This is a genomic window from Paenibacillus sp. MDV22-iso6 (assembly GCF_058408365.1).
Window position 1 is genome coordinate 1 of the sequence record NZ_JBZVDZ010000003.1, and the last position, 115,343, is coordinate 115,343.

Consider the following 115,343-nt stretch of genomic DNA (forward strand, 5'->3'; position numbering starts at 1 on the left):
TTCATGCCATACAGGTTGCATAAAAATATTTGTCTAACTTTAAGGGGTCACTTCAGAGAGGCCTGGCTCTTCTTTTGGTACACCTTATACATCGGGTGGAGATGTTTATACTACGATTAATTCCCTTGTACCTGATAGCGGATCGAAATAATCTGCCCCAGCGTCTGTGTATGAATCATTTTGAAATGGGTTGGTACCGTCCCTGTTGGAAATAGGGGGATTCCTTGGCCAAGGATTTTTGGAATAATGGCAATCTCAACCTCATCGAGCAGTTGTTGTTCCAGAACGGATTGCACCAGCTGGCCTCCGCCAACAATCCAAATGTCACCGCTGGAGTCTTGCTTCAATCGGGGAATCAGGTTCTCCACAGCCTCGTCCGTAAATTGTACATGTGGTGCAGGGGCTTGTTTGGAACGGGAAAGTACATACGTCGGGCGATCCGCATAGGGGAAATCCTCTGACAGCTTGAGCACCTCTTCATACGTAAGACGTCCCATAACCACCGATCCAATCGTTGAATAGAACTCGCCATACCCGTTATCGGCGCCATCGCCTTCCACATCGAACAGCCAATCCACCGAACCATCCGGTCTTGCAATGTATCCATCCAGACTCATCGCAATATATAACACAACTTTATTGTTAGACATATCAATCGCTCCCTTCTGAAATGTATGATACACTCCATCTATGACAAATGTTGACGTAGTTAGGTGGGGTGAACATGAATAATCGAAAACTCGCATTGATGCGACTCATGGATTCGAGAAAGAAATTTACGGCTCGTGAATTGGCGGAGCGTTTTCAGGTGTCGATTCGTACGATCCAGCGAGATCTGAATGATCTGCAGGAGTTGGGCTTTCCTTTGTATACGGAGGTCGGAGTGAACGGGGGTTACCGAGTGCTTCCTAATCGGATTTTGCCACCTCTTCAACTTACACAGCATGAGGCTTTGGGGTTGTTTATGATGATTGAATATTTGGAGAACGTCCCGGATTTTCCGTATGGATCGATTCGTGAGCATCTGGCCGAGGAATATTATTCAACTTTGCCTCAGGATGTACAGGATCTGATTACACGGATGAGGCAGCACATTACGTTCCTTCAACATCATGCTGTACAGGTCGAGGCAGTAACAACAGAGATATTAGGCGCGGCAGTAGATCAAAGAGAGATTGAATTTATATATCATTCCCGGCAGGGACATAAAAAAGTACAGGTCTTCCCCATCGGCATCTATTACGATCACTGGTATTGGTATATGCCAGCCCGGAGGAAGGATCGGGTGCTGTTGTATCGGGTGGATCGCATGCAGGAGTTGGTTATGCTGGATTCCATCGACGAGTCGGTTCCTACTTTGCAAGAGTGGATAAATTATAAGGAAAACAGAGAAAGCGTAGAAGTCGTGCTGCAATTCACGGAGTTTGGGGCGAGACTGGCAGGATCAGATGTACTGTTCAAGTCGGTTGAAGGTAATGAATGGCGTGGGCTTGTTCCGCCTGAGGAGTTTCCTTTTACAGCGCGGAAGCTGCTCTCCTATGGGCCTGAAGTGAAGGTAATTGAGCCTCTGGAGCTGCAACAACAAGTGAGAGAGATGCTGGAACGGAGTTTGAATCAGTATTGAATGTTGTAAAAGGATATGGTGTTCTCATATGGAACATATAAGAGTACCATGAAAGTAACTTAGAATGGGGGGCTACCATGATTCAATTCATAAGAAGTTTCACGATCCGCTCTATGCAGAGTCCATGCGATGAACAACGGCGGTTGTTTGTATAGAGCTTGAAATCTATTTCCGCCACACCACTATAATGCGTATAACAAGTGTTCATCGGTTGACTCTGCTGCCTTAAAGATCTTAACTTTTAAGGAGCGGAGCAAATATGAAATATATTAACGCAGACACGATCTTTCCGGAATCATTGCTAAAGGAGATCCAGCGTCATATCCCTGGTGGAATGGTGTACATCCCCAAACCCAAGGAAACCCATCAAAAGTGGGGCGAGAATTCGGGCAGCCGGATGATTTTGAAGCAAAGGAACGATGAGATCCGCCAGCTCTTTGCTGCGGGCATGTCCATCGACCAACTCACAGAACAATTTTGTTTGTCCATCGATAGTATCAAGAAAATTGTATATTCCAAAAAGTGATTAAAGGATTAGAGCTGCACTCGAGAAATCGAATGTGGCTTTTTGTGCAGGGATTAGTTTAAATGGTTTGCTGCCTATATTGTGCGAAAGAAGACCCATACAATGAGAATATAGAACGGTTACTAACAAAACATTACGTCAGCTGTGGGGGGGAGCCAAAATGAAAATTGACTTACAGTTAGCGCATAACAATGAGGCATATATCATCAAAAACATGTATCCTCTCTACCTTCATGATTTATCCGGACATTATGGGCTGAAAGCAGAACACACTCCGAATCAACATGGGATATTTGAAATGGGTGATGATTACAAAACGTTGCAAGATCAATATGATGTCCAGAACATATGGTGGGAAAAACCGAACGTCCTCTATGCATTTTTGATTAGAGTAGATGGTGTACCAGCAGGTTTTGTATTTGTGGCTACTGCGCCTCATTGTTCAGCAGACACGGATTTCTTTGTACATGAATTCTTTCTAATGCAGCCATTCAGAGGTGTGGGGATCGCAGAGCACGCTGCAAAAGAGGTATTCCAGAGATATCGGGGCCGATGGGAGTTGTTCACGAATCCTTCGGAGAAAAATAAAGTAGGTCAACACTTTTGGCGAAAGACTGTATCGAACTATACCCAGGGCAATTATAAGGAGCTTCAGGACCAAACGCATGATGGAGAAAAGTTGATATTCAGATTTTCAAACCGTTAATCGTTATTTTAGATATTTTATTTTGATTATATTTAAGGGCCTAAGGAGTAATCCGGTAGGCTCTTTTTTTGTTTGTGGATATTTCTACGCATTTAACCGGCAGCATTCGCAAGGTTTGTCCTTCCGGAATATGATATAGCATGCCAAGGTCGCAAATCTTCATTATTCTTCTTAGTTTCATCGACTGCTTCTTCAGATATGAATTCTATACGGATCTCAGAAATCAACTTAGGGGGTCGGACAGCATGGAATGGTTATCCTTTTTGAAGCAATACATCCAGGGTCCCCGATGGATTGGAGCAATTGCCCCCAGCTCAAAATATCTAGGAGCAAAAATGGTGAAAGACATCGCATTTGACCGTGCATCATGCATTGTGGAGTATGGGCCAGGCACGGGGGTATTTACGGAAATGCTGCTTGCGAACATGCAGCCAGGGACGGTTCTGATCCTGATTGAAAACAATGCCCGCTTCTGCCAGTTACTTCGCAAAAAGTACGGTCATCTTCCAAATGTACACATCATTCACGATTCTGCCGTGCATGTCGATCAGCACATACGACAATATGGACTGGATAAGGTTGATTACATTGTATCCGGACTGCCTTTTGCGAGTCTGCCTGCGGAGATATCACTGGACATTTTAGCTAAATCAAGGCAATATTTGAAACAAGATGGCAAGTTCATTACTTTTCAGTACACGTTACTTAAACGGGGATTACTCAAGCAATTTTTCGAAAACGTAAGCATGACAAGGGTGTACCGTAACCTGCCGCCTGCTTATGTATTCAGCTGTAGTCAATAACAAGAATGCACAGGATGGAGGATGATTTTGCGTAAATTAAATTATATCATCGGAACAGTTACTCTGATGTCTGTCGTAATGATGGGGTGTAACGAGTCCCCAAAACCCGAAAGTATTCAAGAGCCAGCTCCATCTTCAACGAGTCAGTTGAGTATATTGACGAACCAAAAGGCATCGGCCCAGGAAGAACAGCAGGCTCTTGAAATGACCTTGGATTATAAAAAGGCGGAGTTTGCAGTCGATAACACGAAGGGTGAAGAATTATTAACCGTAGAAAAGGTGCTAGCCAAAAAAGAGATTTTGAAGCCCTTCCTGACTGAACGGAATCTTGAAAGAAACAGTATGGGTTTGCCTTTTCAGGTGGCAGACAAAGAAGATGCGTCACTGCATGCTGAAGATATAAAGGCAAAGATGAAAGAAAGTAAAAATGATTGGATGCTCGTGGAGTACACGCTAAATTTGGTATTCACGAATTATGATGGAGTAGAAACGAAGACCATTCCGTTAGAAGGGGAGATTACCTTTTTACAAGAACAAGGAGAATGGCGTATTCAGGACGACACATACAATATGAAAGAAATCTTGGATATCGTCAATAAGCTATAATAATTCATTTAGAGTCTGTGAGTCCTGTGCGTTGAGTACTCCCCATTGCATATTTCCTCGAGAATCGGCATCAGGCTCTGCCCCCTGAGTGTTAAGGAATACTTTACCTAGATACGCCCCTTCAATTAGGTACACACCAATCATAAATTTTATAAAGCAAAAGAGGCCACGTCTTCAGTATGAGTTCTGAAGAAGCGGCCTTTTTTCGAGATGTGGATGCTCATTCTCATCTCCGATCGCTAAACTAAAAATCGGTTCGCCCAAACGTGGCGTCACCCTTCACCGTTGTGCTGCTGGAAGCATTGATGGCATCCAGCTGCAATACGTAGTCGTAATGTCGGATGTAATATCCGGGCTGGCTATACGACTGGAGGGATACTTTGGAGCTGTCAGCCCAGCCGGGGCTGCTCAGGAATGTGGCATCTCCTTTATAGGTGGCGGTATCCGTGTATGCCTCAAGTACGATTTTGTTGCTGGCGTTGCGCTTCAGGAAGTAGCCAGGAAAGTTGATAGACTCAAGTGAGATGCCTGTAGAGCTGGCCAAGCCGGGTACGACGCGGAACTGGGAATCCAGTACAGGTGAGACGTTGGTGTCGATCCGTGCAGTTAAGTTGGAATGACGGATGTACCGATCCGGATAATTGAAGGAGCTGAAACGGCTGTAATTCGTCGCATCAGGTGTTGCTGGGCCTAACATTTTGACCTCATGCAGGGTTGGGGTGTACCAGTTACCCGGATTGTTCCATAGGACAGCGTTGACCATATTGATACGTACATACCGGGCGGTAAAATGAACAGCGTCGGTCGTAAACCCATAGGTGGTATTGCTGGTTCGATCCAGCGTGGAGTAGTTGACGCCATCGTTGCTGATCTCAATTTTGTATTTATAATAACCTTCCGATCCTTTATACATAAACCAGGAGATATCGATCTCTGTGATGGTCTTCGGTGCACCGAAATCGACCTGCCACCAAGCTGGCCAAGTACTGGACGATGCTGCCCAAGAAGTCTGATAGTTGCCGTCATTAACATTGGATGCAGTTGAGCCAGAGGCTGTGGAGATGGCGGTAGCTGTTTTGCCTTGGGCGTGATTAACAAGAGAAGGTGGCGTTACCGTGCCTGTTACAGCATCGATATTCCACTCTTTGTACCATTCCAGTGAGGCGGTTCCATTTGAATCGTTCAAGGTTAAAGGAAGCCAGATATGTTTATGTTCACCAAGATTGAGTGGATTCCAGCGGTCGCCCATATAAATATAAGATGTGGTGTTGCTGCCTGTAATGGTGGCAATATCATGGATCTGGGAGCCGAAGGCCGATGGATTGCCATAAGGTGTAAGAGCGGACCACGTGCCTGTCATGGACGATGCGGTTGCATACGCGCCCTGGTTTGGATACCAGCCAGCAGCCTGGGAGGTGAAGAGGTAGTATCGATTGCCCTTTTTCACAACGGCAGGAGCTTCACGGTAGGCATTATCGAATTGCCAACCCACAAAGGATTCCACACCGGTATAGCTGGCGTTCATTTTGAAAATAGCCATGGTATCATTGGCCCCGCCATTCTTGCGGGAAGCTGTGATCAGATAGCCTGTACCGTCTGTATCTACGAAAACAGTCATGTCGCGTGACTCGTAATCCAAAGGCCGAAAACTTCCCTCATACGTGAATTTACCGTTTGGTGTGCTGCTGGTTGCTACCGCGACCCGCCCCAAATTGTAGTCCGTGCCGTTCTCATAATGCGCCCATAGCACATACTGTTTCGTGGAGGCATTGTAGATGACTTTGGGACGTTCAATTTTGCTGGAGGCTAGCTCGGTGGCCGAATCCTTGGTCAGTATGGCATTGCTGAACGTCCAGTTCTTCAGATCGGTTGAAGTATAGACATTAACGCTGTCAAACTTACCGCTGACCGCATGCTCTCCGTACCAATAATACGTGCTGCCGACTTTCAGAATGTTTCCGCTATTGGCCTGAATGGGGTTGCCTGCGGTATCCAGCCAATCGGAACCGTTGGTGATGGTCACGCTTGCCGCGCTGGTCCGTTCTGGAAGAACACCAAACATGGTTAGCGTGAGCGCGAAGACCAGAAACCAGACTGCTTTCCTGTTGCCCATTACGTACACCTCCTAATATCGGTCCTTTGTGAAGCGTTTACATATTTAGTGTAATAAAAATGGAATCTTGTACAAGTGAACAATGTGTACCCTGATGAACAAATGGAACTTTATCCTGAATATAGCGGCGATAGCGAGTCATTTACCTCATTCAATATATAAAAAAGGGATCGTAGACTTATAAAATAAGCTACGATCCCTTTTGGAATAACACTCTATTTAAACGGGTTCAAAATCTATTTATGACCTTTGCGAACCTTGAGCTGCATCTTCTTAATCGTTGTATTCTGCATGAGCTCCAGTACGAGTGGGCCTTTGCCGTTCAGGATCTCTACATCCGTCACATTATCCAGAATCGTAATGATCCCGATGTCGTCTGCAGTGACGCCTTCAAGCTTGGCGATGGTGCCTACAAAGTCTACCGCACGGAGTTTCTTTTTCTTACCTCCGTTGAAGTTCAACTTCATGATCTGTTGGTTCAACTGTTCACGCTTGTCCTTTTTGCGTTCAGGCACGATCTTCAAACGCTTCTCGAACTCTTCCCGACGACGGTCAACAGCTTCCTCGGAAGGAGCTTTCACGACAGGAATGGCAAATCCGATATACGATTCGATCTCTGCCAGACGTCTGCCATCCTTCGGGGTAACCAAGGTAAAGGCTTTACCTGTTTTACCAGCGCGACCCGTACGACCTGTACGGTGCACATAGCCTTCTTTTTCCAAAGGAATATCGTAGTTGATGACATGGGTAATATTCGTGATATCAATCCCGCGTGCGGCAACATCCGTTGCAATCAGATAACGGAATTGTCCTCTTCTGAATGCATTCATTACTTCGATGCGCTCATCTTGTTCCATGCCTCCGTGGATACGATCGGCTGGATAATCGAGGTCAGCCATGACACGGAACAGTTTATCCACGTTCTCCTGCGTACGACAGAACACGATACAGCTATCTGGATTTTCAACAATAAACAGGTCCTGAAGCAGCGCCGTTTTGTTCACCTCTGGCACGTGAATGACTGCATGTTCAATCGTGGCTGTGGTAAGACCACTTGCCTTGATCTCAATCTCGACCGGATTGTTCATGTATTTGCGCGACAGCTTGGCTACATCTTCAGGGAACGTCGCAGAAAATAACATCGTCACTCGCTCACTAGGCAGTGCTTGAATAATGGATTGTACCGTCTCGATGAAGCCCATATTCAGCATCTCATCGGCTTCGTCAATGACAAGGTATGAGATCCGATCCAGTGGCAGGGTGCCACGTTCGATATGGTCCAATACCCGTCCAGGTGTACCTACAGCGACATGTGTTCTTTGTTTTAACTCGGCTTTCTGAACATGAAAAGGGGACTGACCGTATAATGCGGCTGCTTTAATACGCTTAAAGCGTCCGATATTGGTAATGTCTTCGTTCACTTGCAAAGCCAGCTCGCGGGTTGGCGTGAGAATCAAAGCCTGCGGTTTATTTTCGTTCCAATCTACCAGCTCACAGACTGGAATGCCGTAGGCGGCTGTTTTCCCGCTGCCTGTTTGGGATTTGACCACAAGATCTTTATTTTCAAGGGCTACTGGAATAACTTTGGTTTGAACCTCCGTTGGGGTTTCATAACCCAGGCTATCCAGCGCTTTTACGATTTCTTCGCCAAGTCCATAATCTTTAAATTGTTGCTTACTCATCGTTAACCTCTTTTACGTTAGTTTTGAATACAAGAGCATATTGCATAATTCCTTAAAGCGACTTGTACACGGGAGCGTTTGGAATCGAATTATGCAATATGCTTATATACAAGCATTGCACCGTACATTTATCGTATACCTCTTCATTATACTCTATATGCAGGTGGGTTAACGGAGTAATTCACAATGATGTTTAAATCGTATGATGCAAACCAACTCTTTCTGAACTCCAGTCCCATAATTCTACGGCACGTTCGGGGCTGTAGGATTCCTCGGAAGAAGGCTCCATCCAAAGGGACAGTTACGGTTTCTGAGTCAACAAAGTTCCTACACATCGCTGAAAAAATAACAAAAAACCACCATTTAAGCTGGAATCAAAAAATGGAATATGTTAACATATGGGTAACTTACGGAACGGAGGGATACGTGTGGCAAATTTTATCCGATGGAGATAGTATGGCGAAACGTTTGTTTGCGCTTGCTGTGTTTCTGCCTGTGTGCAGCTCATCGGGATCGGTTTGCCTATTTACACGTATGCCGCTAGTCATTAAAGAAACACTCGTTTAGAGTGGTTCTTTAGTGTACTACTATTTTTCTGCGAGCATTCAGGTACACCCAATATCCGAAATGAACTGCACAGGCATGGATGTCTGTGTTTTTTTATTTTATTGAGGTAAAGGGGAAATCCTGAAATGACAAAATCGAACGTGAATGAGCAGTTTGAATTTCAAAAGGAACTAAAATCTTTAGCTGCACAGAACGGGCTTCATATTGCTGAGGAATCCATGAAAATTAACGAGTCAGGTATGGACTTTCGGGTAGCGTTTGCCACCGATGGACAGGGACAACAGTGGATACTGCGCCAGCCACGGCGTGAGGATGTATGGGAGCGGGCTGAAAATGAGCGCAAGGTGCTGGAGGTTGTAAAAAGCCATCTTCCGGTAGAGGTACCGGAGTGGCGGATTTGTACGCCGGAACTGATCGCTTATCCTTTACTTGATGGAGAACCGATTGCGGTCGTCGATCCGGCAGGGGGAGGGTACGCATGGCGATTTCCACAGGAAAGCTTATCCGATGATTTCTTCGATTCGCTCGCTGCTACCCTTGCCGCATTGCACAACATTGATCCTGATGAGGCGGTAAAGGGCGGAGTGCGCAGCAAGACGCCTACAGAAGCTCGTAAAGCTTTTGCAGCCAATATTGAGGGGATTAAACAAAGCTTTGAGGTGCCAGATCAACTGGCCAAGCGTTGGGAAGCTTGGCTGACAACGGACAGCTATTGGCCTGAGCACTCCACGTTCAACCACGGTGATCTGCATCCGCCGCACATTATCGTCGACGATGCCCAGCGTGTTACTGGACTTATTGATTGGACTGAGGCGGAGATTGCCGATCCCGGCAAGGATTTTGTTATCTATTATGCACTCTTCGAAGAGGAAGGCTTGCGGGATTTGCTCAATCGCTATGAGAAGGCAGGGGGAAGGGTGTGGCCTCGGATGTTGGAGCATATTCGAGAACAGTGGGCGGCATACCCGGCAATTGTGGCACAGTTTGCGTTAATCACTGGGGAAGAATCCAATATGGAAATGGCGAGAGGCATGCTTGCAAGCTGGGATGTCAAGAGGGATTAATATAAGGTGAGAAAACGCTAGGGAGGAGAAGGATGCGTGACACAACTTCGTGTAATGTGTTGGTTGTTTGCAATCACGTTAACAGTCGGTCTATTGGGTTGCTCGGCCCCTTTTTCTAACTCGGATGATATTGAATTAGATGTTCTCTCCCAAGAACGGTTACAGGAACTAAGGGAGGACTACCCATTATCGCCACAGTCTCTCGTGACTCCATGGATGAAAAAAGTGACCTTTAGAGAGATCACGGACTTCTCAGATGCAGTTGTTGTGGCAGAGGTTGTGAGCGTTCTGCCGAATCTCAGTATGGTGTTGACCACTGAATCAGATACACCTGAACGCAAAATGGCAGAAAAGCAGGAGAATACGGGAATGACTCCCTACGAAGCTGAGTTCGTCTCTTACAAAGTAAAGGTGCACGAAGTGATTGTAGGAGGAGATGTAGCCAAGGAGACATTTCTGTTCTATAACGCAGCGTTTGCGGCGCTCGAGCCTAAACTTATGCCTGGTCAGAGAATAGTTACAGCGATCAATAAGGGAGTAGGGTCCGAGCAACATGGAGGTTATTTCTTCTCTCGTTATGGTATGTACTATATCGTCAATGGGGATTATGTCCTTTCTGCCTATGAGGGGTTCTCCAACGAGGCGCTTGAATTCACCAAACAAACGAATGGAATCAGGCTGGAGCAGTTTGTGAAAAGGGTGCGAAGCTTAGCGCTGGAGTAAGTGAACACGTAACATACGGCTCTAAAATCTAAAAAAAGTAAAAGACCTCTTCCACATGCATTGTGGAGGAGGTCTTTCTTATGAATAGATTAATTACCTAAAGTCGTCAATTGGAAGTCTATTTCAGCATAGTTACGTATTTTCCGTAGACATAAGCTACGCGTCCATCCAGTTTCACTTTGACCCAGCCATACTTATCTGTACTGATTACTTCAAGGACGGTGCCTTTCGGTACGGCAGTAACTACTTTGGCTTTGGATGAAGCGCTGGAGCGCATGTTCAGGTAGGCCGCAGTAACCTTGGCTTGTTTACCTTTAACGACTGTACCTGGTTTACTTGTACCTGGTGATGTCGATGGTTTTCCAGGTTTCGATGTGTCTGGTTTCGGTACTGTTGGTGTCGTCGGCTTCTCAGGTGTAGTAGTCTCTTCCTCACCACTGCCAGTGGACGCCTTACGAGCTTTATTCAGCTCTTGATAGAACTCACCTTTGGTTTTCACGCCAGAGAATTTCGCGATACTTACGTTCGCTTTGGAGGCAAGTGTGGTCATTTCTTCTTGAGTCACCGTATCCAAAATGTTAATGGACGCAATATTGGTATACTTGCCATCTTCTGTTGTAGGAACAGACATGATGCCAGCATTAATCAGTTCTACGATATCTGCACGTGCAGGTGCTGTCAGGTCCGCACCAGTGATTTTCCAGTTGTGCTGGATTTTCGGTTCGTAAACGCCCTTCATCACGTCTTTGAGATAAGCAATGGACAGATTACGGATCGTACCTTGAATCTCGCCAAATGCTGAAGCATCCTTGGAGGACCATAATTGCTTGAACTTACGTCCTTCCAGTGCCCCACCTTTGGCAATCAGGGCTTCCATCCGGTAGGCATTCATGCCGAGCTTGAGCGTACCGTCTTCTTTAACCACTTTGCCATTACTGTATTTTAGGTTCGTAATCCGACTGCCGTAAGGCTTGGTCAGGTCAATCTCATACGTCACTCCGCCGAAGAAATCGTCGGTGCTGTATTTGGAAGCACGTCGTTTCGGATCAAAACTGATCGTCACATCACCAGGACGTGTGGAGTTAAAATAACCCGCAGACCATTCCATGTAATCCTTCAGATCACGTCCGGTCACTTCATATACCGTTACTTCACCAAAGGTATATTGGTAGTTGAACGCGATATCCTTTTTCTTGATCGGTCCGACATCCAACTTGGCCTTATCGTTATCGATCTGATGTGCAACAACATCGGCATCGCTGTAATGCATCATGACTTCAGTGAAGAAGTCTGAGAGTGGTGTCTCCTGAATCTGCACAGCAGGAATACCTTTGATTTCATCTGCTGGCACCAGGTTGGTTCCTTTTAGTTCAGCTACTTCAATGTTGGCATCGGCACGAGCGAACTCATGGAACGGATGCAGTGTATCTTCCAGTCCGGGATCGGACACTTCATAAGAGCCATCAGCTGCTTTTACAGCGAGTGCTTGTGCTTCCTTGCTTTTCAGTACAACCTTGTCGCCTTCTTTGGCAAACGTGAGGTCAATCCGTGAAATATGTGAACCATATTTGTTCGGCTCGGAGATCAATACGCCGTTAACCGTTTGGGATTCAATCAGGGTATGCATGTGTCCGGCAAAAATGGCAGCCAGCTCCGGGTTGGCATTGGCGATATCCGTGACCCCGGTGCCCGGGTTCCCGTTCTCGTTATCCAGTCCCATATGCATGAGTCCAACCATGACATCCACTTTGCCTTTTAGCTCAGCGATGGCCTTCTTGGTCTCTTCTACAGGATCTTTGACAATGATGCCATTCAGGTGATCCGTACCTTTCTCGAACTCCGTAATCATAGGTGTGTTCATTCCGATGACACCAACCTTGATACCATCTTTCTCAATAATCGTATAAGCAGGCATGTAGCGGTCGCCGTTTTCTTTGAAAATGTTACCTACCAAGGGTTGTCCCTTGAACTGTGAGGAAATCTTCTCTAATACGTCCAATCCAAAGTTAAATTCATGATTTCCCATAACCCATGCGTCATATTTCATTTCGTTCATTGCGACCATCATGGGAGATTGAGGTTGATCGTTGAACAGTTCAGCAGAATTGTCCTGAATCATATCGCCTGCGTCCAACAGAATCGTATTCGGATTCTCAGCACGTACTTTTTTTACAATTGTGTACAACTGCGTCATGCTGCCTGTTGGATTTGGACCGTCCAGGGCATAGTCCCACGGCATAAATCGGCCATGAATATCCGATGTTCCCAGCAACGTAATCTTGGTTTCCTTGTCTGCTTCAGCAGCCTGAGCCGGAGTGGAGGCAAAAGGTGCGAAGAGGATGGAGGCACATAAGAGGAATGATAAGGGCCATCCGGCGTAACGTTTTGGCGAAAATTTGCGCATGTTGTAATCTCCCTTGTTATCTAGTGTTATGTAAAGATATCTGTAATTGGATTTAATACTAGATTAACAAATGGTGAATGTAAACCACAAAATGACAAATAAAAGAGACTACTCCGATCATTCCATGGAAACACCACAAGGAATGATCGGAGCAGTCACTACACGTTTCTTTTATATGTTTAAACTTCTTCCTCAACCATACCCAAAGCCCGGTTTTTCTCTTTGAACAGCTCATTGTGTGAAGATACATAGGCCATTAGTGAAGCATCTGGTTGTATATATCGCTTGGCACTGTTTAGTGCGAGAATACCGCTGGTAAAAGTGCCTGCCAGCAATTCAACTTTGCTATCATAGGCTACAAAATCGCCTGCAGCGAATACACCGGGAACGTTGGTCGTCATCTCGGCTCCCACCTCCAGGTTCCACTCACCGAGATCCAGACCCCAATCGCGAATGGAACCATAGTTGCACTTCATGCCGTGATTAACGATGACCGCATCAACCTCCAACTGCTCTCGCTCTGACGTCTCAGTATGGAGGAGGGATACACGATCAATTTGTGTCCCGTCGCTGCTGTGGAGCGCTTCAATGGTATAGGGTGTCCGAACCTGGACGGAGGAGTTCTTCATCATCGTAACACTTCGCTCCAGACCGCCAAAATGATCCCGGCGATGAACGATCGTTACGCTGCTGGCAATGGACTGCAACTCATTGGCCCAGTCCACAGCGGAATCTCCTCCGCCCGAAATTAGTACCCGCTGATCCCGGAATCGTTCTAACTCCTGAACCGTGTAGTGCAGGTTGGTCACCTCGAAGCGATCTGCTCCTTCAATCTCAAGCTTGACGTTCTGGCGCTCGCCATAGCCAATGGCCAGAATAACGGTCCTGGTCAGATGTTGCTGACCGTGATCAGCGGTGAGCAGGATGGTTCCATCTTCCTGACGCTCCATGCCGACAATCCGCTGGCCGAGCACAATCGTCGGATCAAATGTGTGGGCTTGTCCAATCAACTGGGCAATGAGTTGTTCCCCACGAATTGGGGGCATGGCCCCAACATCCCATATCATTTTCTCAGGATAGGTCAGGACTCTTCCGCCCAATTCATCCTGTGCTTCTATGACCTTGGTCTTCAGTTCTCTCATTCCGCTATAAAAAGCCGTGTATAACCCGGCGGGTCCTCCGCCGATGATGGTCACATCATATCGTTCAAGTGAATCTTTCATCGCTAACCTCCATGATTCGTTGGGCAGAAACCCTTTATTTTTTGAGCATCACAGGGAGCTGTTTGATCAGTTCTTCCCTCGCCAGCGGATCTGTTGATATACCTAGCCCACCATTCACGAAATATACTTTACCGGCTTTGATAGCGGGTAGTTGGCTCCATACGGGACCCTTGGTCATGTTCTCAACTTCCTTCAATTCTTCGTCACTGTAATACACAATGAAAATTCGGTCTCCGGCAATTTCGGGCAGCTGTTCGCTGGAAATATCGGCATAGCCATAGTCATCCGGGTTATCAATCATTTTCTGAATCGCTGTGGTTGGCTTGAATCCATCCTTGTTATAGACAAAACCGGTCAGGTAACTGGTCGTGTACACACTCAATCTTTTCTGGCCAATCATGTATTGAAATACGGATGCCGTCTCGTCCTTCTGAATGGTGCCATCCTGCTGCAGTGCGGTCCACATCTTCACAATCTCAGCTTCATGACGTGCGAGAAATTCTTCAGGTAGTTGCTTGTTGCCGAGCCACTCGCCCAGTCGCTTGATCCGATCAGGCATAGGGTCCCATTCATTGGTCAGGATAACCGGAGCGATCTTGGAGAGCGTCTCATTCTGCTTTTGGTCGGGAGTTGATGTAATAATCAGATCGGGCTGAAGTTCCACAATCTTCTCCGGACTTGGCGGCCAGCCGATATCTGCAACATCTTTCAGTTCGTCTTTATACGTCGCGTATTGCAGACCTTGCTGTACCACACCTACAGGCTTGATACCAAAAATTAATAGATCCCCAACGGTGTTGTCTGTGTATACGATACGTTTGGGCGCTATGGGAATCTCCACCTGGTTACCATAGGCATCGGTCGCCATTTGGGTTCCTTTTTCCTCAGTTTGGCTGGTGGTCTGTGCTGTATTACTTGTTGTATCGGCTGTTTTACCGCAAGCTGTTGCAACCAATACAATCAAACATAAGGTGAGCAACGTGGTGAATCTCGACATTTTGTGTATCATGAATATCCCCCTGTATGGTTAAACATTTACTGATAATCATTATCAATAAACCAAGTGTAATGCGGTTCAAGGGTGCATTCAATGGAATAATAGGACGTTTTTTTTGCATTAATAGGCTGGTTGTGGGCAAGTTTCGGTCATTGATAACCAAGGAAGAGTTGGGTTATGATGACTCTAATTGATAATGGTTATCAGAAAAAAGGAGAGCTAGCTGTGGATCTGACTCATCTCAAAACCCGGTACGTTGTTCCCGACATTTATTACGAACTTCACGGGTTGGCTCTACAACATCTATCGCATAAAGATGGCATTCCACGACAAACGCTAACCACCGACCTCATGATTGTGGTCGAGGAGGGGGAAGGTCTGCTCATTTGCGATGGTAAGATAAATGAACTGCAATATGGGGTGCCCCTGGTCATCAATGCGGGACACACTGTAGAGATTCGGATGAATGAAGAGGCGTTGTTATCCGTGTGGTTAATCGCATTTACATTGCATGATCCTGAGCGCCAAATGTCCCCTTCCCTTATAGAGACCCGCGAAACGGATACGGCCGGATTTCGATCCATAGTGCAGCGAATCCGGGCCATTGAAAACCGCCGTATGGCGCAGGATCGCAAACAACGAGTCGGCATTCACACCCAGTTTCAGAGATTGATGAGCATGGTACTGAAAGATACCCCTGAGCACGAAGGAGAAGTCTCCAGTGAGCATACAAGAGCGAACATATCCGAGATCATTACGCAGCTAAAAGGCCGCTACAACGAGGAAATTACCGTGGATGAGTTGGCAGATCAGGCCAGGATTAGCAAGCGGAGGTTTACCCATTGGTTCAGGCAGCTGACAGGAACGAATCTGTCGGATTATATGACAACTCTGCGGATGGAACATGCCAAACAACTGCTATTACGCGGGGAGCGTATGAAGGAGGTGGCCGCTATGGTGGGATATCGGGATGAATACTATTTCAATCGTCGATTTAAACAGATGGAAGGAATCTCACCGGGCCAGTTCATTCTTAACCATCGAAAAAGTTCATCTAACATCTGTGTGATGAGTTGCCTCGGTCATCTGCTTGCCCTTGGGATCCGCCCAGCAGCGGTTGCCAAAAATCTAGCCAATGAGCATTACCTAAGCAAGTTGAGTACGAGTTTCCATAAGGTCAACAGCGTACCGCTGGACCCGCAGGAAATTTCCTATTTGCAGCCAGAGATGATTCTGGTTGGAAATCAGGAGGAGTACGATACGTTGTCGCCAATAGCGCCGACATATATTTTTTCACAGAACGACGACAAGCCATTCGTATTGTTACAGAAACTTGGTGAGGTCTTTGGTAAGGGGTTTGAAGCGGAGAAGGTAATGAAGCAATATGAGCGCAAGGCACAGCGCCTGAGATCGCGGTTGAAAGGTATGATTCAGAGTACGGATACGTTCTCTGTGATGGAAATACGCGATGACTCAATCTATGTGTTCGGGAATTACTGGTGCAGAGGAGCCTACAATCTGTATGATGGCCTTGGACTCCAGGCACCTGAACGTATACAGAAGGAATTAATTGACCGTCAGGCTTATCTCATGATCTCAGAGGAGCAAGTTGCATCCTATGTAGGAGACCACTTGTTCCTGACGGTACTGGATTCGGAGCGGTATCAACATATGTCGAGCAGCATCTGGTGGCAGGAAATGCCTGCAGTGAGGCAAAACCAGGTGTATATGACGGAGTATACGGAATTCGCAGTTACCGATCCCATATCTATGCCTTACCAACTGGATGCCCAGATGAAGTTAATACTTGAACGTAAAATGCTCCATTCCTGATCGGATCACTTAACTCTTATACCGTCTCAATTGAATTACCGCTACGAGAGGTGAAAAATTTTATTTTGACAACGATGGATACCAAAGCAAGCAAACCAAAGATGATTCCGCTCCAGATGACCTGATGGATGCCGAGTTGGGCAATGAACCAGCCGCCAATGGAGGTACCGAGAGTAATCCCCAGATTAGAGAAAGAGACAAAGAGGCTGTTTCCGAATTCCGGCGCTTCCTGAGATTCCGTCGTAAGCCAAGTTTGGCTGACAATCAGACCGCCAGAGTGAATCGCACCCCAGACGAACACCATGATAATCATCGGAATGAAGTAGGTACCTGCATAGAAAACGAGTAAATAAGCCGCCATGTATAGCACCGGGAAGAGGAGAACGGTCCTCGGAATATTCCGATGCAGAAGCTGTCCAAATACCAAATTTCCGGCGATCATAATAACACCAAAGGCCAAGAGCATCACACTAATCCATGAACCGCCCATACGGGTGATTTGCCCAAGGTATTCGGCGAAATAACTGTATACGGAGAACATCGCTGCAAAAATAAAAATGACAGTAGCAATATTTAGCCACAGCGCAGGTTTCCGCAAAATGCCGATCTGTTTGCCATAAGACATCTTCTCTTGCACAGGCATCGAGGGCAACCATATCCATATACCGATGAAAGCAATGATACTGACAACCGCTCCGAACCAAAACGCAGCCTCCAACGAGAATCGTTCCGCAAGATAGGAAGTTAGGGGCACGCCAAATGCAAAGCCGGCAGTGATTCCGGTAAAGACTTTGGCAACGGCCTGACTGCTTTTTTCCGGTGGGACCAGCTTGGCACCCGTGACGAGAGCAACGGAGAAGAAGACTGGATGGAAAATGGCCGGGATAATCCGAAAGATTAGCATCATGTCGAATCGGGTTGTGTAGGCATATACTACGTTGGAAATGGCGAACAATAGCACGGCAGTTAACAAAATGGTTTTACGATTGATACCAGATACGAGCAAAGTCAGGAAAGGGCCAGACACAGCAACGACGAGAGCGAAAATACTTACCAGCCATCCGGCCTGTGCAGCGGTGATGTTGAATTTCTGCGTGATCAGGGGCAGTACTCCGATAATGCCGACTTCTGTAGTAATGATGGCGAATACACCGAGCGCCAGAATGAGGATGAGTAACGGATTAACCTGTTGTGATTTCGATTTCATGTTAAAGTCTAGACCTCCAAATATATTTATATATATAGAAAAATAGATATATTAAACTAAAAAAATGCCTCCTCACCTATATAAAAATATATGGCCGATATAATAAGTTCTCAGAATTACATTATATCTATATTTATAGATTTGTAAATATAATAAAGTGTAAGTCATTTAGTTAAGTCATCATGTTAGTGCCCAACATCTATACTTTTTGAGGGACAAGCTATACTTTCTACATGGATAATTACAAATATATCCAGTAAAATGAAATTTGTAAGCGCTTACCAATGAGTCGAATACTAAAATTCAAAGGAGGAAGATCATGTTCAAGTCCAAATGGTTTAAGACTGTAGGTTCACTGGCATTGGTTGGTGTGCTCGCTACCTCAGTCGCGGTTGGCAGTGTGAGTGCAGGTTTGGCCAAAGGTAGCAAGTTTTTGGGCAATATCATTGCAAGCAGTGTTCCCTCCAATTTCAGTCCCTATTGGAATCAGGTAACGCCGGAGAATTCAACAAAATGGGGAGCAGTCGAAGCCACGCGTAATAATATGAACTGGTCTCAGGCAGATATTGCCTACAATTATGCCAACAACAATGGATTTCCGTTCAAGTTTCACACGCTTGTCTGGGGAAGTCAGGAGCCAGGTTGGATTAGTGGACTTTCCGCTGCAGATCAGAAAGCTGAAGTAATCCAGTGGATCAAGGCAGCAGGTCAGAGATATTCCAAATCCGCGTTTGTCGATGTAGTTAACGAACCATTACATGCCAAACCTTCCTATCGTAACGCCATAGGCGGGGATGGAGCGACAGGGTGGGACTGGGTTATTTGGTCTTTTGAGCAAGCAAGACAAGCTTTCCCGAACGCCAAACTCCTGCTGAACGAATATGGGATTATTGGCGATCCGAATGCAGCTGATCAATACGTTCAGATCATCAACATCTTGAAGAGCAGAGGCCTGATTGATGGCATCGGCATCCAGTGCCATTACTTTAATATGGATAACGTTTCTGTCAGCACAATGAATACCGTATTGAACAAACTGGCCGCAACCGGATTGCCGATCTATGTATCCGAACTGGATATAACCGGCGATGATAACACACAGCTGCAGCGCTACCAGCAGAAATTCCCTGTCCTCTGGCAGCATTCGGCCGTTAGAGGTGTGACGTTGTGGGGCTTTAATCAAGGTCAGACTTGGGTGAGCGGTTCCCATTTGGTGAATACCAATGGTACAGAGCGTCCAGCACTGCAATGGCTGAGAAATTATCTTGCGAACAATCCTTAAACGAGGTAGGCAAAATCATTTACAGAGTCATTCCTTTCCATAACTTTGCACAAGAATATAGCGTCATATCCCCCACATCAAGTAGGGGGACATGACGCTATTTCGTGGTTTGAATGGGTATTAGGATTGGGAAATAATAATACTGTTGAAGGAATCAGCCTCCAGCTCGAACCAGAGTGTCTGCCCTTCATATGCCAGATGCAGGTCACGGCTGTCCTTGAACGGATTGTTGATGACAATGACGAGACTATTGTCAGGGTTGCGGAAGGCCACGGCTTTGCCACTCCAGGCTCCAGACAGTCCTACTCTTCGTGCACCAGGCACGACATCATGAGCAAAATGCTTCATCACATAATACTCGGGATTCCGAATGATTCCTTTGGCATCCGGGTCTACCGTAATCATGGAGTTTTGCTCCCACCCCCATGTGCTGCGGCCTTTCGGCTCCAGAACCATGTTCCAATAAATATACGCATTCACTCCATTGCTGAAATAGTGCTGGTACAGATTAAATACATACTTGGCGTAGTTCCAAGAGTTGTTGCCATCACCGCACTCATTTTCGGTCTGCATGTAACGAAGCTCCGGGTAGCTCGCGGCTGTACGTTGGATGGCATTTTTGCCTGCCCACTGATAACCAACTCCCTTGATATAGGCGTACGCTTTGGGATCACTAAGTACCAGTCCGGCATATTCATCAAAATCATTGGTTTTCTTCTTGATCAATTCTTCCCACGGATCAGGTGCGTTGATCGTTCCCAGCCAGATTTCCGTGTCCAGACCATGCTGTTCAAAAGCAGGGCCCAGGTAATCGGCGATAAACTCACGTAGCTGCTCACCTGTCCACATGCAGGAAGGGAATTTCTGATCCGCGATGACTTCGTTTTGTACATGGACCTGATGGATGGTAATGCCAGCGTCCTTGTACGCCTGTACGAATTTGACGAAATACAGCGCATAAGCTTCCAGGATATCCTTCTCCCAGCGCAGCGTTCCATAGTTATAGGCTTTCGGTGATTTCATCCAGGTGGGCGGGCTCCACGGCGAGGCGAAGAATTGCAGATTCGGATTATAGCTCAGGGCCTCTTTGATGTATGGAATCAGATATTTGAAATCACGTTCGATCGAAAAATGTTCCATGGTCACATCGCCGTCCACCTCATTGTGACTGTACCATTGCTCTGCATAATCACTCGCGCCAATGGGCAGGCGACAGATGTTGAATTTATGTTCACCTTCCGGGTGGAAGAGGGAATGAAATACGTCATGACGCTGCTCCTCATTCAAGTGGGACAGGGCAATATAACCAAGCTCATTAAAACAACCGCCAAATCCTTCTACAAGCTGATGCTGTTCACCTGTGAGCTTTAAGTTAGCGTTTTCATTTGTAGATGTATAAGAGATCTCTTTCCATGCATGATCTGGTGTAGTGGAATAACCATGTAATGTCAGGGACATTGGAATTTCCTCCTCGCATGAATCTTAGGTATGATGTACAGTCAGTATATCAAGTCCCATTGCAAAAGAAGATACGCTGAACCGCGTAAAATTTGCCCTAATCCAAGGTGGTGAAATGCATGATCATTCCTGAACCATACCGTTCTTATCTATCTCCGGAGAGCCGATGGCTGCCTGCGACGGACTGGAACGTCAAGCTGTTTGGTGCTCACATGCAGAAGGTAAAGCGAGGCTGGCAAGTGCCGCTGGAATCGCATTTGGCCTTTGAATTGATACTGATTCTGGAAGGATCGCAGACGACGATACTGGAGAACATCCGTTATGATCTCCTAGCAGGAGATATATTGCTTATCCCGCCTGGATGTAAACATACCAATGAATGTAATCAGGAGCAGGGGCTGACCTACTTTATTGCCCATTTCAATGTAGATGAGGTTCTGTTTCGCCAGGAGATGAGTAGACATGTGCAGATGTTGTTCCCATGTGGCGGCGAGGATAATCAGCGATTAACGGAAGTCATGATGAAATGGGTGGATCTGCTTCAGCACAAAGAAGAATATACAACATCAGATCTGTTCCGTATGCAGGCTGGTTTGCTGGAGATTTTGGCGATATTGGCAGAGCAAAGCTCCTCCCGTTCCCAAGAAGCCGTATCGCCTACTGTGGCGCACTATGCAACACTGATTGCCGAGGCAATCAAAAGCCGCTTCAATACCGGGAATATCCAGCGGGAAGGGCTGGGAGATAAGGAGATTCGGATTGAAGAGATTGCGGCCTCGCTTCAAATCAGCCCTGGATATGCACTGGAGACGTTTCAGAAAGTATACGGCATCTCTCCGCGCAGATATTTGTCCGAACTGAAGCTTCACGAGGCTAAGCAGCTAATACACCAGCCTGATCTTAACCTCACTCGCGTTGCCACCATGCTCGGATATTCCAGTCTTGCGCACTTCAGTCGGCAGTTCAGGCGATGGACTGGTATGAGTCCCAGTGAATACAGGCAGACCATGGGCAGCATCCGTTTTTTCGATTAAATAATCGCTTTCCGCGTGATCGTATCTAGTTTAATGCTCATCAAAAATCCCCACTGATGTTCAGACGGGGACTTCGCTGTGCATGTAACAATCTACATGGAGGGCATATGAATTGAATTGTGCATTAAGATAAGTTGAGATAAGTGCGCGGTGCTTGATCATGCTTTGCTTAATTAAGGTTGTACATTTTCGTCCTGCGCTTTGTTTTCGAAGATCAGAATCGTTTTGCTGCTTCCGATATACGCAATCGTCGTATTGAATTGCTCCGAAATAAAACGTACCGGGACAAACGCCTTTCCATCCTTCATCAGCAGGGGTGCATCATTTATAGCAAGCGTATCGTCCACAACCACCTGTTTGTTGCCCACCGTCCAATGAATCGTTGTATCATTCTGCGCAATCTGAACCTCCTGTGTATCCGGATTCCAGTTCACGCTGGCATTCAACTGCTCGGAGACAAAACGGAGCGGTACATAGGTCCGTCCCTCATCGATAAAAGGTGCAGCCTCCAGTGCGTAAGCACGATCCCCGACATAGGCTGTGGTAGAGCCTTCAATAAGCCGCTGAAAATTACCCTGTGGAGTACGTTTCTGCTCCCGCACATTCATTTGGTTTAGAAGCCGCATCGTGTCACTGCCGTTCGCAACATCCAGATAATTATTTTGCACCGTAAGTCCGGCAGGTTCCGGTTCAGAGACTGAGGTCTGCGTACCGGAGGATAAGGAAGTGGAAGCCGAGATATCCGTTATCGTATTAGTATTTGCAGAGCTGTTTCTTGTAAAAGTAAAACCGGCAATCGGTGACAGATTCCACACCCGGTTATTGGACAGTTTCAGTACTTCTAGCTTGGACAGCTGGCGTAATGGCTCCAGATCATAGATCTGATTGGACTCCGCATTCAGTTCTTTCAACCCTACCAGGTCTTCCAAGGGTGCCAGATGCTGAACCTGATTCCCGGAGAAGTCTAGCGCCTGCAGGCGTGTCATATGCTTCAAGGGCATCAGATCGGAGATCTCGTTGCCTGCCACATTCAGCTTCTGAAGTGTATTCGGCAGATCAGCTAGTACATCCAGTGTATGAATGTGGTTGTTGGCCACATTGAGCTGTTTCAGTTTTCTTTTATCCGCCAGTGGTGTCAGGTACGTTATCGCATTATTCGAGATTTCAAGCCATTGAAGATCATCTGCATCCGCCAGTGCGGAGAGACTAGTAATCTGGTTACCGCTGGCGTGAAACGTATGTAATCGGGTGAATCCACGTACAACTTCTATGGAAGAAATGGAATTGTTGCTGATATACAGCCGTCCCAGGTCTTTCAAATCAGCCAGTGCATCAATCGATGTAATGTAATTATTGCGGACGTCAACCTCGCGAAGCCGAGTCAGATGCGCAAGCGGTGTTAGGTCTTCAATCTCATTTCCATATAACCGGAGGTGAGTCAGATTCGTGGCGTATTCCAGACCGGACAGGCTTTGAATGCCTGCATTGCTTAGATCCACCACGTGCAACTGCTCCAGATCGGAGGAAGTTAGAGGGGAATCTACCGGTATGTTCAGGATCAGCTTCAGTCCGTTCTCCAGTGCAGGATCTTTGATGATTCCTTCGCCCAAGTCTGCCGTAGTATAGGCCATCGCTTGCCCAGCCGCCCCAAGACTCAGGATGAAGATTAGAAATAGTAGAGTCATTCTTCTCATTGCATGAATTCCCTCCGATTCCGATTTTAAAATACTCCGAACAGATTGATTTTTTTTGATGATATATAAGGTAAGTACAATATTTACACGATAACGGAGAGGGCAGAAAAAACCTGAAGAAGCGAAGCGGTCACCTTTATCACGGGATTTCTCCCTTTAGAAAAAGGGAATCAAAGAAATCCGGGGATAACAGTGATCGGAAGGTTGTTCTGCCATCGGAGTGGTAAGTGTAAATAGATCAGTTTAACTTATGCAGGCACGAATAAAAACACATCTATAGTTATTAACCCATCATAGGGCAAAAGGAACAAGAAATTCATGACAGGTAGAACATCTACTTCTATTCTATATGATACAAACCCCATACTGCACTCTTCCAGCCATCTTTTTCAAAAAAAATTGTACAACTCCCCCAGATGCTATTCAACTCCATAACAGAAAGGGTATAGATGAAGTAAGAAAGCCATTTGGAGGAGAAGATGCAGGTATGCGCCAAGCCATGATCATTAGTAATCCATCGTCGGGTAAAGAAGAGGCTCAGCAATATGTGTCCCAGGTACAAGAAATTCTTGAATCACAGCAGTATGAAGTGGTAGTCAATGAGACGGCTGGTGAGGGAGATGCGACCAACTACTGTCTGAGTGCCTGCAAAGATGGCTGTGATCTCGTCATTTCCATCGGAGGAGATGGGACGCTGCATGAGACGATTAACGGCATGATGGATCAGGAGCATCGTCCCAGACTGGGTGTGGTGCCGCTGGGTACGGTGAATGATTTTGCGCGTGCGCTGAATATCTCGCTTGATCCGGAGGAAGCCATTCGGCAGTTACGTTCGGAGCAGATCCATAGGGTGGATCTTGGTAAAATCAATGATCGTCTGTTTGCCAACGTGGTGGCAGCTGGTTCATTGGCAGAGGCGTTGTTCTCTGTATCTTCGGAAGAGAAGTCGAAGCTGGGTTCATTCGCTTATTTGAAAGAAGGATTGAAAGATCTGATGAATACACCGGCCAAGCCACTAACTATTGAGTATGACGGGCAGTTTTGGGAAGGGGAGTCTCCACTTTTTCTCGCGGCACTGACCAATTCGGTTGGAGGTTTTGAGAAATTGTCCCCGGAAGCAGCGGTGGATGATGGGTTAATTCATTGTTTTGTGATCCGTAGCATGAATGTCTTTAATACGGTAACACTCGGAACGTCCCTGTTGTTTGGCAATCTGAAGAACCATAAGGATGTTGATTATTTTACAGCAAAAGAAGTTCACGTCCGTTCTATAGAAGCCATTCGCACAAATGTGGATGGGGAGGAAGGGCCTTCTTTGCCCATTCAAATCAGTGTATTGCCTCAGCATATTGAAGTGATAGTTCCGGAAGAAGTGTAGATGGAGGAACGATGCAGAAAAAAACCTCCATTATTCCATATAAGAAATCTAAAATTCCATTGAAACCGATTGCAGTTCTGTGTCACAATCATAGACGGAAGACAAGTATATACTAGTTGGCAAAGATCATGAGAATGAATGTACGATACTATTCGAATATGGAGGGAAATCATCTTGAGAACAATTAAACTTGGCAGCAGCGCACTCGAAATACCGGTTGTAGCCGTTGGCTGCATGAGGATTAATTCATTAAGCAGCAAAGAAGCTGAACATTTTGTTCATTCCGCCATGGAAGCAGGCGCGAACTTCTTCGATCATGCTGATATTTATGGAAACGGGGCTTGTGAGGAGATCTTTGCAGAGGCTGTGCAGATGAATCCCCAGGTTCGTGAAAATATGATTCTTCAATCCAAATGCGGTATCCGCAAAGGCATGTTTGATTTCTCCAAAGAGCACATCTTGAATTCGGTGGATGGCATTCTGCAACGCTTGAAAACCGATTACCTGGACGTTTTGTTGCTGCATCGTCCGGACACCTTGGTTGAACCGGAAGAAGTGGCTGAAGCCTTTGACCAGCTGGAACGCGAAGGCAAAGTGCGTCACTTCGGGGTATCCAACCAGAATCCGAACCAGATCGAACTGTTGAAAAAATACGTTAAACAGCCACTGGTAGCCAACCAGCTGCAGTTGAGTATTACCAATACCACGATGATTGACAGTGGAATCAACGTAAATATGGAGAACGATGCCGCGGTTAACCGTGATGGCAGTATTCTTGATTATTGCCGCCTGCATGATATCACGATTCAACCATGGTCCCCGTTCCAATACGGATTCTTCGAAGGCGTATTCCTGGGCAGCGATAAGTTCCCGGAACTGAATGCGAAGATCGATGAGATTGCTGCAAAATATGAAGTGAGCAACACGACCATCGCAATTGCCTGGTTGCTGCGTCACCCGGCACAAATGCAGCCCGTGACAGGTACAATGAACATCCAGCGTTTGCAGGATTGCATCAAAGCTGGCGATGTTCACCTTACACGCCAAGAGTGGTACGAAATCTATCGTGCAGCTGGCAACGTGCTGCCTTAAACCCAAATCAATACATAGCAGAATGATCTGCTGTATTGCATGTAAAACACGAGCGTATATAGCGCTCGTGTTTTTATTTTATCCTTTATTTGATGCTTATTCGTTCCCGGTATAAAATAAGGGTAGGGCCTCTATTTTAACAAAAGGATTATTTTGTAATTAATACAAATTAGTTGAATTTATCTTATTGACCCTTGCTTAATTATTACATATAATTACTTTTGCATACCGTTAATCCTGTTTATGGTTTTTTATTTTGGAGGGTGGTGTTAGTTTGGAGCCGACAACCACGATACGCGATCATTTAGAGAGTTATCTGAAGCGTGAGCAGATGTCCATTAGTCTTTTTTCGGAAACGTCAGGAATTAACTCGGGTACGCTGAGCAACATTTTGAATAAGAATCGTCCGATTGCGATGCAGCAGCTGGATCGAATCACTTCAGCTATGAGACTTGAAGAAGGTTACTTCTATGAATTGTATATAGATGAGTGTTTTGTCCATGCTGCCCCTGACTGGCGAAGACTGGGACCATTCCTTCATCGATGTGCAGAATTGGATAAATTGAATTGTATTGAAGATGTTATCCGGTTGATGATGGATAATCTATCTTATATCCCTTTGTTATTTGATCTGGCTGAAGAATTCTACCATGCTGGTAAATTCAAACCGGCCGTTCTACTATATGAAACGATAGCCGAGAGTGAGAAAATGCAACACTCCGAACGGCTTGCACTATGTCAGTATCGACTATTCAGATTGGGGCTGAGCAATGATCAGCAACGAAATCTAATCATTGCGGCCCAATTTGAATACTATGTGGATCGACTGGATGAACGCTATCAGCTGGATGCGCTCAACGAACTGATTAATGCCTTTGGTGCTTTGCACAGATGGAATAAAGTTCAGGAGCTGTCCGAGAAGCTTAGGGTGAAAGCAACCATCCATTATGAGCTTAATGGGAGAAGGAAACAGGAAGAAACCAAAAGACCGATTGTATTTTACATTCTGTATTCTTATTTGGCTTCAGGTAGTGCGTGCTATCAACTTAAAGACTATCAAGGCGCGCTTAAATATGTTTCTTTATACACGGATAACAGTTGGGTGAAGAACCCTAATCAAGACGAGATGGTAGTTATGAATCAGTTTCAGGAATGGGCTGAGGGAAACCGTTATATATATCAATTAATGAGCGGACAGTTTGATGTATTGCCTGAATATTTGAATTACATCTCAACAAAAGAAAATGAAATTTTCCCGGCGCTTTGTGATATTGTGACTGCTGCCAATCGCTATGATAAAAATATTGATGATGTGCTCGAACAGTATGAATCATACTTTACGTACCAGGAACAGAGCAACCGAATTGGAAAGGTTACAGATGATCGATATCTACGTCTTTTAGCAGATCTCGCTGCGTATTATTTAAAGAAAGACGAGTATTTCACAGGAATACAATTTGTTCTGGATAGTTTGCGATTCTCTATTGAAATTAGCAGTGGACGAGGTATGCTTAGAGGTGTCGGACTGTTTGAGCAATATAGGGAGTTTGCAACTGAGACGGCGAAACAGCAATACAAATTGATCATTAGTGAGGTGCAGAAACTCAATGAAGAGAAAGTTGGCTTTGCTGATAGCTACATGTAGTATTATTATTTACATTGTAGCTCCTGCTACGGAACCTGTCTCAGTCAAGGAAGTTCCAGACCCCGGCATTATGAGAACTGCTGACCACGGATTCGGAACTTAAAAAATTGGTAAGGGACGCTTCTGAATATTCATTCAGAGGCGTCTTTTTTTGCGTCTGGTGGAAGAATAAGTATGTCGTACCCCTTGCGGCCTATCGATTGGCATAATAAACTAAAATATGACAAAAAGGAGGGGTACTATGGATTGCTTGGAGTTAATGTCACAGATCGAAGAAGCCAGACAACAGCTTCACCGCTTACAGTCGGAATACGGTAGTCTGCTTCATCCTGAAGTCATCCAGCAATCTGTAGTTCTGGACGGTCTTATTAATCAATACAATCGAGCCAAAATGAAAAATTTGATTAATTAGTGGTTCGCCTATTTACATATTGGTTTCCGTATACTATAGTTAGTCACATGAGTAACTAACTGACTAACTAATTAACGATGAATGAAAGTTGGAATCGCATGAAATCGAATTTGGATGAATCTCAGCCCATTTTTCATCAGATATCCATGATGATTATGGATGACATTGTAGACGGCAGATTGAAGGTAGAGGAACAGGTTCCGTCTACCAATGAGCTCTCTCGCTTTTACAATATTAATCCAGCCACGGCACGCAAAGGGCTTCAAACGCTCGTGGACAAAGGTATCATTTACAAACAGCGGGGTGTTGGAATGTTTGTTGCGAAGGGAGCCAGGGAAGCGTTGCTTGTTGAGCGAAAACAGCATTTCTACGAGGAATATATTAAACCTTTACTTGAAGAGGCCAGACGGATTCACATGAATGAGGATATGATTATTGATTTGATTCGCGGCAAGAAGGATAAGGAGAGTGAGTTATGATTCATATCGAGCAGATGAACTACAGCTATCAGAAAACAAAAACGCCGGTTCTGAACAACGTTAATTTGCATGAAAATGAGCCGATCATCAGTGCAATGTGGGGAAGAAACGGTGCCGGCAAAACAACCCTGATGAGTCTACTCGCAGGCCATAACCGACCTGATGCTGGAACCATTCAAGTGATGGGCCAGGATCCATACAATAACTTGGCTGCGCAGGAGAACCTGTGTTATATCCAGGAGAACCATCCCCTGGGTAGAAATTGGACGATCAAGGACATGGTTCGATTCGGTCAATACTTCCATCCTCAGTGGAATCAGGCTCTTGCCGAGCAACTAATCGACATCTTCGAGTTACCAGAGAAGAAGAAGATCGTGAAATTCTCAAAAGGCATGAAGACCGCCGCTCAGATGATATTGGGTCTTGCCAGTAACGCAAGGGTAACGATTCTTGATGAGCCCACCAATGGACTTGATGCTGAGAAACGTAAATATTTCTACAATGCTTTACTGGAGACTTATGAAGATAACCCGCGTCTAATTCTAATATCAAGCCATCATATTGAGGAAATTCAGCCTTTATGTGAGTCCCTTATCGTTCTGCAAGCAGGGGAAGTGTTGTTTAATCAGTCGATGGAAGAGATGCGCGAAAAAGGAGTTCTTCTAACAGGGAGAATAGAAGATATCAATCGAGTCACCGCAGACGTGAAGGTCATAGAATCTTCCCAGATGGGATCGACCTTGAAAGTGATGATTGATGAGCCATACTCGAAAACGTGGAAAGACATCGCTCATACGCAGGGGCTTTCCATTGAGAAGGCGACATTACAGGATTATTTGGTTAACAGGACGCGTAATCAGGAGGGGATTAAGCGATGAACTCGGTGAAAGGTACGAATCGGCTGATTCTGGATGATATGCGCTGGTATTTGATGATCTTCTCCTTCATCACCCTTATGCTTACTGTAGTCTATCTGGCCATTGGATTCATCTTCGATATTGCTTATACTACACAACTTTGTGGTCCAATGTATGGAGGGATCTGTGCTTTTGCGATTGCGGGAATCGTTACCTTGTTTCCGGTTGCGATAGGTATAGGGAGTACACGCATTCAGTTCATGAAATCCTTCTATATCATTTCGGTTTGGATGGTCATAGGCACAATTACCATCCTGAATATAATCTATTTTATTACGCATCTTCTCCTTGAATATGGAACACTTCGCGTAACCTTTTATCAACCAGGCATGCTGTACTCAAGCGAATATCATTTTTTCTCCTATTTGTGGATCGATCTGATGATTGGTTTTCTCGTGCTGGGACTGTCCATCTTTTCAACCGTCTGTTGGATCAGATTGGGGATGCGCAATTTTTTCAGTCTGTTCTTTGGATTTAGCTTAATCGTCACGCTGGTATTTACTTTGAGCGATCTTAGTGAGTTTATGTTGTGGATTGCGGGAGTCAATCGCATGACATTGTTCACCGCTCTGGGGGTCATTGGAGGTGCTTTGCTTCTGAGCACGTACCCCATGATGAAGAATGCACCGCTTACAATGAAAGGCAGAAAAGATTGATAAGATCAGAAAAACACGAGTGCGTACATACACGCCTCGTGTTTTTTTGTATGAGTTAAGCTTGAGCTTGTGGTTTGAATCCTTCTTCTTTGAGATACTCGCCTGCTTCGCTACGCGTTTCGAAAGCCATATCCAGATTAACACCGGAATACACATACCACATGTCATCTTCATATTTTAAAGTAAGTGTATGTCCATCTTCATCGACCCATGTTCCGCCACCGGTAGAGGTTGTAGCCAATGTAGGAGCAGCTTTGGCTTGTTCTGGCTCTTCTGATTCTACTGCGTTGGGATTGGTTGACATTGCTTTAATCGTTTCATCTAACAATGTGCGTAGATCTGCTTCGGAGTAATCACGAATATTGACGAATCCTTTATTATCTGTCTCATAGTTGGGCAGTAGCCCTGCATAGATATAACCGTTACCGTTAGGATGAATATGGAGAGCAACAATCTTTTTCTCGTACGCACTTTCTTCGTAGTGGAAATTAACACGGCCGAGAGAAACATCTTTGCGTTGCAGTTGGGGATACGATTGTAGCACTTCAAGCTTTTGTTCAACGTTAAGCATATTTTCCTCCTGTTAGTGTTGGGTAGTGGTGATTATAACATACATAGGTGAAAAGATAAGCATCAAAAAACAGGCGCAGTATAGCACCTGTTTGAGGATTCACATCATAGATGATCGCTTATAATAGTAGCATTAAATGAATATCGTGAAAAAGTGCGCTTCCCTCTGGTGGAAAATGAGAAGCGCGCCTTTGTGTTAGTTTCCAGATAGAATACTTTGCCCCAGTTCTTTCAGGTATTCCATCGCTTGCAGATAAGGATAAGGACCATAACTTACGCGTGCCACACCCAGCCCGGCAAGTTGTTTCGGTGAGGGTTCAGGAGATGTAACCATCACGTTGACCGGAAGCGACGAACGTTCACACAATTCCTGAATCAGTTGTTGATTCTGTAAGCCCGGAACGAACAGACCACTGGCGCCTGCTTCTGCATATGCCTTGGAGCGAATAAGTGCTTCTTCCAGGAGAGCGTGATTGTGTCGTTCAGGTGCATTTTGCAAAAAGATATCTGTGCGGGCGTTAATGAACAGCGGAATGCCTGCCTGCTCCGCAGCTTCCTGGGCAGCCGACAGTCTCAGACATTGCTCCTCCACAGCGTACAGTCCCGCGCCAGAGGGGAGCTGATCCTCAATATTAATTCCTACCGCACCGTGATGGATCACTTGGCTCACATTTCCCTTCACTTCTGACGCCAACCTGCCATACCCTCCCTCAATATCGATCGTAACAGGCAAATCCACGCTCGCTGTAATCCGGGCCAGATTGTCCAGTACCAGCTGGAATGGCATCGCTTCTCCATCTTGTTCACCGTGGGCAGCAGCTACAGACCAGCTTCCAGTAGCGATTGCTGCTGCTCCAGCAGATTGGATGGCGAGTGCACTCCCGGCATCCCAGACATTGACCAGAACCAATGGATTGCCTTTGGTATGGGATTGGTGGAACATCAACGCTTTTTTTTGTAGGGTACTCATAAGACTTATCTCCTCCGTTACATAGCTGTATCCTTCATATCACTTGCCGTTCTTTTCTTATCTATTGAGTACTCAGCTACCCTGCTTCTCGTGAGTTAAAAGCCAGTTTTTGCGAGTCAGGCCTCCTCCGTATCCACCCAGTTCACCACTAGCATTGATCACACGGTGACAAGGAATAACAATGGCCAGTTGATTGGCTCCGTTGGCCTGTGCTACCGCTCGACATGCTGTGGGTTTACCCAGTGCATTCGCGATATCTTGATATGATCTCGTCTCCCCCGGCGGGATCGCAATCAATTGCTTCCATACACTCTTCTGGAATGGTGTTCCTAACCAGAACAACGGGGTATGGAATACAGCTAGCGTGCCTTCAAAATACTGTGCAAGTTCCCGTTCAATGGAACGAATCGGATCTGTTACTCCAGGTACAATGGCTGACTTCGTTCGTTTGCGCAATCGTTCCACCTCGCGCTCCAGACCTCTTCGATCCACGAATTCGAGCAGATATAATGCTTTCTCATCGGCTACAGCCATCATGGGTCCAAGACGTGTGTCGATCCAGGACGCCTTCAATACATGTTCTTCATCTACTTGTGTAGGCGCTGCGCCCATGATTCGCGAGAAGGCATCCCGGAACCCGCTGCCAGACTCGTAGCCGGTGGACAGCTGGGCATCAATGACCGTGCGACCGGAGCGAATATTTTTCAGAGCCAGTCCCATGCGACGGGCACGGGCATACTCCACAAAGGTCATGCCAAATCGCTTCTTGAACTGACGTCTGGCGGTGGATTCGTCGATGGATAATGCCTTGAAATCCTGGCCTTTCCAGCGTTTCTCCGGATGGTTCTCCACGGCTTCCACCAATACGCGTACCACATCAGATACCTGATTGGGATGAGACAACGGGCGGCAGCGCTGGCAAGGACGATACGAAGCAAGCAATGCCTGCTGCGCCGTCTCATAGAATTCACAGTTTTCGAATTTTGGTTTTCGCGCGGGGCATGTAGGCCGGCAGAATACACCCGTCGTCTTGACGCCTACATAGAATAAACCTTCGTATTCCGAATCCTTGGCAACCAGAGCCTGATAGTATTGTTCTTTCAGTTCAGCAGAAATCATTGGGCGCACGTCCTTATATCAGTAGAGTTTATCCTTATTGATATTATAAAAAAACGATGCGCAGGGCATCGCCGAAAATCAGGCACGAATATTTTATTTATCAATACGTCCTTATTATTTGCTCGTCCAGTCCAGTTTACCAGAAAGATCCCCAGGAATATGCATAGCCCGCCCATATAGACGTAATTCCGAATGACTTCGCCCAGAAGCAGCCAGCCGGATAAGACCCCGAAAAATGGAGCAAGAAACAGAAACGCACTTGTCTGGCCCGGATCGCCCTTGCTTAACAGGTAATACCACGTAGCGAACTGCACAATGGAACCGAGGATCGCCAGATATAGAATCACCCCTATGGACGTGGTGTTCAGGATGAGTTTTGTTGATTCCATGGTAAAACTGAGCAATAACAGCGTTAGTCCGCCGAATAACATCTGATATGCCGTTAGCACCCATGTGCTGAAGTGTGAGCCCCATTGTTTGACCAAGAGGGTAGCGATCGCCCAGGACAAGGCAGACCCCATACCCAGTAACGTTCCTCCGGAGAATTGAAGATGGAAACCAAGCGTGATGAAAACTCCTGTTATACCGATGAGCACCCCAAACCACTGGTATACCTTATATCTCAGACCAAGAAATACACTCCCGAGAAGAACTACCAATAGCGGATTTGTAAATGTGAGAATGGATGTCTGCCCGGAAGGAATAGTGCGCATGCTCAGGAAAATGCAGGCCATCACACCCGTCGTCTGGAACAGACCGATGACGAATAACCGGAGCCAGTCAGGCGCGGTCACGGGAAGATTTTTATTTCGCACCCAGAGCGCCATTAGTCCTCCAGCGAGCGTAAATCGAATGCCGACCAGCAGAATGGGTGAGACATAAGTCAATCCGATTTTACCCACAGCAAAGGATGAACCCATAAGCGAAGTGGCGAGTATAACGAGCATCATAAAAGCAAAGCGATTCAACCTTTTACCCCCTCAAATAGCATGTTTTTTTGACCCTTTCAGGGTAACACGCCAACATTTCAGGGTTCATCGAAGTGTATTAACGAATTGAATTTAGTACTCATTTACATAATATGGAGCTTAATGTGAGACGATATGGTGTAGTAATTACTATAGAAGGTGCTGTTTGGGAAGTTCTCTTTGGATGAATGCATAAGGTTTGTTACTTTAGATAAATGGAGGGAGTTCCAATGATGAAAAATAATAAAAATAAATCTATACTCTGGGTGTCTGCTCTATGTATTCTGCTGTTGACCAGCGCATGTGGGGCAAAAAACAACAACGAATCCGTACAGGAACACGCCTACCCACAATCAAAGCAGCCCATAGAGGAAGCGGGAAATAGTTCCGTTCCCAATATGGAGGCGAAGAATAACAATAATCAGGCGAACGAAAGTGGGAATGAAGGCAAGCCTACGGCCCAATCGGAATCCTCCGCTGATACGGCAGGACAGGTCATGATCGTCATTGACCAGACGGATAAGCCGTCCGAGGGCAATAGCTTTGATTTTGCGATAAAACAAATTCCTGAGGGCTATGCTTTATCCGAGATGCGCTGGACGTCCAACACGGTAACGATTGTGAATTCCTACAAGGAAGCGATCGAGCATGGCGCGAATGGAAAAGAAGGGTTTTATATCAGTGGTGACGGGCAATTCTCCGGATTTATTTATTCGGATGAGATGAAGGGTGAACGCGGCAAAGCGACTTTTGTATTTACCAATGAAGAGGGGAAAGAAGTGACCTCGGAGAAGGAAATTAAATTAAAATAATCAGGCAGATCATAACCGTGTGCAGTGCTTTCTGTTAATTCAAAAATGGAAAATGAAACAGACACATTATACGTGCGCCTTCATTTCTCCCATAAATGAGTAAAAGCAGCCGTCAAGGCTGCTTTTTATTGATCTGCAAGCTTACACTTTGTTCTATCGACTGAGTGTTTCGGCATCTCGTATCTGTAACGGATACTCCGTCTACATGAAGTCGAAGAAATAACGCACCACGTGGAACATGACCGGAGAGGTGTACGTCAGGCTGTCGACCCGGCTCAGGTAGCTTTTTTTCAGCGCATCGAACTTATTGTCATCCCCAATTAACAAATCCCGCTTCAGAACAGAAACCGTCAGACTTCCGAAGAACCCTGCCAGAGCGATCAACACACCGATGAAAAGTGCGAAACGTGCATCAAACGGAGTCAGGTAAGGATGAATGAAATAAGAGGCAGCGGTGGTTACAACGAATGCACAGGCGAACCCTTCCCATGTCAAAAAAGGATTGGCCGTGGGCACCACTTTGCGTTTGCCCAGATAGAGCGAGGCCAGATAATGCACCACATCATTCAGCTGGGTTAATACGACCAGGAACAAGACCAACTTTGAGCCATATTCCGGTGTTGCGAACGGGAAGTAGGCCAGATGACTAAGTCCAAATACCATCAGCATCAATCCCCATTGCGTCGAGCTGACACTGCGCAGGAAACCAACCGTGCCCTTATTAATTAGACGTGGCAGAGGTAACACCAGGAAGACATATAGCGGAATAAACACGATAAACATCCCATACCATCCAATATAGATCCAGTAGAACTGTACCGGAATCGCCAGATACGCCCATAGAAACAGCCTACGATCAGCTTTGCGGGTGCTGCGGATCATGGAGAAGTACTCTTTCAGCGCGAAAAAGGTGAGTACCATAAGGGAGATCAGGGAGACAATCGGATTGAAGAGGGTGGCGAGACAGAAGATGACAAACATGCCCCACCAGGTTTTGATTTTGTTGCCAATGCCCGAATAATCCTTATCCGGCTGAAGCTTCGTAATGATTTTGTACACGATATGTATGACCAATAAAGCAATAAAAATCAGTGTTAAGGTAAAGAGTGAACTGCTCAAGTACAATCACCTGCTTATCCAGAAGTAAGATTCCAATATAGGGTACCTATGTTATTATGAAGGAATAGTGCCAACTTGATAAGGGGAAATTTCGTTATGACAGAACCACGCTCCATCTATATCCTGCTTACGAATACGGGAACGTTGTTTACCAAAGTCATTCAAAGTTACACCAGAGCGCCATACAATCATGCCTCCATCTCATTTGACCGGGAATTATCCGAGCTGTACAGCTTTGGTCGCAAGCATCCGAGCAATCCGCTGAATGGCGGGTTTGTGAAGGAAGATATTCAGACAGGTACATACAGTAAATATCCAAATACCACATGTGTCATTTATGAGCTTCAGGTGACGGAGCGTGAAGTGGAAAAAATGAAACGGGTGCTGCACATCTTCATTCGCAGCCGCCAGAAATATATGTACAATCTGCTTGGTGTGATTGGCATTACGCTGAAGGAGCCAGTAGAGTTCAGCAACTCCTACTTTTGCTCGCAATTTGTTGCCGAGATACTGCAGCGTTCAGGCATCAAGCTGTGGAACAAGCTGCCTGCGCTGGTGACCCCGGATGATTTTCGCCAAAGTGAACAACTGCAGCTGGTGTATGAAGGGAAGTTAAAGGAGTATAAGCCGAGCATTGAAGAGCGGGATTGAGGGCAAGGAGGGCAAGGAGGGCAAGGAGGGCAAGGAGTATGTCTTATGCTCATATGCTCGCTTTCTTATCACTCAAAAAACATAATATAAAACAGCCTGCCGCCACGGATTTCCGCGCAACAGGCTGTTCGGTTTGTGTAACGCTAGATAGATGATGTAGAGGAACGGTCAAAATCAACCTCTTCGAGGAATTCGATCACTTCACCATTTGGACTATGCACAACCGCATTTCGAACTTGAAGCGGGGGTTCACCAAGTGAGATCCAAGCGGGTTGAATATAAGGCTTGGCACCATGAGCAAGCGCTCGCTCGTAGATCTCTTCCACATGGTCTACGTAAAAGGCGAAATGCAGTAATGCCCCATGTTTTACTGCTTCGGGAGACTCTGCTGGTTCACCTTCGGCCGCGATTACGGCTCCGGGGTCAAACAGTTCAATGCAGGTCCGTTGATCCGGTGAGATCAGCATGCACGCCTCAGTAATTTGAAAGGCGGGCAGACTCCAGGAGTGACCAACTTTAAATCCTAATACATTCGTATAGAATGAGAGGGTATCCTCATAATTACGTGCTTGAATGGCTACGTGAGCAAGTCCGTTTACACTCATGCTCATCACTCCTTCTTCAGATTGTTTTCTAAAGTATAAAGGGAACGCTGCATTGGAACCATGCGATATCAAAGGATATAATGGAGTGAGAGTTGCGATATATAAGCTCTTTTATCCCAAAAAACTTATTAAATTAGCCTGATTCTCGGGAGGGTCTACAAATGGGTTATGTTATAGATGAGATCGACCAGCAGATTATGCGTTTGCTGCAGCACCATGCTCGCATGCCAATTGTACAGATTAGCAAAGAGGTAAACATGTCCCAGCCTTCAGTCAAGGAGAGAATTCTCAAACTGGAGGAAAACGGAGTCATATCGGGATATTCAACCATCTATGATTTGTCCAAACTAAATCGTGGGACAACGACGTTTATTTTACTCAAAACAGAGCATTGTGAGGAATTCGTTCACTTCTGTGAACAGGCTGTTGAGGTTACGGATTTATATCGGATTAGCGGTGAGTACAACTATCTGATCAAGGTACAGACGGCAACCATTGAAGAGCTTGCAGAGTTCCAAGACTCGCTTGTGAAGCTTGGTCCATCCAAATCCCATATTAGTATGAAAAATATAATGGAACACCGTGTGCTGCTCTAGGAAGCAGCGAAGCACGTTAGTGTATGGGTGGCAGGATATTCGGTCCTGCCATTATTCATTGTGCACGTGCACAATGAATTTCGTCTGTTCATCAATATTTATTTGGCTTACCAGTAACTATAATGAAAGCGCGCTCAAAAAAGGTTTATCCTTTAATAACACGGATGGGGTGGGAGAAGATGAGAGAGACGACATTTGTACTGGCACCGGATTCATTTAAAGAGAGCATGACAGCGAAAGAAGTATGTGTGGCCATGGAGAAAGGATTGCGTAAAATCTACCCAACCGCCAACTATATTCATGTACCGATGGCTGACGGAGGCGAAGGAACAGTGCAGTCGCTGGTGGATGCTTCTGGCGGCGTAATTCACCAGAGAGAGGTGAGCGGGCCACTGGGACAGCCTGTACTAGCGCAGTATGGTATTCTGGGCGATGGGTTAACGGCGGCGATTGAGATGGCATCGGCGAGCGGCATTCATCTGGTGACCAAGGCAACCCGGAACCCGCTTCACACGTCAACCTATGGCACGGGAGAGCTGATTCGGGCGTGTCTGGATCAGGGTATTCGCAAAATCATTATCGGAATTGGTGGAAGTGCGACCAACGATGGGGGTACAGGCATGGCCGAGGCGCTTGGCGTAACTTTTCTGGATGCACACGGGCATCCACTTGCACGTGGAGGTGGGGCACTTGATCAGTTGGCACATATCGATGTGTCCGGCCTGGATGAACGATTGCAGGATGTGGAGTTCATTGTCGCCTGCGACGTAACGAATCCGTTATGTGGAGAGCATGGCGCTTCACGGGTGTTTGGACCGCAGAAGGGAGCTACACCGGAGATGGTACAGGTGCTGGATGCGAATCTTTCCCATTATGCAGATGTGGTGAAGCAGCAGCTGCACAAGGATATACTTGATGTGCCGGGTGCTGGTGCGGCAGGTGGTTTGGGCGCAGGGCTTTTGATTTTTACACAGTCTGTGTTGCGCAAAGGTATTGAAATCATCATTGAATACACTGGATTGCGTGACAAGCTGCTACATGCGGATGTGGTGTTTACGGGCGAAGGCGGCATTGATTTTCAAACGAAATTTGGCAAGACGCCTTACGGTGTAGCGCGTGCTGCCAAGGAAGCAGGCAAGCCGGTTATCGCCATTGCAGGTTACGTTGGTGAAGGGATAGATACGTTGTACACTGAAGGTATTGACGCGGTGTTCGGTATTGTGCCGGGGGCGGCTGATCTGGAACAACTTCTGCGCGAAGGCCCGGAGAATGTGGAGCGTACAACCGAGAATATTGCGAGAGTGCTAAAATTGGGTCTGATTTCTTAACATTCTGTGGTTCGGTTATGAGGCGTAGCCTGTTCATAACAGATGGCAATACTGGCGTCTCGTCTGCTAACAGAGATGAAGGCATGAGTTTTTATTCAGATTTCGCTTCGTTATGGGATTCCTCGACTAATTTCTCCGCAGTAATCATATGTTTGGTTCCGTTCAAATACTCCAGATGAGCCTTGCCCCAGCCGCACATGCCATCCAACAGCGTACCAATCGTCTGCCCGTGTTTGGACAGACTGTACTCGACCTTCGGTGGAACATCGCCATAGAGAGTGCGCACAATAATCTGATCCTGTTCCAGCTCCCGCAGCTGTTTCGTTAACGTGCCCTGTGCTACATCGGGAATCATGCGTCTTAGTTCACCAAATCGCTTCGTGCCTTCCTTCAATAAAATAAACAGGATGAGCGGTTTCCATTTTCCATTAATGGCTTCCAACGTAACGAGTACACCTTGTAAGCGTGGCTCTTGTAAATCCATAGTATTCACCTCAATTTAAACAACTATATGTAACTTCATCATACCTGATTTTTTCGCGTTCTGCTTGTTTTGTCTATGTGAATTGGGCAGGAATAACTGTGTCATCTGGTTCCAATAGTACGAATTTTCGTACCTGGTACGATTCAATTGCGTACTGTTCAGGGCTAATCTTTTCGATAATAATGAACAAATGCTAGAAAAACGAAAAATCCGGCTATACGAGAGGAAGATGCAGAATGAGTCCATTTACATTGGAGAATAAACGTGTCGTGATTATAGGAGGAAGCTCTGGAATTGGACTTGCAACGGCAATCCAGGCTGCTGAGGCTGGTGCACATGTAGTTATCGCGGGACGATCGGAGACCAGACTCGAGGAAGCAAGGGAGCAGATTGCTCGTGTCGCAGGCAAAGGCAAGACTGGCACGGTGTCCATCGAAGTGTACGTATTGGACAATCAGGATGAAAAGCAAATCGAACAATTTTTCAATCAGGTTGGTGCATTCGATCACCTGTTCACCCCTGGAGCTGCATACACCCGTGGTCCGTTAACTTCAGATCGAGAGACGGCCGAAAGCTGTTTCAAGGGCAAGTTCTGGCCTCAATATTTTGCTGCCAAATACGCAGCTTCGTATCTATCGGCTTCGGGTTCGATCACGTTAATGTCGGGCGGCTTCAGCCAACGCCCACTGGAGGGCGGGGCCTCTTACGCTGCGTGTAACGGAGCGATTGAAAGTCTGGGCAAAGCACTTGCAGTGGAGATCGCGCCTGTTCGCGTGAATGTCGTGTCCCCCGGAACCATCTGGCGAGAGGGGCAGGAGGGTACACCTCGCGGTGAACATTTTAAAGACTATGAGAGGCTGTCTGTGCTCAAGCGTGTGGGCTACAATGGGGAGATTGCACATACGGTTACTTACCTTATGACGAATACATTTACGACAGGAAGCACATTGTTTGTGGATGGCGGATATACAATGATTTGATGCGTCTACCTGTTTGTTATACAGGGAGCAGTGGAGGAGTATAGGACGACGTGACAAGAATCTTAATTTTTATAGAATATAGGACTCTATAATTAAATGAAGAAGTAAACATGATGAATAATGACGAAAAATATTTGAAATCCGGACTGTTTTTCACCTACAGGCCGGATTTTTTTCCGTTTATTGGAGTGAATGTTCAGAATCCGTTCAGAGTTGCGTACTACACTAGACCTATATTTCGACAAGCGAGATTAGGGAGGAAAGCGTATATGCAATACAGAAAAATATTTAGCACGCTGCTCATTTTGGTGTTGGTAGCTCCTTGGTTAGCAGTACCGGCAGGAAAGGTACATGCAGGGGCATCGTATCCGGTACCCGGAAATAACGGTCTATTAACGATAAAGTATGTGGACGAGAAATCAATAGAACTACAGTGGGAGTATGCACAATCCTCATCTTCTACACCACCTGATGTAAATTACCAGGTTTACATATCTAATGCTCCTGATCTTGCAGACATGCAACAAATCAGTGGAGCATCAGGCCAGGCTTATGGTGATTTGATTAATGGTTCAGCTTCTACTACAAATGGTACATTTTCGAAAATAATTACAGATCTAATAGAAGGCGATACGTACTATTTCAATGTAGTAGTTAAAGACCGATATTTGGAAGCTACGTATCAAATGCAATCTATTGAATTTACTGTGCAGCTGAGTGAGCTGGATCAGTACAACGAACTCAAAAAGAAAGCAGACCGGGGTAACAGCAATGACTTTATCCAAGAAGCTATCTTGCTGCTTAGTAATAAGCAATTCATTGGCACGCCTGATTTTGAATCTTTGCCTGTAGAAGATCAGGAGGCTATTGCAAAATACTTATTAGATATCGAAGCGCCAACAAGCTATGGATATGAGAAAAAGGGGCAAGTTGAGTTCTTGGTGCAATTAGCTCTGAAAGCTCTTGAAGTGACTCGCCAAATCGATGGACCGAATGCATTAGTTGCACTTAATAACCTGTATAGTAAGCAAGCAGAAAGAATAAATCATTTTGATTATCCGAGTGCTGAAGATAATTTCTATCCACTCATTGCTGCATATAGCACTGCCTCCGAGGTAGATAAACGCACAACTGCTTATGTATATGAATTGAGACTGAAAAGAAAATCATCCATTTCACGTGTTTTGAAATATATAGACACAGCTGTGGAAAAAACACCTTTCATTAACCGTGCAAACACGACTGAGCAAATGTTAACGTCATTGGATAAATTCCATAACATTTATGAGGATACGAAGGCTTACAACAGCGAGTATATCGAAAGTCCGATAACGAGCTTCGCTTTGGACACAGGCAAGATGGATAACCTGACGCCAGAACAGAAGGAGCAGTTGGCTGATCATATGCTTACTGAAAGACCGATTGGTGGATATGCAAGTTTTGAAGCCATTCAGACTGCATTTGATCAATTTTTCCCTGGTAATGAAACTGATGCCTTGGCTGCCGTAAATGCTGCAAAGAGCAACAGCGATAATATTAATGATATGATTTTGGCCATGGAAAATCCTGATCTGAAAATTAATTTTCCGAATGGATACTATGAATCTTTGCAAGTTAAGAAATTCATTGCTAAATTCCTGATCGATTATGTGAAAAATGATTATAAGAATAAAGATCAGGTTCAATATATGGTTGATCTGGGAGTTTTGGCGCAATCCATTTGGGGGCAGAAGGAACTCGATCTTATCCAGAACAAACTGGATTTATTTGCACAGCAGCTGATGGATGGAACGAAATATTTTAATGATCAACAGACAAATGTGTTACGCAGCATTGGGCAACAACATTTGAAACGTAGCAATGTAGATAAGGGTGTTTTCGCTTATAAATACCTGCATCAGGTGGCTTTTGAAAGGTTGGAAGGAGAATTTAAAGGGAATATTGTTAATCCGGAGATTGTACTGAGTCTCTTTTCTATGCCTTTGGAATCCTTTGAGAATGCTACTTCTATTCCGCTAATGGATGAATGGCTTGATCATGCCATGAACGAATGGATTGCAGGGGAAGCATTCTTCGATAACTATAAATTTAGACGTACAGGTGCCCTTGATTTATCTAAAAGAGCTGAACTTAGCCCGGAAGGCAAGAAAGAACTGGCCGAATGGGTGCTTAACGAACAAGACAGATACGAGGATGTTGGGAATCTACAATATGTGATCAACCAATTCTTTACGGCCCCAAATGTAACGGGAAACGATATCAACAACACCATAACTGGCTTGGATGACACCATGGAGATCTCCCTTAACGGCAAACTGAACTGGATTGATGTTGCTTCTATTCAGAAATTTGATTTTAGTGGTGACAAAACGGTATGGGTTCGTTACAAAGCCATCAGTGACTTATTGCCAGGACGTGCGGTGAAGATTGTCTTCACGGCGAATGGCGATAGCAACAACGGAAATGGTTCAACACCAAACACGGGCGGAAGCACAGGTGGAGGATCTTCAGTGACTACACCTGTAACGACTACACCGACGACCAAGCAGGAACAAATCGTCGTGGACGTGAACGGAGCGAATGGCACCAACCTCACCAAAACGCCAATTACACGTACAACCGAGGCAGACGGTACGATTAAGGACCTCGTGAAGATGTCTGAGGCGATTGCCAAGGAATCGGTGGAAAAAGCGAAGCAATTAAACATGAATACTGCACGCATTGTCATCCCTGACGCCAAAGATGCTGTGTCTGAGACACGCATTGAACTGCCAAAAGCAGCGGTGAAACAGCTGAACGATGGTGGGCTTAACCTTGAGATTTCCACAGAGAACGCTATTATCTCGGTTCCAACGAAGTCGATTGCCGGATTCGACCAGGATCTATACTTCCGCGTCGTTCCGTTGAAAAAGGAATCCGAGCGTAAAGAAGTGGAAGAACGTGCGAAGAAAGAGCAGTTGATTCAACAGATTACTCCAAATTCAAACGTGAAAGTACTGGCTCGTCCGGTTGAGATTGAAACGAATATGCAAAGTCATGAAGTAACACTGACATTACCGCTGCGTGACAGTCTGCCAACTGATCCGGCTGCACGCCAGCAAGCTTTGAACAACCTGGCTGTGTACATTGAACACAGTGACGGCACGAAAGAGTTGATTCAAGGTAAGCTCGTGAAGCTCAGTGATTCCAGTGAAGGCATCGAGTTTACAGTTAACAAATTCAGCACGTTTACCCTCGTTGTGGTGGATGGACTGAAAGCTTCCCAAGGCTCGCACAACCCGTATATCAACGGTTTTGGTGCGGATTTCCGTCCGGATGCATTCGTAACCCGTGCGCAAATGGCAGCGATGCTGGCTCGTAATCTGTCTGATGAAGCGGGAACTGCATCCTCGAACGCTGTAAACTACGACGATGTATCTGCTACCCATTGGGCAGCGAGTGATATTCAAAAAGCGCAATCCGCAGGCATCATGAACGGTATGAACGCCACTCAATTTGCACCCGAAGGTTCGATTACCCGTGCACAAATGGCGACCATTGCATACCGCTGGATACAGCAACAAAGCGTAGACGCATCAAGCATCACAACACAAGCAACAGATGGTGCTGGATTTACAGATGTGTCCGCCGACCTTTGGGCTTTCGATGCAATTGCCTACGTACAATCGGCTGGCCTGATGACCGGATATAACGATGATACATTTAAACCGAACAGCAAACTGACCCGTGCTGAAGCCGTGAAAGTATTAAATGTACTGTTCAAACGGACGCCGGTAACAGGCGTAACTACGCCATCTTTTATAGACGTACCTGCAACACACTGGGCTTTTGCAGACATTGAGGCTGCGGCACAGAAATAAGATAACCATATCTATAACAAAAGGGGAGCCCAACCATGAAAACATGGCGGGGCTCCCCTTTAAATTATTTAAAGCCAGCTCAGCAAGCACATCGTTGCTCGCCGAGTTGGCTTTTTTAGTTTAACGAACGAAGTGAATGCTATTAATAAGGCGTATATGATTCCTTAGCGTGTTTAATCACTTTCATGTGGAGCGTCTTTGTAAAAAACTCCATCCCGCAGTTGATCTACAAATCCCTGCAACCACTCATAATACTGCTCCGCATGCTGAAGTTTATGCAAATCGCGCAAAGCGTCTTCCCGTTCCTCCGGCGGAGTTGTTCTGGCGAGAATAATCTCCGATAACTGCGGAATGACCTCCCAAAGGCTTTCCTGCATCACGTCGATTTCCCGTTGAAGCTTGGCCCCGAAGAAGTTCTGAAACGTACGGAAAAAGTTGGTTTCGGCCAGATACTGATCCTGGCGTTCCCGCTTTTCCTCCAATTTATAGATCATCTGAGATTCGGTAAGCGAACGTACAGCATAACTCATATTACTTTTGCTCATGTTCATGGACGTTTTCATCTCTTCAAGCGTCATGGGACGATCCTCAAAATACATAATGCCATACAGTTGACCAAATGAATGATTGACTCCATACAGATCCATGGTATTGGCAATGGCGTCAATGACTTTCTCCCTCAGCTCGGGCCGATAGGACAACGACGAATGGTTCTGGTCCTCGGCAGCTTCTTTTCCCACAATCTCACCTCTAGTATATGGATGGGACTCCCTGTTTCCTTTTCATATTTTACATGACCTCGCGTTATTTTAACATAACCCGGAATTACATTTTTCAAATGTATTATACAATCATTTTTGTACAGAAGAGATTAAAGGGAGTTTGAAGGCATGATTTTTAGAGAAATTAAATAAAATTTGGACGATTAGGAGTGTGCAAATTGCGTGTGAAATTATGGAGGGAGACAGAAGCGGTTCTCTTCACCCTTCCTGCCCTTATCCCATTACTCATTTTCTGGCTGGGGCCTTTGGGATACATTGTATATCTGAGTTTTACGGATTGGGACTTCATGAGTCCTGACAAATTATTCGTCGGTTTGGATAACTACAGCTATCTGCTAACCAATTCTGAATTTTACCGTTCATTAAAAGTTACGCTGTTGTTCGGTCTTGGAAGTGTAGTGCCTACGATTGTGGGTGGATTGGCGCTGGCCATGCTCATGAACAGCAAGATTAAGTCCTCCGGCCTGTTCCGGACCCTGCTATTCTCCCCTTGGGTGACCCCGACTGTCGCAGTCTCCATTGCGTGGTCCTGGATTTTCGAACCTGAAGTGGGGCTGGCCAACCTGTTGCTTGGATGGGTCGGCATATCCCCGATCGGCTGGCTGAAAGATCAGAACTGGGCACTGGTAGCTGTGCTCATCGTCACGCTGTGGAAGTCGATTGGCTGGTCCATGGTATTTTACCTGGTTGCATTGCGTAATCTGCCATCCGATTTACTTGAAGCGGCATCGATTGATGGGGCAGGCAGTTGGGACAAGTTCCGAAGCATTACACTGCCGTTGATTTCACCCACCACGTTCTTTCTGTCCATCATTCTGACGATTCAGTCGCTTCAGGCTTATGACCAGATCAACGTGATGACGCAAGGGGGACCAGCGGGATCAACAAGAACACTGCTTTACATGTATTATCAATCTGCATTTGAGTCCTTCAATGTGGGCGAGGCTTCTTCCATCGCCGTTGTTATTATTCTGATCTGCGTTCTGCTGTCAGGAGTATCTTTCCTGCTCGGCCGACGCCTGGTGCACTATTGATGAACATGACCACTCTAAGCAACCAAACAAGAAAAGATAATCGTCGTGAGGAAGTGCAGAAACGGAAGGTCCCTCGTGCAGGAAAAGGATTTGCTACCGCACTTCGCTATCTGCTGCTGGTGCTGGTGAGTCTGACGATGGCATTTCCGTTCTACTGGATGGTCATTAGCGGTTTAAAGACCAATGACGAGATCTGGCAGTTCCCGCCAACCTTCTGGCCCGAAACGTTCCGCTGGAACAATTATGTGGATGCGTGGCAGTCTGCTCCATTTGCCCGTTACATTCTGAACAGTACAGGGGTAGCGGCAGCGATCTGTCTGATCCAGGTCATTAACTCCAGCATGATGGCCTATGCACTCACCCATATGCGTTTTCGTATAAAAGGGGTTCTCACCGGACTGATTCTGGTAGGCTACATGATTCCGAGTACCGCCGTTTATTTGCCCAGTTATTTGGTGCTCAGCGAACTTAAATTACTGGATTCCTATACCGGACTGATTGTGTCCAACTGTGTCAGTGTGTTCTCTATCTTCCTGATTCGTCAGGCGTTCATGCAGGTATCCCACGAATTGGTGGAAGCCGGCCAGTTGGATGGAGCGTCGCACTTCCGCATTCTTTGGACCATTATGACGCCGCTGGTTCGTTCGTCGTTTGCCGTGATGGTGTTGATTACTTTCATTGACCAGTACAACAACTATTTCTGGCCGATGCTCATTACCAAAGACCCGAATCTGCAATTGGTATCCGCAGGTCTGCGCAGCTTTTTCGTGGAAGGTGGAGCCTACGGTCTGGCATGGCCGCAGATCATGGCTGCCAGTGCTTTTACCATCGCACCGCTGCTTATCCTTTTCCTGTTTACCCAGAAAACGATCATGCAGAGTGTGAATATTACTGCCGGCGTGAACAAGAACTGATTTTCACAACATACTTTATATAGGAGGAATCAAAATGAAATTGGGTCAAGCGAGTATGAAATGGCGGAACAAATTAAAGCTCAGGTGGAGAGAGGGCATGTCGCTGGTACTGGCTGCGAGTTTTGCCCTGATCACCGCGTGTGGTTCCTCTGCCGAAAGCGGCACGGGCACGGGTTCAGATGCAGTAGCTGCGAATGGAGCTGATTCTGCATCAAGTAGTCCGGTCGAGATTGAGTTCTGGTATGGTCTGGGTGGTAACCTGGGAGATAACATGAAGAAGACGATTGACGCCTTCAATGCATCCCAGAACGAAGTTGTTGTGAAAGGGATTGTACAAGCCGATTACACGGAGACCGAACAGAAACTGCAGGCTGCCATTGCCTCGAAAAAAGTACCCGCCGCTGTACTAAGCTCCAATATCGACTGGGCGCGCAAAGGCTACTATGCACCTCTGGATGAGCTGATCGCCGCCGATCAGAGCTTTAACAAGGAAGATTACGTGCAAACCTTCCTGGAGCAGGGAAAAGTAGACGGCAAGCAATATTTCTTACCGATGTACGGAACAACTCAGATCATGTATTACCGTATGGATGCGCTGAAAGGTAATAATATCGATCCTGCCACTCTGACCACATGGGAGGCACTTGCTGAAGCGGCAGCGAAGATGAGCAAGCAGGAGAATGGCAAGACAACCTTCTACGGATGGGAGCCGATGTGGGGTAGCGATAACATGATCGACGCCGTGCTGGGTAAAGGCGGGAAAATTCTGAGTGATGACGGCAAGACCGTAACGATTGATTCACCGGAATGGGTAGAGACGTGGGAGCTGTTCCGCAAGTGGATTAATGAGGACAAGAACATGGGTATTCATTTTGGCGGCCAAGGCTGGGAGTACTGGTACAAAACCATTGATGATGTCATGAAAAATAAAGCAGCTGGATACACCGGTTCCAGCGGTGACCAGGGAGATCTCGATTTCAGCATCGTTGCAGCCATGGAACAACCGGGCTGGGAAGGTGTAGGCCAAGGCAAACCTGTAGCGAGTGCGATCATGGCAGGTATCCCGGCCGAAGCGAGTCCAGAACAGCAACAAGCAGCTTATAAATGGCTGACGTATTTCTCGGAAACAGTGAATACAGCCGCTTGGTCCATGAACACAGGTTACATTGCAGTTCGTCAATCTGCTCAAGAAGATCCTGCTTTCAAAACGTTCAGTGAAGAGAACCCGCAAATCAAGGTTCCACTGCAGCAGGCTTCCCATGCTTCGGCTCCGTTCCAGGACCCGACCGGAGGCAAAATCAATGATGCACTGAAGGATGCAGCAGATCAGGTGCAGATTAATAACATTCCAGCGACACAAGCGCTGAAAGAAGCCAAAGAAAAGGCTCAAAAAGAATTGGATCGCGTGAAATAACAAGGGAAACAGCTTAACTTGGAGGAGCGGTGCAGTCAGTCATATGTGCCGCTTTTCTGACTTAGTAATTCAGCAGACAAGGAGCGTAACCGATGTCCGATTTAATGCTGGGGAGCCTTTCTACCCCAATTGAGGCTATTTTATTTGACAAGGATGGGACATTGCTTGATTTTACAGCCATGTGGGGCTTCTGGACCGATTGCGTGATGGAGAACTTCCGGGAAGAGCTTGCTGCCCGTGGCCTTCAGTTCAATGCAGCAGAGATTCCTCATATATGGGGAACATTCCATGATGAGCAGGGACGAATGAACGGCTATGATGTGCGAGGACCCCTTGCCATGGGAACGATGGAGGAAGTCTACGCCGTATTAACTTGGCATGGCTATCGTGCAGGATTAAGCTGGGCGGAAGCGAAAATTATTGTGAGGGAATGTTTGTTACAGGCAGAATACGCAATGAATAAGGAGCGCCCTGCTCAGCCCCTCCCAGGCGTTCTTGCCTTTCTTGAGCACTGTCGCAGCAAAGGACTGAAAATGGGTGTCGTCACAGCGGATGAGACAGAAAATGCCCTAAGTCATTTGAAGTGGATGGGGATTGAATCTTTTTTCACCGTAGTTGTAGGAACGGATCAGGTTGGACGGGGAAAACCGTTTCCTGACATGTTGCTGCTGGCGTGTGAGCGTCTGGGTGTACCTACTGCAAGAGTTGTCGTGATCGGCGATACGGATGGTGATATGGAGATGGCTCGTGCTGCCGGAGCTGCCTGGAAGATTGCTGTCGGCGAACCTGCTCATATCAAGCTCGCGGATCTTACGGTTCGTTCGTTTGATGAATTGCTGGAAGTCGAGGTAAACCGATGACGAACCATTCGTATACGGGATGGATACTACTTGCCCTAGCGATTGGATTGGAGCTGAGCGGTACGATTCTGATGAGGGTCTCGGATGGTTTTACCCGCGTATGGCCTTCCATTCTTATGTTTGCTTGTTATGGAGCGAGCTTTACCCTGTTGAATTTTGCTGTGAAGTATATGCCGCTGGGTGTTGCTTATGCCATCTGGTCGGGTGTAGGCATTACATTGATTGGGATCGTGGGACATTACTTTCTGGGTGAACGTCTGAAGGCGATGTCGATCGTCTGGATGGGCTTTATTCTGATTGGCATTATTGGACTGAAATGGAGTGATTCCTGATGGATAATGAAAATAAATACGAACAACCGATAATCAGCTTCCAGGTCATCACAGATACTCATGTGAGAGAGCAGGCTGATCATATCCATAACCGTCATCTGGAGAAAGCGCTGGAAGACATCGCAACGTATAGCCATGGCAGCAGCGGAATTATGCATGTGGGCGATGTGACCGATCGTGGACTGCCGCAAGAATACCAAGAGTTGCAGCGTATATTGGAGGCTCACGGCGAATCACTGCCTCAAATCCGTTACACTGTAGGCAATCATGATATTGGAGCCATTCTATGGGGAGATCCGCCGCTGAACCTGACCACAATGACCCAGCACGAAGTGGGTCAGGTGTTGGGGCATTCAGGGGATATGGGCCAGGTCGAGGCTCATGGTATTGAAAAACCCCAGAATTCCATCTCAATTGAAGAGTTATGGCAGAAGCGGCTGAGTGATTTTACAGCAATCACAGGTATGAACGGATCGTATCATGACCACTGGATCGACGGTTATCATTATATCTTTCTAGGTACGGAGCAGCCTCATCCGAAAGATTGTGATATGTCTGCCGATCAACTGCAATGGCTGGAAACAAAACTGTCGGAGCAAGCATTGCCTGAGCAGCCGATTTTTGTCTTTCTCCATCAACCACTGATGGATACAGTCGCGGGTTCCATGAAGGAACAGGGTTGGTATGGTGTGAGTCAGGACGCAGCATTAAAGGCAATTCTAAGTCGTTATCCGCAGGTCATTCTCTTCTCTGGGCACACCCATTGGCAATTAGAGGCTCATCGCACCATGTACGAAGGGGGCGGACAGCTGCCAACGATGTTTAATGCATCTTCCGTAGCTTATCTCTGGACGGATGAGGATGAGCATCTGGAGGGAAGTGAGAGTTTGCATGTGGATGTATACCGTGATCGGGTTGTCGTTAAGGGACGTAATCATATAACCGGGAGCTGGATTGAAGGCGCGGAATATACGGTTCATTATCCGGTAAAAGTAAACGGCAGTAATTGATCCATACATCGGGCAAGTTGATGGAATATTCAGGGCAGCAATAGAAGACTTCGCTCGTTAATTGAAGCGGAGTCTTTATTATTGCTGTAAAAGTTCCACGTGAAACGTAGCAGTGGTACTTGAATCTGGACAAACTTGTAAATGGGTATCGCGGAGATCTATACTCAAATAAGTGGAAACGCGCCTGCCAGTACGTACGAAAGGGCGTTGAAGCAATACAAAATTATTCTTCGTGCACGTTATTTAATAAACCTTGAGACAGAATTTCATCAGCTCAAAGTTACACCCAGATCTGAACAATACCAGTCGTAAACTGGAACTATCGATCAGTAGAGAGGATGTATGTGCGCATGAGGGAACTTCAAGTAAACACAAGATATGGCACGGTTCAAGGAGAGCTTCTGCATGGAACGAGTGTATGGAAAGGCATTCCTTATGCTACACCACCCGTGGGTGAATTACGCTTTCAGGCTCCAATCCCACCCGAGTCGTGGGACGAAGTTCGGGAGGCGAAACAATTCGGTCCTGAAAATATACAGCCAAGAAATCCTCAAGCCGAGGGTCTATCTGGACAGCCTCCGGTGGAATCGGAAGATAGCCTTTACCTGAATATCTGGGCACCCGAAAAAGAAAGCCATGATCCACTTCCCGTAATGGTATGGATTCATGGCGGATCTTTCGTTTCAGGCGCTGGCAGCCAGCCCATGTACGATGGAACACAACTTGTCCTCCGGGGAGACGTTATCGTCGTGACGATCAACTATCGCCTGGGGCCGCTAGGGTTCTTGCATTTGGCTCCGCTTGGAGATGGTTTTACATCTAATGTGGGTTTACTGGATCAGATTGCTGCGCTGCAATGGGTACAGGACAACATCGAAGCTTTTGGCGGTGATTCGCATAACGTCACTGTATTCGGAGAATCTGCGGGCAGCATGAGTATTGCGGCTTTGATGGCGATGCCAGCAGCCAAAGGGTTATTCCACCGCGCCATTATGCAAAGTGGAGCCTCACAAGTCATGCCAGCAGAGCAGGCTTCAGTCATTCGTGATGGCATGCTGAAGGTTCTGGGTGTAACACCGGATGACCTGCATAAACTCAAATCCATTCCAGTGGAGCAAATCATCGCTGCTGGCGAGACGGTCAAACAACAAAGCGGTGCAGGGATGGCCCTGTTGTTCCAGCCCGTACTGGATGGAGTTACACTTCCGAAGTCGCCTCTTCAGGCGGTAGAAGAGGGAGCGGCACAGGATATCCCTGTACTGATTGGAACCACTTTGCATGAAGGCTCGTTGTTCATTCAGCCTCAGGTGCCTTACTCCGAAGAGATCAACATGGTGAAGGCTGTTGATTTTATGACACCTGATCTGGAGAATCGGGCTGCCATTGCGGACAATTATCCCAAAACTGCAGATGGCCAGGCCCAGGTGATGACGGATCTGTTCTTCTGGCGCTCGGCTGTGCAATATGCGGCTGCTCAGCAGAAACATGCACCTGTATGGATGTATCGGTTTGATTGGGTGATGCCGGAGCATCCACTGCTGCATAAATCAATCCATAGTATCGATATCTTCTTTGCTTTTAATACGTTACCTGTATTGAAGTTTATGAATGCCGAACCGGATGCTGCCGCGGTAAAACTTGCAGGTAAAGTGCAGGATGCATGGATTTCGTTTGCCAAGCAGGGCAAGCCTGAGACATCGGGAGTAGATTGGCCTGCCTACGAAGATAATCGCGCTACGCTGATATTCAATCATGAAGTAGAGGTGGTCCATGACCCGGAAGCTTCCAAACGTGAGCTGCTGGGGCTATAGTTCGACCCTGTTTGGACTTCATCTCAACATAGACAAAAGGTGTGTCTCGTCATTGGCTGACGAGGCACACCTTTTTTTACGATGGATCAAACTTGCCGGCTTTAATGGCAAACGCTACGGTACTATCTGTCATCTGAAACTATGTGCTGTGAGTGTTGTGAGTCAGGAATTTTATTTTCTTGAAGCTCGTGTCTTGGACACATCATCACAGTAAAACGCACGCTTGCCTCGGGAGAACAGCACCAGCATGACATGCACGAATAACACCAAGAGAATAAGCATATGCAGACCAAAAATTCCGACAGAGATCCACACCTTATAAGGTTCGAGCATCACATTTTCGTTCAGAAAGGCATAATCAGTTATGAATTGAGCTACGGTGACCAAGATCCAAGGGGCATAAAGTGCCAGCAACCTTTTGAACAGGGATGCGCTTGAAGGCTCGCCAGTTTCCCGGTTAACATATCTGAACCGCATGAGGGCAGACCCTGGAGTCTTGCCATCTCGCAAGGATGGAATAAAGAAAAATACAAACAGCATGGCGATCACCGTATTTAGCGCACTGACGATCACATTTGTACTACTCCAATTGAAAATGGACATCAGATTGGACAGGAATACAACAACTACACCGTCAATGATAAGCGCGAGCAATTGAGGCACAGGATAGACCTTGTTTTGTTCCAGAATCTGCTCGCTCTTCGCCTGAATACTTGCTCGAGACGGGAATAAGGCAAGCAAGATGGGAGCTGCGAAAAATCCCAGTATCGTTCCTGAAGTATTCAGTAACAGGTCATCCACGTCAAACAGCCGGTACGGGCAATCATAAAAACCGTAGAAGCCGGTGATCTGGGTAATCTCAAAGAACAGGGATAAGCCGAATCCGCTTAACAAAGCCTGTTTCCAGTACGATCTCTTTTGCCAAAAATAACGGATATACACGCCAAGTGGCATGAGAAGCATTACGTTGAACAGAACCTGCAGAAAAGCTCTGCCCTGAATCATTCCCATATAGCTGGCGGGTTGAGACCAGACGATTGGTGTTTCTTTCATAATATCTTTTATAAAGGTGAACGGAACAAGGTTGTAATATACGGTATCCGCTGCTTGCTGTGCACATGTATTACGAGTGGTCGGGAAAGGAAGAATAACCAGACAGTACGCAGCCAGTAGGTAGAAAATAAATGAGAAGCTGACCCCAAACCGCGACCAGCTAAAAAATCCATCTTTCCGATATCCGTAGATCAACCAAGGAACCAGCAGAAACATGGCGATAAGGACAAAAATAAAGAAAGCCGTTTGGACAGGAAAAACATAGGGTGACATGAGCAGAAACTCCTTTTATAGGATATATATCAGCATTTCGTGTAAGACACGACTTTTAAGAATAGTATTTCGTTGTGATGCTCCACCATTTTTCTTCTATAGCTTCAGTATAAGGAACCTTCCTTAAATCAGGGGGCGGGGCAATCTTAAATTTAGTTTAAATCAATTAACCAGCGTGGCCTATGTGGAACAATAGATTGCATTCCCGTATACTTGCGAGGAAGCCACAAAATGAATGGAGAGTTTAATACATATGTCTAATTTGCCTAATTGCCCCAAATGTAATTCCGAATACACGTACGAGGACGGTAATTTGTTGGTGTGTCCAGAGTGCGCGCACGAATGGGCGCTAGCGTCTGAAGAAGAGAATGCGGTAGAAACTAAAGTAATACGCGATTCCAATGGTAATGTCCTGAGTGATGGCGATACTGTTACGGTCATTAAAGATTTGAAGGTGAAAGGCAGCTCGCTGGTAGTTAAGCAGGGTACCAAAGTCAAAAACATTCGTCTGATTGACGGTGACCATGACATCGACTGCAAAATCGACAGCCTGGGTGCGATGAAGCTGAAGTCCGAGTTTGTGAAAAAAATCTAGCATCTCCTTTTGGCACGCTGGATTGCCATGTTATTGGCCTTGTCTTAAACCATAAAGAACGTTCATTTCTGCAATGCTGTGGAAGTGAAGGTTCTTTTTTGTTGTATGGAGAAAGGGTAAGAATGAACCTTTGAAGGATCGGCTTTGTCTATAGATTTGAGAAGGCTGATGCAGAGAAAGGAGGGAAAGCTTTTGAACGAAAAGGAATTGTTTGAGATATACAACAAGGATGTGTACCGAACTTGTTATTACATGCTCCATCATGCTCAGGATGCCGAAGATGTATGCCACGATGTTTTTATTACGGTATTTCGTCAGGATTGGCAGAAGGTTGAATACATGAAGACATGGCTGATGAGAATTACGGTGAATCATTGTCTTAACTTTCTGAAGAGGGAACGCACAGCCAAGCAGCGGGAGAAAAGGCAGTTTATTCTCACCCCTCAACGAACTGCTGATCCGGTTGATACGTTGATCGAACATGTGGAGGAGTCCGAGGTCTGGGCACAATGGGTTCATGAGCTACCTGAAAAGATACGTTCAGCGATTCTGCTGCGTTATATGAACGAATTAAGTTTATCCGAAACTGCAGAGATTCTGGAAGTGCCACTGGGAACGGTGAAGTCCAGAGTATATAAGGGAATTCGATTGCTTAGGAAAAAATGGGATCAAGCCAGAAAGCAACATCAGAAAGGGGAAATGTATAGTGAAGCATACGGAAAATCGTTGTCTCGTCATCTGAAAAATAATGCAGATATTCGCTATCCCGATTTCGATGCCATGTGGAATCAGATTCAACAGGATCAGGAGCGTTGCCCAGAGCTTCATGTATCAGAGAATAAAGAACATCTGCCGCAACAGATCAAATGGAAAAAGACTGCACTGATAGGAACCGCTGCAGTTATTCTCATGGCGACGCCAGTATATGCAGCAGTCCATTATAACTGGGGTGAAATTTTAAATGACCGTAGTGGTATCCAGAATGCCATGCAAAAGGATCTTGGACAGAAACTGAATCAGTCCGTAACGGTCAACGGTGTGACTTTAACACTGGATACAGCCTTTTCCGATGATAATCGCACGGTTATTTTGTATACATTGGACCCTGGTAAGTACGGAGGTGATACATTACAATTCCCTTCTATTGGCCTGCGGGATGAGAGTGGTAAGCTAATCGAGGGAAGATACTACCATGTTCCTGATCAGACCGATGGAAAGTTTAAAGGGTACTTTGAGACGGAGTGGACACCATCAGGAAAAGAAGCGAATGTCGACTTCACTGTAGGTGGAATCCAAATATTAGTTCCGGAAGAAAAGGAAATTACCCTAAATCCTTTTCAGCAACAATCACAGGTGTTCAATATCAATAAGGATGGTTTGGGTGAACTTGTAGTGAGCGCATTCAATGAAAAGGAAGATAAGATGATGTTGTCTACATCATTAACCTTTGATCAACCGGAGGTTCGTGACTATGCCTTTCCGTATGTAAAGATATACGATCAGAAAGGACAGATTTTGGAAGGGAATGCAGCGGGCATATATGGAAAGCCGGGAGAACATGGTGAATATATATCGGAACAGTTCTATAACTTGGAGAAGTTGAAGCAACAAGCAGCAAGTTATGTACTGGCTTACAGTAAAGAAGAAGGCAAAATGGAGCAATCACTGGATATTGGTATACGTCTGGATAAAACAGAGATGCTTAGTGGTACGAGTAAAAGAGTGCTAAATATACCTCTGGATCAGCAGTCGGATGGAGCAGTCATCAAGGAAGCCATAATTACACCCACCCAAATCAGGCTGATCGTTACTCATAGCGAATATTTCATGCAATTACCATATTTGCAATACACACTTGATGTAAATGGCAGCCAGTTAATTGGAGGGGTATGGCCGTCGGACGATCCGGCACATGAAGCGGAACTGCGCTTCGAAGTGACCTCTGGTCTAGAAATCAACCAAGATACACCAATGACCTTGTACGCTCGCCATAAAGTCAACTATTTTCAGGGTGAATTTGAGCCGATTACGTTATCCGAGATTGGGGAGAAACCACAGTACCTTGATTCAAATCTGGGCGGTTCTATAATCCATTGGACATATTACCGTAAAGACGGTGATTTGTACGTGGAGAGATATAGTGATGATCTACATTTTGGTGGAATTAATCAGACCTATACGATCCAGAAGGGCAAACGAAGTTATGGTACTCCTGCCAAAACTCAATTTGCCGGTGACGGAAAAAACCTGGGTATTGATCGATATAATAATTACACGTCGGATACAGCAATCGTATATCCCTGGATGTACAGCACAGAAGAACCGGAACGTGAAGTAGCTGTGCAACTGGAAAATAAGAATTGACAGGAAATATTTAGAAGTAATATACTGGATAAAATTTAACAGTCAAACGCAATGATCAGGAGTATTAAGGCACAAGGTTTGGTCCAGAGAACTGTCGCTTCGGTGCAAGGCAGTCCAACCTTTCCCCAACTCACCTGTGAGCAGCAGAATCGAACCGTAGTTACGTGAATATCGTCATTGTTCAGCACACGAAAGGGCTGGATGTTGAAAATGATGCTATAAGCTGACTTCATGTAGATCCTGACGGTTAACCTCCGTCATCAGGTCCTGAGATGTTATGGCAGGATAGGTTGGAGCATGATGTTTCCAATCCTGTTCATGGATCAAGAAGAGTGGTACCGCGAAGGTCAGACCTGTCGCCTCTTAGTTGAGGCGGCAGGTTTTTGTTTTTTTATATGGCCTTAATGTTGAGAAAAGGCAGGTGCAGAATCATGGAAAGATCACGTGTGATTGAGTATTATTCCAGATTTGACGAGTGGGGAAGGTTGGATCGGGAACCGCTGGAGTTCATCATTAACATGCATTATATCCGAGAGTCACTTCCGGCAACCGGACTTGTGCTGGACAATGGCGCCGGACCAGGCAAATATGCGATGGAGCTTGCCAGGCTCGGATACCATGTCACGCTGTCAGACCTGACCCCTGCATCTGTGGATATGGCTCAGCAGAAGGCAAAGGAATTGGATTTGACACAGCAGTTTGACAGTTTCCATGTATTGGATGCGACCCATCTGAACGGCATTGCAGATGAGACGTATGATGCCTCTCTGATGCTTGGGCCATTGTATCATTTGCAGACGGAAGAAGAGCGAGTGGCTGCGGTAAGGGAGCTGCATCGGGTCACCAAGCGTGGGGGAACTGTGTTTGTAGCGATGCAGAGTCGTATGCGAATGGGCATTACCTCTTTGCAATCCCCGCAGCAATGGAAACCACATGACCACATGGAAGCTATCCGTTCTTTTGTGGAAAAGGGAACATTCGATCATATGGATCAAGGACGGTTTACAGGGGCGTACTATTTCAACATTCAGGATATTAACCCGTTTATGGAGCAGCACGGATTCGAAACGGTAGACCTGATTGGATCGTCCAGTCTGAGAGCCATGCTCACAGAAGAGCAGCAGCAATACTGGAAAGAACGCGGAGAATACGATGAGTTGATCCAGTATATGATTGAGGCGGCCAAAGACCCGTCAATACTGGGAATCTCGTCTCATCTCCTGTACATTGGGAAAAAGAAATAATCATTAAATCATTGGATTTTGAGAAGAATATGTCACGAAAGTGCCCTCTGGAAAACAGGGGGCACTTGTATTTTTCCTCAAAATAGTTCAATATCAAGATAAATAACAAAAGGTGATCTACTTACAATAGGTTAGATGAACGACGGATCGCTTCATACCAGGGAGGAATAGACAATGGAAATCGGAATCAGTACATTTGTGGAGACGAACCCAGATATAAAAACAGGAGAACTTATAAGTCATGCGCAGCGTATTCGCGACGTCGTTGAAGAGATCGTTTTGGCAGATCAGGTGGGGCTGGATGTATACGGCGTGGGAGAACATCACCGTGCCGACTATGCCGCTTCATCACCCGCTATCATTTTGGCCGCCGCAGCTTCACAGACCAAACGCATTCGCCTAACCAGCGCTGTAACAGTGCTATCTTCGGCTGATCCGGTACGGGTATTTCAGGATTTTGCAACGCTGGACGGTATTTCGAATGGGCGTGCGGAGATTATGGCAGGGCGGGGATCATTCATCGAATCATTCCCATTGTTCGGGTATGATCTGAATGATTATGATGAATTATTTGATGAAAAATTGGAGCTCCTCTTAAAGCTGCGTGATTCGGAAAAAGTAACCTGGGAAGGCAAACACCGCCCTTCCTTTAATAATCTAGGTATCTACCCGCGTCCGGTACAAGAGAAGCTGCCTGTATGGATCGGGAGTGGCGGTAACCAGGAATCGGTTGTCCGCGCGGGTCTGCTTGGATTACCGCTTGTTCTCGCCATTATTGGTGGTCGTCCTGTTCAATTCGCACCACTGGTGGAGTTGTACAAAAAAGCAGCTGCACATGCAGGTCACGACGCTTCCAAACTGACCGTTGCTTCTCACTCTCATGGCTTCATTGCGGATACAACAGATGAAGCTGTGGAGAAATTCTTCCCTCCAGCTCAGGCAGTAATGAATATGTTGGGCCGTGAACGCGGCTGGGGACACTATAGCCGTGCAACCTTTGACGCGGCACGTAGTTTGGAAGGCGCGCTGTATGTCGGTGATGTGGATACCGTTGCTCAAAAGATTATCTATCTACGTAAAGAAGTTGGTATTACACGCTTCATGTTACACACTCCCCTCGGCACGATGCCGCATGAGGAGGTAATGAGAGCTATTGAACTGCTCGGCAAAGAAGTGGCTCCCAAAGTCCGTGCTGAAATCTCGCGTTGGGAAGCTGAAAACGAAACCGCACGTTAATTAGCGATAGTAATCCCTTATATATAATGATAAAAAGGAGCAGGTCCTTCATCCGAGCGATGAAGTGCCTGCTCCTTCTTTCGTTTCCTTATCCATTCATGGCTTAGCCCTTGGAGGATACTCCAACAAGAGAAAGAATAACCATGGACAACGTATGATCATATAGCCGTTTCGCGGCCTCTTCACTCTCAATATGGCCTCCCAGGTACAGGTGGATGACGCCATGCAGAGGGGCCCAGATCATACGAACTGCAAGCAAGAGATCGTTCTCCTTAAGCATTCCCTGCTCAATTGAGACCGCAACCAGGGACGTAATTTGTTTGAGTGCAGTTGCTGTTCCTTGCAGACTCTCTGCATCTGGTTTGAATTCTGCAAAAGAACCGCCAAACATCAGCTGATAGAAGCTGGATTGTGTAATTCCGAAATCCCAGTAGGCATAAGCGAGATCGCGAAAATAATTCTCGAATGATGCTTGCTGTGGCACGGATTCAAACGATTGGGATAGGAGAGAGCACCCCTCCATATATAGATATTTAGCTAACCCTTCTTTCTTGCCGAAGAGGTTATATATGATTTTGGTGGAGCACTCCATTCGTTCTGCCACGCGCCGAACTGTAACGGCTTCGGGGCCGTGCTCTTGCAGCAAGGATGCGGCGGCATGCACAATATTTTGGCGCAGGTTTTCGGAGTGCTGGAGTCTGGCTTCCTGAAAGGTAGTGACCGTGTGAGCGGATTCTTTGGAACCCGAATTGTGATCTTTCATCTATCTCATCCTCATACATCCATATTGTTGTTTAACGGTAACCGTGTTTCTTATCGTCATTCTACTGTTTTACGCTGGAAATCGTCAAATGATCAAAAGAAGTTGACAGTACGAAGACAAGAGAGTACGATGATTTCATTAGGAAACAGTGTTTCCAATAAAAAACGAGTGTTCTGAAAAGGTGGATGAGATATGAAGCAGGTTCAAAATCAATGGGTACTCATTACAGGGGCTTCTTCAGGAATTGGGCAGACTTTTGCATTGGAGATGGCGTCAAAAGGAAAACATGTGGTCTTGGTGGCCCGATCGGAGTCCAAATTGCGTCAATTGGCAGAACGGATTGAGCGAACCTATCAAGTGAAGACGGAAGTGATTGTAGCGGATTTATCCCAGGCGGATGCACCACAACACGTTTATGAGGAATGTATGAATCGGGGCATACAGGTTAATGTATTAATCAACAATGCGGGATTTGCCACGCATGGAATGTTTGAGCAGGTGGATGGTGCACGGCAGCAGGAAGAGATTATGCTGAATGTACTCGCAGTCATGAACATGACCCATCTTTTCCTGCCAGGTATGCTGCAAAAACGGAACGGTACCGTCATCAATGTTTCTTCAACAGCTGCTTTTCAACCTGATCCATACATGGCTGTATATGGGGCTACGAAATCTTTCGTTCTTTCTTTTACAGAGGCGTTGTATGAAGAGAACCGGAAACGAGGCGTTAAGTTTTTGGCTCTATGCCCTGGCTCAACCGATACCTCATTCTTTGACGTAGTAGGAGCCGAAGAGGCCTCGGTAGGCAAACGGGATACGCCTGAGCATGTTGTGGAAGTGGCGATGAGGGCGTTGGAGTCAGGCAAGCCGTATGCTGTGCCAGGTGCCTCCAATTATTGGACGGCCCAGTTCGCCCGCCTTATGCCGCGCAGACAAATGCTGAGGATCGTAGGGGGTATGCTTCGGCCCCGTTCGAAGAGTGGCAAGCCGCAAAAGGCACAGGCTTAACCATACCAAACCTACCAAACTCAAAGACGCTGCCAGCTGAAATACCCCACTGGCAGCGTCTCTATTTGAACAATCTTCAATACAGTGTAGGTCACGCTGCTGCATCCAGCAGAGCCCATTGCAATCAACGGGTCGTACAATCCTAACCCGCGAACAGGCTCAATTTCGTACCTCGCCAGTCACCTGATTTCCGTTCTTAATCAGAGTGTAGCGAATGAGCTCACCACTCCAGAAGTGAAATGTCAGCTCGATCTGTCCAGCGTGCAGTTCTTTGAGCCAATCGGGCTGTAGCTTAATTTCATTCGTTTCATAAGAAGGAGCAAATGTGGTCAAAAACTCTTTGAACGGTGTCCAGTCCTGTGGCGCTGTGTTCTCACCGGATGTATACACAGCCTCCATCGTGGCAAGCTGATCACCTTGAAACTGGGTGGGAATGGAGAAGGAGTCTACTATACCTGTTGCGTCGCCCAACTCGGGCTCCGTGGACACAATCACATTCCATTTCCATTTTGCGCCCTGATTGAACTTCGCTGTGAGTATCCCATTGTTCCCAAGCTTCTGAGTTGAGCTGATCATCCGGGATAACGCAGTGGATTTGACGGTTAACGTGTTGCCACTGAACGAATAATCCGTGCCAGCTTTCAGCATCTCCTCACCCGCATACAGGGCAACCAGCTTGTTTCCGTTTAACTTGATCGTCAATGGTCTGTCTCCCACAGGCGAACCTTGTCTGAAATAGAGCAGATCGCTTTCTCCTACGGCAGAACGTCCTGTCCAGGAAGCTTGGATCATCTGAAATAAATCCGGGTCAGCCCACTGGAATGTTTGTCGATTCAGATGCTGACCGTTGTCCCATAACATGGACGTGATCTTTTTTTCTTTTAACTGATGACCGATGAATTCAAAATATTTCAGCTTCTCTCCCTGTTCAATGACATCCGTATGTTTGTCAAAACCGAGCAGGCCATATTCACCAAGAATAACCGGAATACCTTGAACAACTAGCGTGTTGTAAACATTATTGAACGTGCTGGCCGCATCATTTTTCGTATCCGTATCGAAGGTGGTATGCCCTGCAATGTTGACGCTGAACGGCCAATATCCGTAATAATGCACCGTAGCAATCAGATTGTGATCCTTCAGCCCCACTATTGTCTGCCGCAAACTGTCGAGTCTCACCTGTGTTGGTGAACCTTCCAGCGTAGGCAGGACCAACGGGCGCTCGCTGTTATTTCCACCTGTTTGCCGTACCAACTTAACAAATGCAGTGTTCAATTCATGCAAAAGCTCCAACTGCCGTGCCTCATCAATATTGCTGCCCGAGCCCATATCTCCGGCATTTGTTGCTCCGCGGTTAAAGCGCGGTTCGTTAACACTCTCGAACATCAGCTTACGCGGTTCATCTTTAAACTGCTTGGCAATCTGAGTCCATACTGCTTTATAACGGGAAAGCACCTGATCGTGGTTATTCTCCAGTTGGCTGATCCAGAGATAGGAATCATGGTGAACGTTCACGACGACATAGAGGTTGGCATCCAGCGCCCATTGGACAATCTCCTGAACACGAGCCATGTAGGCTGGATCAACAGTGTAGTCTGGTGCGTCCCCAATATGCCCATCCCATGTTACGGGAATACGAATACTTCGGTATCCCTGAGCAGCGATCTGCTGTATCAGTTCCCGGGTAACTCGCGGGTTGCCCCAATACGTTTCATCAGGTCCGACCGTATCCAGAGAATTTCCCAGGTTCCATCCCGGCTGCATCCCGTCAACATCGCTTTGTAGCGGGCCAAAGGCTGTCATTTCATGTTGTCTGGCAAGTTCAGACTTGGCTGCAGAGGCAGGCAAAGGAAGCAGAATAAACAGACACAGGGTCATGCAAACAAGCGTCAGGATGAAATGGTGGCTAGGTGGGTTCATGAGGGCTCCTTTGGATGGGTATACATCGTTAATCTCGTGTGTGAAGCTTGATGTATTGCATTATATCAAAATGAACGTCTGCATAAATCATGTATTTTCACCCATGCTTCTGCGCGTTCTCCGACTCGTACTTTTCCCGGTGCTCCTGCTTCATTTTCACATAATCCGGATCCGTTTTGGCGATCTCCCATTGTGCTTTGAAAATGGCTGCTGATTCAGCCTTCACCTTATCATTCTGATAAGGCAGGATGGAGCCGTCCTCCTTCGAGTATTTGCGTCCGCCTTTATGATTCGTATACCGCCTTGCCCGCGTATAGCCCATTTGCAGAAACTTGCGTGCCATATCCATACCGACAAAGTCATCCTTTTTCTTATACTCCAAAAATAGTTCGTAGATCTTTTGCGAGGATTCTTTCGCAATTTCAGGTGTTTTGAACCGCCAGTGCGGTAGAATTTCGCTTTTGTAGGGCTCCACCATTAATACTCCTTGCTCTCCCCGGCCAACGGTATACAGTTCAGGCTGCTTGCGCAGATCAAGCTCCTCGTAATTGAGGCTGTAATCAAACTTTTTCATGGATTCCGCTCCTCCTTGAAGATTATTGTTCCTTTCCACCTCTTTACCCCGATTCTTGTACAACATGCACGGTTAATGGGAAAGAAGGGAAGTACATACATAGGAGGGATAAGGGTATGGGCATGTCCGGCAGATATCTTGTTGTCACCAATGAATTAATTGCATCCATTAAGTCAGGTGAAGTCAGTGTTCATGATTGTTCGGTCGAGCTGGATATCGATAAAATGTGGCAGATGCTTCAGTTTACGTTGACTGGTGAAGTGGTAGAGGGGCAGCCTCCTCTGGGATATGTGGTCCCTTTGGCAGGCGAACAATATCTGGGCAACTATTCAGACATGGATCTGTTCCTGCTGAACAATGAACAGGTGCTCGAGGCGTACATGGCGTTAGAACAACTGACACCTGAAGAATTGAAGAAACGGTTTAGCCTGGAACAAATGGTAGCTGAGGGCGTGTATCCTGTCATGGAGGATTGGGACGCAGAGGAGACATTCCAGGAGATCGTTCAGACACTAAATGATGTTCAGGCTTTATATCAGGCAACGGCTGCAAGTGGGAACGGAATTGTCTTTTATATTTTCTAAGTTCCCACCTCTGTCTGTTTAATTTTTCATTATTCCGGTTATTGATAGAAACAAGGCACAGATTGTTGCCTAAAATCCGGTAGAAGAGAGGGAATACGATATGACACAAGACCAGAATGAAGAGAACAAAGCCATTCAAGACGACGAACCGGATCAATTTGAAACCCCTGCACGTACCGATGGTAAAGAATCCGATGAGGACACTGAGGCAGAGGATACGGAAAAAGAATAAACTGAACTGTTTATGATTGGACTAGGCATAGTGTTGTTGAAGCCAATTACACCAAATTTTAAATATACGTCATACCCGAGGTCGGACCATCGTTCGGCCTTTTTTTGGTATTTATTTACCGATCCGGTTTACAACAATTACCTATAACCCTCATAATAGGAGTGAACCACATTTTTCCTAAGGAGGAGATCGTATCAAAAATCACAAGCTATTGAAGTGGATTGCCGTACCACTCGTTTTGATGATGGTTACGCTTACGGGATGTCAGGCCGTAGGTGGCGTAGATATTAGCAAAGCCGTTGTCAACAGCACAACCGTCAAGTCCGGTGAATCCAAACAGTCGATGCATATAAAAATTGAACCTACAGCAAACCTCGTCGATGAGGATGCGCTTCAAATGATTGAACTCATTAATTCCGTTTCATTGGATATTGAAGATGCCAAAGTGAAGGACTCCAACACGGCGTCTGTCAAAGGTACACTGAGTATGCAAGGAAAGAAATTACCTTTCCATCTGTCGATGGATAAATCGGAAATGGTCATTGATGTAGACGGAGCGCAAAAGCCTCTATACATATCTTTGGAGGATGACACACTTCCTATGCTAGATACGAAGGCGTTGGAGAAGCAGATCGAGGAGCTTTCCCCGAAATTGCTGACCTTTGCGCTGAAGCATTTGTCCAACCCGAAAAATATTTCCGTAACGCCGGTACAGGAATCGGTTAACGGTGAATCGCTGAGCCTCTCCAAGCTGCATGTGGAGATCAGTGGAGAAGAGCTTCTTGCCATGGTTAAACCGTTTCTGACAAGTGTTGCTCAGGATGAGCAAGGACTCAAGGATCTGATTGGAGATCTGTATGATGTGTTCTACCCTATCCTCGTTACATTCAACACGGTTGATATTGGCGACGGCAGTGCCCTTCCTTCTACGATTAGCGAATCACGGGATGCCGAAGTTGCTTCATTGTATGAAATGATTAAGGGCGGTCTTGACGAGATTCTTGCCAATTACGACAAGGAACTAGCCAACTTGTTGACCGAAACACCTGAATTGAAGACGGTGTTCGGAACTGAGACCAATCTCAAATTGGACTTTTATCTGGACAGCGCACTGAATATCCGTAAACAGAATTATGATTTCAAAGTAGCGTTGCCTGCTTCTGAAGATCTGCCGATCAAATCGGTATCCGTATATGGTGACAGTGAACTGTGGAATATTGGTGGACCAGTAACTGTGGATGCCGTGGACAAAACGGCTGGTGCAATTGATCTGATGCAGGGAGATATCACTCCAGGTCAGATGTTGCGCAATTTTGATTCCAATTCACTTGTGTATCAGCTGTTGAAAGATGAAGCGGGAATCACCCGTAAATATGTCATGTTGTATCCGGACGACGAAACCTATGGCGCAGTCACTGTTAAAAATACAACATTTGTTCCTCTTCGTTATCTGTCCGAGGAATTGGATGCTGAAGTGAAATGGACCAAAGGGTCGGATAAAATCGTCGTTATTGACGATATCACCGGCGATGAGATTGTCCTGACTGTGGGTTCCAAGAAGGCCACCGTTGCAGGCAAGGAAGTAACAATGGTCGAACCTGCTTATGTGGGCAAAAATGGCAAAACTTACGTCCCGCTGCGCTTTATGGCCGAATCTCTTGGAGCATCTGTAGATAAGGAAAAAGAAACAGGCTGGATTTTCATCGACCGGCCATAAGTAAGATTTGTATGTGAGTCTTAGGTTGAGAGGGGATTTCAGAGTATGCCAGATTTCTCGTAATGATCATGAAAGAACACAATGAAAAAATTCCGTTAGACCATTAACGGGATACGTGTGTCCTTTTTGACCCATTACGAGGAGCTTCGGCGTTTCTGAAATGATGAAACGAATCGGGGAGTGTCTCTATTGGAGGTGCTCCTTTTTGTCGTGCCATCCCAAATAAATCCCCAGAGGTGTTATATATGAAAAGTCAATTAATCATCCAATCCAGTTCGATTACATTACGTCCACTAACGCTGGAAGACCAGTACGCGCTGTACGCATTAACCCGACAACCGGAAATCACGGATATTCTTCCCGAATGGAGGATGACAGAGGAACAGCTGCATGGTTTTCTGCAATTTGTTGTTGGCAGTTACGAGCAGTTCGATCCGAAAGATGTACGGGTCATGCTGGCTGTTGTACACAACAAAGATCAGCAAATCATTGGCTGGTGTGGTGTGTTTCCCAATGACATGCTGGATAGTGATGATCGTGAAGTGGCTTACGCCATTTCACGGGATTATCGGAATAAAGGGTATATCACAGAAGCAGTGAATGCCTTAACGACATACTTATTTGAACATACTCTATTGGATCGAATTGTGGGTATTGTAAAGCCGTTTAACCAGCCTTCACGCAAGGTGCTTGAGCATGCTGGATTTCGTTATGTCTCTCGCAGAAAACTTTCGGATCAGGCAGACTACGATTATTTTGAGCGACATAAAGTACAACCGGCACCAGCATCTTCACTGGGGCTGCAATCTCTAGTTCAGCTTCGTCGTGCACGCCATGAGGATGCTGAAGTGCTCACGGAGATATGCACCAGAGCCTTTGATCATGCGATCAGGGTCTGGGCTAAAGGAGACACAGTTCCGGACAGCAACCTTTGTCCACCAGGCTATTCGTCTGTTCGTATGCACAGTTACGTGATCCGTGAATGGGACTATTACGTTATAGAATGGGATGGATGTACCATTGGTGGAGTCAGTGTCAATGTATTGGGAAGCAGGCATGCGAGACTGGATAAAATCTTTATTGATCCCGTTTGTCATGGTCGGGGTATAGGATCTCAGGTCATCAGGCTTGTTGAGGCCGAATTCCCGGAGATTGGGATATGGAAGCTGGAGACGTCGGGAAGACAGCGGGATAATCATCATTTTTATGAGAAAATGGGTTATATCTGTCTCTATGCGTCTGAAGATGAATATGGATATGAGAAAATCATAACAATAGAGCCTGTGATCCAGCTCCCATCCGAGGAAATATCCAATGTTAAGGATGAGACGGTTACTGAATTTTACCAAGCTGATCTGGATTCACTTCGCTTCAGCACCAGCAATCTTCGGGATATCCGGATGACCGATTGCAACCTGAGTGGGGGCAAATTCACCAATCTGAATATGACCAACATATTATTGGCCGATTTGCGTTTAACAGATAGCAAGGTTGAATTCTGTGCTTTGGATGGTGTTCATTTTCAGGATACACACCTCGGCGCAGACAGAGCACCCATGCGTTGGGAGCATTGTGACCTCAAGGGCAGTCATTTCAATGACTGTAATCTATCCGGCGTACAGTTGGAACAGTGTCAGGTGGCAGGAATGAAGATTAATGGCGTGGCTGTAGAGGAGTTACTTGCTGCGTATGAATCCATGAAGGCCAAAAGATAATTTACTTATAGCGAAATAGAGAACGCCCGTTTCCGACCTTTGTGTCGGAAATGGGCGTTTTTTTGATGTTACTTTGTAAACAGTCAGCTATGCTGCAAAGCCTGCGGCTTTTTGCTAAAGCCGGTGCTTCCCGCGGTAAAGCCCATCTGTTGGTAGAATTCATGCGCAGCTTCACGATCCGGGCGATTGCCGCTGTTTAGAGACAAGGAATCCACGCCATGAGTGGCTGCCCATTGTTCTGCTTCCAGAATAAGCTGACGACCGATGCCGGAGCTTCTGAACTGGTCATGCACGATAAGAGCCATAATACGGCAGTGTCTTCCGTTTTTTTCATATAGATAAGATGTTTGGAGGCCAATCAGTCCAACGACACGGCCACGGACCTCGGCAACCAACGTTGCAAAGTTTGAATCCGCAGCGATGTGCGAATAACGCTCCTTCATCTCGGCATACGTGGTTGGGTAACCGAGTTGATCCATAAGAATGACCATATCTTGCAGATCTTCAGAGGAACTGTTACGAATCGTTACATTCAGACTCATGATCGAGTTGCCTCCTTTTGGCGTTCTATTAACGAGAGATCAATAATGGAATCCAGCAAACTGGCAAAGGAGATACCAGCAGCGGCTGCACTTTTGGGCAGCAGGCTATTTCCAGTAAGACCTGGCAACGTATTCACCTCAAGCACATAGGGCATGCCATCCCGAATCATCATGTCCACGCGAGCATAGACACTGCATTTTAACACCCGGTAACAGGTTAATGCCGCAGCTTCTACACGTTTATGCAAATCCGCAGGCAAATGGACGACCTGCTCCTCAGCGCCGCCATCATTATATTTGGAGGTGTAATCGAAAAAATCGGCATTTGAACGAATCGAGATAACAGGAAGCATCTGACCATCCAGAACGGCGCAGGTAATCTCCTCACCCTCAATATATTGCTCAATCATGACGACTTCGTCCCAGACGAGAGCCGCTTCTACAGCCGCATGAAGAGCCGAGGGTTCCTGCACCACTTGTGTGCCGATACTGGAACCGCCTGAATTGGGCTTTACCACAACGGGATACGTTAACTGCTGCACAGCGACTGATGACAATTCATCCAGACTGCTTACCTGAAGCCACTCGCCAGTAGGTACACCCGCATGCTGGATGAGGCGTTTGGACATATCTTTGTCCATGCATACGCTGCTCGCGAGGACACCACAGCCTGTGTAAGGAACACCCAGCGACTCCAACGTACCTTGAATCGTACCATCCTCGCCGTATTTGCCGTGCAGAGCGAGCAGTGCCACATCCAATCCTGCGGCTTTGTCAATGAGATCTCGTTTGCTGTTGATCTCCACTGGAATAACCTCATACTTCTGTCCATCCAGATGGTTCATCATCTCCTGTCCGGTGAGCAGAGAAACATCCCGCTCCGAAGATGTGCCACCCATAATAACGCCAACTTTCATGTTAATCCTCCTCATTTCATTTGAGCAACCGTCTCGCCAATGATGCGAATACCTTTGCGAATGTTCTCATCGCTGACTCGGGAGAAGCCCAAACGCATCGTGTTTTGTCCCTGGCCTGGTTCAAGATAAAAGGTATCCCCGGGCATGAAGGTAACGCCTTTTGCCTTGCAAGCCGCCAGCAGCTCCCTCGTGCGGTATTCTGGTGGAAATTGTACGAACAGGTGAAGTCCGCCTTCACCGGAAACCCGGCACATCGGCAGATACTGCCGCAAGCAGCGAACGACAAGCTCATATTTTCGCTTGTACTCCGTACGGGCCCGCTTCAAATATTTCTCGAAATTGCCGTTGCTTAGATATTGATAGAGCAGTGACTGATCCAGCGTCGAGGTATGAATGCTGCGCGCCCGTTTCATGCTTTCCAGGTAATCAATCAGCGCCGCATCCGCAATGACCCAGCCTACACGCAGTCCCGGAAACAATACCTTGGAGAAGCTGCCCAGATACACGAGTCCATTCCCTTTGCCCACACTAGCAATCAGAGGGGAGACATGGGAACCGGAATAGCGCAGTTCCTCGTTAAAGCCGTCTTCAATAATCGGCACCTGGTACTGGTTCATCAACCGAATGATCTCTGTCCGTTTGGCAGGTGATGTGACGATCCCGGTTGGATTGTGGTAGGAGGGCACGAGATAGGCCAGATCATACGGGTTGGCTGCAAGTTCCCGTTCCAACTGCTTTAGGTCCAGACCATCTGATTCCATATCCACACCGGTGAGATGGAATTGATGAAGTCTCAGATTTTTAACAGCGGTATGATGTGTCGGGTTTTCACACAGGGCCCTGCCGCTTTTTTTGCGAAGTGCGCCCAGTACCAGATCAAAACCTTCAGTAAATCCGTTGGTAATCAGAATATCTTTGCCGGATAGGTCGACACCTTTATTTTCCATATAGCGCAGCAGATACTTCATAAGAGGTCTGTAGCCTTGTGCATATCCGTAATTCAGCAGCACTTCCCCTTCAAGCGACATCCGGTCGAGAAAGGCTCTTTTGACATTGTGCATGTCGAACAGCTTCTCATCCGGCGCGATGCTGGTAAATGAAATCTCACCACGCTCTGAGCCAGAGCCATGTTTCATCAGATCATACTGCTCTGCCTGGATTGCATAATCGCTGACACGTTCGTTCCAGTCCAGCTGCCACCCGGATGTTGCCTCAGGTGCATCAATGGTGGAGCTTACGTAATTGCCTTTGCCTTTGATCGCGTAAATCAGGCCTTCCTCCTCAAGTTCAGCATAGGCCAGCAGAATCGTGCTGCGGCTTACTTTCATGAGTGTACTGAGTTCGCGGGTGGAAGGAAGCTTTTGTTTGGCTTGCAGGCCGCCTTTGAGCATCAATCGCTTCATATAATCTTTGACTTGTATATATACAGGGCGGTCCTCCGTCAGTTGCAGATCGGAATACATCCCATCACTCCCTTATTTGCTATCTTGCCATATTATAACCCCCGCAGAAAGAACCACGATACCTCTGTTTCCCTGCGGAGGTGGTTGGTTGTTTGCGCAAACGTAAAAAAGCCCTGGCATCATGCCGGGCTGGGGTGAAACGTGATCCATCTTTTATAGTGCTGCTGCTTATAACTTTCTAGGTTGGCGTTGCATGACTAGTCTCTCTAGGATCGATAGCTATCTGTCCTTCTACGTGTGTCTATTTACTCTCGTACGGCTATAATTGCAGGCTTTCTAGGTCAATCCAGTTCTATACTATCTTCGTAAATCTAGGATCTTTCTACGTTTGCTTGCTGCAAGGGTCGAATAGATGATGAATCGTAAAGCTATAAAGCTAGGTTCTTGCTAACTGTACTCTTGTCGTGCGCACGTAACAGAATTCAGTATGAAAAAGATGATCAATCATAGGGTACAATAGACGGAAGTAGATATAAAGACATATGTCTTAGTGCCCAAATTCTTCCTCATACCCCTATAGTACCACTTTGAATCAGGGAAGTTAACCTTTTTTTTGAAATATTTGTCGTAATAGTTGAAAAAAGCTTGAATCTTGCTTCTTATTAATGAAATGGTTTCCCTTTATAATATATGATAGGATGTAAACCTATAGATAATGAGGAAGTGAACCTATTGATTAATATTACTGTGCCAACACCAGATGTCATCATCACGAAGCAGGCTGATCCACAGCTTAGCCACATTTATGGATTTACCGATTTCCACCTGATTACACGGGAAAAAGGCGGTATCTTCATGTTTTACAATGCTGCTGATGAGTTGTTATTTGTCGGGAAAGCACGAAAATTAAGACCGCGCATCAAGAAACATTTTGAAGATACGGTATCACCAATGAAGTCACACCGCGAGGAAGTAACTACCATCGAAGTGTGCGTAATTGAAGATCCGGTGGACCGCGAAATTTACGAGACCTATATCATCAACACGATGCGTGCGAAATACAATGTAGATAAAGTGTTATACAAATAAGTATCTCGAATGTGCCCCAAGAGCGATAAGAATTGGAATCAAATGATGGAATGTGCTGAATAAAGTGTAAAGTATTTTTCGCAAAGTTTTGGGACATATAGCCTATGGCTTGCGTCAACAGACAAGGATGTGATCTGCGGATTGCATCCCACGTCTGCTTAAAAGCATTAGAATTTTTATTTTTCAATATGTAATTTAATATGTAGTTCGTAGAAACAGCAATGTAGAACCTAGAGATGGTAGTACAGGATTAACCAAATACATAGAAGAGGTGATTGTTTTGATCGGACGTAGCGGTAACCCTACACTCAAAGATAGTACGTTTGAAGACTCCAGAGGATATGGAGATGATCGATATCAGACTAGAATGACGATTAACGGTACGGTAAACAAGGCGTTTATTACACTGGTAATCCTGCTGGGCAGTGCATTTGCATCCTGGATGATGTTTTTCAATGGGCAGGAAGTACTTCCTCTTGCATATGGAGGGGCGATTGTCGGATTTATCCTCGCATTGATTATTTCATTCAAACCTGTTGCAGCGCCTTATCTTGTGCCGATCTATGCCGTTGCGGAAGGGATGTTCCTCGGAGCACTCTCGGCTACGTATGAATACTTGTATAACGGCATTACGCTGCAAGCTGCTTTGCTGACCATGGCCGTCTTTATTGCTCTGCTGATGGCATACAAGACAAGACTGATCAAAGCTACGGAGAATTTCAAGCTGGGGGTTGTGGCAGCAACCGGAGGCATCATGATTATGTATCTCCTCAGTTTTGTTCTTGGTTTTTTCGGGATTACCGTTCCCTATCTGCATGACAACAGCCTGATCGGAATCGGCATTTCTGTCGTCATCGTCATTGTGGCCGCACTGAATCTGGTACTTGATTTTGATTTTATTGAAAGTGGTGCCGACAACGGTGCTCCGAAATATATGGAGTGGTACGGTGCATTTGGATTGATGGTTACGCTGGTATGGCTGTATCTAGAAATTATTCGTCTACTCGGCAAGCTGCGGAGCCGGGATTAAATTCAATTCAAATTTTTACAAACTTAATGTTGCAAAATTCGTCATCAAAAGCTAACTCGTGCCCAAAACACGCAGTTAGCTTTTTTGCCTTTTACGCGATAGTCTCAACATCGAACTGTGTACATTCTTCCATATATGGATTGACTGAATGGAAAAGAATGTGATATTTTAATTGATAATGATTATCATTTTCGTTAGTCTAATATAGTACCGGCTGTATTGCCCTGTACATTTCATATCAAACCGATCAAGCAGATCGAAAGGAGTGGCCTCATGTTACTGGAAAATGATTCGCAGACCCCTGCGCACTTACCCGTTACCGGCCGCAGTCCCAAGACGGATCTTGCCAAGGTAAAAGTATATATGGATGAGCACTATGACGAACCCTTGTCTATTGCGGATCTCGCCCACAAAGCCAATATCAGTGCGAAATATTTCGTGGACCTGTTCAAGAAGACCTACGGGCAGAGTGCAATGGAATATCTGACCGATCTTCGCATCAATCGTGCGAAACGATATCTGAAAGAAACAGGATACAAACTTCGTGAAATCGCGCTGAGAGTGGGCTATAGCGATGAGTATTATTTCAGCCGCAAATTTAAAAAAGAAGTGGGCGTATCTCCTTCGGATTATGCCAAAAATGCGAGAATACGCATCGCCACCTGCTCCTCCAGCATTATTGGACAGCTGCTGGCGCTTAATGTCATGCCTGTCGCTGCACCGATTGACCCCAAATGGACCGCTTATTATTATAACGCGCACCGAACAGAGATTCAGTCACATTTGAGACTGACAGACCCGTATACCAGCTTGAGATTTGAAGCCAACGTGGAGCGTTTGGTTCATATCCGGCCGGACGCTATTGTCGGTACGGATCAGATCAGTGACCAGGATCAGGCCAAACTGGCTGAGATTGCACCTTGTTGTTTTGTACCGAAGTATCACTTGGATTGGCGTGCGCAGTTACGCATGATTGCTGCTTTTTTGGAACGGGAAGAACAGGCAGAGCAGTGGATTGGTGTATACAATCAGCGAGTGGAGAAGGCACGGGATTCCGTAAAACAGAAAGTGGGCCGAGAGAAGGTCATCGTTGTCCGGGTGTATGGTCAGCACCTTTATCTGTATCGAAATCCGGGCATTGAAGAGGTGTTGTACAATAATGGATTACAACTGGAGACGTTTCCCGATGTTCAGGCCAATACACGGTTAACATTGGAACAACTGGCTGCACTAAATCCAGATCGGATTCTTGTTATGGTGTGTCCTGAGGCCGCATCGCGGGCGTATTGGCTCAGTCTACAGCACTCGCCGGTATGGCGTCAGCTTAAGGCAGTAAGGCAATACCAGATTCATCTGATCACAGGTGACCCCTGGTTTGACTACTCTGCCGTAGGCGTGATGCGCATGCTGGATGAAGCGCTCCTGATTTTCACGGGATATTGTCCAAATGTATATCTGGATAACGTCCATGGTGATTCCCGGGCTACATGACATATAATCCATCTATCTAAATGAGAATGTTTATCAAGGGGGATATGTCATGTTTCAACAGAAAAAAGGTAACGGACACCGTTCCGTTCGTCCATTTCGTAGTACCGGTTTCTCGGCCTTGCTCGTAATGGTATTGATTACGGGTTTGCTGTCTGCCTGTGGTTCAAAATCAGAAGTTGAGGGAGAAGCACAGAAAGAGCAGCCAACAACGGAGGCTTCGACCACGGCCTCATCAGGGACTGCTGTAACCGAAGGGAATACGGAAGAAACCAAAGGAGAACGAACTGTCAAAGATGATCTGGGACATGATGTTATCGTTCCTGAGCATACGGAGCGTGTTTTTGCACCTTATCTGGAAGACTCTCTGCTGACGCTAGGCGTTAAACCGGTAGCTCAGTGGGCGAGTGGTACGCAAGGCCATGTTTACCTTAAGGACCAGTTGAGCGGAGTGCCAACACTGGATTTCTCCAGTGGTTTGCCTTCTCCTGAAGCACTAATGGCGTACAATCCGGATTTTATTATTCTACACACGGCCCAATATGCTGAGAACGGTGTATATGAGAGTTATTCGAAAATTGCACCAACCTACGTATTTACGAATGCTTCGGGTGATGTAGAGAAGTCTTTGCAGGTGATCGGTGATCTGCTGGGCAAAACGGCTGAGGCCGAAAAAGCCATTGCAACATATCATGCGAAGGTAGATGATGCTAAGGCCAAGCTCGCCAAAGTTACCGAAGGCAAGAAAGCAGCGATCATTCGTTTTGCACCTCGCGGGATCAGCATGATGGGTGGTAACTACTTTAGTGGTTACGTGGTATATCAGCAATTGGGGCTTGGCAAGCCAACACTGGTACAAACGGAGAACAGCGCAACGGTATCGACCGAGGTGTTGCCTGAGATTGATGCCGACTTTATTTTCACGGTGGAACAGGGTCCGGGGAGCATGAAGGAAATGACGGATACCAAAGTATGGAACAGCATGCCAGCCGTTAAAGCTGGAAATGTATACGCAGTGGAGCCCGCTCCGTGGCTGGGCGGCGGATTGATTGCTTACGGTCATGTCATTGACGACACGCTGAAGGCGTTAACGCAATAATAGAGGCAATCCATTGATGTATTGATCACAATATGAGAAATGTAGCTCCCTGCGGAGTGCCAGAAACCGGACAAATTCCAGCGTTTTAGGCATTCCGTGAGGGAGTTTTTTTATTTTAGGAGTAACCAAGTCAGTTACAGAAATGTGGAAATATGGAGATAATCAAAATCATTTCTGGATATCGTCCATGGGACAGCCGGATTTACTCTTTTATAATTGGTAATGAGAATCAATCTCATACATTTCAATAATTATATTAAACATAACAGTATAAGTTGAGTTTATGAACTACACAGAAACGGAGACGTCAGAAAAAACCTGGAGAAGCGAAGCGTTCGCCTTTATCTCCGGATTTCTCCCTTTATAAGAGGGGATAGAGGAAATCTGGAGATAACAGCGATTGGAAGGTTATTCTGACGGTGGAGTGTATGTGTAATTCAATATTCAACTTATATACGCAGAACAACGAGGAGGAACCATCCGTAATGACGTTTCAACCCAATCAACCCGCATCTGGCACCCTTGAACATATCGCACGCAGTACAGTACAGATTCCCCGTGCCGAACAATGGACCATGAAGTCACGCAACGGCAATCATGCCTATCAGATCATGGTATTCCAACCGGCAGAAGCGCCACCACCTTCGGGGTATCCGGTGATCTATCTGCTGGATGCCAACTCGGTGTTTGGCACGATGGTCGAAGCTGTTCGTGTACAGGGCCGCAGACCGGAGAAGACCGGAGCACTTCCGGCCATTGTTGTTGGCATTGGGTATCCAACGGCGGGCCCTTTTTCGCCGCACCGTTACTATGACTTTACCCCGCAGGCCACAACGGAATATACCCAGAATTCGGACGGAACACCTTTACCGAAACAGGGTGGAGCCGATGAATTCTTGCAGTTTATCGAAGAAGAGCTGAAGCCGGATATGGAACAGCAGTATCGGATTGACCGGAGCAGACAGGCTATTTTTGGCCATTCCCTTGGTGGATTGTTCGTATTGCATACGCTGTTCAAGAAACCAGAAGCTTTTCGCTATTACATTGCGGGTAGCCCTTCCCTTCACTGGAACCAGAACGTCATGCTGGCGGAGGAACAGGAATTTGTCGCACGGCTGGAAGAGCATCCCGTGAACGTCAATGTGTGGATTGGCATGGGTGAACAGGAGAAGACGCATCCTGCCCGCAACAATGATAAAGCTTCGAGTCTTACAGAACGGTTATCTGCGCTGAATCAGCCGGGTCTGGACATTAAATATACCGAGTTTGAAGAAGAAAACCATGTATCCGTATTGCCATTTCTGATTAGTCGTGCTATTCGTTTTGCCTGCAGCCCGGAGTCGTAGAAGGGAAGAGGCGACAGTATTTCTCAATTAGAGGTATCGGTATGGGAGATTGGGCGAAAGGCAAGTGGAGTGAAATGTTATGGATTTACGGATGATCCAATCAGATTCAGCAGGATAACATATCTCTCCAAACAGGAGAGGGAGCAGTGATGCAAGGGAGGAACGGGAGTGAGTTACACAGGAATTGATGGAAAAGTAGCCGTAGTCACCGGTGCTGCACAAGGCATTGGTGAAGCCGTGGCGAGATTGCTTGCCGAGCAAGGCGCTATTGTTGCAGCTGTCGACATACGAGAGGATCAGTTGAATCAACTGGTCACAGATCTGCATAGTCAGGGTTATCAAGCAACAGCCTGTCCTGTGGATATATCTAATCGTCAATTCGTCGAAGATGCAATCCAGCGTATTGAGAATACATTAGGTCCGATTGGCATTTTGGTGAATGCAGCGGGAGTACTATACACGGGGGCTGTGAGTGAGCTCCGCGATGAAGAGTGGACAAGAACTTTTGACGTGAATACACATGGTGTATTTTACATGTCACGTGCTGTGGTGCGATACATGGCCGAACGTCAGTCGGGGGCGATCGTTACTGTCGGTTCAAATGCTTCTGGTGTGCCCCGGATGCATATGTCCGCCTACGTAGCCTCCAAAGCGGCTTCAACCATGTTCACCAAATGTTTGGCTCTTGAATACGCCTCAGATCATATCCGCTGTAACATTGTATCTCCAGGTTCGACGGATACCGATATGCAGCGTGCATTGTGGGCGGATGAGCAGGGAGCACAGGCCGTTATCGCGGGTTCCCAGCAAGCATACCGACTGGGCATACCACTGAACAGGCTGGCGTTGCCATCGGATATAGCGGATAGTGTGCTTTTTTTGGTATCGGATCAGGCTAGACATATTACGATGCATAACTTGTGTGTGGACGGAGGCGCCACGCTAGGTGCCTGAATCAAGATAAGGAGATGATAATCATGTCAAAAGCGGGTACGGTTGCTGCAACTTCCGCCTTACACCTTCTGGAACAATATCGGGAGGGGACGTCCTTTTTCTGGTCTTCACCGCAACATACCCTGTTAGCTCAAGGGGAACAGATCCGATGGTCTGCCATGGAGGTATCGGAAGGGAATACAACGGATTCCATGGGCGCGGTTAATGTTACTGAACAAAAGCGGAAGGAAGAAACGCAGCTTTTCATTAACCGGATGGAGCAGTTGATGGAAAAGGCGAGACGCTCGGGCCAAACGAAACCGATTGTGGTCGGCGCCATTCCGTTCGATCCGATACATTCTTCTGCAGAGCTATTCGTGCCAGAGAAGATCCAATGGGCTGATCCTTTATCCCCGGACGCCAGAGCATCGGTGGAAAAACGCCCAGCTGCAGTGGGTTGTGAGGTACGTGAAGAACCTGCCGGAGCTATATTTCAGCAAAGCGTAAAAAACGTTTTGTTGGATCTAAATCAAGGCAATCTCCACAAAGTGGTGTTATCCCGTACACTGCATGTGACTTCACAGACGATTGTGAACACGCATCAGTTACTCCGTAATTTGTTCAGGGATAACACACACGGATATACATTTGCTGTTCCGATGACGAAACTCTCTCTAGCAAAAGGTGATATAACAAAGAATAAACGCGCTTATGTGGAGGCGGAAAAAGAAACTCATCGGACTTATATCGGAGCGAGTCCCGAATTGCTGGTTACCCGGAAAGGGTCCAAAGTGAGAGCCAATCCACTCGCTGGGTCTGCTGCCCGGAGTGATGATCCGGCTGAGGACCGTCGCCGTGCAAAAGCACTGCTGGCTTCCGCCAAAGATCGCCATGAACATGCAGTAGTCATTGAGGCTGTGGCGGAAGCGCTGCGTCCGTTGTGTAAGCAGCTATCCGTCCCGGCAGAACCCTCCTTGATCCAAACACGAACCATGTGGCACTTATCTACGGAAATTCACGGGGAGCTTGCTAATGTGAACACATCATCACTGGAACTTGCGTTTGCTCTCCACCCTACACCAGCAATTTGTGGAACGCCTGTACAGGCCGCTCGGGAAGCCATCCGAGAACAGGAACCGTTTGAACGGGGATTATTCACCGGCATGGTGGGCTGGTGTGACAGTGAGGGTGACGGCGAGTGGGCTGTAACGATCCGATGTGCGGAAGTGGAAGGGAATACGCTTAAACTGTTCGCTGGCGCGGGTATTGTGGCAGGTTCTACAGCCGAAGCGGAGCTGGCAGAGACCTCAGCGAAATTCGGAACAATGCTGCTCGCCATGGGTTTGGATTCATCTGTGTCCAGTATGAAGGAGGAATGAATGATGCTGTCAGGATTTCAGGCCTGGCCTGAGGAAGTTGCCGAACGTTATCGTCAGGAAGGCTGCTGGGAAGGAATTACGTTTGGAGAGATGCTCCGCCAGCGCGCTGAACTATATGGCAATCGAGTAGCCGTTATCAGTGGTGAACAACAATTAACCTATGCGGAGCTGAACGATCGGGTGGATCGTTTGGCCGCTGGCTTATATGCCAAAGGAATACGACAGCATGATCGAGTTATTATCCAGCTGCCCAATATTACGGCGTTTATCGAGGTGTGTTTTGCCTTATTCCGCATTGGTGCACTGCCTGTATATGCACTTCCCTTACATCGGAAGAGTGAGATTACGTATTTTGCCCGTTTCTCTGAGGCCGTAGCATACGTGATACCTGATCAGGATGGAGGGTTTGATTACCGCACACTGGCCGAAGAGGTTCAGGCTGAGGTTCCGGGACTTCGGCATGTATTCGTGGCGGGGGAAGCGGGGCGGTTTATGGCTTTGGAGGATGTTTATACAGCACCAGTCACACTGCCGGATGAGCCAGTTTCTTCGGATGTTGCTTTTCTACAGTTGTCTGGTGGAAGTACCGGGCTGTCCAAAATGATTCCCCGCACTCATGATGACTACATCTACAGTTTGCGGAGAAGTGTGGAAGTCTGCGGACTTACCCCAGATAGTGTCTACCTGGCCGTTCTGCCTATAGCACATAACTATCCCATGAGCTCACCCGGCTTTCTGGGTACGCTGTATGCGGGTGGAACCATTGTACTGTCACGCGGGTCCAGCCCGGATGAAGCTTTTCCACTCATTATGCGCCATAAGGTAACCATAACGGCTCTTGTACCACCACTTGCACTCATATGGTTGAATGCGGCGGCTACCCTGGGGATTAAACTTCCTTCACTTGAGGTGCTTCAGGTTGGTGGAGCCAAATTCAGCGCCGAGGTGGCTGCACGTGTCCAACCCGTCCTAGGCTGCACCTTACAGCAAGTGTTCGGCATGGCGGAGGGGCTGGTGAACTACACCCGTCTGGATGATCCGTTGCATGTGATTGTTAACACTCAGGGCAAGCCGATGTCTCCGTATGATGAAGTACGAATTGTGGATGAAGAGGACATGGATGTGGAACAAGGACAATCGGGGCATTTACTGACAAGAGGACCTTATACGATTCGAGGTTACTACAAGGCTGATGAACATAATGCCAGATCGTTTACCACGGACGGTTTCTATCGTACCGGAGATATTGCCAGTCTTACGGCTGATGGATATCTCGTTGTGGAAGGACGGGCGAAGGATCAAATTAACCGTGGCGGCGATAAAGTGGCCGCCGAGGAAGTGGAAAATCATCTGCTGGCGCATCCTGCTGTGCATGATGCGGCTTTGGTATCCATGCCGGATGAATATCTGGGCGAGCGCTCCTGTGCATTTATCGTGCCGAGCGGTGAAGCTCCGTCAGCTGCCGAAGTGAAATCTTTTCTACGTAACCGGGGTCTGGCCAGCTATAAAATACCGGATCGGATTGAATTTGTGCAGTCTTTTCCCAAAACTCAAGTTGGCAAAGTAAGCAAAAAAGCGTTGCGTGAGATGATTACGGCTAAACAGCCCATATCCTAATTGTTATTTCTGATAGATAGCATTACAGCGCAGTGATGAACATGATTGTGATAAATAAAGCTGAAAAGAGGGATATTCATGGCACTTCCAAAGATTCAACCCTATGCAATGCCTGTAGAGTCGGAGCTTCCCGTCAACAAGGTAATGTGGACACCGGATGCGAAGCGCTCGGTACTCCTGATTCATGATATGCAGCAATATTTTATGAACGCCTTTACGGCAGGGCAATCCCCTGTTGTGGAGCTGATCGATCATATTTCACAACTTCGTTCAAAGTGTCATGAGCTTGGCATTCCGGTGGTCTACTCCGCACAACCGGGCGGACAGACTCCGGAGCAGCGTGGGTTACAGCTGGACTTTTGGGGTGCGGGAATTGATGGAGGACCTGTGCAAAAAGAGATTATTGATGCGCTCGCACCCGCTCCCCAGGATACGTTCATGACCAAATGGCGATATAGCGCCTTCCAGAAAACAGACCTGTTTGAACTAATGCAGCGGGATGGCCGCGATCAACTGATCGTTTGCGGTATTTATGCACATATCGGATGTCTGATGACCTCTTGTGAAGCCTTTATGAGAGACATTCAGGCGTTCCTGGTTGCGGATGCAGTAGCTGACTTCTCGGCGGAAAAACATCTCATGGCCCTGACGTATGCAGCAGAAAGGTGCGCGGTAACACTGACAACCGGACGTTTACTTGAATCTCTAAATGATTCTGCCGCTGACGGAAATGAAGGAGCACTGAAATCCGAAGTGGGTGAGCAAGGGGAGCGCTCCTATGCTGCATCTGCTCAGGTGGCTGTATTGGAGGCTGAGCAGCAAACGGCATCCGCAGCAGAGCCAATTCAGGACGGAAGTCATGGCGTTGAACAAGTCACGTTGGAAGCATTGAGAAATCAGGTTGGAGAGATGCTCCAGGAGCAGCCTGGCAACATTGGAGAGCACGATGATCTGATTCAGATGTGGGGACTGGATTCCATTCGTATTATGAGTCTGGCTGAGCGCTTTCGAGTGGAAGGAGCGGGGGTAACGTTCGTGGATCTGGCGGAGCTGCCTACATTGGCTGCATGGGCAGCATTGCTTGATAAGGCCCAAAATAAGGTGCTTCCGAACGGAGACTACTTTTGAGCGGGGCCGTGCATACGTCGCACAGTCGGGACACGGCTTGGCCCCTTTCCTCTGCACAGTCCGGCATCTGGTTCGCTCAGCAGTTGAATCTGGACAATCCGATGTACAATACCGCCGAGTATGTGGTCATCGAGGGTAGTGTAGACACCGGACGATTCGAAGAAAGTGTGCGACAGACCGTTTCGGAAGCAGAATCGCTGAATATGGTTTATGGCGAAAATGAACAAGGTCCATGGCAGTCTTTGAACAGCAACCCGGATCATTGGACATTTCATGTTATCGACGTGAGGAAGGAACCGGAGCCACACACAGCAGCACTGGCCTGGATGGAAAATGATCTGGCCAATCCCGTCAATCTGGCGACAGGTCCACTCTTCACGGAGGCATTGTTCCAGGTGAGCCATGATTGTTATTACTGGTATCAGCGCATCCATCATATCGCGATTGACGGATACGGCGTTTCGCTGATTACCCGCAGGGTGGCGAGCCTATACTCCGCAAGTGTACGAGGAGAAGCTGTAGATCAAGTGCAGCAGGGGGCATCGTTTGGCTCATGGACGGCCGTTCTTCAGGAAGACGAGGCTTATCTTGGCTCCGTGGACAAAGAGCAGGATCGTCAGTTCTGGATGGATCGGTATGCAGATGAACCGGATGTAGTCAGTCTGGGGGAACGGGCTCCGCGAACCTCTACCTATTTCCTGAGACAGAGCGGTCTGCTTACACACTCGCAGCGTGAGCAAATACAGGCGGCAGCGGCAAGGTTCGGTGTGACTTGGCCGGATTTGTTTGTAGCGGCAACGTCCATTTACGTTCACCGAATGACAGGGGCGACCGATGTTGTGCTGGCCCTGCCCGTGATGTGCCGTTTGGGATCAACATCCCTGCGGGTTCCGGGTATGGTCATGAATGTGCTTCCGCTGCGTCTCAACGTAGAGTCGGATCTGACCGTGTCAGAGTTGCTGAGACAGGTTGTACAGGAGATTCGGGCGGTACGAAAACATCAACGCTATCGGCATCAGGATCTGCGGCGTGATCTGAAGCTGCTTGGAGAGAATCGTCGCCTGTTCGGACCCATGATTAATGTCATGCCATTCCACCATGAATTAAACTTTGCAGGGCAGCGCGGCATGATTCACAACCTGTCCACGGGCCCGGTAGACGATCTGTCCATTCATGTGGTGGACCAAGGGCATGGTCATGGGCTGAGTATTGATTTTGATGCGAATCCGTCTATCTACAATGATTCCGAACTGCAGAACCATCAGCTTCGTTATATGCAGCTGCTGAACTTGGTAATGCAGGAAGGCATGGAGACGGAGACGGTGGGACGACTGGAATTGCTGCTCCCTGCCGAACGTGAACAAGTATTGGTGACATGGAATGGAACGGGAGGGGTGACGGCCGATAGCAATTCAGCAGCACTGTTTGAACAGCAGGTCCGCCGCACACCTTCTGCAACGGCGCTGACATTCGAAGGGGAGTCTCTGACATATGCGGAGCTGAATGAACGAGCGAATCAGTTGGCTCATGAATTGATACAACGATATCAGGCAGGACCGGAACAGCGGGTGGCCATTGCTCTGCCTCGTTCGCTCGAAGTGGTCATTGCCATTGTGGCTGTCCACAAAACGGGGGCCGCCTATCTGCCGCTTGACCCTGACTATCCCGAAGAGCGTCTGATCTACATGTTGGATGATGCCAAGCCTGCTTGTGTGGTGACGGTGATGGACCATGTTTCCAGTCTGCCGACAATATCCAGTGTACCGATGATGGTCATGGATGAACCGAATACTGCTACGGCAGTGAGTCGCCATCCTGGAAGTAATCCCGAAGGTGAAGATCTGACAAGTACAGCTTCTCTGCACAATCCTTCGTATATTATTTACACTTCTGGCTCCACAGGTAAGCCCAAGGGCGTAGCCGTAACCCATCTGGGGCTGGCGAATCTGCTTGAGGATATGAAGACGAGATTACAGGTTGGTCCGCAGGACCACTGGCTGTCGGTGACTACGATTGCTTTTGACATATCCGTACTGGAAGTATTTCTGCCGCTTACAACGGGTGCCCGGCTGGATATTGCACACAAAGAGACGATTCTTGATCCGGTAGCTCTGGCTGGGAAGATGAGAGAGCTGGGAACCACCATCATGCAGGCTACGCCTACGTTATGGCAGTCTTTGGTGACGAGCCGCCCAGGACGATTCGATGGGCTAACCGTGATTACCGGAGGAGAGGCGCTGACGGAGGAACTGAAGCTTTCTTTACAGGAACTGGGGTGTCACGTCAATAACCAGTACGGCCCGACCGAGACGACTATTTATTCCACGGCTGCCTCGTTCGACACAGGGGTGATGGGGAAACCGTCGATTGGTGGTCCGGTTCGCAACACGCAGCTATATGTGCTGGATCAAGGCTTAAAGCCAGTACCCTCGGGTGTAGTAGGGGAACTCTATATCGCAGGCGAAGGGCTTGCGCGCGGGTATTTGGGCAGGCCTGATCTGACCGCAGAACGCTTTGTAGCCAATCCCTTCGGTCAGCAAGGCAGTCGGATGTACCGTACAGGAGATTTGGCGAAATGGCTGCCGGATGGTTCTATCGATTATTTGGGTCGTGCAGATCATCAGATCAAAATTAGAGGTTTCCGGATAGAACTGGGCGAGATTGAATCGGTAATCTCCAGGTATCCTGGCGTAGCTCAGGTCACGGTCATGGCTCGCGAAGACCAACCGGGAAACCAGCGATTGGCAGCGTACGTAGTGGGTGAGTCTGAACTTGAGAATCGTATGGATCTGGCAGAACTAAGAGCTTACGTGGCGGATGCGTTGCCGGATTACATGGTGCCTGCTGCATTCACACTACTGCCCGAGATGCCGTTGACACCGAATAAAAAGATCGATCGCAAACGGCTTCCTGTGCCTACTTTGCTGTCAATTGCCAATGGACGGGAGGCGCGCACGCCACAAGAAGAAATTCTGTGCAGTCTGTTCGCTGAGATTCTTGGTGTTGGTCGTGTGGGCATTGACGATGATTTCTTTGAACTGGGTGGGCACTCCCTGCTGGCTGGACGAATTACAGCACGTATCCGTGATGTATTCGGTGCAGATCTAACGATTGGCAGTGTATTTGAAGCTCCAACCGCCGCAGGCCTAGCCAAACGATTGGATCAGGCGAAATCGGTGAGACCTGTTATTCAGCCTGTTTCACGTCAGGGGGAGCTTCCGCTCTCCTTTGCCCAGCGGAGGTTGTGGTTCATGTATTGTCTGGAAGGCGCCAATCCGACGTATAACATTCCGCTGGTTGCCCGGTTGGCCGGGAAGCTGGATACGGATGCTCTGGAGAACGCCCTGCAGGATATTGTAGACCGTCATGAGACATTACGAACGTTGTATCCGCCTGAAATGGGTTCTGCGAGCCAGCATATTCTGAATGCTGCTGACGTCAAAGTGAAATTGAATGTAACCGCTGCTACGGAGCAGGGGCTTCCCGAGCTTCTGACAGAAGCGTCACGCTACAGCTTCCAGCTTTCCACTGAACCAGGCATTCGTGCCGAGTTGTTCAGAATCGGCGCTGATGAGCATGTGCTGTTGTTGCTGCTGCATCATATTGCCGGGGATGGATGGTCATTGTCACCGCTCATCCGCGATCTGTCGGTGGCTTATGCATCACGCTTGCGGGGTTCTTCACCTGCCTGGGAGCCGCTGCGCATTCAATATGCCGACTATGCGGTGTGGCAGGAGAGATTGCTAGGGAATGAGAACCAGCAGGACAGTCTGATTGCAAGACAGATGGAATTCTGGAGCAACCAGCTGGCCCATTTACCGGAGCAGGTTACATTCCCTACGGATTACGCACGTCCAGTCGTGTCCAGTTATCGCGGTGGGTCAGTGCCTTTTACGATCAGTCAACGTTTGCATGAGCAATTGATGATCATCGCACGTGAGAATAAAGTCAGCCTGTTCATGGTGCTGCACTCGGCACTGTCCTTGCTGCTTACCCGAATGGGTGCAGGAACGGATATCGCGATAGGAACACCGATTGCCGGACGGAGCGATGATGCGCTGGATGAAGTCGTGGGTATGTTCATTAACACCCTTGTGCTGCGCACAGATACTTCAGGTGATCCAACATTCCGTGAGCTGCTGGCTCGTGTGCGGGAAGTCGACCTGGCTGCATATGAACATCAGGATCTGCCCTTTGAACGGTTGGTTGAAGTATTAAATCCGCCTCGGTCGCGTTCCAAACATCCGCTGTTCCAAGTGATGCTTGTGCTGCAAAATACACCGGATATTCGTCTTGATCTACCGGATATTGCGGCGGAAACCCGCATTCATGGTGTGGGTTCATCCAAATTTGATCTAACCCTTGAGCTGACAGAGCAGCGTGAGCATAACGGGTCTCCAGGCGGAATTGAAGGTGTGCTGGAATATAGTGCAGATCTCTTCCGGGAGTCTACTGCAGGTGAACTTGTGGTCCGATTGATGCAGGTGCTTGAAGATGCAGTGCAGCAGTTGGATGAGCGAATCAGCAGATTTCATGTCGTGACCCCAACAGAGCAGGCCCAGCTTGAAAAAGAATGGTCCTTTACGCTGAGTGAGGATGCACAACTGACCATAGCCGAGCGCTTTGAAATACAAGCAGCGGCTCATCCGGAAGCGACTGCCATGACCTGTGAGGATATCACCTTGAATTACAGGGAGCTGAATGCAAGAGCCAATCAGCTTGCCAGATTACTGATCGCTCAAGGCGTGGCACCGGAACAAATGGTTGCGCTAGCCTTGCCTCGTTCTGTTGAAATGGTTGTGGGCATTCTCGCTGTGCTAAAAGCAGGAGCCGCTTATCTACCACTTGACCCCAATTATCCGGCAGATCGGTTGACACATATGCTGACAGATGCAGCACCGAAAGTAATGGTAACAAGTACAGAGGTATACACCTTGCTTCCGCAGGTGGCAGAAATTCAGTGTATTAATATGGACGATTTGCATACTTTGCAGCAATTGGAGATGCTGGATGATCGAAACCCTGCGGATAGTGAACGCAATGGGCGTGTAACACCTCTGAACCCGGCTTACATGATCTATACCTCGGGTTCGACAGGCAAGCCTAAAGGGGTCGTTATTCCGCATGCCAATGTCATCCGTTTATTGGATGCCACGCAGCACTGGTTCCATTTTGACGCGAGTGATGTATGGACCTTGTTCCACTCCTATGCATTTGACTTCTCCGTATGGGAAATCTGGGGACCGCTGCTGCATGGAGGGCGATTAGTCGTTGTTCCTCATGAGATTAGCCGTTCACCTGGAGCGTTCCTGCAGTTGCTTGCTGAGCAAAAGGTGACCGTATTGAACCAGACGCCATCCGCATTCTACCAACTCATGCAGGCTGACAGGGAAAATCCGGCCTGGGGACAGCAGCTTGCACTCCGTTATGTCATTTTTGGAGGCGAGGCACTGGAGCTTGGGCGCTTGGATGATTGGTATGAACGTCATGCTGATGATGCGCCAAGACTCATCAATATGTATGGCATCACGGAGACGACGGTTCATGTCAGCTACCAGGAACTGCATGCAGGCAGTTCTACGGAAGGCGCGAGCAGCTGGATTGGATGCGCCATACCGGATCTTCGGGTATATGTGTTGGATGATCAGCTTGAGCCTGTACCAACAGGAGTAACCGGAGAGATGTATGTAGCCGGAGCGGGTCTGGCTCGTGGTTATTGGAAACGACCTGATCTTACAGCTGAGCGATTCGTTGCTGATCCATACGGTCCACCAGGCACACGTATGTACCGGACAGGAGATCTGGCGAAGCGTCTGCATGATGGCTCGCTTGATTATTTGGGGCGGGCGGATCAGCAGGTGAAAATACGGGGATTCCGCATTGAGCTTGGCGAGATTGAAGCGGTGCTGGCAAGGCATTCAAGCGTGGGCCAGGCTGCTGTAATTGTCCGTGAGGACCAGCCGGGGGATAAACGTCTTGTAGCTTATATCGTTCCGGCTTCGGACACAGGGACGATACCGGAATCGACTGCCTTGCGTCGTCATGCGTCTGCCAGCCTTCCGGATTATATGGTTCCATCTGCGGTTGTAGCGATGGAGAGCCTGCCGCTTACAGCTAATGGAAAGCTCGATCGCAAGGCACTACCCGCACCGGAAATGCAATTAACGACAGGTGGCAGAGCGCCTCGCAACCCGCAGGAGGAGATCCTCTGTGATTTGTTTGCCGAAGTATTGGGCATGCGAAGTGTTAGCATTGACGACAGTTTCTTCGAGCTGGGTGGTCATTCGTTACTGGCTGTTCGCTTGATGAGCCGCATTCGTGAAGCGATGGGAAGGGAGCCGGGTATCGGCATTCTGTTCGAAACAGCTACCGTAGCGGGGCTGGTGGAGCGATTGGAGATGGATAGCGATTCCGGAAAAAGCTCGCTTCAAGTTCTGTTGCCGCTCAGAACGCATGGGGAACATCTGCCTATATTCTGTGTCCATCCTGCAGGAGGACTTAGCTGGTGTTATGCTGGGCTGATGAAACATCTGGGCATGGAATATCCGCTCTATGGGTTACAGGCCAGAGGAATTGCTGAGTACGAGGAACTTCCGTCTACACTGGAAGATATGACAGCAGACTACATCCGCCATATCCGCTCGGTACAGCCTGAGGGACCTTACCGTCTGCTTGGCTGGTCTCTCGGAGGTAACGTAGCCCAGGCTATGGCGGTACAACTGCAATCGGAAGGGGAAGAAGTGGAGTTTCTTGCCATGCTGGATGCGTATCCGAGCCACTATCTGCCGATTCGCGGAGAACCGGATGAGGAAGAAGCCTTAACGGCATTGCTTGCACTGGGTGGTTATGATCCGGACAGCATTGGGGATGGGCCGCTGGATATGGCAACGGCTATGCGCAAATTGCGCAGTGAGGGCAGTGCACTGGCAAGTTTGGACGAAGATACGATCATGAAGCTGCGGAAGACCTATGAAAATTCCGTACGGATCTTGGGGGCCTATACGCCATCCCGATTCGAGGGGGATCTGATCTTCTTCCGTTCCACCATTATTCCGGACTGGTTCGACCCGATTGAACCGGAAATGTGGAATGCGTATATCGGGGGCCAATTGGAACGTCATGATATCGCTTGCCGTCACAAGGACCTCTGTCAGCCTGGACCGCTGGAGGAAATCTGCCGAACACTGGCCGCCAAGCTGGAAGAGCTGAACAAGCGCGAAATTCAACATAAATAGGAGGATAAGGCGATGAGCAACCCATTTGAATATGAAGACAGCAATTATCTGGTGTTAATCAATGAGGAGGGGCAATACTCCCTCTGGCCTGCATCCCTTGAAGTACCCGCAGGTTGGACCGTGATGCTTGGCAAGGCCAAGCGCCGGGTGTGTCTCGATTACATCGCCGAGCAATGGACAGATCTGAAACCGTTAAGCCTCTGTGATGAAATCGGTATGCCTGGAGCCGTTCATGAGGCTAGCAGATGAAATTCGGTCTGAATCCCAAGGTCATTGTTAGCATCGTCTATGTGTTAGCGATGTTTATGGTGGCTATGGATGGAACGGTCTTGAACGTAGCATTACGAACCATTAGTGAGGAGCTGGGGGTTCCCCCGGCTGCTTCGGGTACCTTGAATGTGGGGTATTTGGTGAGTTTGGCTGTATTCCTGCCTGTCGCCGGGTGGCTTGGTGATCGATGGGGAACGAAACGAGTTTTCTTATCGGCACTGGCACTGTTTACGGTATCCTCTGCACTGTGTGCGACGGCCGATCAATTAAGTACGCTGACGTTCTTTCGCATTTTGCAGGGTGCAGGGGGTGGTCTGCTTACTCCTGTGGGGATGGCGATGCTGTTTCGAACCTTCCCTCCCCGGGAACGGGCCAAGGTATCTCGAATGCTCGTACTGCCCATCGCGCTAGCCCCGGCCCTGGGGCCGATTGTTAGCGGATTGATTGTGGACCAGCTCTCTTGGCGATGGATCTTCTATGTGAATCTGCCCGTCGGCATTCCAGCGGTAATCTTCGGAATGATTTATCTGAAGGAGCACAAAGAACAGGGAGCCGGTCGACTGGATGTACCGGGGTGGTTATTATCTGCCCCAGGACTCGCTCTGACGATGTACGCTCTTAGTCAGGGTCCACTGCGAGGGTGGACTTCCCCTCTTATTATTGGAGCTGGTCTGACGGGAATCATCCTGCTCACGTTGCTTGTGTTTGCCGAACTGCGCGCGAAGCAGCCTTTGCTTGATCTCCATTTGCTGAAAGACCGTTTATTCCGCTATTCGGGTCTGGTGTCGGTATGTGGAGCAGCGGGTCTGCTGGGCATGTTGTATGTATTTCCGCTGATGTATCAAAACGTGCTTAACGCCTCTGCGCTGGAGACAGGACTAACCACATTCCCTGAAGCTCTGGGACTTATGATCGCTTCGCAGCTTGTGCCCTGGACATATCCTCGGCTGGGTCCGCGTAAGCTGATATCCATGGGTTTGATCTGCACGGCTGTGATTTTCATTACGCTTAGTCAGATTACAGTGGATACGAATCCGTGGTTCATTCGTTCCTTATTGTTCGGCGTGGGGATCTTCCTGGGGCAGACGGTAGGCGCGGTACAGATTGCTTCTTTTGCCCGAATACCGCCTCCTTCCATGGGACGAGCCTCCACCTGGTTCACGGTGCAAAATCGGCTGGGTTCCGCCATTGGAATGGCGTTATTGTCTGCTGTTCTGGCTGGCGTGGGTACAACGACGGTGACTGCGGCTGGAGCGATGGAGCCGAATATGCTGGCGTACCGTTTGGCTTTGCTCGGGGCTGCTGCGTTTTTGTTAATTGGCCTATGTTTTGCCCTGAAAATCAGCGATGCTGACGCGGCTGCAACGATACGGAAAAACAACGGTCAGGGTCTCTTTCGGAGGCAAAAGAAATCTCCATCATTGACGCAGGAATCGTCTGTACAATCGAAAGGTTAAGTCCTGTAGCCTGGCAGTTGAACATGCTATCTCTTCAGATCAGGAGTACGTGTATGCAGTCCATTGAATATTAAAAAGTCCCTGGCGGGTTCGCCGGGGACTTTTCGGTATTTCTACATGCGTGCTAGTTCATCAATCTACAATAAAATCTAAATTGCTATGTTTATTACATTCTTTTCTAAGTTTATGCTGCTCGAGCAATAATCTGATTTCTCTCAAGAACCGCTTGAGACTCAGCATTTGCAGGACGGTAGCCTTTTTCCAGCAATTCTTTAATGTAAATTTTGTTGTAAACGAAGGAGAATACGATTCCACTAACCCAAGCTCCGATGCCCACAGTGAAGACTCCAAGAGCAACACTAATCAAAAACATGATGGCAGCCCATTTCAAATCACCACGGAAAAGCGCAGGAAAAAATCCAAAAAAGAGTGTTGTCCAGCTGAAACCAACCTTAACGTTTTTGGTCACACCTGCATTGTTTTGCAAAAAGATATGCATTTGTCCACTTCCTTCTAAAATAATAAATGGAGAGAGAATCGAGCATTAACAAGTATGTACTGTAGAAAATAGTTATAAATACCTGATCTATATTACCTACTTCTCTTCCTTTTGGTCCTATAGTACCATTAACTGGACAGAATGTTAATCATTTTTTTGAAAATTATGGTTCGGAAAGGGATTAATGCACGTTTTGATAAAATGTAAAAAATGAAGGAGGGGTTTGTAACCCCTCCTTCATAATAATGCTTGATACAACCCTTCGATTGTGATGACATCCGGCTGGGTGGGTAAATCTTCTCCTGCGGAACAAGCTGCTAACATATGACCGTGATCCAGCCGCAGGCTGAGGAATGGATATGCGGCTGCTTCTGGCGAGTGCCAGTTCCCGTCAGCATTGCGGATCATGGAGAATGAATCAAGTGGCATGGACAGGCCCATGCCGACGGCCTTGATGTAGCTTTCCTTCAGCGTCCATAGTCGGTAGAAGGTCTCCAGTTGCATCTCAGCGTGCTCTCTAGCCAGAAATTGGCTCTCTGTGAGAGAGAAGAATCGCTCCGCAATCTTCATGTCGATAGGCGCTATTTTTTCAACATCCACACCCAGAGCAGCGTCACCGCCAGAGATTAAAGCAATCCAATCGCCGGAGTGCGAGACATTAAATTGAACATCAGCATGGTGACTGAGGGAAGGTTTGCCGTATTTGTTACGGGTAAACGAAAGCTCTCCCGGCCTTAGGCCAGTCAACTTGCTCAGCGCCACACGGGTCAACACTTCACCCAGAACAGAGCGATAGGCGTCCGCCTGATGTACAAAACGTGAAGCTTGTCCTCGTCTTTCCTCAGATACTCGCGACAGAAAAAGATTCCAGTATGACTCCGGCAATTCTGCCGGAACTTGAAGAATTTGAATCGTTATCATCATTTATCACCTGACGATGTATTCGGCATGGATTGCACACTTTCCTTTATAATCATCGGTTTATCGGGTCTGCGCGTGTCGCTTCATACCTGCTTTGTTCTTTTCCATTCTTCATGTGCAGCCTGTACCCGTCCCCACATTTCTTTGCGTTCCACTTCTGTGTAATTCACCAACGGTTCGTGGAATTTCTCAGCCAATACGTCTTTCCACTCGGTGTAGGTTTGAATTTCCTTTTTGCGGATACCTTCACGGTCATGCATCCGGAGCATACATCCACGTAGTTCGTTGCTTTGGAGAGCATGCCTCTGACGGAGTAAAAATGTGTTATGCCAAGGCGAATCGGCTGACTGGCTGTAGAATTCATGCTTGGGAATGAACTCCTCCAGGTTGGTAAGCTCTTCGGGAGCGAAGTCGACACCCTCACTTGGCCCGTTCGGCTCATATTCAAGTCGCCATCCGCCAGGAGCTACGGATGAAGGCATTAATGTATACGTAAACGGCGCCGAACCGTAGGTTCCATAACGAAGAGGAAGCGGTTCAAAGGGCATGCCGCCCAGACCGACGTCCACAATCCAACGTTCCACATTCGGGTCTGCATCTGGCAAAGAGACCGACAGACCGAGATGGAACGAGTTCACACGTGGCTGCTCTCCATATGGCTGAACTCCGGCACGATGCCAATGCACCGTATATCCCAGAGAGCGAAGCAGAACGCTGAATGCGCCATTCAGATGAAAACAGTAACCACTGCGGCCTTGCAATATAAGCTGGACCGATTCTTGAAGATCAATGCCCGCAGGCCGACCTGCAAAAATATCGACCGTTTGCCAGGATAGATGCTGCACATGTGCCTGCTGGATTTCGGATAGGAATTCCAGGGTGGGTTCCTTGATATTATGAATGCCTATCCGTTTCAGGTAGGCCTGTATTTCAGATGGAGTCAATGTAACATTCATCCAGATCACCTCGAGTCATGTAGTGGGCGTATTATTAATTGCTGCTGCCCTGAATTCATTGTAAAAGTGAACGGATGAAATGAATACACTGGTTTGCTTCAATTGTACCGGTACAGTTAAAATTCCGTTTTTCTAGAAACGTGTATATTTTCCTCGCATCTCACTGTACTGGATATGAATTCGGTTTTCAGGGTGAGCGTCTGTTGTATAAAGGACGATGAGGAATAGCCACTCGAGCGGTTTCATCAATAGATAGACGATATCGGCGGTCCATTCGGAACGAATATGTTTACTAATTGGATATCCATAGCGATTGTACACACCTCGAACTAAGCCATGGAACCGCGGTGTATACTGCTCCATAACATGCTCGAATGCGTTGGCGATCATGAGTTGCCGGTTAACGTGAATGAGGTGGCCATGTCGTATGCCTGCTCGCACGGGTTTGACCCATTTTTGATGTCCACCGGCTGCAACTGTACATAGATAGTGCCCATCACCGGGAATCATATTTGGCGGTGGAGCCGGCAGTCTGGAGTAATTGAAGCTGCTTGTATCCAGAAATACGCGAATGGCGCTATCCGGGCGTTGTCCAAACAGAATAAGGATCAGTTGTATAACAAGCTGTAAGGGAAACATCAGAATGGTCCACACCATCGGGGCGGTATGAAAGCGAATGATAGACCGGTATAGCAGTCGTTGCCATTTTGGTAAATGCTCCATATCCAATGACGTTGGATATTCAACCAGAGTAGCCTCGATAAAGCCATCCCATGAACGTTTCAATCGACCAATATATAGGAAGATGAGTGATAGATAGCTGCTCTGCAACAGAAGCACAGCAAACATCAAGAACATGCCCGTCTCGGTGTACCATGCAATGCCGGTATGCGTGATATAGACGATACCCCAAACAATATTCAATACAAGGATACTGCTGCATAAGGTGTAAATGATCGGTGAGAGCTTACCTGGACGTGTGAACATTGCTAAATAAGCGAGCAAGCCAAGCAATAACGTGACCAAAAGGACAAGAAGACTACGGTGATCCAGCGTGGCGTAATTGGATGCCATCAGGCCGGAATCTTCATACATGGATAAGGGTTCTCCTCCCTGAACACCCATACTGTCTATTGCAAGACCTGCTGCGAAAAGCAATAGAGTGATGGTCAGAAAAATAAATTCGAACACCTTGAGAAGTTTCCGGCCATTTCCCGAAGCCTTTTTCAAGAAACTATTCAACATAATCCACCCGGAGGCAGCAGGAAGGATCAGGAAGAGCCCTATGAATTGAATCGTTGCATACAAAATATTTCCTCCTTCGATAGCAGTATCGTCTATTGTAGGTTAGAAGACTTTATATGGCAATAATGACCATTATAGAAAAAATGCGACATCGTATTGAGATGATTCTAGGTTTATTACCTATAATAGTAAGTAACAGTAAAGGTTACGCATACACATCTTTCCATCAATGGGAGCGTTATTTCTTTTTCTTGGTATGTTAACCGTTTGGAGTGGATATAGGTTAGAATATAGATAGAAAGCAAGATTAGGAGATGGAAAAAATGGCTAATGATGAAGTGATTTTGACACAGGAAGGCTTGGAAAAGCTGGAGGACGAACTGAGGGAATTAAAGACGGTGAAGCGTAAGGAACTGGCGGCGCGTCTGAAACTCGCGATCAGTTACGGTGACCTGAAGGAAAATAGTGAGTATCATTCAGCCAAAGATGATCAGGCTTTTATGGAAACCCGCATTTTGATTCTGGAGAAAATGCTGACCAAAGCAAGAGTCATCACTTCGGACAATATCGACTCGAACAAAGTAAGCATTGGCTCAACCATTCTGCTTAATGATATCGAATTCGCCGAGAAGATTGAATACATGCTGGTTGGTCCGGCCGAGGCGGATGTTGCTGATAACAAAATATCGTACGAAAGCCCGCTTGGCAAAGAACTGATGGGCAAAGAAGTAGGCAGTGTCATTCATGTCAATGCGCCGATGGGCATTATCAAATATGAGTTGCTTGAAATTAAAATTTAATGGGAATAAAGGTGTTTCGGCAACCATGGAAATGGCTGTTGGAACACCTCTTTTTTATTCTTGCAAAATAATATTCAGCTCCGTTTTTTTCGTCCATCCAGAATTTCACGGGTCATGGCATATACAACCCAGAGCAGGATCACGATATGGATCATCGCAATGGAAATACCCATGCTGTACATCAAGTCATTGGTCAGTCCCGAACCGTGCATGCTAAAGCTCGCTCCATGTCCTCCGCCAAAGTTACCATGCTCACCACCGATGCGAGATAGCCCTTCCTCAGCTCCAAAGTCGCCACCAGAGCCCGTGCTCATGATCATGGCAATATTTACGTATGTAGTCAGGGAGAAGGTGATTGCAGCGTACATCCATTTACGTTCAAAGAACGGAACTAGAACCAAGAATAACAAAGCAGGTATGCTGTAACGTTCATGAATTTCCGTTGGCAGCATAAAGAAGGCGAGATTCACCGCTGCACCTGCAATGAGCAGGGATGGAATACGAATTTCCTTAATCAGCAGTAGATAGGCCGCTACTCCAACCACGGCAATGGCAAGCAGCAGCAGACCAAACATTTTATACGTTACTATGCCAAACAACACCGTAGCATCGCTGGTTCCCGGATCACCAAGCAGGTGATACCAGATATTCATGGCGTTCAGCGAAAGCTGCGGATACATATTAACGGCGCTTCCGTAGGCGTTGGTCAGCATGGTGCCGAGGGTTCCGTTTGCAGCAAAATAGAGAAGCACAGGCAGGATAGCCATCATTAATCCTGCTACAAATAGAAACGTGCCGCGAAATCGCCTGTGATAAAGCTGGCGTAGTAATACAATACCGATCACCGGAACAATGACAATCGCCTGAAACTTTGCCAGCAGGGCAACGGAGAACAATACACCCGCCAATAGAGGATTACATAGCAGCAGAACGGTAGACAGCACCATTAATGTACTGTGCAGGATGTCGATCTGTCCCCACATGGCGCTGTCGACCAGCAGACCGGGGTTGAAGGAAAGAACTGCAAGCAGCACCAAACGTTTGCCAGAGCTTAGCTTTTTGAATGTGAGGGTCAAGACCGCCAAGGACAGCATATCAAAGGCGATAGGCAGTATTTTCATGGACAGATTGCCAGCTGAGGCGGTTATGCCGAGCCCACCCAGTATCCAGCAGTACAACCCCAGAATGAAGATAAACAATGGGGGATAGTTCTGATCTTTTCCATACAGGTATGATTCACGAACCCCGTATTGGTGGACGGCATTCATCCAATCGACGAACAGGGACTGATCTCCGATATAACCCCTGAATTGTGTTCCAAGGTACAAACGCAGCAATAGACCGCCAGTGAAAATTAGAGCCGCATACAGCCAGAAATGCCTGTTCCATCGGGTATTTGGATCTCTGTAGCTCAGTGTGTTCATCCTTCTCCTCCTCAGCATGGGCGATTGAGATTGGTGCAAGTATAGGTGACCAAGCTGAAAAAGGGATGAATTTTGGGTCATGTTTTACTCGGATGGAAGCTTAAAGTTTGCTGAAAGACAAGGAAGTGAAAAGATGTATCATGCAATAGATGGAGAGAGGGTCCTGTGAACAGGACCCTCTCTTTTTATGGTTTGGTGGTAGTTTGGGGTTAATGGGGAAGGGGATTAGCTGGCTTGGTTACATTGCTCGGTTACTTGCTCTTTGGCATAGGTATGGAGTGTTTCCGTCAGTTTGCTGGAATCCACGCCTTTTTCTTTGGCAATCGCAGTTAACGTTTTTCCATTCTTCAGTTGGGTTTGCAGCTCATCTGCGGATGTGTTGAACAACTGGGCAGCCTTGGCCAAATAACCGCTGTCCTTGAATTGCTGCTGCTCTGTGGTTAAAGTACCGGTCGTGTTTTTCCAGGACTCATTCAGTTGAGAAGTGACCCAGCTTTTTTCTTTGGTTACGACAGTATTAATGACTTTGCTCTTGTCTACGCCCTGATCCTTGGCAATATCAACGATGGATTTACCAGCCTTGATTTGCTGATTCAACTCCGTTTGCGACAGGTTGAGTGCAGATGCCGCGGCAGATTTATTCAGACTAGTCAGGTTATTGGATGACGTGGTATCCGTTGATTTTGCTGTAGCCGCAGCCGTCTTGGATGTGGTTGAAGTGGTCGTAGACGTTGTTGTTACCGTCGTTACGGTGGTCACTTTTTTGGTCAGGGAATTATTCAGCTGCTTGGTCAGGTCTGTCTTGATAGAAGCCACTTTGGCTTGCGTGAGCTTGCCGGACTTCTGATCACTTGCGAGCTTGGTCAGCTGTGGCTGCAACAAGGCGTTGGTTACTTTAGTTGTGCTGACGCCCTTTGTTTTAGCCAGATCCGCCAACGTTTTACCAGCCTGGAATTGCTTTTGCAATTCCGTTTTGCTCAGGCCGAGTACTTTTTGCAGCGATGTATTGGAGCACAGGGAGTTCTGATCCAGACTGATATTATATCCATTCGAACTCACCTTGGCATTCGTTGCAGCAGAGACTTGAGTTACAGCGGTCGGGGTGGCGGCAAATACTGAAGCCGATGTGGCAGAGAAGATCATCGTTGCACCCAGCATGGCAGGAATCCATTTTTTCATTGTACATTCACTCCTAATTTTGATTTATTTTTTGTTGCACCCTTACTGTAATCCCGAAAGGTGAAAAAACGGAGAAAGACAGACTGGGGTATTTTTACAAACGCGATGTATTGGACACGGACCATCTGGAAGTGCGAGAATGTTTGAAAATTAAACCGGGCAGGGTTGGCGTGCTCGTCTTTATCACATACTGCTTCTTAGGAGGTTCACATTGACTACACACCGCATACTGCTTGCTGAAGATGATTCCTTGTTGGGTGAGTTGATTGTTCATATGTTGGAGAAAACCGGCTTTGGGACTGTAGAATGGGTGGGAAATGGGGAAGACGCCTATCACTATTGCATGGATTCTCATTATGATGTGGCTGTACTGGACTGGATGCTGCCTGGATGGACAGGGCTATCCGTATGCAAGAAATTAAGAGAGAACGGCTATGCTGGAGCAATCTTGATGTTAACCGCCAAGGACGCGCTGTGTGACCGGGTTCAGGGATTGGATGCAGGAGCAGACGATTATCTAGTGAAGCCATTTGAATTGGAAGAGCTTCAAGCCAGGCTGAGAGCCTTGTGTCGCCGTAATTATGCACCGCTGCTGGAAGAGGTTGCTGAGCTGGATGGTCTGTATCTGAATCGTTCCAGCCTGACGCTGAGTATGGAAGAGGAGGTCATCCAGTTAAGCCCTCGTGAATTTCAGATGCTGGATCTGTTGTTACGGAACAAGAGCGCTACCCTCAGCCGCGAATTAATCCTGGAACGGATCTGGGGGTACGACTCGGACGTTTCGACCAAAATTGTGGATGCCACGATTAAGCTGCTGCGCAAAAAACTTGAGCTATTCAACAAACAACACCTGATCCATAGCATCCGAGGGGTGGGCTACAAGCTTGAACAATAGAAAACGAATAGGTAGAGACGAACAAGGCATCCATCCAGGAAGAACTAAAGGAAATTTGTTCGGTCGTACGCAGGGTCGACTTACCCTCACATACAGCAGCCTGACGATTGTGCTGCTTGCACTATTTGTAGGCGTGGTCTATGTTCTGTTATCTTACATTGTCATCAATGGTCAGAAGGATAATCTTCTCTCTCTCGTTGCGGTTGAGCGGGCTTTGGTGGAAAAGAATATGCAAGAAGGCAAGGCCGGAGATACGCTGGATAATCGAAGGTTATGGGGATCGGGCAGCGACCAGTTCTTCTATTATGTCCTCGGTTCGGACGGCAAAGTGATCTCAGGCAATGAAATGTTCCCTGGGATGCGTTCAGACCTTCTGGGGCTTGTACAGGACTGGAAACCACGTGCCAAGGAGATTAAAGAGGTAAGCCTGAGCGTTCCCGCAGATGTATTGGATAACGGAGAGGAAGATGCTGCACCCGTTGCACCATCGACTCTCCATCTGATGGTAACCGGCCAGAATGTGCTGACCAAGAATGGTCCAGAAATGACGCTCTATGCGGGTATTAATGTAACGCCGCAATACAAACTGCTGCACAGGCTGCTAATGCTGCTAATTTTATTGGCGATTCTGTTTGTATTTATTGCCTGTCTCATCGGTTGGCTGATGTCCCGTAAAGCGATGGTTCCTATTGTGAAATCCTACAATCGACAACGTGAGTTTGTAGGAGATGCTTCTCATGAGCTGCGCACTCCGCTGAGCGTGCTGCTGGCATCCGTTAACGCCCTTGAGCTGGAGCTTGGACAGGACGCACCTTCTTTTGCCAGAAGAACCCTTTCCAACATGAAAGATGAGATCAGGCGAATGACACGTATGGTGCAAGATCTACTCGTTCTGGCACGGTCTGACTCGGATGAGCTTGAACTGGTCAAGCGGGATTTCGATTTTCGTCCGATTGCCGAAAAGACGATGCAATCCATTCGGCGTCTCAAAGCGGCAAAGGGCATTCGAATGGAGCTGGAAGGGCCTGATAAGATGGTTCTCAATGGCGATCCGGAGAAACTGAGACAGGTACTGACCATTTTGCTGGATAATGCTGTGAAGTTTACTCCACGGGGTGGGGAGGTTCGCGTGGTGCTGTCGGATCGGGATAAAGATGGACGTCCTATCTTCCATTTGTCTGTAGCAGATACGGGCGTTGGCATCAGGCCGGAGGATGTGGAGCGAATCTTCGATCGCTTTTATCGTGGGGACAAATCACGTACACGTGGTCCGGGAGGACACGGTTTAGGGCTTGCGATTGCGAAGTGGATAGTGGAAGCCCATCATGGTCAGATTGCTTTGTTAAGCGAAGAAGGCAAGGGCAGCATATTTAATGTAGACATTCCTGTAAATAAATAACATTTCGATTAATTTCGATTTTCGAATGACCTGAGTGGATGACTGTTATATAATAACGGAAAATCTTAGAACAGATGGAGTAGATATAATGAATTTCAGTAAGTCCAGTAATTCCAATTTGAATCAAGACGAACCGGGCAAAGGTGAACGCTTCTCACAGGCCGGATTTATCCTGGCTGCCATTGGTAGTTCAGTGGGCCTCGGCAACATGTGGAAGTTTCCTTATATTACGGGAGAGAATGGGGGAGCGGCGTTTTTCCTGCTCTTTATCGTTTGTCTCCTATTGATTGGTCTGCCCGTATTGCTGGCTGAGCTTGCGATTGGTCGTAGCGGCAGAGGAAGCGCGGCTACGGCCTTTATCAAAGCGGGTGGGCAAAAAGGGTGGCTTGCGGCTGGTTTGCTGCAAGTATTGACGCCGTTTATCATTCTTTCCTTTTATGTCATCATTGCAGGCTGGACGCTGCAATATGCAGTGACGTCATTCAGCGGCACGCTGTATAACAATCCTGACTATGCTGGGCAATTTGGTGACTTTGTAGGCGGTTATATGCCGATTGTGTGGCAGCTGATCTCAGTTCTGATTACAGGCTGGATCGTAGCCAAAGGGGTATCGAATGGGATCGAGAAGTTTAACAAAGTGCTGATTCCAGCGATGCTCGTTCTGCTCATTATCCTGATGGTTCGTGCAGTGACTTTGCCAGGAGCTGGTGCGGGAGTTTCCTTCTTCCTGAATCCTGACTTCTCGCAGCTTACGACTGAATCTGCGCTTGTTGCGCTTGGACATGCTTTCTTCTCCCTATCGCTGGGTATGGGTATTCTCGTGACATACGGTTCATATGTTGATAAAAATCAATCGCTCGGTGCAGCAACCATTGCTGTCGGTGCGGGTGACTTGATCTATGCATTCATTGCCGGTCTGATCATATTTCCAACGACATTCTCCTTCGGGATTGCACCAGATCAGGGCCCGTCGCTGATCTTTGTGGCTCTGCCGGCAGCCTTCTCGGCTATGCCGCTGGGCTTCGTGTTTGGTGGGTTGTTCTTCGTGCTCCTAGCGATTGCGGCGTTAACTTCGGCTGTATCCTTGCTGGAAGTTCCGGTGAAATATTTCATGGAGAGACTATCCTGGAGCCGGAGTCGTTCGGTATGGACCATCTCACTTGCGGTCTTCATCGTTGGGCTTCCTTCGGTATTGTCGCTTGGATTGTTCCCTGAATGGAAGATTGGCTCGAAGAGTGTGTTCGACTGGATGGACTTTATGGCATCCAACATTTTACTTCCGATTGGTGGATTGCTCGTTACTATTTTTGCCGGATACTTCTGGAAAAAGGCAGCCGAAGCTTCCGGCCTGCGTGCAGGCTGGTTCCGGGTATGGCTGTTCATGCTGCGTTATATAGCGCCAATCCTGGTGCTTCTGGTTCTGCTGCACACCTCCGGTATTATTCACTTCTAAACGGTTGGGAATTGAAGTGGAGAAGTACGTTACTGTGCAGATTTGCCATTGATAAAACCTCTTGGAAGAAATGCAAAAGCCCTTGTGTTCCCTCGTCAATTTTGGGACAATACAGAGTAGAGGTTTTTTCGATAGACCGATAAGCCATATGCTTTTTGCGAAAAGAGGACAATAACATGATTAAATCATCCATATATGGATTAACATTAGAGCAACTACGTGACTGGCTACCGGAGCACGGACAGAAGAAATCCCGTGCTTCCCGCATCTGGGAATGGTTATATCAGGAGCGTGTGCACGATTTTACAGACATGACGGACGTGCGTAAGGAATGTCTGGATGTCATTTCCGAGCACTTCACGATGAACTCGCTGAGTGAACATGTGAAGCAGGAATCCGCTGACGGCACCGTGAAATTTCTGCTGCGTATGCAGGACGGTAATCTGATTGAAACGGTCTTAATGCGCCAAAAATACGGTCTCACTGTATGTGTAACTACTCAAGTGGGATGTAACATTGGTTGCAGCTTTTGCGCGAGCGGGCTGATCAAGAAGAGCCGCGATCTGTCCGGTGGTGAGATTGTGGAACAGATTATGCATGTACAACAGTATCTTGATGCAGCTGGTCAAGGCGAGCGGGTAACTAACGTGGTCGTAATGGGAATTGGCGAGCCGTTTGACAATTTCCAGAACATGACTGACTTTATTGAAGTGATCAAGCATCGTAAAGGGCTGGCACTTGCGGCTAAACGGATCACCGTATCCACGAGTGGGCTACCTGACAAGATCAAGGAATTTGCAGACAGCAGTCTGCAGGTTAATCTAGCGATCTCCCTGCACGCACCGAATAACGAACTGCGGACACATATCATGAAGATCAACCGGGCCTTCCCGATTGAACAATTGATGGATGCAGTGGATTATTACCTGGCTACGACGAACAAGCGTATTATGTTTGAGTATATTTTGCTCCGGGATGTCAACGATCAGCGTGAACATGCGGCCGAACTGGCTGAACTGTTGTCCAGCCGCAAGAGTATGGTCAGCATCAATCTGATTCCGTATAATCCGGTGGATGAGCACAGTCAGTATCAGCGGAGCACGGAAGAGTCCATTCTGGGCTTCTATGATACGTTGAAAAAGAATAACATTAACGCAACTGTACGCATGGAACATGGTACCGATATCGATGCGGCCTGCGGACAATTGCGTAGTAAGCAGATGAAAAATAATGCCACTGAATCTCAGCCAGGTCGTCTGGCTTTGGGATAAGGATGCAAGAGAAGAAGTCAGGTTAACGCCTGGCTTCTTTGTCACGTTATTGCAGTCAAATTGACATAGAAGGTGCAAGTTAGGTTGCAAAAACAGAAAATAAGGTTTGTACGATTCGTTACAATCCCAAAATGGTTGAATCTCCATTAATAGCACTGACTGGGTTCATTAGAAACCAAAAAGAGCATCCCAAAGTCTTGTTCTTGAACTTTGAGGATGCTCTTTTTGTATTTATTTCAGTTTTTTGGTCATCAGTAGATGAGGAATGCCATCTTCCATGAATACGTCCGAGGCTGCCGTGTATCCGAGACGTTCGTAGAATCCGGAGGCTTGTACCTGTGCGTGCAGCTTGGCTTTCTCCAGCCCTTGAGCGAGAGCCATCTGCTCCAGCTTATCGATCAGCACACGACCAAGTCCATGTTTCCGATAATCGATCATGACACAGATCCGTTCCAATTTGGCAACATTTTCGACCACACGTAGTCTGGAAGAGGCGGCAGGAACGCCGTCTACGTAGAGCAGGATATGTTTTGCTTCCGTATCCAGTGCATCATAAGCATCGAATTCGTCCTCAGCCGGCACCCCTTGCTCTTCAACAAAAATAGCGGTACGAATGGCGAAGCAGGCGTCGAGCAATTCCTGGTTATTAACTTCAACAATAGTTGTATTCATGAATGTTTCTCCTTTAGTCAATAGTAATTCTATTCTGGCATGGTAAACTGGTAGATAGCTTGAATATATACCTGTTCGATGTTTTATCATGGTTAAAATTTAAACTGATTCAATTCAGTTATATCATCAATTATGTTGCGAATGCAACAATTTTATAGAGGGGTGAATCCATTGACTGAAAAAAAAGAAGTGTTGCGTGAAATCGGCATGATTGCCCGCTGTTTGGATTCAATCAGCAACGTTGAATTCCAACATCTGAACTTGTCTCGTGGACAGTATTTGTATCTTTATCGCATATGTGAGAATCCTGGTATTATCCCCAACCAGCTCGCTGAATTAATCAAAGTGGATCGGACCACTGCGGCTAGAGCCATCAGCAAACTGGAAGCGGACGGGTTTGTCGTCAAACAGTCGGCAATGGGTAATAAAAAGAATAAGTTGTTATATCCGACAGATGCGGGTCTTGAAGCCTGGGAGTTCATCCGCAGGGAGGGTGTTCATTCGGACCAGGTAACGCTGGAGGGCTTAACGGAGGAAGAGATCGAGATTGCAGTTAAGCTGTTGCGCCGGATGCGCCACAATATTGAGGTGGATTGGAAATTCGTCAAAAAGGGCGGGCGCCGACCTTATATGGATCAATCTGAATGAACTATAATTCTAATACGTAAGGGCTGTCTGCTGGAGTATTTCGGGCGACAGCCTTTTTGCTGTAGAAACCTATGCCGATATTCTGTATAATCTTCCAGGCTGAATATGAGAGCTGAACTTCATTACAGTAACGGAGGGGTTGCGCAATGAGCGAACGGGGATCAGATTTTTACGAAGACGGGGCCAATTTCGAGAAGTATATGGAACGCCGGCAGTGGCAGGAGAATGCCAATGATACGTTGGAGAAGCCTGTAATGCTGGAGTTAGTCGGAGACGTTGGGGGCTTGAGCATATTAGATCTCGGCTGTGGGGATGCGAGGTTCGGAGCAGAACTGTTGGGTCCCGCCCACCGTGGTGGCAGTTACACAGGAATTGAAGGTTCAGTGAATATGATTCAGGCTGCCAATGAATCGATAAAGGGTCAGAACGCACAAATTGAGCAAGCGTATATGGAAGATTGGAGCTATCCTGCAGATACATATGATCTGGTCATATCCAGACTGGCGATTCATTATATTGAGGATGTGGACAGCCTATTTCGCAAGGTATACCACACGTTAAAAGAGAATGGCACATTCGTATTTTCGGTAGAACATCCTGTGATCACGTCCACGTTGCAGCCTTCGGGGGTCCGAACCAACTGGGTCGTCGATCAGTATTTTGTGGAGGGATTTCGTGATCAGCAATGGCTTGGAGGTACGGTGAAAAAAATGCATCGCTCCATCGAATCCTACTATATGGCATTACAGCAGGCAGGATTTCAAGTACAGCATCTGCGGGAATCGGCGCCTCAGCGTCAGCATTTTGTGAACGAGGAGACGTACCTGCGCAGACAGCGGATTCCGTTGTTTTTATTCCTGTCTGCCCGGAAATAGTACACAGAACACTGTGGATAATTCATAATATAGCCAAACAGCCCAAAACCTGTCCACATGTGGATAAGATTTTGGGCTACTTCGACTGTTCTGACTGTGAATAGATATAGAAGATTATTTATCCGATGCTCTGACATATACACGTTCTCCATGTCGGTCCACATCCACAGGTGATTCAAAAAAGTTACTCAGTACGTCTTTGTTCATCAACTCGCTGGTTAATCCGCTATTCACGATCTCACCCCGCCGGAGCAGCAGACTGTGACTGAACACAGGTAATATTTCCTCCGTATGATGAGTCACGTAGATGAGCGAAGGGGTATCCGGCTTCTGCGTTAGCTCACTGATACTTTCCAGCAGCCGCTCTCTAGAGAACAAATCGAGTCCATTGCAGGGTTCGTCCAGAATGAGAACACGCGGGTTAGCCATCAGGGCTCGGGCAATGAGCAGCTTCTGCTTCTCCCCCTGGGAGCAGGTACGGTATTCGCGATCCCACAGATGCTGACAGCCGAGTGTATGCATCAATTCTCGTGCTTGATCCAGATCCTCGTCGGACAGTTTATCGTATAGTCCGATCGTGGCATGTTTACCGCTGATCACGACGTACTGGGTGCGGTCGGTGCCATACAATTTTTCCTGAAGGGAGGAGCTGACCCAGCCAATCGACTTCCGCAGCTCACGCAAATCCACATCCCCGTAACGGTGTCCGAGCACAGATATCGTACCTTCTGTGGGCCAGAGATATCCGGTGATCATGTTCAGGAGTGTGGTTTTACCGGAACCATTCAGGCCAAGCAATGCCCAATGTTCGCCTTCGTTTACACGCCAGCTGACATCGTTCAGCAGGGTGATTGGTCCCCTTTTCCAAGTAACATGCTGTACATCAATGATCATAGGTTATTCCTTCCTTCTGTTTAGCCTCTGTCTCCATTATCCTGACCTTATTGTAGTCACAAAACGACTGACGTTTCAATGCATATTAGGCGTTTCTTGGCCGATCCCGGCGCAGGAATACAGCACACACCCCGAGCAGCGGCAAAAAAGAACATAGCTTGATGACGAATGAAATGCTGGTCACATCAATCAGGGAACCGAGCACAACCGAGCCGAGTCCCGCCATGCCGAACGACAGGCCGAAGAACAATCCCGATACCGTCCCAATATGACGCGGCAGCAACTCCTGTGCGTAGACAATGATGACACTGAAGCCGGACATCAGAATCAAACCGATGATGCCGCATAATACCATGGATAGAGCAGGTCCCGCATAAGGCAGCAGCAGTGAAAATGGTGCAGTACCCGCGATGGAGAACCAGATCATCGGTTTACGTCCATAACGGTCAGCCAGTGGGCCGCCGAGCAGGGTTCCAACCATACCCGCAAATTGCAGAACGAACAGGCAGATCTGGGCCTGCGAAAGAGGCAGGTTATACGCATCGGCGTAATAAAAGGCATAGTATCCGGTCATGCCGGCAATATAAACGAATTTGGAAAACAGCAGCAGGATGAGGATCCCCATTGTAAAAGCGATAAATCCCCGACTTACAGGTTGGGCAGCAGGCTGCACAATGCCATTTGCCTGTACAGGCTGTTGCTGACGGCTGCGATTTTCCGCCAATTTGTCTCTATACCAACGGCTAACGGAAGACTGGATAAAGATCCCGATTAGGGCAAAAGCCATTAGCCACAGAAAACTAAGCTGTCCATGCGGGAGAAGGATAAAGGCAACCAGCAACGGGGCGAGAGCCTGACCTGTGTTGCCACCGACCTGGAAGATGGACTGTGCCATTCCGCGTCCTCGACCTGCCGCCAGATGGGCAACGCGTGAGGATTCGGGATGCAGAATGGATGAACCTATGCCGATCAATGCTGCGGAGACAAGCAGCATCCATAGCTCGGAAGACAAGGCAAAGCCGAGAACACCGATGAGGGAGAACAACATGCCGCCAGGCAGAAGGATTGGCATGGGCTTGCGATCAGACATATAACCGACCAGCGGCTGTAGAACGGATGCGGTAATATTCAATGTGAAGGCAATCCAGCCCATCTGGGCGAAACTGAGCTGCATGGTCTGCTGGAAAAGCGGAAAAGCAGACGGAACAACGGTCTGCATCGCATCATTCAGCAGATGGGCGAAGCTGACTCCGGCAAGCGCCCAATTGGCGGAGTGATTGATTTGCATTTTGCTTACAGCGGCTTGTGCCACGGGAGATCACCTCGAATTATTTTTTTTACCATGATAAAAGATACAGACAGATATTGTCTTTGTGAAAAGTGCTTGGAAAGTGAGCACGATTTGCTATAATGTCAGCAGGTGAGGAAACGATGGAATTAAATATGATGCTGAATGGATTGGAATTGTGGAAGGCTTCTGGCGGATTCACCAATGAACCTCATGTGCATGATGACTGGTATCAGGTTACGTTGCCTGTAAGAGGACAATGCCATCTGGTGCAGGAACAGCATGCTTATCCACTACAAGCAGGACTGGGGATTATTGCACATCCCCGGATGGAGCACTTTTTTGAGATTGGTTCGGATTCCGCGGTTATCGTTATCAAGTTTCGTAAGCCGCCAGCTGGCGGATTGGAGGATTCAGCGAGGCAAGGGGTGCAGACCGAATTTCGGACAACACAAAGCTTCGATCCTGCTGAAATTAGCAGACTGTTTCGAGGCTGGAACGCCATTTTGCTGGACGATGCGCCCGAACCATTGCAGATACAGGAAGCAGAGCTTGCAGTAGAGACCTATCTTAGACGAATGCTGACTGGTCAACCGAATGGGAGTAACCTGACGCTGGCAACCGCAGGAATAGGTGTGGCGGGGAGCGTGGGGTCTAGCCTGGTTTGCGGGCAGCTTTCGAATCTGCTTCAGCGAACTAATAGCAACGGCGGCGCGTTCATCGACCCCCATCTGCGGCGTGTGCTGGAGTATATACACAGTGACTATACAAGTCCAATGGACATTGAATCGATGGCGGCGGTTGCGCACCAGAGCAGATATCATTTTATGCGTTCCTTCAAGGCACTGACAGGTTCAACGCCGTATCAGTATGTGCTGAATTTGCGTGTGGAGGAAGCCACCCGACGACTGCGCCATACAACAGATTCTGTGACCACCATCAGCTTTGGGCTGGGGTTCTCCAATGTCAGTCAGTTCTACAGGGCTTTTCAGCGCTTGACGGGTGTAACACCGATGGAGTATCGAAACCAGATGTAGAATCCGAAGAGGACAGGTACACGTTTCAAAAATAGAACAATCCTGCGCTGCACCAGAACGCTGGCGTAGGCAGGACAAGAACCGGGCAGAACGAAAGAAACACGTTCATTGCCCTTTTTTCGTGCTTTTTTTGCCCGCTAACCTGTCTCCCAGATCGACAAAAGCATCTAGATCTCTTCGCAAGCAAACACTGATTTTTGTTGTTGCCAAACCAGATGGACTTTGCTAAGATGGGAAAAATAGTTTATGTAAGCGTATACATTTGTAGCGAAATTACAACGTTGTAATTTTTGTTTTGTGTTTATATCTACGTGTTCAATCGTTTGTTATTTATTGTAATATTCCATTATTAAAGGGGTTTAACGGTTTTTGTATTTAAGGGGATGATTTGATTTATGCATGAAGTGGCATGTTTGTGTTCAAAAATTCAAACGTTGTAATTTTAATGCGAAGGGGAGTCTATGAAGTGAAAAATCGCATGTCCACGCTGTTCAGCCTGATCAAACGGGATAAGTATTTGCTGCTGATGTTCTCACCCATTTTTCTGTATTACGTCATCTTCATGTATGTTCCCATGCCGGGCATGCTGCTGGCCTTCCGCAATTTCATGCCGGGGCAGGGAATGTTCAGCGGGGAATGGGTGGGCCTGAGGTGGTTTGATCAGTTCGTGAATTCCATCTACTTCTGGAGGCTGCTGCGCAATACGTTTTTGCTCGCCTTCCTGCCGCTCCTGTTCGGCTTCTCCATCCCCATTCTGTTCGCCGTCTGTATTGTAGAAATCAAGAATCAGACGTTTAAGCGGTTCGCCCAGACTGTTACCTACCTTCCGCATTTCATCTCCACCGTCGTGGTCGCAGGCATGATTATTAACTTCCTGTCACCCACGGACGGGATCGTGAACACCCTGATTGCCAAGCTCGGTATGGAGAAAGTGAACTTCATGATGGACGCCGGATGGTTCCGAACGATATTCACCAGCTCCGATATTTGGCAGAGCTTTGGTTTCAGCTCCATTATCTACATTGCAGCCATTATGGGCATTGACCCCGAAATGTACGATTCCGGCAAAATTGACGGCGTCAACAAATTCCAGGAGCTATGGCACCTGACACTTCCCAGTATCAAACCAACGATTGTCATCCTGCTGCTCCTGTCGCTTGGAGGCATTATGAGCGTAGGATTTGAGAAAGTATATCTGCTTTATAATGGTGCTACCTATGAGACCGCAGACGTGTTATCCACCTACGTATACCGAATGGGGATTGAAGGACAGAACTACGGATTTGCGACAGCCGTCGGCCTGTTCAACTCTATTATCACCTTTGTGCTTGTGTTCGCGGCTAATACGATGACCCGGCGTCTGACCAAGATGTCACTCTGGTAAGACCATATCCCGACCCAAAGGAGACCTGTATGCAAAAATCGAGAAGTGACCGGTTATTCTACGGATTTGTCTACCTGCTGACCATATTGGCAGTCGTCGTTACGCTGTATCCTTTTCTGTACGTGATCAGCATTTCATTCAGCTCAGTTGATGCGATCGACAAACAAAAGGTTGCGTTGTGGCCGGTAGGATTCACTTTGTCCGGGTACAAAATGGTGCTCCAATACCGGGAGTTGTGGGTGTCCTTCTATAACACCCTGTGGTACACCGTTATAGGTACATTGCTGAATATTGTAGCTACGTGCCTCGCTGCATTTCCGTTATCCAGGCAGCAATTTTTCCTGCGCAGAAAGCTGAACTTTTTCATCGCCTTCACCATGTATTTCTCGGGTGGACTCATCCCGGTCTACATGCTGATTACGTCACTGGGGCTATATAACACCCGCTGGGTGATGGTGCTTCCTGTGCTGGTCATTACGTTTAACGTCATGATCTGCCGCTCAGCCTTTGAGGGTATTCCGAATGAAATCTTCGAGAGTGCAAGCATAGACGGGGCCAATGAACTGACGATGCTGTATCGTCTGGCGATACCCATTATCAAGCCAACGCTTGCTGTGCTGACGCTATATTACGCCGTATTCCACTGGAACAACTTCTTCTCAGCCCTGCTATATCTGGGCAAACAGGATATGCAGCCCTTGCAAATGTTCCTGCGCAGGGTGCTGATCATGGCATCACCGGAGGTCATGCAAAAAATGGGCGGCACGATGACCACGGGTGCGCTCGCGGTGTCCACACTTCAGGTTCGGTATGTGTCGATTGTGGTCAGCATTCTGCCAATCGTTACGATCTACCCTTTTATCCAGCGGTACTTCGTCAAAGGGATTACCCTCGGAGCCGTGAAAGGATAGCCTTATTGATCACCATGCATCACCCAAGGTTGTTCATAACAAGGAGGAATAACGGATGATAATCAGAGGGGCCGGAAGAAAAAGTGTTCTCGCGGTGATTCTTGCTATCAGTCTCGCCGGATGCAGCAGCAGTACAGGATCAGGGGGAGATAAGGGCAGTGCTTCACCAAGCTCGGAGCCAGCGTTCAACTACACAGGGGCAGGTCCGGTAACGGACCAGAAAGATGCCAAGCTGTCGATTCTCGGGACTAACGCATGGACGACTAACGTGGATCTCTCTACTGCGGAGATTGTGAAGAAAATTGAGAGTAATGCCGGGGTAACAGTCGATTGGGATCTCATTCCGCCACAGAATTATGCAGATGCGGTGAATCCAAGGCTTGCGGCTGGAACGGGATTGCCGGATATCGTCTATCTGCCAGATCAGGATCAGCTCATGAAATACATTAACAGTGGTCTGTTTATTCCGCTGAATGACCTAGTGGAGAAGTATGGTGTGAATCTCAAAAAAATATACGACAAATCCCCATCCGTCAAAGCCAGTTTAACGACGCCAGATGGTAAAATGTATTATGTTCCGCAGCAAACGCTTACGAAAAACTACATGCCCTTGTTTATGGTGAATGAACGTTGGTTGAAGAAGCTGGGGCTGAACGAACCTGCGACACTGGATGAGTTCACAGCGATGCTGCGCAAATTCAAGACAGACGACCCGAACGGAAACGGCGAGGCGGATGAAATACCGTTGTCCATGGAATCCAAGTTTGTGCCGATGGCATTTGGTCCTGCTTTTGGCCTCGATCTGTCCAATCAGTTCTATGCTGATGACCAGGGTAAGGTGCATTTCAGCTATTACGAGCCTGCCTACAAGGAATATCTGTCGTACCTGAACGGGCTGTACAAAGAAGGACTGCTCGGGGTGGACTATGCCAGTACCACAAGTGATCAGGTGACCTCCCGCATCTCGCAGGATGTAACCGGAGCCACGTTTAATTTTAGCTGGTACATGTCGATGGTCTACAGCCCGCTGTTCAAGGATTATGATCCGGCGGAGCCCATCTTCAAAGGCATTCTGCCACTGAAAGGACCGCATGGAGACCAGTTCTATATTGGACGTACTCCTGTGAGTGGGATTTTTGGAATCTCCAAAGATAGCAAAAATCCTGAACTCGCCTTCCGTTTCCTGGATTATGCGGTTAGTGAAGAAGCGCAGACGTATTATACGTGGGGAATCAAGGATGATACGTACACCGAAGAGAATGGCGTGAAGACATTCACGGACAAAGGCAAAGATAATGACTATATCCAGAAACTCGGCATTGGTCCCGTGAATCTGCCGAACATTCAGTCTACCGATTCGGCGGATTCCGTTGTGGCCGAATGGCATGCCAAGCTCGACAAGGAATTGGAGCCTTACATCCACGAGCCGTTTCCATTTGTATATGCTCTGCCAGATGAGGCGAGTGTAGAGAGCATGTCTATGCCGGATATTACGACATATGTGGAAGAGATGAACTTCAAATTTATAAGTGGAGATGCCAGTCTGGACCAGTTTGACAGCTATATTGAAACTTTGAAAAAAATGAACATTGAGCAGGTTATTGCCGGCAGACAGGCGCAATATGACCGGTATAAGGCTGCACAGCAATAAGCTTCCCAAGGGTTGAGAGGTGTTGATTGATTTTGATAACCATTAAGGACATTGCCAAATTAGCGGGAGTGAGCTACAGCACAGTATCCAAGGCGCTCAACGGTGATCCCCGTATCAAACCGGCGACGCGGCAGAAGGTGCTTGCGGTTGCGGAGAAGCATCAATATCGAAAAAACATTATGGCACAGCAGCTCTCCACCGGCAGAAGCAACATTATTGGCTTTGTTCTTGATGAACTGAGCAATCCGTTGTTTTCGAATATATCGGGCAATCTGCACGCGGAGCTGAAGAAGCGGGGATACCAGATGATTTTGGTCGTCGCGGATGATGGGCTGGATGTTTTTAGCCAGCTTCGCGTGGATGGATGTATCCTGTGGGATTATGCGCTGGACAATCGGGATGCCTTCTGGAAAAAGTTCGCGACACTCAACATGCCATGTTTTGTGCTTGGTACAGATGAAGCCCCGAATTCCCCTTACATCAAGATTGACCGGAAAGAGGGCATATACAAAGCGGTTGAGCATCTGAAATCACTGGGACATAGCCGGATTGGTTTCATTGGCAACTCCCAAAATATCAAGCTTGAAGGGTATCGGGAAGCGTTGCAGCGCACAGGCCTTGATTTTGATCAACGCCATGTGCTGCCTGCACATTCCTCCTGGGAGGATGGTTATTTTGCCATTCGGAATTATACGTTTGAATCAGATTCGCCAACGGCATTTATTGGCTTGAACAACCTGGTGACCCGAGGCGCGCTGCGGGCTTTGCTGGAAGCCGGCTACAATGTGCCGAATGATATTTCGTTAATCGGTTATGATGATCTGCCGGATATGCAGTATGCCGAGGTGGCGCTAACCACCATTGGCCCGCCGCTGGATGAACTGGCAGCACAGGCAGCAGAGTTGATCGTATCGTTGATCCGTGATGAGCAGACGGATTATCCGGTGATTATCCAACCGAAGCTGAATCATCGCAATTCGACGGCAGTTTGCCGTCAGCAGGTGTCTGAGCATTAAGGATAGGCTGAGTACAACATTCAAGGTCCAGGGAGGGTTCTTTTATGCAAGTACAGACGCAGTTATCTTGGTCGGAGCGAATAGCGGAGATGATTTGCCAGCAATGCGATGGAGAGGGCTATCATGTGTTTCCTTCGGAACGGTGGGCATATGTTCAGGGAATGACGTTAATGGCAATGGCACGCACTGGCAAGCAATACGGCAAGGACGAGTATGTTTCTTTTATGAAAAGACATATGGATCTGTATGTTCAGGAGGATGGTTCCATCGGAACGTATTCCCTGGAAGAGTACAACCTGGATCAGATTAATCAGGGCAAGAACCTGTTCGAATTGCTGGAAACCACCGGGGATCAGCGATACGCTGAAGCTGCGCATCTGCTCGCAGCCCAGCTCGCTGGACAGCCCCGAACGTCGGAGGGCGGATTTTGGCACAAAAAAATCTATCCGTTCCAGATGTGGCTGGATGGATTGTATATGTCGTCGCCATTCCTGGCGCAATATGCTAAGACGTTTGACCGACCTGATCTGTGGGATGAAGTGGCTCATCAGATTTTGCTAATCGAACGCAAGACGCGTGATCCGCGCACGGGTCTGCTCTATCATGGATGGGATGAATCGAAGGAGCAGGTCTGGGCCGACTCCGTAACCGGATGCTCCGCACACTTCTGGAGCCGGGCGATGGGCTGGTATGCGATGGCGATCGTGGATAGTCTGGAGCACTTCCCGATTCATCATCCGAAACGGGGCACAATCATTGGCATCTTCGAGCGCATGTGTAATGCATTGGTACGTGTACAGGAGCAGGAGAGCGGGCTCTGGTTCCAGGTGCTGGACCAGGGATTCCGCAAGGGCAATTATCTGGAAGCTTCCGGTTCAAGCATGTTTGTGTATGCCATGGCGAAGGGCGTTCACTTGCGTTACCTTGAGCCGCATTTCAGGCAGGCCGCAGAGAAGGGATGGCATGGACTGACGTCCCGTTTGATGGAAGAAACGGAGGAAGGCGTGAAGCTGAACGCGATCTGTCACGGGGCAGGGCTCAGTCTGGATCGGGATGGTTCATACAGTTATTATGTCGGCGAGCAGATTGTAAGTGACTCGTTCATGGGCATGGCACCGCTCTTGCTGGCTGCGCTGGAAATGGAGCGATTGCCATGAACAAACCTCTGTCACATGGATCAGATGTGGATCTGTACAGGAATGGTTACCTGGTTGCTGCGGACGGAAGCGGCGATTTTCCCACTATTCAGGCTGCCATTGATGCGATTCCGGCCGACTGCACTGAAAAGTATACGATTCGCATAAAGCCAGGCACTTATATTGAAAAACTACACATCGAGAAGCCGATGGTTCACCTCGTCGGCGCGGGAGCTGATCAGACTATCATCACGTATGATGATTATGCGCTCAAGAAGTTCCCGAACGGGGAGTTGTATCATACCTTTCATTCTTACACGACCTTTATTGGTGCAGATGAGTTCACCGCTGAAGGACTTTCCTTCATCAACTCGGCTGGACCTGGTCGTGAGGTGGGTCAGGCGTTGGCTGTCTACGTGGATGGGGACCGGGCAGCCTTCAGGCATTGCCGATTTATAGGTCACCAGGACACGATCTTTACCGGACCGCTGCCCGAGCAGCCCATTGACCGGAGTTTCTTCGGGGGGCCGCGTGACGGGGCAGAGCGGCGGAAGCTGCGCCAATATTATGAGGACTGTTACATTGAGGGCGATGTGGATTTTATTTTTGGCTCGGCTACGGCTGTGTTTCAGGGCTGTGAGATTTTTGCGAAGAATCGCTTGAGCGATGTTGCTGCTGCAGAGGGAGAAGTGAATGGCTGGATCACGGCTGCTTCCACACCAGAGGATGCACGTTATGGCTATGTGTTTATCGATTGTGACCTGACCAGCAACGCCCCCGTTCAGTCCGTATATCTAGGCAGACCGTGGCGTAATCATGCCAAAGTCTGCTTCCTGAACTGCTGGATGGGGGCGCATGTGAAGCAGGAGGGCTGGCATAACTGGAACAAGAACGATGCGGAAGCGACGGTAGCGTACTTCGAATATCATAGTGCCGGACCTGGGGCCGGAAGTGTGATGGGGAGAGTTCCATGGTCGAAAATACTCAGTGATCAGGAAGCGGCCGAATATAGTGTGCCTGTTATTTTATCCGGTGAGGATGGGTGGCAACCTTTCGAAGGTATGCTGTCATTTGAACTAGTCTCCTCGAAGTTAAAATAAGCGTGGTAATACATCCGTTTATTTATAAAATAAAATAAAAAAAGGCCATCTATCAAGTCTCTTAATGACTTGGTAGATGGCCTTTTTGTGCGGTATATTACATTTTTCGCCCCCCATAGAAATAATTTATCCCT

99 protein-coding genes are annotated in these 115,343 nt (G+C 47.4%); 66 read left to right on the forward strand and 33 right to left on the reverse strand.

What is annotated here, in order from left to right:
* Positions 1–116 precede the first annotated feature (116 nt).
* Entirely contained in the window at positions 117–650 is a 534-nt protein-coding gene (locus AC4PM4_RS09325) for a dihydrofolate reductase family protein (protein ID WP_491613428.1), read from the reverse strand.
* A 74-nt stretch (positions 651–724) separates the two neighbouring features.
* Between AC4PM4_RS09325 and AC4PM4_RS09330 the strand changes: the two genes are divergently transcribed.
* The 5 genes from AC4PM4_RS09330 to AC4PM4_RS09350 all read left to right on the forward strand — a co-directional run bounded on the left by AC4PM4_RS09330 (position 725) and on the right by AC4PM4_RS09350 (position 4,265).
* Entirely contained in the window at positions 725–1,624 is a 900-nt protein-coding gene (locus AC4PM4_RS09330) for a helix-turn-helix transcriptional regulator (protein WP_491613429.1), read from the forward strand.
* 259 nt (positions 1,625–1,883) lie between these two features.
* Positions 1,884–2,150, forward strand: a complete 267-nt coding sequence (locus AC4PM4_RS09335) for a CD3324 family protein (RefSeq protein WP_063565824.1) — start codon at positions 1,884–1,886, stop codon at positions 2,148–2,150.
* A gap of 160 nt (positions 2,151–2,310) precedes the next feature.
* On the forward strand, positions 2,311–2,856 hold the full coding sequence (locus AC4PM4_RS09340; protein WP_090809320.1) for a GNAT family N-acetyltransferase: 546 nt from the start codon (positions 2,311–2,313) through the stop codon (positions 2,854–2,856).
* A 245-nt stretch (positions 2,857–3,101) separates the two neighbouring features.
* Positions 3,102–3,659, forward strand: coding sequence for a class I SAM-dependent methyltransferase (locus AC4PM4_RS09345; RefSeq protein ID WP_491613430.1), 558 nt, complete (start codon positions 3,102–3,104; stop codon positions 3,657–3,659).
* A 21-nt stretch (positions 3,660–3,680) separates the two neighbouring features.
* The gene (locus AC4PM4_RS09350) at positions 3,681–4,265 is read left to right on the forward strand and encodes a hypothetical protein (protein WP_491613431.1); all 585 of its coding nucleotides are present in this window, start codon (positions 3,681–3,683) and stop codon (positions 4,263–4,265) included.
* Positions 4,266–4,509: 244 nt separating this feature from the next.
* Here the strand turns inward: AC4PM4_RS09350 and AC4PM4_RS09355 are convergent, their stop codons facing one another.
* Positions 4,510–6,327: an AbfB domain-containing protein gene (locus AC4PM4_RS09355; protein WP_491613681.1), complete on the reverse strand. Its 1,818-nt coding sequence runs from the start codon at positions 6,325–6,327 to the stop codon at positions 4,510–4,512.
* A gap of 287 nt (positions 6,328–6,614) precedes the next feature.
* A complete protein-coding gene (locus AC4PM4_RS09360) occupies positions 6,615–8,060 on the reverse strand; it encodes a DEAD/DEAH box helicase (protein WP_491613432.1) in 1,446 nt (481 codons plus the stop codon).
* A 426-nt stretch (positions 8,061–8,486) separates the two neighbouring features.
* Here AC4PM4_RS09360 and AC4PM4_RS09365 point away from each other — a divergent pair, with 426 nt between their 5' ends.
* The 3 genes from AC4PM4_RS09365 to AC4PM4_RS09375 all read left to right on the forward strand — a co-directional run bounded on the left by AC4PM4_RS09365 (position 8,487) and on the right by AC4PM4_RS09375 (position 10,414).
* Complete coding sequence (locus AC4PM4_RS09365) at positions 8,487–8,627, forward strand: hypothetical protein (RefSeq protein ID WP_157258564.1); 141 nt, start codon at positions 8,487–8,489, stop codon at positions 8,625–8,627.
* A gap of 125 nt (positions 8,628–8,752) precedes the next feature.
* On the forward strand, positions 8,753–9,691 hold the full coding sequence (locus AC4PM4_RS09370; RefSeq protein WP_491613433.1) for a macrolide 2'-phosphotransferase: 939 nt from the start codon (positions 8,753–8,755) through the stop codon (positions 9,689–9,691).
* 36 nt (positions 9,692–9,727) lie between these two features.
* Positions 9,728–10,414, forward strand: a complete 687-nt coding sequence (locus AC4PM4_RS09375) for a hypothetical protein (RefSeq protein ID WP_491613435.1) — start codon at positions 9,728–9,730, stop codon at positions 10,412–10,414.
* A gap of 118 nt (positions 10,415–10,532) precedes the next feature.
* Here AC4PM4_RS09375 and AC4PM4_RS09380 read toward each other — a convergent pair whose 3' ends face one another.
* The 3 genes from AC4PM4_RS09380 to AC4PM4_RS09390 form a co-directional block, all read right to left on the reverse strand.
* Positions 10,533–12,818 (reverse strand): 5'-nucleotidase C-terminal domain-containing protein, encoded by a 2,286-nt coding sequence (locus AC4PM4_RS09380; protein WP_491613436.1) that lies wholly within the window; start codon positions 12,816–12,818, stop codon positions 10,533–10,535.
* A 179-nt stretch (positions 12,819–12,997) separates the two neighbouring features.
* The gene (locus tag AC4PM4_RS09385) at positions 12,998–14,041 is read right to left on the reverse strand and encodes an NAD(P)/FAD-dependent oxidoreductase (protein ID WP_491613437.1); all 1,044 of its coding nucleotides are present in this window, start codon (positions 14,039–14,041) and stop codon (positions 12,998–13,000) included.
* A gap of 34 nt (positions 14,042–14,075) precedes the next feature.
* Entirely contained in the window at positions 14,076–15,050 is a 975-nt protein-coding gene (locus tag AC4PM4_RS09390; RefSeq protein WP_090952511.1) for an ABC transporter substrate-binding protein, read from the reverse strand.
* 165 nt (positions 15,051–15,215) lie between these two features.
* Between AC4PM4_RS09390 and AC4PM4_RS09395 the strand changes: the two genes are divergently transcribed.
* Positions 15,216–16,871 (forward strand): helix-turn-helix domain-containing protein, encoded by a 1,656-nt coding sequence (locus AC4PM4_RS09395; RefSeq protein WP_064641581.1) that lies wholly within the window; start codon positions 15,216–15,218, stop codon positions 16,869–16,871.
* Between the two features lie 16 nt (positions 16,872–16,887).
* Here AC4PM4_RS09395 and AC4PM4_RS09400 read toward each other — a convergent pair whose 3' ends face one another.
* A complete protein-coding gene (locus tag AC4PM4_RS09400) occupies positions 16,888–18,078 on the reverse strand; it encodes an MFS transporter (RefSeq protein WP_491613438.1) in 1,191 nt (396 codons plus the stop codon).
* Between the two features lie 319 nt (positions 18,079–18,397).
* On the opposite strand from AC4PM4_RS09400, the gene AC4PM4_RS09405 reads away from it, so the two are divergent.
* On the forward strand, positions 18,398–19,360 hold the full coding sequence (locus AC4PM4_RS09405; RefSeq protein WP_491613439.1) for an endo-1,4-beta-xylanase: 963 nt from the start codon (positions 18,398–18,400) through the stop codon (positions 19,358–19,360).
* A gap of 120 nt (positions 19,361–19,480) precedes the next feature.
* On the opposite strand, the gene AC4PM4_RS09410 is transcribed toward AC4PM4_RS09405, so the two are convergent.
* Entirely contained in the window at positions 19,481–20,818 is a 1,338-nt protein-coding gene (locus AC4PM4_RS09410; protein WP_491613441.1) for a glycoside hydrolase family 30 protein, read from the reverse strand.
* Positions 20,819–20,937: 119 nt separating this feature from the next.
* On the opposite strand from AC4PM4_RS09410, the gene AC4PM4_RS09415 reads away from it, so the two are divergent.
* Complete coding sequence (locus tag AC4PM4_RS09415) at positions 20,938–21,852, forward strand: AraC family transcriptional regulator (protein ID WP_491613442.1); 915 nt, start codon at positions 20,938–20,940, stop codon at positions 21,850–21,852.
* 173 nt (positions 21,853–22,025) lie between these two features.
* Here AC4PM4_RS09415 and AC4PM4_RS09420 read toward each other — a convergent pair whose 3' ends face one another.
* Positions 22,026–23,546 (reverse strand): leucine-rich repeat domain-containing protein, encoded by a 1,521-nt coding sequence (locus AC4PM4_RS09420; RefSeq protein WP_491613443.1) that lies wholly within the window; start codon positions 23,544–23,546, stop codon positions 22,026–22,028.
* A gap of 487 nt (positions 23,547–24,033) precedes the next feature.
* Here AC4PM4_RS09420 and AC4PM4_RS09425 point away from each other — a divergent pair, with 487 nt between their 5' ends.
* The 7 genes from AC4PM4_RS09425 (at position 24,034) to AC4PM4_RS09455 (ending at position 30,125) form a co-directional block, all read left to right on the forward strand.
* A complete protein-coding gene (locus AC4PM4_RS09425; RefSeq protein ID WP_491613444.1) occupies positions 24,034–24,924 on the forward strand; it encodes a diacylglycerol/lipid kinase family protein in 891 nt (296 codons plus the stop codon).
* 174 nt (positions 24,925–25,098) lie between these two features.
* Positions 25,099–26,016, forward strand: coding sequence for an aldo/keto reductase (locus AC4PM4_RS09430; RefSeq protein ID WP_063565845.1), 918 nt, complete (start codon positions 25,099–25,101; stop codon positions 26,014–26,016).
* Between the two features lie 274 nt (positions 26,017–26,290).
* Positions 26,291–27,661: a transcriptional regulator gene (locus AC4PM4_RS09435; RefSeq protein ID WP_491613445.1), complete on the forward strand. Its 1,371-nt coding sequence runs from the start codon at positions 26,291–26,293 to the stop codon at positions 27,659–27,661.
* A gap of 241 nt (positions 27,662–27,902) precedes the next feature.
* The gene (locus AC4PM4_RS09440) at positions 27,903–28,073 is read left to right on the forward strand and encodes an aspartyl-phosphate phosphatase Spo0E family protein (protein WP_072733860.1); all 171 of its coding nucleotides are present in this window, start codon (positions 27,903–27,905) and stop codon (positions 28,071–28,073) included.
* A gap of 98 nt (positions 28,074–28,171) precedes the next feature.
* Complete coding sequence (locus AC4PM4_RS09445) at positions 28,172–28,552, forward strand: GntR family transcriptional regulator (RefSeq protein WP_064642001.1); 381 nt, start codon at positions 28,172–28,174, stop codon at positions 28,550–28,552.
* Positions 28,549–29,430, forward strand: a complete 882-nt coding sequence (locus AC4PM4_RS09450) for an ATP-binding cassette domain-containing protein (protein WP_491613446.1) — start codon at positions 28,549–28,551, stop codon at positions 29,428–29,430. Before AC4PM4_RS09445 ends, AC4PM4_RS09450 begins: the two co-directional genes overlap by 4 nt.
* On the forward strand, positions 29,427–30,125 hold the full coding sequence (locus AC4PM4_RS09455) for a hypothetical protein (protein ID WP_072733859.1): 699 nt from the start codon (positions 29,427–29,429) through the stop codon (positions 30,123–30,125). Before AC4PM4_RS09450 ends, AC4PM4_RS09455 begins: the two co-directional genes overlap by 4 nt.
* A gap of 55 nt (positions 30,126–30,180) precedes the next feature.
* On the opposite strand, the gene AC4PM4_RS09460 is transcribed toward AC4PM4_RS09455, so the two are convergent.
* From AC4PM4_RS09460 to AC4PM4_RS09475, 4 genes are all read right to left on the reverse strand, one after another.
* Positions 30,181–30,696 carry a hypothetical protein gene (locus AC4PM4_RS09460; protein WP_072733858.1) on the reverse strand — a complete coding sequence of 172 codons (516 nt, stop codon included), beginning with the start codon at positions 30,694–30,696 and terminating at the stop codon, positions 30,181–30,183.
* 195 nt (positions 30,697–30,891) lie between these two features.
* Entirely contained in the window at positions 30,892–31,665 is a 774-nt protein-coding gene (locus AC4PM4_RS09465; RefSeq protein ID WP_491613448.1) for an isocitrate lyase/PEP mutase family protein, read from the reverse strand.
* 72 nt (positions 31,666–31,737) lie between these two features.
* Positions 31,738–32,784: a bifunctional transcriptional activator/DNA repair enzyme AdaA gene (locus AC4PM4_RS09470; RefSeq protein ID WP_491613449.1), complete on the reverse strand. Its 1,047-nt coding sequence runs from the start codon at positions 32,782–32,784 to the stop codon at positions 31,738–31,740.
* On the reverse strand, positions 32,781–33,752 hold the full coding sequence (locus AC4PM4_RS09475; protein WP_491613450.1) for a DMT family transporter: 972 nt from the start codon (positions 33,750–33,752) through the stop codon (positions 32,781–32,783). Before AC4PM4_RS09475 ends, AC4PM4_RS09470 begins: the two co-directional genes overlap by 4 nt.
* Positions 33,753–33,982: 230 nt before the next feature.
* Here AC4PM4_RS09475 and AC4PM4_RS09480 point away from each other — a divergent pair, with 230 nt between their 5' ends.
* Positions 33,983–34,564 (forward strand): hypothetical protein, encoded by a 582-nt coding sequence (locus tag AC4PM4_RS09480; RefSeq protein WP_491613451.1) that lies wholly within the window; start codon positions 33,983–33,985, stop codon positions 34,562–34,564.
* Between the two features lie 201 nt (positions 34,565–34,765).
* Here AC4PM4_RS09480 and AC4PM4_RS09485 read toward each other — a convergent pair whose 3' ends face one another.
* On the reverse strand, positions 34,766–35,683 hold the full coding sequence (locus AC4PM4_RS09485) for a phosphatidate cytidylyltransferase (RefSeq protein ID WP_090994377.1): 918 nt from the start codon (positions 35,681–35,683) through the stop codon (positions 34,766–34,768).
* A 96-nt stretch (positions 35,684–35,779) separates the two neighbouring features.
* Between AC4PM4_RS09485 and AC4PM4_RS09490 the strand changes: the two genes are divergently transcribed.
* Positions 35,780–36,334 (forward strand): hypothetical protein, encoded by a 555-nt coding sequence (locus AC4PM4_RS09490; protein ID WP_488731772.1) that lies wholly within the window; start codon positions 35,780–35,782, stop codon positions 36,332–36,334.
* Between the two features lie 143 nt (positions 36,335–36,477).
* Here AC4PM4_RS09490 and AC4PM4_RS09495 read toward each other — a convergent pair whose 3' ends face one another.
* Positions 36,478–36,939, reverse strand: a complete 462-nt coding sequence (locus AC4PM4_RS09495) for a VOC family protein (protein ID WP_465118024.1) — start codon at positions 36,937–36,939, stop codon at positions 36,478–36,480.
* A gap of 161 nt (positions 36,940–37,100) precedes the next feature.
* Between AC4PM4_RS09495 and AC4PM4_RS09500 the strand changes: the two genes are divergently transcribed.
* Together AC4PM4_RS09500 and AC4PM4_RS09505 are read left to right on the forward strand one after the other, a co-directional pair.
* Positions 37,101–37,535 carry an Lrp/AsnC family transcriptional regulator gene (locus tag AC4PM4_RS09500; RefSeq protein WP_063565856.1) on the forward strand — a complete coding sequence of 145 codons (435 nt, stop codon included), beginning with the start codon at positions 37,101–37,103 and terminating at the stop codon, positions 37,533–37,535.
* Between the two features lie 179 nt (positions 37,536–37,714).
* A complete protein-coding gene (locus tag AC4PM4_RS09505; RefSeq protein WP_269054266.1) occupies positions 37,715–38,863 on the forward strand; it encodes a glycerate kinase family protein in 1,149 nt (382 codons plus the stop codon).
* A 91-nt stretch (positions 38,864–38,954) separates the two neighbouring features.
* Here AC4PM4_RS09505 and AC4PM4_RS09510 read toward each other — a convergent pair whose 3' ends face one another.
* Complete coding sequence (locus AC4PM4_RS09510) at positions 38,955–39,347, reverse strand: winged helix-turn-helix transcriptional regulator (RefSeq protein ID WP_083584696.1); 393 nt, start codon at positions 39,345–39,347, stop codon at positions 38,955–38,957.
* A 236-nt stretch (positions 39,348–39,583) separates the two neighbouring features.
* Between AC4PM4_RS09510 and AC4PM4_RS09515 the strand changes: the two genes are divergently transcribed.
* Together AC4PM4_RS09515 and AC4PM4_RS09520 are read left to right on the forward strand one after the other, a co-directional pair.
* The gene (locus AC4PM4_RS09515) at positions 39,584–40,327 is read left to right on the forward strand and encodes an SDR family oxidoreductase (protein WP_491613453.1); all 744 of its coding nucleotides are present in this window, start codon (positions 39,584–39,586) and stop codon (positions 40,325–40,327) included.
* A 269-nt stretch (positions 40,328–40,596) separates the two neighbouring features.
* The gene (locus tag AC4PM4_RS09520; protein WP_491613454.1) at positions 40,597–44,187 is read left to right on the forward strand and encodes an S-layer homology domain-containing protein; all 3,591 of its coding nucleotides are present in this window, start codon (positions 40,597–40,599) and stop codon (positions 44,185–44,187) included.
* A gap of 173 nt (positions 44,188–44,360) precedes the next feature.
* On the opposite strand, the gene AC4PM4_RS09525 is transcribed toward AC4PM4_RS09520, so the two are convergent.
* Positions 44,361–44,927: a GbsR/MarR family transcriptional regulator gene (locus tag AC4PM4_RS09525; protein ID WP_491613455.1), complete on the reverse strand. Its 567-nt coding sequence runs from the start codon at positions 44,925–44,927 to the stop codon at positions 44,361–44,363.
* Between the two features lie 200 nt (positions 44,928–45,127).
* Between AC4PM4_RS09525 and AC4PM4_RS09530 the strand changes: the two genes are divergently transcribed.
* From AC4PM4_RS09530 to AC4PM4_RS09560, 7 genes are all read left to right on the forward strand, one after another.
* Positions 45,128–46,003 carry a carbohydrate ABC transporter permease gene (locus AC4PM4_RS09530; RefSeq protein WP_063565861.1) on the forward strand — a complete coding sequence of 292 codons (876 nt, stop codon included), beginning with the start codon at positions 45,128–45,130 and terminating at the stop codon, positions 46,001–46,003.
* Positions 46,003–46,917 (forward strand): carbohydrate ABC transporter permease, encoded by a 915-nt coding sequence (locus tag AC4PM4_RS09535; protein ID WP_244552135.1) that lies wholly within the window; start codon positions 46,003–46,005, stop codon positions 46,915–46,917. Before AC4PM4_RS09530 ends, AC4PM4_RS09535 begins: the two co-directional genes overlap by 1 nt.
* A gap of 34 nt (positions 46,918–46,951) precedes the next feature.
* Positions 46,952–48,331 (forward strand): ABC transporter substrate-binding protein, encoded by a 1,380-nt coding sequence (locus AC4PM4_RS09540; RefSeq protein ID WP_491613456.1) that lies wholly within the window; start codon positions 46,952–46,954, stop codon positions 48,329–48,331.
* Between the two features lie 92 nt (positions 48,332–48,423).
* Entirely contained in the window at positions 48,424–49,191 is a 768-nt protein-coding gene (locus AC4PM4_RS09545; RefSeq protein ID WP_090809276.1) for an HAD family hydrolase, read from the forward strand.
* The gene (locus tag AC4PM4_RS09550; protein WP_063565864.1) at positions 49,188–49,523 is read left to right on the forward strand and encodes a DMT family transporter; all 336 of its coding nucleotides are present in this window, start codon (positions 49,188–49,190) and stop codon (positions 49,521–49,523) included. Before AC4PM4_RS09545 ends, AC4PM4_RS09550 begins: the two co-directional genes overlap by 4 nt.
* Positions 49,523–50,533 (forward strand): metallophosphoesterase family protein, encoded by a 1,011-nt coding sequence (locus AC4PM4_RS09555; protein WP_491613457.1) that lies wholly within the window; start codon positions 49,523–49,525, stop codon positions 50,531–50,533. The genes AC4PM4_RS09550 and AC4PM4_RS09555 overlap by 1 nt, the downstream gene beginning before the upstream one ends.
* Before the next feature lie 350 nt (positions 50,534–50,883).
* Positions 50,884–52,344, forward strand: a complete 1,461-nt coding sequence (locus tag AC4PM4_RS09560; RefSeq protein WP_491613458.1) for a carboxylesterase/lipase family protein — start codon at positions 50,884–50,886, stop codon at positions 52,342–52,344.
* Between the two features lie 171 nt (positions 52,345–52,515).
* Here AC4PM4_RS09560 and AC4PM4_RS09565 read toward each other — a convergent pair whose 3' ends face one another.
* A complete protein-coding gene (locus AC4PM4_RS09565; protein WP_491613459.1) occupies positions 52,516–53,670 on the reverse strand; it encodes a VanZ family protein in 1,155 nt (384 codons plus the stop codon).
* Positions 53,671–53,923: 253 nt separating this feature from the next.
* On the opposite strand from AC4PM4_RS09565, the gene AC4PM4_RS09570 reads away from it, so the two are divergent.
* The 4 genes from AC4PM4_RS09570 (at position 53,924) to AC4PM4_RS09585 (ending at position 59,109) form a co-directional block, all read left to right on the forward strand.
* Positions 53,924–54,265, forward strand: a complete 342-nt coding sequence (locus tag AC4PM4_RS09570; RefSeq protein ID WP_491613460.1) for a zinc ribbon domain-containing protein YjdM — start codon at positions 53,924–53,926, stop codon at positions 54,263–54,265.
* Positions 54,266–54,457: 192 nt separating this feature from the next.
* Positions 54,458–56,629 (forward strand): sigma-70 family RNA polymerase sigma factor, encoded by a 2,172-nt coding sequence (locus tag AC4PM4_RS09575; RefSeq protein ID WP_491613461.1) that lies wholly within the window; start codon positions 54,458–54,460, stop codon positions 56,627–56,629.
* Positions 56,630–57,060: 431 nt separating this feature from the next.
* Complete coding sequence (locus AC4PM4_RS09580; RefSeq protein WP_491613462.1) at positions 57,061–57,873, forward strand: class I SAM-dependent methyltransferase; 813 nt, start codon at positions 57,061–57,063, stop codon at positions 57,871–57,873.
* A 174-nt stretch (positions 57,874–58,047) separates the two neighbouring features.
* Positions 58,048–59,109: an LLM class flavin-dependent oxidoreductase gene (locus tag AC4PM4_RS09585; protein ID WP_063565871.1), complete on the forward strand. Its 1,062-nt coding sequence runs from the start codon at positions 58,048–58,050 to the stop codon at positions 59,107–59,109.
* Positions 59,110–59,212: 103 nt separating this feature from the next.
* On the opposite strand, the gene AC4PM4_RS09590 is transcribed toward AC4PM4_RS09585, so the two are convergent.
* The gene (locus AC4PM4_RS09590; protein ID WP_063565872.1) at positions 59,213–59,872 is read right to left on the reverse strand and encodes a TetR/AcrR family transcriptional regulator; all 660 of its coding nucleotides are present in this window, start codon (positions 59,870–59,872) and stop codon (positions 59,213–59,215) included.
* Positions 59,873–60,064: 192 nt separating this feature from the next.
* On the opposite strand from AC4PM4_RS09590, the gene AC4PM4_RS09595 reads away from it, so the two are divergent.
* The gene (locus AC4PM4_RS09595; protein ID WP_064641617.1) at positions 60,065–60,880 is read left to right on the forward strand and encodes an SDR family NAD(P)-dependent oxidoreductase; all 816 of its coding nucleotides are present in this window, start codon (positions 60,065–60,067) and stop codon (positions 60,878–60,880) included.
* A 159-nt stretch (positions 60,881–61,039) separates the two neighbouring features.
* On the opposite strand, the gene AC4PM4_RS09600 is transcribed toward AC4PM4_RS09595, so the two are convergent.
* Together AC4PM4_RS09600 and AC4PM4_RS09605 are read right to left on the reverse strand one after the other, a co-directional pair.
* Positions 61,040–62,800: a cellulase family glycosylhydrolase gene (locus AC4PM4_RS09600; protein WP_491613465.1), complete on the reverse strand. Its 1,761-nt coding sequence runs from the start codon at positions 62,798–62,800 to the stop codon at positions 61,040–61,042.
* A gap of 97 nt (positions 62,801–62,897) precedes the next feature.
* Positions 62,898–63,374, reverse strand: a complete 477-nt coding sequence (locus tag AC4PM4_RS09605; RefSeq protein ID WP_063565875.1) for a DUF4385 domain-containing protein — start codon at positions 63,372–63,374, stop codon at positions 62,898–62,900.
* A gap of 122 nt (positions 63,375–63,496) precedes the next feature.
* Here AC4PM4_RS09605 and AC4PM4_RS09610 point away from each other — a divergent pair, with 122 nt between their 5' ends.
* From AC4PM4_RS09610 to AC4PM4_RS09625, 4 genes are all read left to right on the forward strand, one after another.
* Positions 63,497–63,958, forward strand: a complete 462-nt coding sequence (locus tag AC4PM4_RS09610) for a YfbM family protein (protein ID WP_218135407.1) — start codon at positions 63,497–63,499, stop codon at positions 63,956–63,958.
* Between the two features lie 100 nt (positions 63,959–64,058).
* Positions 64,059–64,190 carry a hypothetical protein gene (locus AC4PM4_RS09615; RefSeq protein WP_256336468.1) on the forward strand — a complete coding sequence of 44 codons (132 nt, stop codon included), beginning with the start codon at positions 64,059–64,061 and terminating at the stop codon, positions 64,188–64,190.
* A gap of 211 nt (positions 64,191–64,401) precedes the next feature.
* Positions 64,402–65,907, forward strand: a complete 1,506-nt coding sequence (locus AC4PM4_RS09620) for a copper amine oxidase N-terminal domain-containing protein (RefSeq protein ID WP_231952839.1) — start codon at positions 64,402–64,404, stop codon at positions 65,905–65,907.
* A 245-nt stretch (positions 65,908–66,152) separates the two neighbouring features.
* Entirely contained in the window at positions 66,153–67,622 is a 1,470-nt protein-coding gene (locus AC4PM4_RS09625; RefSeq protein ID WP_090809262.1) for a GNAT family N-acetyltransferase, read from the forward strand.
* 83 nt (positions 67,623–67,705) lie between these two features.
* Here the strand turns inward: AC4PM4_RS09625 and AC4PM4_RS09630 are convergent, their stop codons facing one another.
* The 3 genes from AC4PM4_RS09630 to pdxR are packed head-to-tail and all read right to left on the reverse strand — an operon-like array spanning position 67,706 to position 70,544.
* Positions 67,706–68,164, reverse strand: a complete 459-nt coding sequence (locus tag AC4PM4_RS09630) for a GNAT family N-acetyltransferase (RefSeq protein ID WP_063565877.1) — start codon at positions 68,162–68,164, stop codon at positions 67,706–67,708.
* Positions 68,161–69,081 carry a D-alanine--D-alanine ligase gene (locus AC4PM4_RS09635; protein ID WP_491613467.1) on the reverse strand — a complete coding sequence of 307 codons (921 nt, stop codon included), beginning with the start codon at positions 69,079–69,081 and terminating at the stop codon, positions 68,161–68,163. Before AC4PM4_RS09635 ends, AC4PM4_RS09630 begins: the two co-directional genes overlap by 4 nt.
* Positions 69,082–69,092: 11 nt before the next feature.
* On the reverse strand, positions 69,093–70,544 hold the full coding sequence (pdxR, locus tag AC4PM4_RS09640; protein WP_491613468.1) for a MocR-like pyridoxine biosynthesis transcription factor PdxR: 1,452 nt from the start codon (positions 70,542–70,544) through the stop codon (positions 69,093–69,095).
* Positions 70,545–71,216: 672 nt separating this feature from the next.
* On the opposite strand from pdxR, the gene AC4PM4_RS09645 reads away from it, so the two are divergent.
* From AC4PM4_RS09645 to AC4PM4_RS09700, 12 genes are all read left to right on the forward strand, one after another.
* Positions 71,217–71,573 carry a nucleotide excision repair endonuclease gene (locus AC4PM4_RS09645; protein ID WP_090994431.1) on the forward strand — a complete coding sequence of 119 codons (357 nt, stop codon included), beginning with the start codon at positions 71,217–71,219 and terminating at the stop codon, positions 71,571–71,573.
* Positions 71,574–71,853: 280 nt separating this feature from the next.
* Complete coding sequence (locus tag AC4PM4_RS09650; protein ID WP_063565881.1) at positions 71,854–72,603, forward strand: Bax inhibitor-1/YccA family protein; 750 nt, start codon at positions 71,854–71,856, stop codon at positions 72,601–72,603.
* 273 nt (positions 72,604–72,876) lie between these two features.
* Entirely contained in the window at positions 72,877–74,094 is a 1,218-nt protein-coding gene (locus tag AC4PM4_RS09655) for an AraC family transcriptional regulator (protein ID WP_491613469.1), read from the forward strand.
* A 49-nt stretch (positions 74,095–74,143) separates the two neighbouring features.
* Positions 74,144–75,190 (forward strand): ABC transporter substrate-binding protein, encoded by a 1,047-nt coding sequence (locus AC4PM4_RS09660; protein ID WP_491613470.1) that lies wholly within the window; start codon positions 74,144–74,146, stop codon positions 75,188–75,190.
* A gap of 485 nt (positions 75,191–75,675) precedes the next feature.
* Positions 75,676–76,536 carry an alpha/beta hydrolase gene (locus AC4PM4_RS09665; RefSeq protein WP_491613471.1) on the forward strand — a complete coding sequence of 287 codons (861 nt, stop codon included), beginning with the start codon at positions 75,676–75,678 and terminating at the stop codon, positions 76,534–76,536.
* A gap of 168 nt (positions 76,537–76,704) precedes the next feature.
* Positions 76,705–77,490, forward strand: a complete 786-nt coding sequence (locus tag AC4PM4_RS09670) for a 2,3-dihydro-2,3-dihydroxybenzoate dehydrogenase (protein WP_090809252.1) — start codon at positions 76,705–76,707, stop codon at positions 77,488–77,490.
* Between the two features lie 23 nt (positions 77,491–77,513).
* Positions 77,514–78,848, forward strand: a complete 1,335-nt coding sequence (gene dhbC / locus AC4PM4_RS09675) for an isochorismate synthase DhbC (RefSeq protein WP_491613472.1) — start codon at positions 77,514–77,516, stop codon at positions 78,846–78,848.
* Positions 78,849–78,851: 3 nt separating this feature from the next.
* Positions 78,852–80,465: a (2,3-dihydroxybenzoyl)adenylate synthase gene (locus AC4PM4_RS09680; protein ID WP_269054283.1), complete on the forward strand. Its 1,614-nt coding sequence runs from the start codon at positions 78,852–78,854 to the stop codon at positions 80,463–80,465.
* A gap of 78 nt (positions 80,466–80,543) precedes the next feature.
* On the forward strand, positions 80,544–81,593 hold the full coding sequence (locus AC4PM4_RS09685; RefSeq protein ID WP_491613473.1) for an isochorismatase family protein: 1,050 nt from the start codon (positions 80,544–80,546) through the stop codon (positions 81,591–81,593).
* Positions 81,590–88,828 (forward strand): amino acid adenylation domain-containing protein, encoded by a 7,239-nt coding sequence (locus tag AC4PM4_RS09690; protein ID WP_491613474.1) that lies wholly within the window; start codon positions 81,590–81,592, stop codon positions 88,826–88,828. Before AC4PM4_RS09685 ends, AC4PM4_RS09690 begins: the two co-directional genes overlap by 4 nt.
* 12 nt (positions 88,829–88,840) lie before the next feature.
* Entirely contained in the window at positions 88,841–89,077 is a 237-nt protein-coding gene (locus AC4PM4_RS09695) for an MbtH family protein (RefSeq protein WP_072733826.1), read from the forward strand.
* Complete coding sequence (locus AC4PM4_RS09700; protein ID WP_491613475.1) at positions 89,074–90,555, forward strand: MDR family MFS transporter; 1,482 nt, start codon at positions 89,074–89,076, stop codon at positions 90,553–90,555. Before AC4PM4_RS09695 ends, AC4PM4_RS09700 begins: the two co-directional genes overlap by 4 nt.
* Positions 90,556–90,739: 184 nt before the next feature.
* On the opposite strand, the gene AC4PM4_RS09705 is transcribed toward AC4PM4_RS09700, so the two are convergent.
* The 4 genes from AC4PM4_RS09705 to AC4PM4_RS09720 all read right to left on the reverse strand — a co-directional run bounded on the left by AC4PM4_RS09705 (position 90,740) and on the right by AC4PM4_RS09720 (position 94,239).
* Entirely contained in the window at positions 90,740–91,054 is a 315-nt protein-coding gene (locus AC4PM4_RS09705) for a hypothetical protein (protein WP_024629712.1), read from the reverse strand.
* A gap of 237 nt (positions 91,055–91,291) precedes the next feature.
* Positions 91,292–91,975 (reverse strand): 4'-phosphopantetheinyl transferase family protein, encoded by a 684-nt coding sequence (locus tag AC4PM4_RS09710; protein WP_176854526.1) that lies wholly within the window; start codon positions 91,973–91,975, stop codon positions 91,292–91,294.
* 83 nt (positions 91,976–92,058) lie between these two features.
* The gene (locus tag AC4PM4_RS09715; protein ID WP_269054288.1) at positions 92,059–92,931 is read right to left on the reverse strand and encodes an arylamine N-acetyltransferase family protein; all 873 of its coding nucleotides are present in this window, start codon (positions 92,929–92,931) and stop codon (positions 92,059–92,061) included.
* Positions 92,932–93,063: 132 nt separating this feature from the next.
* Positions 93,064–94,239: a DUF6688 domain-containing protein gene (locus AC4PM4_RS09720; RefSeq protein ID WP_269054289.1), complete on the reverse strand. Its 1,176-nt coding sequence runs from the start codon at positions 94,237–94,239 to the stop codon at positions 93,064–93,066.
* 260 nt (positions 94,240–94,499) lie between these two features.
* On the opposite strand from AC4PM4_RS09720, the gene greA reads away from it, so the two are divergent.
* The gene (greA, locus tag AC4PM4_RS09725; RefSeq protein ID WP_063565893.1) at positions 94,500–94,976 is read left to right on the forward strand and encodes a transcription elongation factor GreA; all 477 of its coding nucleotides are present in this window, start codon (positions 94,500–94,502) and stop codon (positions 94,974–94,976) included.
* Between the two features lie 74 nt (positions 94,977–95,050).
* Here the strand turns inward: greA and AC4PM4_RS09730 are convergent, their stop codons facing one another.
* Together AC4PM4_RS09730 and AC4PM4_RS09735 are read right to left on the reverse strand one after the other, a co-directional pair.
* A complete protein-coding gene (locus AC4PM4_RS09730; protein WP_491613476.1) occupies positions 95,051–96,400 on the reverse strand; it encodes a hypothetical protein in 1,350 nt (449 codons plus the stop codon).
* Positions 96,401–96,625: 225 nt separating this feature from the next.
* A complete protein-coding gene (locus AC4PM4_RS09735) occupies positions 96,626–97,579 on the reverse strand; it encodes a hypothetical protein (protein ID WP_072733820.1) in 954 nt (317 codons plus the stop codon).
* A 211-nt stretch (positions 97,580–97,790) separates the two neighbouring features.
* Between AC4PM4_RS09735 and AC4PM4_RS09740 the strand changes: the two genes are divergently transcribed.
* From AC4PM4_RS09740 to rlmN, 4 genes are all read left to right on the forward strand, one after another.
* Entirely contained in the window at positions 97,791–98,474 is a 684-nt protein-coding gene (locus AC4PM4_RS09740; protein ID WP_491613477.1) for a response regulator transcription factor, read from the forward strand.
* A complete protein-coding gene (locus AC4PM4_RS09745; RefSeq protein WP_274568925.1) occupies positions 98,464–99,873 on the forward strand; it encodes a sensor histidine kinase in 1,410 nt (469 codons plus the stop codon). The genes AC4PM4_RS09740 and AC4PM4_RS09745 overlap by 11 nt, the downstream gene beginning before the upstream one ends.
* A gap of 88 nt (positions 99,874–99,961) precedes the next feature.
* Positions 99,962–101,326, forward strand: coding sequence for a sodium-dependent transporter (locus tag AC4PM4_RS09750; RefSeq protein WP_063565896.1), 1,365 nt, complete (start codon positions 99,962–99,964; stop codon positions 101,324–101,326).
* 176 nt (positions 101,327–101,502) lie between these two features.
* Complete coding sequence (gene rlmN, locus AC4PM4_RS09755) at positions 101,503–102,597, forward strand: dual-specificity RNA methyltransferase RlmN (protein WP_491613478.1); 1,095 nt, start codon at positions 101,503–101,505, stop codon at positions 102,595–102,597.
* 231 nt (positions 102,598–102,828) lie between these two features.
* On the opposite strand, the gene AC4PM4_RS09760 is transcribed toward rlmN, so the two are convergent.
* Positions 102,829–103,269, reverse strand: a complete 441-nt coding sequence (locus tag AC4PM4_RS09760) for a GNAT family N-acetyltransferase (protein WP_491613479.1) — start codon at positions 103,267–103,269, stop codon at positions 102,829–102,831.
* A 141-nt stretch (positions 103,270–103,410) separates the two neighbouring features.
* On the opposite strand from AC4PM4_RS09760, the gene AC4PM4_RS09765 reads away from it, so the two are divergent.
* Both AC4PM4_RS09765 and AC4PM4_RS09770 read left to right on the forward strand, forming a co-directional pair.
* A complete protein-coding gene (locus AC4PM4_RS09765; RefSeq protein ID WP_064641639.1) occupies positions 103,411–103,917 on the forward strand; it encodes a MarR family winged helix-turn-helix transcriptional regulator in 507 nt (168 codons plus the stop codon).
* Between the two features lie 146 nt (positions 103,918–104,063).
* Entirely contained in the window at positions 104,064–104,792 is a 729-nt protein-coding gene (locus AC4PM4_RS09770) for a class I SAM-dependent DNA methyltransferase (RefSeq protein ID WP_491613480.1), read from the forward strand.
* 114 nt (positions 104,793–104,906) lie between these two features.
* Here AC4PM4_RS09770 and AC4PM4_RS09775 read toward each other — a convergent pair whose 3' ends face one another.
* Positions 104,907–105,686 carry an ABC transporter ATP-binding protein gene (locus AC4PM4_RS09775; RefSeq protein ID WP_024629731.1) on the reverse strand — a complete coding sequence of 260 codons (780 nt, stop codon included), beginning with the start codon at positions 105,684–105,686 and terminating at the stop codon, positions 104,907–104,909.
* Between the two features lie 85 nt (positions 105,687–105,771).
* On the reverse strand, positions 105,772–106,998 hold the full coding sequence (locus tag AC4PM4_RS09780) for an MFS transporter (RefSeq protein ID WP_090809210.1): 1,227 nt from the start codon (positions 106,996–106,998) through the stop codon (positions 105,772–105,774).
* A gap of 119 nt (positions 106,999–107,117) precedes the next feature.
* On the opposite strand from AC4PM4_RS09780, the gene AC4PM4_RS09785 reads away from it, so the two are divergent.
* The 7 genes from AC4PM4_RS09785 (at position 107,118) to AC4PM4_RS09815 (ending at position 115,209) form a co-directional block, all read left to right on the forward strand.
* On the forward strand, positions 107,118–108,011 hold the full coding sequence (locus AC4PM4_RS09785; RefSeq protein ID WP_491613481.1) for a helix-turn-helix domain-containing protein: 894 nt from the start codon (positions 107,118–107,120) through the stop codon (positions 108,009–108,011).
* A gap of 466 nt (positions 108,012–108,477) precedes the next feature.
* Positions 108,478–109,395, forward strand: a complete 918-nt coding sequence (locus AC4PM4_RS09790) for an ABC transporter permease (protein ID WP_063565906.1) — start codon at positions 108,478–108,480, stop codon at positions 109,393–109,395.
* 29 nt (positions 109,396–109,424) lie between these two features.
* Positions 109,425–110,306, forward strand: a complete 882-nt coding sequence (locus tag AC4PM4_RS09795) for a carbohydrate ABC transporter permease (protein WP_063565907.1) — start codon at positions 109,425–109,427, stop codon at positions 110,304–110,306.
* Between the two features lie 55 nt (positions 110,307–110,361).
* Positions 110,362–111,957: an extracellular solute-binding protein gene (locus AC4PM4_RS09800; RefSeq protein ID WP_491613482.1), complete on the forward strand. Its 1,596-nt coding sequence runs from the start codon at positions 110,362–110,364 to the stop codon at positions 111,955–111,957.
* 32 nt (positions 111,958–111,989) lie between these two features.
* Complete coding sequence (locus tag AC4PM4_RS09805; RefSeq protein WP_063565929.1) at positions 111,990–112,973, forward strand: LacI family DNA-binding transcriptional regulator; 984 nt, start codon at positions 111,990–111,992, stop codon at positions 112,971–112,973.
* Positions 112,974–113,017: 44 nt separating this feature from the next.
* On the forward strand, positions 113,018–114,130 hold the full coding sequence (locus AC4PM4_RS09810) for a glycoside hydrolase family 88/105 protein (protein WP_491613483.1): 1,113 nt from the start codon (positions 113,018–113,020) through the stop codon (positions 114,128–114,130).
* On the forward strand, positions 114,127–115,209 hold the full coding sequence (locus tag AC4PM4_RS09815; RefSeq protein ID WP_491613484.1) for a pectinesterase family protein: 1,083 nt from the start codon (positions 114,127–114,129) through the stop codon (positions 115,207–115,209). Before AC4PM4_RS09810 ends, AC4PM4_RS09815 begins: the two co-directional genes overlap by 4 nt.
* Positions 115,210–115,343: the final 134 nt, after the last annotated feature.

Coding starts and splice junctions, on each gene's coding strand:
- AC4PM4_RS09325 (WP_491613428.1), bottom strand. CDS start 650: ATGTCTAACAATAAAGTTGTGTTATATATTGCGATGAGTCTGGATGGA.
- AC4PM4_RS09330 (WP_491613429.1), top strand. CDS start 725: ATGAATAATCGAAAACTCGCATTGATGCGACTCATGGATTCGAGAAAG.
- AC4PM4_RS09335 (WP_063565824.1), top strand. CDS start 1,884: ATGAAATATATTAACGCAGACACGATCTTTCCGGAATCATTGCTAAAG.
- AC4PM4_RS09340 (WP_090809320.1), top strand. CDS start 2,311: ATGAAAATTGACTTACAGTTAGCGCATAACAATGAGGCATATATCATC.
- AC4PM4_RS09345 (WP_491613430.1), top strand. CDS start 3,102: ATGGAATGGTTATCCTTTTTGAAGCAATACATCCAGGGTCCCCGATGG.
- AC4PM4_RS09350 (WP_491613431.1), top strand. CDS start 3,681: ATGATTTTGCGTAAATTAAATTATATCATCGGAACAGTTACTCTGATG.
- AC4PM4_RS09355 (WP_491613681.1), bottom strand. CDS start 6,327: ATGTTTGGTGTTCTTCCAGAACGGACCAGCGCGGCAAGCGTGACCATC.
- AC4PM4_RS09360 (WP_491613432.1), bottom strand. CDS start 8,060: ATGAGTAAGCAACAATTTAAAGATTATGGACTTGGCGAAGAAATCGTA.
- AC4PM4_RS09370 (WP_491613433.1), top strand. CDS start 8,753: ATGACAAAATCGAACGTGAATGAGCAGTTTGAATTTCAAAAGGAACTA.
- AC4PM4_RS09380 (WP_491613436.1), bottom strand. CDS start 12,818: ATGCGCAAATTTTCGCCAAAACGTTACGCCGGATGGCCCTTATCATTC.
- AC4PM4_RS09385 (WP_491613437.1), bottom strand. CDS start 14,041: ATGAAAGATTCACTTGAACGATATGATGTGACCATCATCGGCGGAGGA.
- AC4PM4_RS09390 (WP_090952511.1), bottom strand. CDS start 15,050: ATGATACACAAAATGTCGAGATTCACCACGTTGCTCACCTTATGTTTG.
- AC4PM4_RS09395 (WP_064641581.1), top strand. CDS start 15,216: ATGATGACTCTAATTGATAATGGTTATCAGAAAAAAGGAGAGCTAGCT.
- AC4PM4_RS09400 (WP_491613438.1), bottom strand. CDS start 18,078: ATGAAATCGAAATCACAACAGGTTAATCCGTTACTCATCCTCATTCTG.
- AC4PM4_RS09405 (WP_491613439.1), top strand. CDS start 18,398: ATGTTCAAGTCCAAATGGTTTAAGACTGTAGGTTCACTGGCATTGGTT.
- AC4PM4_RS09410 (WP_491613441.1), bottom strand. CDS start 20,818: ATGTCCCTGACATTACATGGTTATTCCACTACACCAGATCATGCATGG.
- AC4PM4_RS09415 (WP_491613442.1), top strand. CDS start 20,938: ATGATCATTCCTGAACCATACCGTTCTTATCTATCTCCGGAGAGCCGA.
- AC4PM4_RS09420 (WP_491613443.1), bottom strand. CDS start 23,546: ATGAGAAGAATGACTCTACTATTTCTAATCTTCATCCTGAGTCTTGGG.
- AC4PM4_RS09425 (WP_491613444.1), top strand. CDS start 24,034: ATGCGCCAAGCCATGATCATTAGTAATCCATCGTCGGGTAAAGAAGAG.
- AC4PM4_RS09440 (WP_072733860.1), top strand. CDS start 27,903: ATGGATTGCTTGGAGTTAATGTCACAGATCGAAGAAGCCAGACAACAG.
- AC4PM4_RS09445 (WP_064642001.1), top strand. CDS start 28,172: ATGAAATCGAATTTGGATGAATCTCAGCCCATTTTTCATCAGATATCC.
- AC4PM4_RS09450 (WP_491613446.1), top strand. CDS start 28,549: ATGATTCATATCGAGCAGATGAACTACAGCTATCAGAAAACAAAAACG.
- AC4PM4_RS09455 (WP_072733859.1), top strand. CDS start 29,427: ATGAACTCGGTGAAAGGTACGAATCGGCTGATTCTGGATGATATGCGC.
- AC4PM4_RS09460 (WP_072733858.1), bottom strand. CDS start 30,696: ATGCTTAACGTTGAACAAAAGCTTGAAGTGCTACAATCGTATCCCCAA.
- AC4PM4_RS09465 (WP_491613448.1), bottom strand. CDS start 31,665: ATGAGTACCCTACAAAAAAAAGCGTTGATGTTCCACCAATCCCATACC.
- AC4PM4_RS09470 (WP_491613449.1), bottom strand. CDS start 32,784: ATGATTTCTGCTGAACTGAAAGAACAATACTATCAGGCTCTGGTTGCC.
- AC4PM4_RS09480 (WP_491613451.1), top strand. CDS start 33,983: ATGATGAAAAATAATAAAAATAAATCTATACTCTGGGTGTCTGCTCTA.
- AC4PM4_RS09490 (WP_488731772.1), top strand. CDS start 35,780: ATGACAGAACCACGCTCCATCTATATCCTGCTTACGAATACGGGAACG.
- AC4PM4_RS09495 (WP_465118024.1), bottom strand. CDS start 36,939: ATGAGTGTAAACGGACTTGCTCACGTAGCCATTCAAGCACGTAATTAT.
- AC4PM4_RS09500 (WP_063565856.1), top strand. CDS start 37,101: ATGGGTTATGTTATAGATGAGATCGACCAGCAGATTATGCGTTTGCTG.
- AC4PM4_RS09505 (WP_269054266.1), top strand. CDS start 37,715: ATGAGAGAGACGACATTTGTACTGGCACCGGATTCATTTAAAGAGAGC.
- AC4PM4_RS09510 (WP_083584696.1), bottom strand. CDS start 39,347: ATGGATTTACAAGAGCCACGCTTACAAGGTGTACTCGTTACGTTGGAA.
- AC4PM4_RS09515 (WP_491613453.1), top strand. CDS start 39,584: ATGAGTCCATTTACATTGGAGAATAAACGTGTCGTGATTATAGGAGGA.
- AC4PM4_RS09520 (WP_491613454.1), top strand. CDS start 40,597: ATGCAATACAGAAAAATATTTAGCACGCTGCTCATTTTGGTGTTGGTA.
- AC4PM4_RS09535 (WP_244552135.1), top strand. CDS start 46,003: ATGAACATGACCACTCTAAGCAACCAAACAAGAAAAGATAATCGTCGT.
- AC4PM4_RS09540 (WP_491613456.1), top strand. CDS start 46,952: ATGAAATTGGGTCAAGCGAGTATGAAATGGCGGAACAAATTAAAGCTC.
- AC4PM4_RS09545 (WP_090809276.1), top strand. CDS start 48,424: ATGTCCGATTTAATGCTGGGGAGCCTTTCTACCCCAATTGAGGCTATT.
- AC4PM4_RS09550 (WP_063565864.1), top strand. CDS start 49,188: ATGACGAACCATTCGTATACGGGATGGATACTACTTGCCCTAGCGATT.
- AC4PM4_RS09555 (WP_491613457.1), top strand. CDS start 49,523: ATGGATAATGAAAATAAATACGAACAACCGATAATCAGCTTCCAGGTC.
- AC4PM4_RS09560 (WP_491613458.1), top strand. CDS start 50,884: ATGAGGGAACTTCAAGTAAACACAAGATATGGCACGGTTCAAGGAGAG.
- AC4PM4_RS09565 (WP_491613459.1), bottom strand. CDS start 53,670: ATGTCACCCTATGTTTTTCCTGTCCAAACGGCTTTCTTTATTTTTGTC.
- AC4PM4_RS09570 (WP_491613460.1), top strand. CDS start 53,924: ATGTCTAATTTGCCTAATTGCCCCAAATGTAATTCCGAATACACGTAC.
- AC4PM4_RS09580 (WP_491613462.1), top strand. CDS start 57,061: ATGGAAAGATCACGTGTGATTGAGTATTATTCCAGATTTGACGAGTGG.
- AC4PM4_RS09585 (WP_063565871.1), top strand. CDS start 58,048: ATGGAAATCGGAATCAGTACATTTGTGGAGACGAACCCAGATATAAAA.
- AC4PM4_RS09590 (WP_063565872.1), bottom strand. CDS start 59,872: ATGAAAGATCACAATTCGGGTTCCAAAGAATCCGCTCACACGGTCACT.
- AC4PM4_RS09595 (WP_064641617.1), top strand. CDS start 60,065: ATGAAGCAGGTTCAAAATCAATGGGTACTCATTACAGGGGCTTCTTCA.
- AC4PM4_RS09600 (WP_491613465.1), bottom strand. CDS start 62,800: ATGAACCCACCTAGCCACCATTTCATCCTGACGCTTGTTTGCATGACC.
- AC4PM4_RS09605 (WP_063565875.1), bottom strand. CDS start 63,374: ATGAAAAAGTTTGATTACAGCCTCAATTACGAGGAGCTTGATCTGCGC.
- AC4PM4_RS09610 (WP_218135407.1), top strand. CDS start 63,497: ATGTCCGGCAGATATCTTGTTGTCACCAATGAATTAATTGCATCCATT.
- AC4PM4_RS09615 (WP_256336468.1), top strand. CDS start 64,059: ATGACACAAGACCAGAATGAAGAGAACAAAGCCATTCAAGACGACGAA.
- AC4PM4_RS09625 (WP_090809262.1), top strand. CDS start 66,153: ATGAAAAGTCAATTAATCATCCAATCCAGTTCGATTACATTACGTCCA.
- AC4PM4_RS09630 (WP_063565877.1), bottom strand. CDS start 68,164: ATGAGTCTGAATGTAACGATTCGTAACAGTTCCTCTGAAGATCTGCAA.
- AC4PM4_RS09635 (WP_491613467.1), bottom strand. CDS start 69,081: ATGAAAGTTGGCGTTATTATGGGTGGCACATCTTCGGAGCGGGATGTT.
- pdxR (WP_491613468.1), bottom strand. CDS start 70,544: ATGTATTCCGATCTGCAACTGACGGAGGACCGCCCTGTATATATACAA.
- AC4PM4_RS09655 (WP_491613469.1), top strand. CDS start 72,877: ATGTTACTGGAAAATGATTCGCAGACCCCTGCGCACTTACCCGTTACC.
- AC4PM4_RS09660 (WP_491613470.1), top strand. CDS start 74,144: ATGTTTCAACAGAAAAAAGGTAACGGACACCGTTCCGTTCGTCCATTT.
- AC4PM4_RS09665 (WP_491613471.1), top strand. CDS start 75,676: ATGACGTTTCAACCCAATCAACCCGCATCTGGCACCCTTGAACATATC.
- dhbC (WP_491613472.1), top strand. CDS start 77,514: ATGTCAAAAGCGGGTACGGTTGCTGCAACTTCCGCCTTACACCTTCTG.
- AC4PM4_RS09680 (WP_269054283.1), top strand. CDS start 78,852: ATGCTGTCAGGATTTCAGGCCTGGCCTGAGGAAGTTGCCGAACGTTAT.
- AC4PM4_RS09685 (WP_491613473.1), top strand. CDS start 80,544: ATGGCACTTCCAAAGATTCAACCCTATGCAATGCCTGTAGAGTCGGAG.
- AC4PM4_RS09695 (WP_072733826.1), top strand. CDS start 88,841: ATGAGCAACCCATTTGAATATGAAGACAGCAATTATCTGGTGTTAATC.
- AC4PM4_RS09700 (WP_491613475.1), top strand. CDS start 89,074: ATGAAATTCGGTCTGAATCCCAAGGTCATTGTTAGCATCGTCTATGTG.
- AC4PM4_RS09705 (WP_024629712.1), bottom strand. CDS start 91,054: ATGCATATCTTTTTGCAAAACAATGCAGGTGTGACCAAAAACGTTAAG.
- AC4PM4_RS09710 (WP_176854526.1), bottom strand. CDS start 91,975: ATGATAACGATTCAAATTCTTCAAGTTCCGGCAGAATTGCCGGAGTCA.
- AC4PM4_RS09715 (WP_269054288.1), bottom strand. CDS start 92,931: ATGAATGTTACATTGACTCCATCTGAAATACAGGCCTACCTGAAACGG.
- greA (WP_063565893.1), top strand. CDS start 94,500: ATGGCTAATGATGAAGTGATTTTGACACAGGAAGGCTTGGAAAAGCTG.
- AC4PM4_RS09730 (WP_491613476.1), bottom strand. CDS start 96,400: ATGAACACACTGAGCTACAGAGATCCAAATACCCGATGGAACAGGCAT.
- AC4PM4_RS09735 (WP_072733820.1), bottom strand. CDS start 97,579: ATGAAAAAATGGATTCCTGCCATGCTGGGTGCAACGATGATCTTCTCT.
- AC4PM4_RS09750 (WP_063565896.1), top strand. CDS start 99,962: ATGAATTTCAGTAAGTCCAGTAATTCCAATTTGAATCAAGACGAACCG.
- rlmN (WP_491613478.1), top strand. CDS start 101,503: ATGATTAAATCATCCATATATGGATTAACATTAGAGCAACTACGTGAC.
- AC4PM4_RS09760 (WP_491613479.1), bottom strand. CDS start 103,269: ATGAATACAACTATTGTTGAAGTTAATAACCAGGAATTGCTCGACGCC.
- AC4PM4_RS09765 (WP_064641639.1), top strand. CDS start 103,411: ATGCAACAATTTTATAGAGGGGTGAATCCATTGACTGAAAAAAAAGAA.
- AC4PM4_RS09770 (WP_491613480.1), top strand. CDS start 104,064: ATGAGCGAACGGGGATCAGATTTTTACGAAGACGGGGCCAATTTCGAG.
- AC4PM4_RS09775 (WP_024629731.1), bottom strand. CDS start 105,686: ATGATCATTGATGTACAGCATGTTACTTGGAAAAGGGGACCAATCACC.
- AC4PM4_RS09785 (WP_491613481.1), top strand. CDS start 107,118: ATGGAATTAAATATGATGCTGAATGGATTGGAATTGTGGAAGGCTTCT.
- AC4PM4_RS09795 (WP_063565907.1), top strand. CDS start 109,425: ATGCAAAAATCGAGAAGTGACCGGTTATTCTACGGATTTGTCTACCTG.
- AC4PM4_RS09800 (WP_491613482.1), top strand. CDS start 110,362: ATGATAATCAGAGGGGCCGGAAGAAAAAGTGTTCTCGCGGTGATTCTT.
- AC4PM4_RS09810 (WP_491613483.1), top strand. CDS start 113,018: ATGCAAGTACAGACGCAGTTATCTTGGTCGGAGCGAATAGCGGAGATG.
- AC4PM4_RS09815 (WP_491613484.1), top strand. CDS start 114,127: ATGAACAAACCTCTGTCACATGGATCAGATGTGGATCTGTACAGGAAT.